We start from the raw sequence: 115,343 nt of genomic DNA on the forward strand, positions 1-115,343 counted from the left end.
GCTTAGCGCCATCATGCACGAACCCGCTTCGCGGGAGGGAGTGCGCGGCGAGTTTCGCATGATTATCTGAGGTTCTAGGCAGGCTGTTGGTGTTGCCTGACCATGACGTTCCCTTCAACGAGAGGRACGTTCAATGGCCAGCTTTCAACACGATACCCCGACCACACCGCTCCGTCAGCGCATGCAGGAAGACATGCTGATGCGAGGGTTGGGATCCCACACTCGGCAGGACTAMATCCGTCRCGTCCGACGCTTCGCTACGTTTCTTGGGCGTGCCCCGGACACCGCGACGGTCGAGGACATACGACGTTTCCAGTTGCATCAGCATGAGAACGGCGTAGGTCCTGCGACGATTAACAGCACGGTTTCGGCGCTACGCTTTCTGTTCATGGTGACGCTGAAGCGGCGGGATCTGGCGCGGGCGCTGGTGATAACGCGCAATCCGCGCAAGCTACCGGATGTGCTCAGTATTGAGGAAGCTGCCCGCTTACTGGAGGCGGCACCTGGTATCAAATACAAGGCCGCCCTCGGTGTGGCCTATGGCGCGGGCTTGCGCGTCTCCGAGGTCGCCCATCTCAAGGTCGATGACATCGACTCCAAACGCATGCTGANATACAAGGCCGCCCTCGGTGTGGCCTATGGCGCGGGCTTGCGCGTCTCCGAGGTCGCCCATCTCAAGGTCGATGACATCGACTCCAAACGCATGCTGACCTTCAACGACCTTCGCGGCACAGCGGTTACGCGCCTCGCTTTGTCTGGATGCACCTTGCCTGAGATCGCGACAATCACGGGTCATAGCCTGCGTGACGTTAATGCAATCCTCGATACTCACTATCTCAACCGGGACAGTGAACTCGGTGACAACGCCATTAAGAAGCTCGAAAAGAGAACAAAGTTTCCCAAATGAGCGCCCAAATGTTCCAAGCTGTTCTTAACGAAAAGAGAAAAACCGTAGCGATTACAGTGGCTGGGGAACCTGGAAAGTAATCCAACTTTTCCAACCCCTTGATCCGAAACAACCTATTGCAAACAAACAGCTTATTTTCTACGAGTGTTCCGGTTGGGTGTTCCGGAATAGTGCTACGGATGGGCGAAATTGGCAAGGGTTACATATCTCGAAAGGCGTGCGGCGACCTACTACGCGAGACTGGATGTCCCGCTTGACCTGGTCGCCCACTATGGCACCACGACGCGCAAGAAGTCGCTGCGCACCAAGGATGAGAACGAGGCGAAGAAGCGGCTTTGGCCCCTCATCGAGAGCTGGCGCTCTGAGTTTGACGAAGTTCGTGCTCGCCGCGAAATCACGTCCAACGACAAGGCGGTTGCCGTCTGGCAGCACTATGAGGCGACGCTTGACGGCTACGACCGCAAGCAGCGCGCCATGCCGACACCCGAACAGACGGACGCAGAATTGCAGCGTCTCTATCGCCGGATCGACGTAGGGGAAATCGCGTCCGAAAACTTCTTCGGCATGATCAACGCCTATACCGACTATGAGCTTATGCTTCGGGCACGCACCGACCACGCAACCCTTCGCGCCCGCCGTCTCAATGCCCTGAAGGCCGCGCTTACGTCCGGCGACGCGAAATTGATCGAGCCGGCAGTAATCGAGTTTGTTGCTCGGCATCGGCTACTTGTCGACCCGGGTTCCGATGAATACCGCGAGCTTTGCACCTTGATGATACGGGCGGAAGTGGAGGGGCTGCAGCGCACCCTGGAGCGTGACAAGGGAGATTTCACCGGGACCCCGAAAGATCCAATCGTTAAGCCCGCGACCGGGAGCGCCCGCGAAGCTTCGGCACCTGGCGAAACCATCATGGAGCTATTCGAGACTTACGCACGCGAAAACCCGAACCAGATCAAGCCCGACACGCTTGCGCAAGCTCGCCGGGACGTTGGCTTGTTCCTTGATTTTGTCGGCAACACGTTTCCGGTCCATCGGATCGACAAGAAGGCAGTTCGTGAGTGGAAGGACTTGCTGCTTCAGTATCCTGTGAAGGCGAGCGAAACGAAAGCCTTTGAGGGCATGAAGCTGGCGCAGATCGTCAAGCACAATGCCACAGTGAAGAAGCCTGCTATCAGCAAGACCACGGTCAACCGCTACTTGTCCGGCTTCAGCGCCTTTTGCACTTGGCTGACAAACCACGGCTATCTTACGGCTAACCCCGCCGCCGATATGTTCCTGAAGAAGTTGAAGGAGAAGACCACGAAGCCCTTCACGGTTGACGAAATGAACGCGCTGTTCAAGTCTCCGTTCTTCACTGGATGCCAGAACGATGAAGCGCCCCGGTTTTGGCGCAAGCCGGGCAACGTCCTTATCCGCGATCATCGCTACTGGGTGCCGCTTATCATGCTCTATTCCGGCGCGCGCCCGGCAGAGATAGCGCAGCTAGATATTGATGACGTCCGCGAGGATCGCGGCCATTGGATCATGCACATCACTACGGAAGGCGAGGGCGATAAGAGCGTGAAAACGGACGGCTCTATGCGGGTCGTGCCGGTTCATCCCGAATTGGTGAAGCTCGGCTTTCTCAAATATCATGCGGACATGAAGAAGCGCGCGGAGAAGCGGCTTTTCCCGCTCGCAGAGCGCAACGAACGCGGGCAGATGATCGCCGACCTCAGTCGCGACTTCCCGCGCTACCTGACGAAGATCGGCCTAAAGGACGGTCGCGGTTTGTCGCTATACAGCTTCCGGCACGGTGCCGCTGACGCCCTCCGCCGTGCTGGCTTCCTTGATGAGCAATTCGGCTTCATCCTAGGTCACACGTCCGGCACGATGACGCAGCGCTATGGCACCCTGCCGCAGGGGATGCTTGAGCATCGCGTGGAACTGGTAAACTCGATCTCCTATCCGGGGTTGATGGTGGATCACTTGAAGGCTGCAAGCGGGGTAGCGGAGGCGGCGTAGCCTTACGTCTCCTTTTGCTCGTCCATCGCCTTCCGGTCCAGTTCATAGCCGCGTCTCCAGCTTGGCGCGGCTTCGATCGCTGCCTGATAGCGCCAGCGTTGTTTCGTGCGCTCCTTGACCCAGGTGACTGACATCCGCTTACCCTGGTCTAGAGCTTCCTTGACGGCCTGCTGCATCTCCGAAGTCGGTTTCACCGGGACCACTCGAAGCCCCCGTATTTCGATCTGCTCCAGCATGAAGCGCGTCACTAGTGCTGCTTCGACATCTCCCAGGGCAAATCCTCTCTCGGCGAGACCGGTCCTCAACGCTTTCATGAGAGTGCGCCAAGTGTCGATATCTATCTTTGACGTGGCTATGTCGCCTTTAACCTCTTGCTGCAGCTGTTTCATTAGCCAGTCGACGTTCGCGCTGTCTGTGAAAAGGTGTGGTCAGCATTGTGAGGCCTCTTCTTTTTCGCTTTTCTCTTCTCCTCTTCGTCTTTTCAGGATTGCCCGTTTGTTCGCGCCCTTCGGGGGCGTGGGCGCAAATGGTTTCGAAGGTATCGTCTACCCCCTCTTTTGGGTGATACTGCAGGAGCACGAAATACACGAATTTCGCCGCGTAGATGCCCAAGATTTCAGATGTGAGCTTCGCCAGTTCCAGTGGGAAATAGTGCCTCCCCGCCACCAGGTTCATCATTTTCGCACCTGGCCCCACCCCCAACCGCATGGCGAGTTGCTCCAACGACATTCCGGATTTGTTCAGATGGTTGGATATTGTCTGACCTACGCGTATTGCGGCGTCAGGATCTCTATAAGGGCCCATTAAATTTCTCCGAGAATAAACCTAGTAAATTTAACTGATTCGCCTTTTTAATCAACTGTGCAAAATATAGTTGGAAAAATAATTAAGTGGTTACTTAGTTTTTGGCTTTAGATATTTCAACAATACTGAGTGATGCCAATCAGAAACTGCTATATATGTTCTCAGTGAAAACGAGTTGCGAGGAATGGGATGAAGTCGGAACATAACGCTGCGGTCGCGAAGTTCATTAAAGAGCATCTGGAGACCTCCGCCTACAGCATGGGCGAAATCGCCCTCTTGGTGGGCTCCCAGAGCATTGAAGTGGTTGAAGGCTTCGTTCGAGGCGACCTGAGGATTCCCCTCGATAAGGCCCTCCCATTGGCTCAGGCACTCGGCTGCGACAAGCGGAAGCTGTTCGTGCTGGTCCTGACGAGTTGGTTTGGAACTGAGTTCGTTAAGACTATAGAAGACGTCTTGGTCGATGGGTCGGCCTCTACTGCCGAACAGGGCTGGATTGACTTTTTGCGGGGATCTTTCGGCAACAACGTTCCGGAATTGACGCCCTCGCTGCGCCGTCGCCTTCGGCTGGTTGCAAGTTTGCCAAGCTGACAGGGCGTTTATCTGCGGATCTTCCGCACCATCACTTGAGAATGGCAGGCGAGGGACCCGAAGCCGATACAAGGACGGGATCAAGTGCTGTGCCAGGCTACGGGTTGTCTCCAGATTGGGGCGGACATCCGCGATGGGCTGAAGTTGTTTTGGTGGGAAAGAACCACGGGAGGATAGGAACTCGAATCGTCGGGGGCACGGAAGGCATCCCCATCAAGGGAGCTTGACCATTCCTAGGGCTTCGATGTTCCGACGCGTGGTCAAGCTTGAAAGGGTTGGTAAGCCAGCGGCACAGGAGGGTAGGTGGCGCCGGATGGTAGAGAACAAGAGGACGGCGCGCTGCGAGCGATCGTCCATGAGCGGCGAAAAGAGTGTGTGACGATCGCGAGGATTCGCAAGTCGGGCTCCCCCGAATACCAGACGAATGGAATCTGATGATCGTTGATCCGCCGACAATGTGTGGCATTTGAGGTGCGCGGATGTGTTTTCGATGCTGGTTATCAAGGCCTTCCGACACGATTGACCTCACCACCAGACAGTGGTGGCGTGACTTTCCACTCTAGAATAGCTTTCAGGGTCGAGTTTGGCGGGCGACCGACAGTGGGCACAACCGATACGAGTCCGCGAACCTTTACCTCGAAGGAAAAAAGCCAAATTCACGTTCATTCCGCAACTTCACGTAAAGTTAGCGACAAGGTCCGTCAAGTTTCCGCAACGATTGCGGATTTGCAAGCGGTTCGTTTTGCAATCTTTGATAGGTATTCTAGCCGAGTCTCGTTCACAACCTTTACATTCGTCGTCCGCATGTCAAGAAGAGGTAAAGGTCGCGCAAGGCATCTGGTAATCGACCCAATCAATAGCAGCATCATCGGCACTGTGATGCGTGGATCGTCGGTGCATCCCTGATTGCCTGTGTCGCGGATCGTTGACGCTTTCACGGCGAAAGCAAATGACGCTTCAGGTCGATTGAGCCGACCCGCGCTTTGTGGGCGAAACTTCCGTTTTGTAGCGCTCTCGAGGATACGCATATCGTGTGCGGCACCGAACCGACCTGGGCCTCAAGCTCAAGAGTTACAGCAAGAATTCATACTGTTCCGACGCACTTGTGCGTGCGTGCTCTGAGCTTTCAGATAGTCGCCATATGATCTTCAATCGACGTTGTAGATCATAAGTAGGACGTCCCCGGAGGGGAGCAAAGGACTACCCCGGCACTGCCGAGGAACGACCAATCGTCCTCGAGACTTCCGCAACGCGCATCCTGAAAGTCTTGTCGAGCTTGATTGTGGCCTCGACCATATAGTCGATCATTCCCGGCCAGCGCTCACGGTCGAAGATATTTCCCTCTCGCTCCGCCTTGATACGGCAAGCCCGCCGTCCTTCAAGTCGCTCCCATACAAGTGCCTCGCCAAATTCGGTCTCGATCGCATTGGCATCTGTGCATAGCGCGTTGAAGATCGTTTCGTTCAGATCACTTGCGCCGGTATCAATATAGACCTCAGATCTAACGGCCTCGCCGGTAACAACCAAATTGAAGCTGATACCACGGGTTCCAGAACCGGTGCCGAGCCAGTTGTCTCTCCTGGGGGAAATATTGCGGAGTAGTTGGCTTTTCGCGTTCATCGCGGTTAGCAACCGCGACCAGAATTCCAGGCGCAATGTATGCCTTGTTTTCTCCGCCTCGACGCCCTCCACCTCGGTCTGCGCCTTCGTCGCCAACCCAATCATGAAGTCCTCGGCGTCCTTGGTCGGGATGATTTGGTCTATGGTCAAAAACAAATCGTCACCTTGGGAGAAAGGCGATATCTTGAAACACTGGATGCGGAGCTTGAAGCTTGAGAGCCAGAGAACCGTGGATGTTACCTCCTTCCGGAAGTTCGCGGCTACCAACATCACGCGTTGTGTCACCCCTTTGTTCAAGATGACGTCTTGATATTCATCCTCCTCCAGAAAAGTGCAAAGCTGCTCTTCGGCGTTCGCACCGGGCACATTCCGATCTAGGTAGGATTGAAATATGTCGCGGATATCGTCAGTGGTCAGGCGGGCGCAGTAGGAGGCATATTTCAATGCTTGCCAGGTGACGTCCCGGCCAGTGTCGTCGAGCTTATTCTCAATTACTACAAGTGAGCCTTGCTTGTCGATCGCAAGGAGGTCGAGGCGTTCTTGGGTGTCCGAGAAGCCGGCGAACTCCTTCTGGATGATGAGCAAGTCCTCGCCAAGCGAGTCCGGCTGGTTTGCGATCCACTCTTGGAGATGCGCTCGCTCGCGAAACCCAAGCTCGGAGAATGAGCGCGGCGAGATCTTCTGTATGCGATTACCATCCTTATCAATCTTAAACATGTTCACCCCAATTGACTGCTTTCAGCATTTCGCAGGCGCGAGCGCATGAGTCAACTTGCAACCACCACCTGTTTGCTGCTTGATATAGGCCTGAGAGCTTGGGGTGGGGCGTCGCTGTGAAAATCATACGTGTATTGCGACTAATGCTGGCTGTTTCGCTACCATCTTTGTTCATGGCATCTCCGGGGTTGTCAGCGGAAAAGGTATTCGGCCCGTTTTCTATCAGCGAAACGGCCGCGGATGTGATCGTGCTCAATGGCGAGATCGACATCGGTTCAGCTCTTAACTTTCGACGCGCGCTGCAGGCCGCACCGAACGCGAAGCTCCTAACTCTCAATAGTCCAGGCGGCACCGTCCAAATGGCGCTGCTCGTCGCTGATGATGTTCACGAGCGTGGTATCTCAACTTACATCGCCAAAGAGAGTGGCTGCCATTCCGCATGTGCTCTCGTTTTTCTGGCTGGCGTCGAGCGTCAAGCGGATGGAGCGCTCGGTGTTCATCAGATCTCATCGGAATCAGGAGACCTGGTCAGCGCGCAACTATCAATCTCTGACATCCTCGATGTTCTCAATCGGTTCGGAACTCCGGTCGAGGTTATGACCTGGATGTTCAAGACGCCGCCAAACGATATGCACATATTCACTGCCGACGAGATCGCAAGCTACAAGATCAATCGCAAACGGCAGGAGCCTGCGCCGACAGCGTCGCAAGCTGCAACCTCGATCGAGTCCACCCCAACTGCCACGACTATTACCGTGACGCCCACGGTCACGCCGACAACGACAGCCACGACCGATCAGAAGCCAGTTGTTGGTGACCAGGCCCTCGCCAATTTATCGGCGATCGAAGATTATACGCGTCGCCCGACACGTATGGCGTTATACACCGGCCTCGACTTGTTCGGCGATGATCTCCGAGCAGAACGCATGGTCGATGCCGCACAATGCGCGAAGACTTGTCTTGCGATGAACGGCGTGTGCAAAGCGTTCACCTTCAACACGAACTCGAAGATCATAAAAGGGCCAAACTGCTTCCTGAAATCAAGCGAGGGTCGCGCGGACGGGAATGCTGTTGCGATCTCTGGTAAGTTTCTCAGCAGCGTCGAACCGGACCCGCAGGACTTCACGATAAGCACGATCGATCCAACTGCATCGCTCTTTAAAGACGTGGATCTACCAGGAGGCGATCTTTCTTCTCGGCCCGCGCAAATTGGTGGCAATGCTCAGCAGTGTCGGCTCACGTGCATCGATGACGGACGCTGCGTTGCGTTCACCTACATCAAGCGGAAGAAGGAGTGCTGGCTGAAGGGAGCGATCGGAGCGCCGCGATTTGGCGCGGGCATGGTGACAGGCGTGAAAGACGTTAAGTCGTTCGCAGCGACAAAGATTATCAGCTTGCAGTGAGAGGCGCAGTGTAGATCCCAGTTGAACTACTGGTGGTCAGTAAACCAATGAGCATCAATCGGAAAAAAATGGAATTATCTGTAGAAGAGTCCAGACCGCGCCGCAGCTGGGTTGAAGATGCAATGTCCGAGTTCCGCGTGATCGGCCATGACGCCTTCCTAGATAAATACGCGAAAGGAACGCCACCCAGGTGGGTCTACCTAGTCCACGAGGGCATCGAATATCCAGCGAAAGCACTTTGGGCCGCGGCTCTGTCGCATGGAGTGACGCCGACGACGACTCGCGGATTCAAGACGGGTCAGGGGCGGGCAGAACTTGAACGCTTGGGATTTATCGTTTTCACCGAGAGGCCAGGCAGCGATATCATCCGTGAAGCCCAGGTGGACCTCGATCAGATGGAATCTGAGGGAGAACGGCACATTCGTGAGATCGGTGTATTAAAAAGAAGCGCGGCTATCGTGGCTGCTGCAAAGAGACGCTCCCCATTGAAATGCGAGGTATGTGACTTCGATTTCGAGCAAACATATGGTGAGCTCGGTCGTGGCTACATTGAATGCCATCATATTGAACCTCTGAACTACCGCGGTGGAAACTCCGCTCCCACCCGAGTAGGAGATCTTGCACTGCTGTGCGCAAACTGTCATCGCATGGCGCATCGAAAGGGTCAGGTCGTGGCAGTCGAAGATCTGAGAAAGCACCTTCGCAAGTAGCGCGGCGACACATATCTTGATGAAAAACAGCGATATGGACGTGATGCCTCGCTGGCGCACCGGTAATTGCAGCGTCTTCTGAGTTTTCGGATTGTCGCCACGTGAACTTCAATCAATGCTGAAGATCAAGCGTAGGATGCCCTGGTGGGGAGCCAAGGAGTATTCCGGAGTTAGATCGCCAGAAATGAAGCGTCGCCAGTTGCCCAGCCCAGGCGAAGCTTCATGCCTTCGGGCAGTAGAACCTCGACGGGTTGGTCAGAAGTGACCGAGCAACCAAACAAAGACATGAAGGCTGCAAAGTCTTCGAACCACATTCTCGCGGGCGAGAACGAGTGAACGATCATAGCCGCCTCGTCGGTTTTGAAGCGCCGCGCTTCTATGATCGCCGACGCTGTTCGATGGAGGAGTTGATATCTGATCAGCGCATGGGGCTGTTCTGCAAGCCCGAGAAGCTCGCACAGGTGGTTCATCCGCAAGACCTTGCCGGGCGAGGCCTCGCGCATCCAGTCCCCGACACTTGGGCCGAATGGCTCGTTCACCTTACCTTCGATCGTCGCAGCGCAGGTGAGGTTGCCATGCCGTATCAAAGCGAAGACGTCGTTCTGGCTGTCGCGTGCTCCCCCAGGAAGAGGAACCTTGTGCTCAGGGAAGGCGAGAAGGAGTTCGCTTCCGTTGGGAAACAGTGCCGCGACTTCGGGCGGAAGGCCGGCGCTCGACTCCCAGCAGTGAGCGAGCGTTTTCGCCGAGTAACCTGTGCGCCATTGTTTCTCTGGCTCGGCAAGGAACTGTTGCCACGCTTCAGGTCCTGAGCTCGGGACGTAAATTCTATTGCGTTTGACCATTTAACCACCTGGGAAGAATTAGGCCTTCGTGGTCGGGACAGAGCATCGCGCCTACCGGGCGATTTCAGCGTCAACCAGTGCTCTCCACTTTGAAAGAACATTCTGATTATCAATCAACCAATTCCGTAATCTGGCAGCAGTAACGACTCCTGCACTGATAGCTTCGATTTGGGCGTAGAAGTCACGTTGATTATCGACAGGGGTGGTGGGTAGCGCCATCACGAGCCCTGGGTTGGGACGAATTTTTGTGGGCGTCTTCGCAGAGAAGATCGCTCCAAGCTCCGCTACGTCCGCCGACATAACGTCAACCACCGCCGAGGGAGCGACGCCCCACCCAGGAAACGTAACAGCCACGTAGTTCGCACGCTGATCCGATCCGCGGCCGAGTTCATGGGCAAAGCGCCTAGGGCGAATAGCCTCAGCTAAGCCACGTAGTGACGCAGCCTGGTCAAATATCATTGACGTGCTCTCCCGCGGGTTCGCCGTTTTCCGCATGCTGGGTCCGGGGAGAATTTCTGGTGCGATCGTCGCCAGCAGGGCAACATACTGCGCGTTGAAATCACCAACAATCTTGTCTGGAATGGGCGTATAGCCACGTCGGTGCTTGTGAATAGCTTGGTCGATAATCTCGGCACGGAATTGGTAGCGAGGCACCATCTCGCTCCCAGACTCATCCCGCAGTTCGCGCAGAAACTCTGCGATGAGCTCATAGGAGATCGTTGCGTCGAATTTTCCCGTGAAATTCGGAAATTGAGCTGCATAAGCGTTCGGGCAGACTATCATCATTGCTCGGCGCGCATATCCACCAGCTAAAGCATCGAGTTCCTCACGGTAGCTTTCAGCTTGATCGGGCTGTTCAGATGCATCGAGTTTGTTCTCGATCAGTAAAGCGGAACGGGTCTGATCGCTGTGCTCAATCTCCACAAAGATATCGATCTCTCGCCTGGATCGAGTGCGTCGTTTGCTGTGTTTTACATCCCATGACGCTATGGGTAAATTTATCCCTGCTTGCCGTGCAATCCACACGGTAAAATCCAGCGAAGCATGAATCTCCTCAACGAGAAGCAAGTCGATGTCGCGTTCGGTCGCGTGACTAAGCGTAGGAATGAATTCTTCGTTCAACGAGTTTCTCCGTCCAAGAAATCTGATCGTAAAGACTAACCTCGAAAAGCTTGCGGAACAATGTCGAACTGGAATACTAGCCGAACACACAAGGTCGTGCCGGGAGTGTGGCCCTGGTCAATTTCCGCGCCGGCATCAAGGGCCAATCGAGACTTGTAGATCGTTGGAAACCCTTGCGGTCTAAGGTTCAGAATGGCGGAGAGGGTGGGATTTGAACCCACGATACCCTTGCAGGTATGCCGCATTTCGAGTGCGGTGCTTTCGACCACTCAGCCACCTCTCCGGATCATCCTTGGTCGGCGCCATCAGCGCGAGGCGGTTCATAGCGGCAGTTTTTGGCGATGGCAATTCCACGACGGGAGTGGCCGGCGTGTGCCGGCCTAGGCGATCAGCACATCCCTTCGGCGCGCAGCAGCAACGATCCTCTCATGAACGCCATTAATTGCTGGAGAGATCATATAGCCGTTCTCCAGGTCACCGATCATAACCGAATGTTCCCGCGGTGCCATCAGCCAGTGCAACCCGATGAGACCGCAAATCATGGCGTCGATCTTGTCCTGATCAGCTTTCTTCGGCGACAAGTTGGCTGACGCCGCTGAACACCAGAGTTCGAGCTGGTCTAAGACATTGAGAGACCCGAAGATCCGGATAGTTTCTGCAACAGACTTCCAATGCTCAACCTTAAACACTCTCCGGTTGGCTGGATTGTATTTTGGAGCACCAAGACGCCGGCAGTAGGCATCGTCGATGGCGACCAAGGCCAGGGCTGGAAACACTTCAATTAAATAGAGCCCCTGCGATGCTGTCCGTGCGACCTCTGGGTCCTCAATAGCGCCGAGTGCCTGCTTGAATCGCCAGATCGGTGCGGCATCATCAAACATGCCGAGCTTTGATCGGTTGGCCGGTTGAACACCGCCACCCACCCAGGAGATGAGTGATCCAGCCACCTTGTCGACCGGGCGCGAGCCGCTGAAGTTCGGGACAATTGTCGGCTGATCGAGCGCCACGAGACATTTGCTGACCTGAGATCTCTCGGCCAAAACTATCTCAGCGGCTTCGCTGAACGAGGCCAGTCGGGGTTCTAGGTGAAGTCGCGCGCCCTGCGAGTCTAGACGGATAATGCAGAGCGCACCAGGCGCCTTTGGGTTGTCGGTCCACGCGGAGTCGAAACCGACAATAGATGTTTTAGTAATCATGGCTTATGACGATTTGTCGGAAAGGAGAGATCTGTGGGGATACCATTACAGTATAGTTTAGACATTCCAAAGCGGTGCCTCGATCTGCTGAGCTTTTGCGAGAAACATGTAGCCGCGAACGAAGAGCATGCGCGTCGCTATGGCGGTCCATTAGACACAACACTTCTTCTTGCGCTCGCATCTCAGATGATCCTCTTGCCAATCGAGCGCATCATGAAGCACTTGGATGAGGATGTCGTTGGCTACACAGATGATCGGCAGCTCTCGCCAGACGTTAGTCGCTCTATACAGGAAAGAATTCGAGGAAAGAAGCTACGAAACAATGCAGAATTAGCTGGATTTGGCTGGTCGTTCATTCCCAGAACACAGGTATTTCAGACATCTAATGAACTCCCGGAGGGCATTGCGAAATCACTGAGTAGCGATGAGGCCAATGCTTCTGCACAAGATATGCCCATGGACCAGTTCATATCGTGCCTCCGGAACTCGCTTGCGCATGGTGGAGTGATGTATCTGGATCAGCAGGGATATAGCTCAAGAAAAGCGGCTGAGATGTTGCTCTTCGTTAGCGCCAAACAAACGCGGCCAGCGCCTTTCGTAGATGAGAAAACGGGGAAAATCATCGTGCCGCTCCCTGTCACCGATGGACTTCGATTGCTAAGGATCGCCACAAGGGATTTTCGTCTCTTCTTGTCAAGTTGGACTGAGTGGCTAGACGAAGTGGGAATCTTAAAGGAGATTGCCGCTTGAAGGGCGTGCCACTTCGTCCAAACGATCAGCCTGGAGCTTGTAGATGACAACACTCACTCTTTCGCAGCTGGAAACCCATCTCTGGCGGGCAGCGGATATCCTGCGGGGATCGATCGATTCCGGCGATTACAAGCACTACATTTTCGGTCTTCTGTTCTTCAAGCGCCTCTCAGATGTCTGGGAGGAGGAGTATGAGGAGCGGCTGGCGCGCTACCACGATGCGGATCTCGCCGCTGATCCAGATGAGCACCGCTTCGACATTCCCAAGGGCCATTTTTGGAAGGATGTGCGCAAGCACACGACCGATATCGGCACGCATCTGAACGCCGCCTTTCGCGCCATTGAAGACGCAAACATGAAGCTGCGCGGCGTCTTCCAGGATGTCGATTTCAACAACAAGGAGCGCTTTCCGGATGCCATGCTGGAAAAGCTGCTTCAGCATTTCGAGACCTATCGGCTGCGCAACTCCGATGTCGAGCCGGATGTGCTGGGCCAGGCCTATGAATATTTGATCGCGCAGTTTGCCGATGATGCCGGCAAGAAGGGTGGCGAGTTCTATACGCCGAAGATGGTCGTGCGGCTGATCGTCGAATGTCTGAAGCCGGAAGAAGGCATGTCGATCTATGACCCCACCTGCGGCTCAGGCGGCATGCTCTTGGAGGCGGTGCATCATCTGGAGCGGCAGGGCAAGAACCCGAAGAGCCTTTCGCTGTTCGGCCAGGAGCGGAACCTCAATACCTGGGCCATCTGCCAGATGAACCTGTTCCTGCATGATATCGACGATGCGCAGGTGGCGCGCGGCGATACGCTGCTGGAGCCAAAACATCTGACCGGCGACAGTGTGAAGGCCATCCGCACCTTTGACCGGGTGCTGGCCAACCCGCCGTTTTCGCTGAAAAGCTGGGGCCATGATGTCTGGTCGAAGGGCGATGTTTTTGGCCGCGACCGTTATGGCTGCCCGCCGAAATCCTATGGCGATCTCGCCTTCGTGCAGCATATGGTGGCGAGCCTGAAGGCAGACGGCGTCTGCGGCGTGGTCCTGCCGCATGGCGTGCTGTTTCGCAGCGGGGCCGAAGGCAAGATCCGAGAGGGGCTGATCAAAGACGATCTTATCGAGGCCGTCATCGGCCTGGCACCCAACCTGTTTTATGGCGCGGGTATTCCGGCCTGTATCCTGATCCTGCGCAAGCAAAAGCCGGCGGCGCGCAAGGGCCAGATCCTGATCGTCAACGGCGCCGAGCATGTCGTCGAAGGCAAGGCGCAGAACCATCTGTCGGAGGCCAATGTCGCCACGCTGGCCAAGGTCTATGGCGACTTTGCTGATGCCGAACGGCTGGCGCGGGTGGTGACATCGAGCGAGATCGAAGCGAATGACTTCAACCTCAATATCAGCCGCTATGTGCATCTGGGTGAAGAGGCCGAGGAGGTCGACGTTGCGGCGGAAGTGGAAAAGCTGGTCGAGCTTCAAGCCGAGCGGGATGCAGAAGAAGCGCGGATGATGGGCTTTCTCCGGGAGCTTGGCTATGTCGCGTGAGGTGCCGACGGGCTGGACTTCGACAACGCTTGGCGAGCAGATCGTTGAAATGCGCGGAGGCGGGACCCCATCAAGGAAGGTCTCAGAATATTGGAACGGCAATATTCCTTGGGCAAGCGTGAAGGACCTGAAGGGCCGTCACATCGATAACACTGAGGAATCAATTTCTGAGGATGGTTTGCAGAACTCTGCCTCAAGTTTGATACCAAAGGGAACTCTTGTTCTTGCGACAAGGATGGCGGTTGGGAAGGTAGTGCGCTTCTCCCGAGATGTGGCGATCAATCAGGACCTGCGTGCGCTTTTCCCGCGGCCATCGCTTGATGTTGATTTCCTACATCAATGGTTTTCCTGGCAAGAGAGCCACATTGCGCGTTTAGGATCCGGCACCACTGTTGCTGGCATCAGACAGGAAACCATACGCGGCTTGCAATTAGCGTTACCGCCGCTCCACGAACAACGCCGCATCGCCGAAATCCTGTCCAGCGTCGATGCGGCCATTGCGGCAACGCGGGCTGTGATCGAGCAAACCAGAAAGGTCCGCTCCGAGATCCTTTCGACCTCCTTCCCTGAAGATCAGGCTGCCGGGCCGTCAACTGCGGATGACACCTTCGAAGGATGGTCGGTAGAACCTGCTTCAAGCATATGCGAGAGCATCATCGACTGCAAAAATCGCACTCCTCCGGTGACCGAAGATGGTTACGCAGTTGTCCGCACGCCAAACGTTCGTAACGGTCGCTTTCGATATGAAGGACTTCAGTTCACTGACAGGCAGAGCTTTCAAGAATGGACGGCGAAGGGAATGCCTAGAACAGGCGATATTCTTTTCACCCGAGAGGCTCCATATGGCGAGGTCTGCATGGCCCCTGCAATGGCGTTTTGTCTTGGGCAACGGATGATGTTCCTGCGCCCAGACACATCTCGCGTCAGCTCCGACTTCCTATTGTATGCGCTGCAGTCTGGGCCGGTAAAAAAGGAGATGTTCCGGCGGGCTGGCGGTTCTACAGTCGGCCATCTGCGAGTGGGAGATGTTCGTGAGCTGCCAATACCTGTGGCTCCCAGAGATGTTCAGTTGCGCTTGACTTCCACCCTCAGGTCGCTGGATGAGGCACTATACAGCAACGAGGAGAGCTTATCGCGCCTTGAGAACTGCAAATCTGCCCTGATGTCCGACCTGCTCACTGGCGGCAAGCGCGTCATCGACGCGCTTCTCATGGCAGCGGAGTAAAGCACCCCATGAGCTACGGTCCCGAATGGCATTTTGCCGAGCGTCCTACGATCGAGCATCTGAAAGCCATGGGCTATGGCCTTGTGGCCTCGTCGGAGCATGCGGCCCTTCGCGAGGGCGAAAACCAGGTTCTGTTTCGCCCGCACCTCATCGACGCGCTGATGCGTATCAACGGGATCGACCGCGCTTCTGCTGAGGCAGCCTACGGCGAGCTTGCGGCGATCAGCGACAACGACGTCTGGCTGAAGGTGCTGCGCGGCGACTATGCCCGCAAGGTGACCGGCCAGGAGACACGGCAGACGCTGCGGGTGATCGATTTTCTCGAGCCCGGCAACAACCAGTTTTCTGTGACGCATCAGCTGCGGGTGAAGGCTGAGAACACGCGCAAACCGGATGTCCTGGTTTATGTAAACGGCATTCCGCTGGTCGTGATCGAGGCCAAGAGCCCGCTGAATGTAAAGGACAAGACCGGCGAGGCTTTCGAGCAGATCAAGCAATATGAACAGGATATTCCGCGCCTATTCTTTTCCAATGTCTTCAACATCGTCACAGACGGAGCCCTGGTGCTCTATGGCGCGACAGGCTCCGGCTCGAAGTATTTCGCCGAGTGGCGCGATCCCTGGCCGAAGGTGGAGGGTGAATTCCCGGACACGCTGGCCAAGGGCCTCTGGTGCCTGCTGGAACCGAGCCGCCTGCTGGACCTGATCGCGCATTACGTCGTGTTCGAGAAGACCGAGACCGGCACGATCAAGAAAATCTGCCGCTACCAGCAGTTTCGCGCCGTCAACCGCATCATCGAGCGCGTGATCGAGGGCAAGCACCGGCAGGGCCTGATCTGGCACACGCAGGGCAGCGGCAAATCGCTGACCATGGTGTTTGCCGCGCTGAAGCTGAAGACGCATAGGACAATCCAGTCCGAAGCACTGACCAACCCGAACATTCTGGTGCTGACCGACCGGGTGGATCTGCATTCGCAGATCAGCGGCACCTTTGTCGCTTGCGGCCTGCCGAACCCGACGGCGATCGAGAGCATTAGGGATCTGCACACGTTGATCCGCAGCGGCAAGGACGGGCACACGGCGCTTTCCACCATCTTCAAGTTCCAGGGCTCGAAGGAGGCGATTGCGACTTCGGAAAACTGGATCGTAATGGTGGATGAGGCTCACCGCACCCAGGAAAAGGATCTCGGCGCCTATCTGCGCGCGACACTGCCGCATGCCCGCTTCTTCGGATTTACCGGCACGCCGGTGAAGAAGGACGACAAGAACACCTATGAGAACTTCGGCGTGCCGGGCGAAGGTTATCTCGACAAATACGGCATCGACGACGCCGTGGCCGATGGCGCAACCGTGCCGATCTATTACACGGGCCGCAAGACCGACTGGCATATCGACGAGGCGAAGATCGACATTCTGTTCGACACCTGGTTTGCCGAGCTCGATGATGACAAGCTGAATGAGATCAAGAAGCGTGGCGTGCAGATCGAGGATCTGGTCAAACATCCGCGCCGGATCGAGCTGATCGCCTATGATATCTGGACGCATTTCAAGGCCTACGCTCGCCCGGACGGATTCAAGGCGCAGATCGTCGCCATCGATCGCGAGGCGGTGATCCTCTACAAGCAGGCGCTGACCAAGGTCATTGCTGAGGATCTAAAGGACGAGGGCATGGAGCCTGCCGAGGCGCTGGCCCGTGCCGATGCCATGTCGGCCTGCGTCTATTCGATCAACCAGGAAGACAGCAAGCCGAGCGAGGATGCTCACAAGCAGGCGATCCGCACCGAGCTGAAGGCTAATTATCTGGATGCCGAGGCCGAAAAGCTGGCGAAGAAGGCCTTTGGCCGCAAGGGCGACGATCCGCAGTTCCTCATCGTCTGCGACAAGCTCTTGACCGGCTTCGACTGCCCGATCGAAAGCGTGATGTATCTCGACAAGCCGCTGAAGGAGCACGGGTTGTTGCAGGCGATAGCGCGCACCAATCGTGTTTCGGATGCCAAGAAGCGCAACGGGCTGATCGTCGACTACATCGGTGTCTCCGGCCATCTCGAGGAAGCGCTCTCCTCCTATCGCGCCGATGACGTGAGGAACGCTATGCGCGACCTGGACGATCTGCGTAATCAGCTGCGGGCCGCGCATTCCGCCGTCGCCGCGCTGATGAAGCCGCTCAAGCGCAAAGCGAGCGACAAGGACGCGCTGAAGGCGGAATATGATGCCTTTGTGAAGCTGCTCGGCACCGAGGACAAATGGTTCGACTTCAAGGCGAAGGCCCGCAGTTTCATCGCGCTCTATGAAACGCTGAGCCCTGACCCGAGCGTTCTCGAGTTCACCGCCGATCTGAAATGGGTGGCGAACTTCCTGCTCTATGGCACGCAGCACTTCGAAAAGCGCCAGGCCTTCGACCAGATGAACTACAGCGAAAAGATCCGCGAGATGCTGGAGAAGCATCTCGAGGCAACGGGTCTTAGCGTCACCGTCAAGCTGCGCCACATCACCGATCCGGAGTTCTGGGAGGATTTCGATCCCGAGGGCAAGAGAGAGGAAGACCTGATGACGGCCGCGATCCGCAAGACGACGGAGCTGCGCAAGACGGTCACCGAGCGGATCGACGCCAGTCCGCATCAATATGCCAAATTCTCCGAGCGCCTTCGCCAGCTTCTGGAAAAGCTCGAAAGCGCGCAGCTCTCCTGGTCAGAGAAACTGAAGGCAGCCGAAGAGCTGGCGAAGGACATCACCGCGGAGGACGCCGCTTATGTCGAGGCGGGTCTCTCTCCTGGCGCCTATGGCATCCTGCAGATCCTCAACGGCTTCACCTCGGGGACGGAAGGTGAGGATCTGGCGATCCGGCTGGAAGTTCTCTACACCAATCAGGCAACAGCACCGTTCGGCTGGTGGCAGAAGGATGGTCTGCGCAGGAGCTTGCGCCAGCAGGTGCGCTTCATGGCGCATGAAGCCGGCCTGACGCAGCTCAGGGAGATCCCGGAAGAGGTCGAGGCTTACGCGCTCAAGCATTTTGCGAGGCAGTGACATGGCCGTCTATCGCATCGGCGACCGCGAGATCGAATACACGCTGAGGCGCTCGCCCAGGGCTCGGAAAGCCAGTATCAGCGTCACGCCAAAATCCTTTGAGCTCATGGTGCCGGAGAGCGCCACCGAAGAGCAGATTAGCGCCGTGCTGGACCGCCGACGTGCCTGGATCATCGAAACCGTGCAGCACATGGCTGAACGCGCCAAGGCTCAGGCCCGCGTCTACCAGTTCGTCACCGGCGCCAAGATCCCCTATCGTGGGCGGATGACGAGGCTCACCATCGAGCCCTTCGACGGCTCCCTCGTCGAGGTCAAGTTTCGCAACGGTTTCCAGATCCACAAGCCCGCCGATCTATCACCGGCGTCGTCTGACAGCATCATCGAGAGCGCACTCAGGCTGTGGTTAAAGCGCCGTGTGAGGGACGACGCTCGTGATTTCGTCCGCAAGCATGGCGAGCGGCATGGGTTTAAGCCGCGCGGGGTGCAGATCAAGGACCAGAAGCACATGTGGGGCAGCTGCGGCCGGGATCGGCAGATCAATCTCAACTGGCACTTGATCTTCGCTCCGAAGCCCGTGCTCGAATATGCGGTGGTCCACGAAATGTGCCACCTGAGGCACCGCAATCACGAGCCGGAATTCTGGGACCTTGTAGGGCGCATGTTGCCGGACTGGCAGGATCGCAAGGTCTGGCTCGACAAGAACGAGCACATGCTGGGTTGGGAAAAAGTGGAGCCGCAAAATGCCAGCTGAACCTCGATCACCACGCCTTGCCGTGCTCATCGACGCCGACAATGCTTCTGCCAAGATCGCCGACGGTCTGTTCGAGGAGATCGCAAAGATCGGCGAGGCTAGCGTGCGCCGGATCTATGGTGACTTCGCAACCGCTCGGTCGAAGGCCTGGACCGACGTGCTGTCGAGACACGCCATCATCCCGCAGCAGCAATTCGCCTATACGACAGGCAAGAACGCGTCCGACATCACGTTGGTTATCGACGCGATGGACCTACTGCACAGCGGCCGGTTTGATGGCTTCTGCCTGGTATCGTCCGACAGCGACTTCACGCGCCTGGCTGCACGTATACGCGAGCAAGGTGTCGACGTGTTCGGCTTCGGCGAACAGAAGACTCCTGAGAGTTTTCGGCAGGCATGCCGTCGATTCATCTACACAGAGAACCTGTTGCCGGTCGCAACGTCCAATGACAGCGACGCGAGCGGCACGTCGAAGTCGCTCCAGGCACCGAGTGCTGCTACGCCGATTATCAAGAAGGTTATCGGTCAGATGGAAACCGAGGACGGTTGGGTGCCGCTCGGCGCCGTCGGAACTCAGCTTGCCAACTTGGCGTCGGACTTCGATCCGCGAACTTACGGCTTCCGCAAGCTGAGTGATCTCGTCCGAAAGACAGGCGCATTCGAGGTGGAACACTTTGAAGGAAAGCCGCTACGGATCCGTGTTAAGCAGGCTAGTTCGAAGAAGAAGGTTGGTAGCTGACCTGGATGCTGCCGCTGTGACTCAGAGTCGCTCGCTGGCTGGCTCCGCGCGCTTCTGCTCGAAATGGCAGGCTCGTCAGCGAGTCTCACCGCGCTCCAGGATGAAACGACAAGAGACGCCTATCTGGCACAGGTGCAAAAGCTTGTTGAGCGTTTCCGATCGTTGGCGAAAGATCGTTCTTAGGGAAGCGCCAACCGGAATGGTGTCCTCCACCGGTTGGCCACCCACACAATGCTGCTACGCGCTCAGCAAAGCTGCCTTTAACCGGCTATGGTCGATCTTTAGAAAGGCGTCACGGAACTTTTCATATTCGTTACCGAGACGTGCTTTAAGGATATTGGCGGCACGTTCAGCAATCAGCTTCATCTTCTCCTCGCCCTGCACCGTCGCTTCCTCACGCTGCTTGGCCTGTGAGACCTTCTGTTGCGCGGCACGCTCCTTCTGAGCCTTTTTCGTTGCCCAGCGCTTTCGCTCTGCCTCTATCTCGAGATCGGACTTTCCTTCAGCCTGCAAGGCCTGTTCGTGTTTTTGCCAAGCACGCTCCTCCAGTTTCCCCATGCGCTCCGCTTCGCGCCTCTGGCGTTCGTCGCTCTTTGCGGCGGCGAGGCGAGATTCAATTTCCTTCTGGCTAGGTGACGAGCCGCTTACAATTTCGTCGATAACAAACTGCTTGACCTCGCCCGGCGCACCCCTCGCTGCAAGCTTGTAGATAATAGTGGGCGGCAAAACATCAACAACCTCCGGCACGGCGCCGAATGCCGTCGCAGCATTCATGTAGTTCTGAGCAGTGCGCTCTGACATCCCGAAGTGATGGCTCAGCCAATTGCCGAAACTTCCGTGCGCAAGCTTGTCCTTTATGACGCAGAGATCATGACCGGTTTCGATAATGCTTGCGCGGTGACGATTGCGGATCCGGTCGGCTGCCGCCTCTGCCTCTTCGGCAACCTCAGGCGATACTCCAGTGTAATCAAAGCCTGAAGCTACAGAAATCGAAGGCGCCAAGGCTTCCGTCCCGGCTGAGTTGCTTGGCGTGTTGCCATCCGGGATGTTCTCGATAGTGTTAGAGAAGTCCAAGTCTTCAAGGTTATTGTCGAAGCGATCGGTCATAAGAGTCTCCTGGCTGACAAATGTATTGGAAAAACCGCAATCGTTGCGGATTTTTGGGTGAGTTGACGGGCGAGCGAAACCTGGCCGGCAATCAAGCCAGCTGAAACTTTCGCGTTCGATTGGGTTGTCTGCGGCAGGTAGAGGCGCGTTATCCTGAACGCCTCCGAAATGTGTGACGGTGGCGCCGCAACTCCACCAGGCGAGAGGCTATTCGCCCGCCAATTTCCATTGCGGAAATGACCAGCGCACCTGCTTGTCGAGGTGCTCGATCGTCTTCTGAAGCCGGACGACTTCTGCCAGTGCGGCTTTTTTGACGTTTGCATTAGAGAGATCGGCGTTTTCGATCTCCTTCAATCGGTCGTTGATCTGTTTGCGCTTATATTCGTTGATGATGCGAGCAAGCTCGGAGGCCGCGTCAATCAAGCAACCTACCATGATTTCCCCCCGGGCAAGCGCCCCACCACCGCGGGCGTAAGGGCTGCGATCGGGCTCGTCTTCAAAGCTCCGCTCGATTTCACCAGTCAGGGATTTGGGGTTGCTGTCATCTTCAATGTCCGGGGCTTCCATGCCTGCCATATCGAAGCACTGCGCAAAGTCGGAGAACCCGCCGGCCTGCCCTTGGAACCATTCGTGAAACGGGTCACCTGCAGGTATTCCCAGGTCGAGGCTATCCGGATGCTTCAGCACACCTTTCTTTTTCTCCTTTTGTCGCTGATAGTGAAGACGCTGTCGTTCTGCATTGGTGAGTGCCATGGTCGATCTCCGTTGATGACCGTTAGTATTACAACCTAACGGACCGTGTCAATAACAACATAACGGCTAACGGAGAAATTATTGCCGATCGGTATCGTTTGCCCAAGAGCGGCTTGATGCTCTGGTGCAGCGGCGACGACGAGACAGAGGAGGACGCACGCAGAGCCTTCGCCTAGAACCGGCCGAAATTCGGATGGTGCTGGTAGTCTGCGAGCGTTGATGTCCTCAAAGCCTCAAGCGCCGCCTTGTGGGGCTTGCGGAGCGCCGCTGCGGTCCAGATTTCGCCGCGGCTAGTCTTCACGCCGATATTATTCAGGGCGTCCACAAGGGCCGGCACAGGGAGATCCTGCCATCCATTCTTCCGGATGGCCGAGGCGATCTCATTGATCTTCTCCTCGGCGCGGCGCCTGTTGGATTCTGCTCCCAGCTTCTGGGCTTCGGAGAGATTGGTGCGATTCCCGAGCTTCACCCCCTCAGCCTTCTTCCGGTCGAGGGCGAGCTTGGTCCGCTCAGCGATCATATTCCCTTCGAGCTCCGCACGGGCGGCCCGGCTGGCGAGCACGAGTCGATTGCTGGTGCGACCTTCCGAGGCCGAGACAACCATAATCTTCTTTTCGCGCATGATGTGTTCGATGGTCTTGGTGTTCCGGGACAACCGATCGAGCCCGTCAACGAGAATGTCGACGTCATTGGCCTGGGCAAAGTCGAGCGCGCTCTGGAGGCCAGGCCGATTTTCGAGGTTCTTCTCACCACGACCGCTGGCCACATCCTGGAACCACTCGACAATCTCCACACCAGCAGCGTCAGCATAGGCCCGGATGGAAGCTTTCTGCCCTTCCAGGCCAATTCCCGTTTCGCCCTGCTTGTCGGTGGATACGCGAATGTAGGCGATTGCTTGCTTGGATGTGTGATAGGTGGCCATGAGGGAGATGTCTCGTAGAGGAAGAATAGGGAGGGTGATCAAGACTATACGACACCATTTAGAGATGATCAAGTCTGTATGGAATGATCAACTCTAAATGCCTGGCCGTGCAGGTGAGCTAATCCTTGTTGCCACGATGATTTCAACCAGCGTGTCACCCGTAGGTGAACCGGCCGATCCCTAGGATCGCTGCCGTTCCCAGTCCCCGCGCCAGGCGAAGCTCACCTGCGTAAGGCAAATCTGGATTCGATTGGAAAGCGCTTCACCGCTTTCCCAAGATCAAGCACTGAGCTTTCCAAGATCAAGATGCCAGGTCGGGACCGAACCGATCCACCTGTTCCACCAAGTGGCGCGCCCATATCTCGGCTTCCTGCCTCCTGTGGACTTGCATCGCCGTTTCATGCCTCGCCTGCGAACCTGCGCATGCCAAAATCCCTTGCGACCGGATCGTCGCCGACAGATTCTGGCGGTCAGGCGTAGGATGCCCTTCTAGGGCAAAACAATATACCTACACTCCCGCGATTTACGCTTCAGCGGCGTCGATCAGTTCACGTTGATTTGTCGCGTCGACCACTTGGATGTTGCTAGCCTTGAACAGGTCAATTGTCTCTTGGAATGCTCGCTGTTGCGACGCTTTCCCGGTAGGCCCCTCAACGGCAAACACAACGCCGCGCGGAAGCAACGGCTTCAGCCGCTTAATCGTAAACAGCCACTTATTGCCGTGATCGAGGATACGAGTGGGATCTTCTTGCCCAAGGTAGATCGGCTTCAGAATTTTAACGGCCTTATCGTCAACAATCTCCACGAACGGAAATGTCGCAGAATAAACACCGTCATTAAAAGTTCGCCGCTTGAAGTTCCGATTGATCTCCCTCAACTTCAGAACCTGACGGACATGTCTTTCCAATAGCCCTTCGCGATAAAGCGAGCTCGAAAAATTCCGTCTCACGTAATAGTCGAATAGCTCTTCGAGCTTGGCCTTGGGGCTGTCGGTCATCGCGAAACGGATGTCGCTGAAACGGATAATCCCTTCGCGATCCTTGGTCAGGGCGCGAAAAAGGTGTTCTGCGTTGTCGGTAAGGTCAAACTCAAAACGTGTCTGCCCGTCGCCCACGTGACCGGCGAGATCTCTGATCCGCTTCAGTTCGGAATGATAGTTTTTTAGAACCGACCGGATTGCTACTGGCTCCAAGCTATCAAAAAAGGCCGTCACCCGGCCGTGACGCCTAGTCTCAAGTCTAAAGTCGAGATAGCCCGCTCGTGGTGCAACGAGGACAATCCCGATATTGGCGAACTCTTCCGTTTCAACATGTGGTTGGAAACGGATTATCGCATAGCTTACCGCATGCTTTTTCATGTTCGTTTCCAAAACGCAGGCATTTGATGTCTTTGCAAAATAGCCTCAGCGGCATCGATGGAGAACGCGATCTCAATCGTCTCATGGTCGTCTACATAGTGCCACCTTAGGGGGATGTCACCAATGATGTTGGCCAGCTCTGACATCGCTTCATCGAATCTTGCATGATATCCCGCTTGCAGTAGCGGATCATCGCAAATCTCTGCGAGCGACCCAGCGAACACATGGCTCAACAGCTGTGAATGAAGCGTTACGCCCTGATCGAAGGCTAGGTTGTGGTCTATGATCACCGGCAGTTTAGTGCGTTCAGACCAAAGGATATTGGGATTGCCGCCAGCCTCGGTAAGAGTGCGATCGCCATTCATGATCCACCAGTCGAACGCGGCGATATCCCGCTTCAACTCGGTCGCAATAGCGTCGAGGTTCAGGATCGACAGTTCGTTCGATTCCGGAATGTGCTCAGAGCCGAACAACATACCAAAGCCCAGACCACCCAAGTTGATGTTGCGCCCAAGATCATACAGCTCTCTAGGCACGCGGACGAAATCGAACGGCGCTATAGGCAAGCCTAGATAGCGAGCAAGCGCGCCGGCGATCCACTCCTTTACAAGGGACTCGTATCCTGCATCTTTGCCCTTAACATAGTAGAGCTTCTCATCCATGCCGCGGCAAATATAGGGTCTTGTCGACCCCTGCTCGGAACGTCTTAGCACTTCCTCTATTTCAATCGGCATCGAACCACACGCGCGAGATGATCACAGTGCACTTATAGAGCACACCAGAAAATAGAGTCCAAGAGGCTGGGCCTGTGGAGAGCGGGGCTTTATAAATTGAGGCAATGGCTCAGTTACTTTCACAAGTGGAAGGGCGACAGAATGGACGCTGGTCTGATCTGTGAGCGGACGGTGCACAAGGTTGCGCGCCGCCTAGTGGATGGCGGAGAAGCTCAGGGGCATCTTCCGACGCGACGTAGGGGGAGGCGTTTCGTCCCAGGTCTTGGGCATTGATGCAAACGAACAATCAAGGCCAGCGACACGGCTGGGCAGTTATTGGTGAACTAAGGGCTAATGCCTCGGTGACGATTGCGACAGCCTCTTCAAGAGGATGATCCGGAAAAGTGATGCGGATAACTGTTCCGGTTGTCCTTAGGTGGGACTAGATAAGTATTTGAAAAATATGGAAAAAGAATGGTTGGCTGGGGAACCTGGATTCGAACCAGGACTAACGGAGTCAGAGTCCGTGGGTCTACCGTTAACCTATTCCCCAAAACTGCGTGGGCGATGTTTGTGCCCAGCCGGTGAGGCGGGCTTATAAACAAAAGATCGGGGGATGCAATAGATGTTGGCAAAAAAATCCGCAGGGTTCGGCAAAAACTGTTGAAGGCGGCCGCGAAGGTGGGGTTCTCCGGCGGGCATTGCACGGTGTGCAAAAAGAATTTGGCGATTTGGGGCGGCGCTGGTAAAGTCCATTCAACGAAAATCAAGAGAGCGCCTTGAGCGGCTAACGTTCCGCGCGGCGCAATGGACAGACACGTGAGAGACCCCGACAGCGGCGAACAGCCGTCCGTTTCCGGGGCGTCGGCAGCAGGCCGCAACGATGGGCAGTCAGTGCTCCGTTCCGGCAAAGGTAAGCGCAGGCGGGGAAAACCGTCCCGCGCAGCCTCTGCGAATGCCAGTTCCTCCGTTGGTAACGGAGAAACACGGCGTCCCGAAGTGACAGAATCGACCGGAGAACCGGTGCGCAAACGCAAGCGCAGGCGGCGTTCCAAATCCGGTCAGCCGCAGACATCCGTAACAACGGGCGTCAGTGCTGAGGCTGCTGGTGCAAAACCGGCCGCAGTGTCGGGCGCGGACAATTCAGGCCGCAAGCGCAGCAAGAAGAGCCGGCAGCGCCGCTCGCTGCAAGGCCGCCCGTTGGCGGTCAGCGAAAAGCCGCGCCAGGTCAGCGACACGACACGGCAACCGGCGCCTCAGCCCGCGGCTTCCAGTGCGCGGGCCGAGGAGCGTGGCGGTGCGCCCAACCATGACCGGCGCAGCAATGGCCAGTCCTTTTCCTATGGCTCTGATTCGGGTTCGCCGCTCTATGCGGCGCTCGACCTTGGCACCAACAATTGCCGGCTCCTGATTGCACAGCCGACCCGTCCCGGCCAGTTCCGCGTCGTCGATGCGTTTTCGCGCATCGTGCGTTTGGGTGAGGGGCTGGGTTCATCCGGTCGCCTGTCGCAGGAAGCGATGGATCGCTCGATCGAGGCTTTGAAAGTCTGTGCTGCCAAGCTGAAGACCCGCGATATCCGCAAGACCCGGCTGATCGCCACCGAGGCCGCCCGCGCCGCTGAAAACGGCGAGGAGTTTCTTGAGCGCGTTCTGGCTGAGACCGGACTGGAACTGGAGATCATCAACCGGGAGACCGAAGCGCGGCTGGCCGTCTCCGGCTGCTCGTCGCTGGTCGGGCGCGAAACAAAATCGGTGGTTCTATTCGATATCGGTGGCGGTTCCTCGGAAATTGCCGTCATCAAGATCGGCGAGAACCGGTCGAGCCGGCTTGCCAATCATATCACCCACTGGACATCGCTGCCGGTCGGCGTCGTCACCCTGTCGGAGCGGCATGGCGGCCAAGACGTCTCGCCCGCAAGCTTCGAGGCGATGGTCGTCGAGGTCCAGGGCATGCTCTCCAATTTCGATTGCCCGGCCATCCAGACCCTGGAAAACCCAGGCGACGAGAATGGCTTCCATCTGATCGGCACCTCCGGCACGGTAACGACGTTGGCCGGCGTGCATCTCGATCTGCCGCGTTACGACCGCCGCAAGGTCGATGGCCTCTGGCTGTCGGACGACGAGGTTTCGGCTATGCAGGCGCGTCTGCTATCCTGGGATTTCACCGCGCGTGCCGCCAATCCTTGCATAGGGCCAGATAGGGCCGATCTGGTCTTGGCTGGATGCGCCATTCTCGAGGCCATTCGCCGCCGCTGGCCTTCGGAACGCATGCGCGTTGCCGATCGCGGATTGCGCGAAGGCCTGCTCACAGACATGATGGCTGATGACGGTGTCTGGCGGCGCGGACGCGCCCGCCGCCATCCGCGCGGTCCGTATGGTTCCCACGAAGGAAACACGCAATGACAAAACCCCCGATCGGCGGAAACCGCACCGGGCGCAAGCTTGGCCAGAAGGTCAAGAAGGGCAAGCTGAAGGCGTCGTCGCGGCGCTGGATCGAGCGGCATATCAACGATCCCTATGTGCAGCGCGCGCAGCTCGAAGGATATCGCGCCCGCGCGGCGTTCAAGCTTCTGGAGATCGACGAGAAGCACAAGATCCTTTCCGGCGCCAAGCGCATCATCGACCTGGGCGCAGCGCCTGGCAGCTGGTCGCAGATCGCTGCCAAGGTGACGAACTCGACCGATAGTGATCCGAAGGTCGTGGCGATCGATTTTCTCGAGCTCGATCCGCTGGCCGGCGTTCATATCCTGCAGTTGGACTTCCTCGATCCGACTGCGCCGGAAAAGCTGATGACGGCGCTGGGCGGCACGCCGGACCTGGTGCTTTCGGATATGGCAGCGCCGACGACTGGCCATCGGCAGACCGACCACATCCGGACCATGCATCTCTGCGAAGTCGCGGCCTATTTCGCCATCGACGTTCTCGGCGAAGGCGGGCATTTCCTCGCCAAGACCTTCCAGGGCGGCGCCGAGCGCGAGCTGTTGACGTTGTTGAAACAGAATTTCAAGCAGGTCATCCACGTGAAGCCGGCGGCGTCGCGGGCCGAATCGGTGGAAATGTTCTTGCTGGCCAAGGGGTTCAAGGGTCGCAAACCTGGCGCCCGGTCGCTGTATGACAGCGAAACCGAAATCGACGACCGGGACATGGTTGACGAGCGCGATTCTGTCGAGGCCGATTGAAGCGTGCTTCTCTATGTGACCATCGGCAGTAACGATCTTGCCTGCGCGGAGCCGTTCTATGACGCTATTCTTGCGCCACTTGGCCTCAAACGCCGCAAGCAAGATGACGTCGAAATCGGCTATGGAGCCGAAGATGACAGCCGTTGCCGCCTGTGGGTGGTGATGCCACATAACCGGATGATTGCCACGATCGGCAATGGGTCGATGGTGGCGTTGGAAGCGGAGAGCCGGGCGGCTGTCGATGCCTTCTATGAAGCCGCGCTGGCAAATGGTGGTACCGATGAGGGTGCGCCAGGTCTGCGGCCATTCCATGCGCATTTCTACGCCGCCTATGTCCGCGATCTCGACGGCAACAAGCTTTCGGCGGTCTGCGAGCGGCCGGAGTAATCGGCCCACTTCTATTTGACGCCAATGGTCTCCGCTTCCGGATCTACCCGCATCTTGTGTCCGGACACGGATGCTCCGGCGGTTTTCGACATGCGAATCAGCGGGATGATCGCTGAAAGAGTGATCGCTGAAATCAGCATGAAAGCCAGCTGGAAGTCGCCCAATTCCAGCTTCGATCCAGTTAGCGTTGTTTCGATCTCGAGGATGGCGCCCGCGACCGCGACGCCGAGCGCCAGGCTCATCTGCTGCAGAACGGCGGTCATCGAGGTCGCCTTGCTGGCCTGCGAATCCGGAATATCGGCGAAAGCCAGCGCATTGACGCTGGTGAAAAAGAACGAGCGGGCAAAACCGGCCAAAAGCAGGATGAACATCATCACTGCATAGGGCGTGGCCGGGGTGAACAGGCCGTTGACGAAGGTCAGGATCGCACCGCTGATGCAGGCAAAGATCAACGTCGTGCGGAAACCGGCGAAGATCAACACGCGCTTGGCAAAGAACTTCGTCGTCAGCGCGCCGACGGCGCCGACGAAGGTGATCATGCCGGATTGGAATGGCGTCAGGCCAAAGCCGACCTGCAGCATCAGCGGCATCAGGAAGGGCACGGCGCCGATCGAGATGCGAAATAGCGTGCCGCCGATCGCAGCGGCGCGAAACGCGCTGTCCTTGAACAGATTGAGATCCAGCAATGGCGCCGGGTGGCGGCGTGCGTGCCGGACGTAAAGCACCGCGCAAATGCCGCCCATGGCAACGGCGGCAGCGCCGAATTGTGGCGGCAGCGCCGGCAGGCTCATGACCGAGAGCCCGAACATCGTGCCGGAGGCGGCGATGGCGCTGAGAAAGAACCCCTTGATATCGATTGGCGGCGGGGCGTCGCTCTTGATCTCCGGCAGATGGATGCCCGACAGGATGTAGCCGAGAATACCGACCGGCACGTTGATCAGAAAAATCCAGTGCCAGGAGAAATAGGTGGTGATGAAGCCGCCAAGCGGCGGGCCAGCCAGCGGCCCGACGAGGGCCGGGATGGTCAGCAGCGCCATGGCACCGACCAACTCACTGCGCTGAGTCGAGCGGACCAGGACAAGGCGAGCCACCGGTGTCATCATCGCGCCGCCCATGCCCTGCAGAAAACGAGAAACGACGAAGGCGAGCACGCTGTCGGCGATGGCGCAAAGGATGGAACCGAAGATGAAGACAAGAATGGCGGCGCGAAAGATACGCTTGGCGCCAAACCGGTCGGCCATCCAGCCACTCAGGGGAATGAAGATCGCCAGCGATACCATGTAGGAGGTCAGCGCCAGCTTCAGGGTGATCGGCCCGACGCCGAGATCATGGGCGATCGCCGGCAGCGATGTGGCAATAACGGTCGAATCCATCTGCTCCATGAACAGGGCGACGGCGAGGATCATCGGGACGATGCGGTTCATGCGAAATGGCCTTGCGCGACTGCGGAGCGACCTGAACATAGGGCTTTTGGGGCAAAAGTCGTCATGCGGCGCTCACTTTGCAATCACATCCGTGTGAATCCAGCGGCCATCTCCTGTCAAGACCCTAGATGTTGCCTTGCCGGATGAGCGGACCCGCCGTTCAATCCGGATAAGCCCGCCCCCAAAAAAATGGAGAACAGCATGACGACGTTTATTCCCTTGAGCCGCCGTGCCTTATTTGGAGCAACAGCCGTTGGTGCGCTGGCGGCGCCGTTCGTGATGACACGGATGGCTTTTGCGCAGAGCGAACCGAAAGCGGACAGGATGAAAATACCGGCAGGCAGGACCAGCAGTTTCAAGATCGGCAATTTTGGCGTCACCGTCATCAGCGACGGCATCCGCATCGGCGAAAAGCCGGAAGAAACGTTCGGCACCAACCAGACACCGCAGGCGGTTGGTGATCTGCTCAAGGCGAATTTCCTGCCCACCGACAAATTCGTCAACGGTTTCTCGCCGACGCTGATCGATACCGGCTCCGAGGTGGTTCTGTTCGATACCGGCATGGGTGAGGGCGGCCGGGAGGCTGGTGCCGGCTATTTGCTGGAGGGCATTGCCAACGCCGGTTATACGCCGGATCAGGTCAGCGTCGTTGTGATCACCCATATGCATGGCGATCATATTGGCGGCCTGATGGAAGGTGGAGCGCCCGCGTTCAAGAAAGCCCGCTACGTCGCAGGCCAGGTGGAATATGATTTCTGGAAGGACGAAGCGCGCGTTGGAACTCCGGCCGAGGGCGGGCACAAAGGCGTTTTGAAGAATATCGTGCCGCTGGCCGAAAAGATGACCTTTATCGGTGATGGGGCCGAGGTCGTTCCCGGCATCACCGGCATGGCGGCTTTCGGTCATTCGCCGGGTCACATGATCTTCAAGGTCGAATCGGAGGGCAAGGGATTGGTACTGACCGCTGATACCGCCAACCATTTCGTCCTGTCGCTGCAGCGGCCCGATTGGGAAGTGCGGTTCGATATGGACAAGGCCAAGGCCGCGGCGTCGCGCAAGAAGGTTTTCGACATGGTCGCTACCGACCGGCTGCCCTTCGTCGGTTACCACATGCCGTTCCCGGCCGCCGGCTTCATCGAGAAGCAGGATCAGGGTTATCGTTTCGTGCCGGAAACCTATCAGTTCGAAATCTGATATCGCATCTGCGAAAAGAATCTTGGTTGGCCCGGCACTCTTGCCGGGCTTTGCACTTTCCAACCCGTCATATCCGTGTTACCAGCCCTCGCCAACTTCCAAGAAACTCTCGCCCGCTTGAGCGCGGCGAGTCTTCGCCGCACTGTTGACCAACTGTGCGGGGAGAACACCTTTTACTGAAGGGATTTGGCCATGGCACGCATCATCGAAACGGCGACCGGTTTGGAGGCTTTGACCTTCGACGACGTTCTTCTGCAACCCGGACATTCCGAAGTCATGCCGGGGCAGACGAATATCGCCACCCGCATCGCCCAGGACATCGACCTCAACCTGCCGATCCTGTCGTCCGCGATGGATACGGTCACCGAGGGCCGCCTGGCCATCGCAATGGCGCAGGCCGGCGGTATCGGCGTCATCCACCGCAACCTCACCCCGATCGAGCAGGCCGAGCAGGTCCGTCAGGTCAAGAAGTTTGAAAGCGGCATGGTCGTCAACCCGGTCACCATCGGCCCGGATGCCACGCTGGCTGATGCCCTGGCGCTGATGAAGATGTATTCGATCTCCGGCATCCCGGTCGTGGAAAACGCAACCGGCAAGATTCCAGGCCGCCTCGTCGGTATCCTGACCAACCGCGACGTGCGTTTTGCATCCGATCCGGCCCAGAAGATCTACGAACTGATGACCCGCGATAACCTGATCACGGTCACGGAAAATGTCGAGCAGCAGGAGGCCAAGCGTCTCCTCCACGCCCATCGCATCGAAAAGCTGCTGGTCATCGATGGCGACGGCCGTTGTGTCGGCCTGATCACCGTCAAGGATATCGAGAAGTCGCAGCTTCACCCGAACGCATCAAAGGACGCGCAGGGCCGCCTGCGGGCCGCCGCCGCCATCAGCGTTGGCGATGACGGTATCGAACGGGCCGAGCGTCTGATCGATGCCGGCATCGACCTGATCGTCGTCGATACGGCCCATGGCCATTCGCAGCGCGTTCTTGATGCGGTGACCAAGGTCAAGACCATGTCGAACTCGGTTCGCGTCATGGCAGGTAACGTTGCCACGGCTGATGGTACCAAGGCGCTGATCGATGCCGGTGCGGATGCGGTCAAGGTCGGTATCGGCCCGGGCTCGATCTGCACCACCCGTATCGTCGCCGGTGTGGGCGTGCCGCAGCTCGCAGCCATCATGTCGGCGGTCGAGGCTGCCCAGGCTGCAAACATCCCGGTTATCGCTGATGGCGGCATCAAGTTCTCGGGCGATCTCGCCAAGGCGATCGCGGCCGGTGCATCGGCCTGCATGATCGGCTCGCTGCTCGCCGGTACGGATGAAAGCCCGGGCGAAGTGTTCCTCTACCAGGGCCGTTCGTTCAAGGCCTATCGCGGCATGGGTTCCGTCGGCGCCATGGCGCGCGGCTCGGCTGACCGTTACTTCCAGGCGGAAGTGCGCGACACGCTGAAGCTGGTACCGGAAGGCATCGAAGGCCAGGTTCCGTACAAGGGGCCGGTGTCCGGCGTCCTGCACCAGTTGGCCGGCGGTTTGAAGGCCTCGATGGGCTATGTTGGCGGCAAGACGATCAAGGATTTCCAGGAACGGGCCACGTTCGTGCGGATCTCCGGTGCGGGCCTGCGCGAAAGCCATGCCCATGACGTGACCATAACTCGCGAAAGCCCGAACTATCCGGGCTCGATGTAAGCATCGGCTGCAAACCTGAACCATGAAAAAGCGGCGGAGTTGTCTTCGCCGCTTTTTCTTTGTCAGGCTTCCACCGCACGTTGAAGCGCGGCGTTACCGTAACGATGGCCCTTGATCTCGTATCCGACCACGGGAATGAGCGGCGCGAACATCAGGATGATGAGGCAGGTGGTCATGTTGACGCCCGCGGCCGCGCATAGGATGGAAAGCGCCACCACTGCGGTCATGCCGAGCATCAGTCCGAGATAGAAGGTCTCCATCCTGCGCAGCAGATAAACGTAGTGCGCGAAGACCAGGGTCACATAGGCAAACACCGGCACCGCAACGGTGAGAACGGCGGCAACCTCGCCGATATGTGCCTTGTGCTCGATATAATAGGCGGCCACATGCAGGCCGGCGCCGGTCGCTGCAATGGAGGCGAAGATCAGTATGTGGCCATAGCCCCAAGGGAAGGCGCGGTTGCGGAAGCGATGCAGGATCTGGCCGGACGGCAACAGAAAATACAGCCACCACATGCCGAAGGTCAGCCCCGTCCCGGCAACACAGATGAGGATGGCGTCGAGGCTCCATCCCTGCTCACCGACGATGGCCGAAATCGAGGCCACCGTTCCAACGACACCTTCCCCAAGCGTGATAATGGCCAGTAGCCCGTAACGCTCGGCAATATGGTGCGCATGCCAGGGCGTACCGCCGCCGCGGCGTTCAGCGAGAATGGGACCAAGCATTTCGATCAGGGTCAGGACGACGACGCAGAGAAAGGTCGGCAGCAACGGCATGTCGATGAGGATCACGGCGATCCAGCCGATCTGGGCAATGGCGATGGCGGTCACATAGGACAGGCAGGCGGAACGCCGGTCCGCCGTTTGCCGCGCCGCGCGCAGCCACTGGAAGATCATCGCCACCCGCATGACGACATAGCCCAGCACCATGACGCCGTTATCGACATGGGCGCCCTTGTCGATGGACTCGAACATTTGCGGCAGGCCGAGCGCCAGGATCAGCACACCGGCCATCTGTACCATCGTCGTCAACCGGTAGATCCAGTCGTCCGTGTCGAAGGCGGAGGCGAACCAGGAGAAATTCACCCAGGCCCAGCAGATGGCGAACATGGCAAAGCCAAAACCCATCAGGCCGGCGGCATAATGGTCTTCCGCCAGCAGATGCGCCAACTGCGATCCGGCAACGCCGAACGCGATGACGAAGGTCAGGTCGAACAGCAGCTCGAGCGGCGTTGCCACCCGGTGGTGTTCATGCGGGTCACGCCCGCGCATCGCAGCGGCATGATGGGTAGGCAGCGGGACGGCGGCGGCATGTGGATCGGACATACGGTTCTTTCTCTCTGAGGCTGCTTCGTTGAACATCGTTCATTGGTAAAACAGCTGTCAAGCATGCAACGCGGCATGGGCGCGGCTGCAGGCGGTTCTGGATTTTCCGCCCGCCCGCTATAGATCAGGGGCAATTCGAATCGACGGAGTGACCATGCCCATCTCGACTGCAATCTTCTGGCCGGTCATTGCGCAGGTCGCCCTCATCCACCTCATCTATTTCCTGATGTTGAAACGCCGCTCCGGTGCCATGCGGGCAGGAACAGCCAAGGCCTCGGATTTCTGGGTTCCTGCCATCGAACCGGAGCCGAGCGCGACGGTCGCGCGCAGCCTGATCAACCAGTTCGAGTTGCCGATGCTGTTCTTCCTGGTCTGCACGCTGTTATACGTAACGGCGGGCGTCAATCACGTCGTGGTGGCCGTTGCCTGGCTCTTCGTGCTCAGCCGCTACGCGCATGCCTGGGTGCATGTCACCTCCAACCGGCTGCGGATACGTCAACGCCTGTTTGTCTTCGGCTTTGTCCTCAATTTCAGTCTGTGGTTGCTTTTCGCTATCCACCTGCTCGGGATTTGAAGGTTGCTGCTGTCACATTGTCTTGCATTGCGCAGTGCACAAGACCGGACTATCATCCGGCTTCCACGGCGCCGGAAAGAAACGCCGCCTCATGTGCAACCTGTTGAATTAACGGATTATACGCCCTCAAAATTGCCTTCCCACGTTATCGAAACTTAATCTGTGAATGCGGAACCGGACAACCCTCCAGCCGTTGTCTGTTCGCAGGTGCAGTCGTCCGAAGGAAAGCATTCAGTGAGCATACCCACAGAGAAGACCGTTCTGGTGTTTCAGGGCGGCGGTGCTCTCGGCGCCTATCAGGCAGGCGCCTATGAGGCGCTGCATGAAGCTGGTGTCCGGCCCGATTGGCTGGCCGGCATCTCCATTGGCTCGATCAATTCCGCCATCATTGCCGGCAGCCCGGTTGACCGGCGCGTCGATAATCTGAGGACATTCTGGCATCGGGTGTCGTCGGGGTTGCCGGGCCATTTCGTCGGCAATGGCGATGCGATGCGCAAATGGTTCAACGAATCCTCCGCCTTTCTCGGCTCGCTCACCGGCGTTCCCGGCTTCTTCACGCCCCGCGCCTTTGCGCCTTGGAAAATCCCCGGCGACCCGATGGCGGCCATCAGTCTCTATGACACCGCGCCGCTGGAAGAGACGCTTTCCGGTCTGGTGGACTTTGACCTGATCAATTCGGGTGAAATCCGGCTGAGCCTCGGTGCTGTCGATGTGATGAGCGGCAATTTCAACTATTTCGACAATCACCACTGCGCCTTTTCGGCGAAGCATGTTGCCGCCTCCGGCGCTTTGCCGCCGGGCTTTGCGCCGGTCGAGATCGATGGACGCTTCTATTGGGATGGGGGCATCGTTTCCAACACGCCGCTGCAGCGTGTGCTTTCAGGCCAGGAACTGGAGACCGACCTCTGCATCTTCCAGGTCGATCTGTTCAGCGCCAAGGGGCCGCTGCCGAGAGACCTTTTCGATGTCGAGGCACGCGAAAAGGAAATCCGCTTTTCCAGCCGTACCCGGCTCAACACCGATCAGTTCCGCAAGCTTCAGTCCGTGCGCATGGCCGCCAAGCGGTTGATGGAAAAGCTGCCACCGGAATTGAAGGATGATCCTGATGCAAGGCTCCTTGAAAAGATCGGCAACGATTGCGCCGTCACCATGGTGCACCTGATCTACCGGCATGCGGCCTATGAAACCGGTTCCAAGGATTATGAGTTTTCGCGCCTCTCGGTGGAAGAGCACTGGAAGGCAGGACATGACGATGTGGTCGAGACGCTCAATCATCCCGATTGGCTGAACCGCACGCGTCCGACCAACGGAATCCGGGTTTTCGATCTTGCCGAGCAACGCCTGCGTGGGAAAAAACCATGAAAATCGAAGATGTCGTTCGCAATGCCTTTGCCATGCCGCTGACGAGCCCGTCCTATCCGCCGGGGCCGTACCGGTTCGTCAACCGCGAATACATGATCATCACCTATCGCACTGACCCCGAAGCCTTGCGCCGGGTGGTGCCAGAGCCACTGCAATTCGATGAGCCGCTGGTGAAATACGAGTTCATCCGCATGCCGGATTCCACCGGCTTTGGCGATTATACCGAGTCCGGCCAGGTCATTCCGGTGACCTATCAGGGCGTTCGCGGCGGTTATGTGCACTCGATGTATCTGAACGATGACGCGCCGATTGCCGGCGGCCGTGAGATCTGGGGCTTTCCGAAGAAGCTGGCCGAGCCGTCCTTGTCCTCGGTCAAGGATGCGCTGGTCGGCACGCTCGATTATGGCGGACAGCGGGTGGCGACGGCGACGATGGGCTTCAAGCATCGCACGCTCGAAAAGGGCAAGGTGCTGGAAAGCCTGAAACAGCCAAATTTCATGCTGAAGATCATTCCACACGTGGACTGCACGCCGCGCATCTGCGAGCTCGTCCGCTACTATCTCGAGGACTTGACGGTGAAGGGTGCCTGGGAAGGGCCGGGGGCTCTGGCGCTGTTTCCGCACGCGTTGGCGCCGGTCGCCGACTTGCCGGTGCTGGAGGTCAAGTCCGCCGTCCATATCCTCTCCGACCTGACGCTGGGCCTCGGCGAAGTGGTCCATGATTATCTTGCAAAATAGGGAGTTAAAAACCATGAAACTCAAGGACAGGGTCTGCATCGTCACCGGCTCCGCCAGCGGTATCGGCCTGGCGATCGCCAAAAAGTATGTTTCGGAGGGCGCCAAGGTCGTCATCGCCGACCTGAAGCTCGAAGCGGCGGAAGCAACGGCCAAGGACCTGACGGCGATGGGACCGGGCGAGGCGATGGGCCTTGCCATGGACGTTACCAGCGAAGACGCTGTCAACTCGGGCGTTGCTGCGGTCGTTGCCAAATGGGGCCGGGTCGATGTGCTGGTCTCCAACGCCGGTATCCAGATCGTCAACAAGATCGAGGATTACGCTTTTTCCGATTGGAAGAAGATGCTCGCCATCCATCTTGATGGCGCGTTTCTCACCACCAAGGCCTGTGTGCCGCACATGAAGGCGCAGAAGGGCGGGGCGATCATCTATATGGGCTCGGTGCACTCGCACGAGGCTTCGCCCCTGAAGTCGGCCTATGTCACCGCCAAGCACGGACTGTTGGGCCTCGCCCGCGTCGTCGCCAAGGAGGGCGGTCCGGACGGCGTGCGTGCCAATGTCATCTGCCCCGGCTTTGTCAGGACGCCGCTGGTCGACAAGCAGATCCCGGAACAGGCCAAGGAACTCGGTATTTCCGAGGATGAAGTCATCAGGAAGGTTATGCTCGGCGGCACTGTCGATGCCCAGTTCACCACCGTCGAGGATGTCGCCGAAGTGGCGCTGCTGTTTGCAGGCTTCGAGACCAACGCACTGACCGGCCAGTCGCTCGTCGTCAGCCATGGCTGGTACATGCAATAAGCGGTAAGTCCGGTCCGGCCGTTGAGCCTTCGCGGCCGGATCACGTTTACGTTAAGTTAACGGTTCAACTATTGCCTCACCGCCGGTGATGCCGCAATCCTGTTGTTCTGCTCCTGGCGATCTGCGGGACGTTCAGCGTCAGATCTACAGCATTGCTTGTCACCAACAAACGCGCCCGTGTTTGACCACGAAACGTGCGCCCAGTGGAGGAACGACAATGGACAAACCTGTCATCACCCAGGACATGATCAACGCCTACGACGAATACACGCATCTCACCCTCGATCGCCGGGGTTTCATGCAGAAGCTGTCGATTCTGACCGGGTCGGCCGCCAGTGCCGCCGCCATCGCGCCGCTGCTGGCCGCCAACAGCGCCCAGGCGGAAATCATCCCGGAGGCAGACCCGCGTGTGAAGGCCGAGGATGTCACCTATCCTGGCGCCGGTGGCGACATGAAGGGCTATCTGGTGCGCCCGGCCGATGCGGCCGGAAAGCTGCCCGCCGTCATCGTCATCCATGAAAACCGCGGCCTCAATCCGCATATCAAGGACGTCGCCCGCCGCATGGCGCTGGAAGGCTTCGTGGCGCTTGCCCCGGATTTCCTGTCGCCCGCAGGCGGCACCCCGGCTGATGAGGACAAGGCCCGCGAAATGATCGGGGCGCTGGATGGGAAGCAGACGGTCGATAATGCGGTTGCAACTGTCACCTATCTGAAAGGCAACGCCCTCACCACCGGCAAGGCCGGGGCGATCGGCTTCTGCTGGGGTGGCGGCATGGTCAACAAGCTGGCCGTCGCGTCGCCCGATCTCAAGGCCGGTGTCGCCTATTATGGCGCCCAGCCGCCAGCCGAAGACGTGCCGAAGATCAAGGCCGCGCTGCTGCTGCAATATGCCGGTCTGGACGACCGTATCAACGCCGGTATCGATGCCTATAAGAAGGCGCTGACCGACAATGGCAAGGATTTCACCATCCAGATCTACGAGGGCGTCAACCACGCCTTCAACAACGATACATCGGCTGCGCGCTACGACAAGAAAGCCGCCGATCTGGCCTGGAGCCGGACGGTGGAGTTTTTAAAGGCCAAGGTGGTTTAGCGAACGTTTGGAGGCTGGGGTGGAATTACCCCAGCAATGCCTTGCCAGCTTCCGTGACGAGGGCCGCCAGCGTCTGCTGATCGCTGTCGCGGCCACTGCGGTTGCGCCAGATGAGGCCGATCTGGCGCGACGGTTGCGGTTCGGCGAAGGGGACGATCCGCATGCGGTTGCGGGTTCGCTCGTCCTTGACAGCGATTTCGGGGATCAGCGTGATCCCCATGCCGTGGCTCACCATTTGCAGCAGCGTGGCCATCGAGGTAGCGCCATAATTCGCAACGCTACGGCCTGCGTTCGAGCCACAGACGGCAAGTGCCTGGTCGCGCAGGCAATGCCCCTCTTCCAGAAGCAGCAGCCGGTCCATGTCGACCTGGGCCTCTGTCATCGGTGAGACCAGCACGGTGTTTTCGTCATCGGCGCTCGCAATCAGGAAGCGATCCTCGAACAATGGGCAGGATTGCAGGCTGTCCTCGCCGTGCGGCAGCGCGACGATGGCGCAATCGAGTTTACCGTGCTTGACGTCGTCAACGCACCCGGTCGTTAACAGTTCGCGCAGTTCCACATCCAGTTTCGGGTAGCGTTGCCGCAGCATGGGAATGAGTTTGGGGACCAGATAGGGCGCAACGGTCGGGATGATGCCGAGCCGGAGCCGTCCCTCCAGCACGCCCGTTGCCTGCCGGGCGCGGTCATGCAGGGCGTCGACAGACAGGAGGATTGCCCGGATATCCGGCAGCAAGGCTTCGCCCTGCCGGGTCAAAAGCGCGCCGCTGCGGTTGCGCTCGATCAGTTTGACCTCAAGATGATTTTCCATCTCCATGATCTGCGCCGATAACGCCGGCTGGCTGACATTGACCATTTCAGCCGCCCGGCCAAAGTGCCGCGTGGTCGCCAGAGCATCGAAATAGCGCATTTGCCGGATGGTAATCATGATAAGTTTATCCTATCGATAATTCCATTAAATACAATTGGAAATTATGAATCTTATGGGGGATGTTGCGGCGGAACCAACGAAATTGCATTTTAAACAGGAGGCAGAAATGGACGCCAAAGTCGAGAAAACGGGCAAGTGTCCGGTCATGCACGGGTCGCTTACCAGCAACTCGGGCGAAGGGACTTCGAACCGTGAATGGTGGCCGAACCAGCTTAACCTCAAGATTCTTCACCAGAATTCCGCACTCTCCGATCCTATGGGCACTGGCTTCAACTACGCCGAAGCCTTCAAGACGCTCGATCTTGCGGCGGTGAAGCAGGACATTTTCGCCCTGATGACGGATTCCAAGGATTGGTGGCCGGCCGACTTCGGTCACTACGGTCCGTTCTTCATCCGTATGGCCTGGCACAGCGCCGGCACCTACCGCACGGGCGATGGCCGTGGCGGCGCATCCTCCGGCACCCAGCGTTTTGCGCCGCTCAACAGCTGGCCGGATAACGTCAATCTCGACAAGGCCCGCCGCCTTCTGTGGCCGATCAAGCAGAAATACGGCAACGCGCTCTCCTGGGCAGACCTTCTCATTCTGGCGGGCAATTGCGCGCTCGAATCCATGGGCTTCAAGACCTTCGGCTTCGCCGGTGGCCGTGCCGACGTCTGGGAGCCGGAAGAGGATATCTATTGGGGTGCCGAGCGCACCTGGCTCGACGACAAGCGCTACAGTGGCGACCGCGATCTGGAAAACCCGCTCGCAGCGGTGCAGATGGGCCTCATCTATGTGAACCCGGAAGGCCCGAACGGCAATCCGGACCCGCTGGCCTCTGCCCGCGACATCCGCGAAACCTTCGCCCGCATGGCCATGAACGACGAGGAAACCGTTGCCTTGATCGCCGGTGGTCACACCTTCGGCAAGACGCATGGTGCTGGCGATGCCGCTCATGTCGGTCTGGAGCCGGAAGGCGCTGACATCGAGCAGCAGGGTCTCGGCTGGGCCAGCAGCTACGGCAGCGGCAAGGGTGGCGACACGATCTCCAGCGGTCTCGAAGTCACCTGGACCTCGACGCCGACGCGCTGGAGCAACAACTTCTTCTGGAACCTGTTCGGCTACGAATGGGAACTGACGAAGAGCCCGGCCGGTGCCTATCAGTGGACGCCGAAACATGGCATGGGTGCCAATTCGGTTCCGGATGCCCATGACCCATCGAAGCGCCATGCCCCGGCCATGCTGACCAGCGACATCGCGCTGCGCGCCGATCCGGCCTATGAGAAGATCTCGCGCCGCTTCTACGAGAACCCTGATCAGTTCGCCGATGCTTTTGCCCGCGCCTGGTTTAAGCTGACCCACCGCGACATGGGACCGAAGGTTCGTTATCTCGGACCGGAAGTGCCAAGCGAAGACCTGATCTGGCAGGATCCGATCCCGGCTGCCGGTCATCCGCTGATCGACGCGGTAGATATTGCCGGCCTCAAGGAAAAGATTCTGGCTTCGGGCCTGTCGGTCTCGCAGCTGGTCTCGACGGCCTGGGCGTCTGCTTCGACCTTCCGTGGCTCGGACAAGCGTGGCGGCGCCAACGGTGCGCGTATTCGCCTTGCGCCGCAGAAGGATTGGGAAGCCAACCAGCCGGAACAGCTGGCGGCCGTGCTGGCAACGCTTGAAGGCATTCAGTCGGCCTTCAACAGCGCCAATTCGGGCGGCAAGCAGGTGTCGCTGGCCGACTTGATCGTGCTTGGCGGTGCTGCTGCCGTCGAAAAGGCCGCAAAGAGCGCCGGTCAGGATGTTGCCGTTGCCTTCGTGCCCGGCCGCACCGATGCGACGCAGGAGCAGACCGATATCGAATCCTTCTCGGTGCTCGAGCCGGTTTCGGACGGTTTCCGCAACTATCAGAAAGCCAGCTTCACGGTATCTGCCGAAGAGCTTCTGATCGACAGGGCTCAGCTCTTGACCCTGACGGCACCGGAAATGACGGTGCTGGTCGGCGGCCTGCGCGCCCTGAACGCCAATCACGGCCAGTCCCAGCATGGTGTCTTCACCACGCGCCCTGAGACGCTGGCCAACGACTTCTTCGTCAACCTGCTCGACATGGGCACGGTCTGGAAGGCGGCGACGCCGGACAAGGAAGTCTTTGAGGGGCGTGACCGGGCAACCGGTGAGGTGAAATGGACTGCCACCCGCTCCGATCTGGTCTTCGGCTCAAACTCCCAGCTGCGTGCGCTGGCCGAAGTCTATGGCCAGAACGATGCACAGGGCAAGTTCGTCCGTGACTTCGTTGCTGCCTGGAACAAGGTGATGAATGCAGACCGGTTCGACCTGGTCTGATCCCGTTCACTGATACCGGTTGCTGCTGTTTTGGCAGCCGATTTCATCATCATGATTGACAAGGCCGGGCTCTCAAGGGAGCCCGGTTTGCTATTATGGTATCCAACATCGTTCTTCCGATGCGTTCACCAGCGAAGTTTATGGAAGGTTTTCGCTCAGGCTGGCCTTGGCCGTCTTCGATGGTATCCACAATGACGAAAAGTGCCGTGAAGCCACTGATGTCGAACACTTCCTGAACGGCGGGTTGCAGGCCTGCGAGTACAAGCTTCTTTTTGGCGGCGCGGCTCGCCTTGGCAGTCTTGAGCATGACGCGCAATCCCGCCGAACTGACATAGTCGAGACCGGCCATGTCCATGACGAGGAAACCGTAGGTATCGCGACGTGGCCTGCGCTTCGGCCGGATCTGAAAACGCCGTATTGCATCCGGGTATGCCAACTGGCCGTAGAGTGGTCCGAGGCAGATGGAGAAAGGTGCAGCTCGGGGCCAGCGCGCGCCAACCCGCGCATGGCGGGGAGTATGGTTCTCGCAGGATACACAAGCGCGCTAGACTGCAGCGCCAGCCATCCCTTACCTTCAGTCCTTCAAACGTGGCACGAACGGAATTTCGGATGATCAAGGGAATTGCACTTTTATTGTTGTTTCAGTTGTTGGGGGAAAGCCTAGTCTTCACCTCCGGGATTCCTCTCCCCGGCCCAGTCGTGGGCTTGGTCTTTCTCTTTGTCGCGATGCAGCTCTGCAAGGCGTTTGGGCTTTCCCTCTTTGCGGAAACCGAAGCGGCCGCCGACGGCTTCCTGGCCAATCTTGGCCTGTTGTTCGTGCCCGCCGGGGTTGGAATCATTGCCCTTTCGGGTGAGTTGCAGAGCCAGGCGAGCGCCATACTTTTGGTGCTCGTGGCTTCCGCGGTCCTTACGCTCGCCATAACGGTATGGACATTCATCATCGTTCGGCGACTTGTTGGAGGGAAGTAGCCCCATGAAGCATCCGATGGAACTGTGGGTTTATCTTTCAACCTCCCCGCTTCTTTGGCTGACCCTGACCTTGCTTGTGTGGATCGTTGCGACCACCATCTCGGTTCGCCTGAAACGCCATCCGCTGGCCAATCCCGTTCTGATCTCCATCGTGCTGCTTTCATGCACGCTATGGATGTTCAATGTGCCGTACGAGAGGTTTTTCGCTGGAGCGCAATTTATTCATTTCCTGCTCGGGCCTGCCACGGTGGCGATTGCCATACCCTTGTTCCGGCAATGGCAGAAGGTGAGACAGGCGCTTGTTCCGATGGGCGCAGCACTCGTCGTCGGGTCGTTTTCTGCGGTCCTATCGATCATCGTGATGGGGAAATGGGCAGGTCTTTCACAAGACGTGCTCATATCGTTCCTGCCGAAATCGGCTACTGCCGGCGTGGCCATGTCAATATCGGCGTCATTGGGTGGGAACCCTTCGCTGACGGCAGTTTTGGTGATCCTGACAGGCATCGTCGGTGCAGTTGTCGTCACGCCCTTCATGAATGCGATGCGGATCAAGGATTATGAAGCCCGCGGTTTCGCCGTCGGGCTGACCTCTCACGGAATCGGAACAGCCCGCGCCTTCGACGTTGATGAAACTGCGGGGCTTTTTGCCGGGATGGCGATGGCTTTGAACGCCATCGCGACCTCGGTGGTCGTGCCGCTCCTTGCCAGGCTGATGCTATGAAACACGGCCGCGCCGGATGTTGTTTCCGGCGCGCGCTGCAGACAGCCTCAACCGAGGCTCAAACCGCCATTTCCCGCCGTTTTTCGCCGCTGACGATGGCAAGATCAAGGACCTTTTGCAGGCCGGCTGCATGGCGGAAATCGGGGTCTCCGGAAATCCCCGACGCAACGGCATCCGCAAACCGCTGGTAGTTGGTTGGCACCACGCCGGCAGCGACATCTTTCCAGATACCCTTGTCGACATCTTCACCCAGGCAGACGCGCAGGGTCGATCCGTCGGGTGTGTGGATCACCTCGATCGCACCCTTGTCGCCATGCATGCGCAGGCGCAATTCATTGAGATGGCCTGTCGCCCAGCGGCTGGCGTGGATCACGCCCATGGCGCCGTTATCGAACTCGGCCGTCATGGTGAAGCTGTCATTGGCATCGAGATCGTATTCGCCGATCTTGTTGCCGGGCGCCTTATCGAAGGTTTTCAGCCGGGCGGAAACGCGCTCGACATCACTACCCGCACCACAGGAAGCGAAATCCAGGATGTGGATGCCGACATCGCCGAGAACGCCGTTCGATCCATGCTTGGTCGACAACCGCCAGAGCCATTTGGATTCCGTCGCCCAGTCACCCCAGGCTTTGGAGACGAGCCAACTCTGTAGATAGGACGCCTCGATATGGCGGACGGTGCCGATCTTGCCGGCCAGGACCATCTCGCGCGCCTTCTGCAGCGGCGCGACGTTGCGGTAGGTCAGGTTGACCATGTTGATCAGGCCCGACTTTTCTGCAGCCGTCGCCATCTCGTCAGCCTTGGCATAATCCTCGGCCAATGGCTTTTCGCAGAAGACATGTTTGCCGGCAGCAATAAGTGCCAGTGTCGTCGGATGATGCGCCTTATCTGGGGTGACGTTCGCCACCGCGTCAAATGCACCCCAAGCGATTGCCTCGTCGAGCGAGGTGAAGATATTGGCGATGCCATGGGTTTCGGCAAAGGCGCCGGCGCGGGCCGGATCCACATCGACGGCGGCGACCAGGTCGACGCCGCCGATATCCGCAAAGGCTTTGGCATGGCTGTTGGCCATACCGCCGGTTCCAAGAATGAGAAGCCGCATGGTTTGCCTCACCTGTATCCGGCTTCACCGGCCTGATGCAGGCGCGGGCCGCGTTCGACGATCGGCTCCAGCGCCTTTTCGACGGGAACGTTCGGCGCATCATGGATGGCGCTGTAAGTACCCTGCGGNGCCTGATGCAGGCGCGGGCCGCGTTCGACGATCGGCTCCAGCGCCTTTTCGACGGGAACGTTCGGCGCATCATGGATGGCGCTGTAAGTACCCTGCGGATTGTAGGCCCACTTSACCGAATTGCGCAGGACYTTGTGGACGTTGGCGTCATGATAGGTCGGATAGGTCTCATGACCGGGGCGGAAATAGAAGATGTTGCCCGCACCACGGCGCCAGGTGAGACCGGAGCGGAACACTTCTCCACCGGCAAACCANTTGTGGACGTTGGCGTCATGATAGGTCGGATAGGTCTCATGACCGGGGCGGAAATAGAAGATGTTGCCCGCACCACGGCGCCAGGTGAGACCGGAGCGGAACACTTCTCCACCGGCAAACCAAGAGATGAACACGGTTTCCAGCGGTTCCGGCACGGAGAATTGCTCGCCGTACATTTCCTCGTTTTCGAGTACGAAGTTCTCGTCCAAGCCAGCTGCAATCGGATGGCGCGGGTTGATCACCCACAGGCGTTCCCGCTCACCCGCCTCACGCCATTTCAGCGCGCAAGGCGTGCCCATCAGCCGCTTGAACGGTTTTGAGAAATGGCCCGAATGCAAAACGATCAGGCCCATGCCTTCCCAGACCCGCTTGGCAACGCGCTCGACGACTTCGTCTGAAACTGCGCCATGATCCTTGTGGCCCCACCAAAGCAGGACGTCGGTCTTTGCCAGACGCTCGACGCTCAGGCCGTGTTCCGGTTCCTGCAATGTCGCCGTTGTCGCCTCGATCGTCGGATCGGTGTTCAGCGCAGCGGCAATCGTGTTGTGCATGCCGTTCGGATAGATGCTCCTGACGATCGCGTTGGTCTGTTCGTGGATGTTTTCGCCCCACACGACGGTACGAATAGACAATTTCATTCTCCTGATTTTCTGCGTCTGAAGTAGGCGCTTGCGTTATTTGCGGTTTATGGGTGTCGGCGCAGTTTCTAGGCTGCGCCGCGCAACTTTGCCGTTGCCATGGCCTGGCCCGCTGCGTCGAAACGGTGAACACGGCCTTCGATTGGCGCGACTTCCAGCTTTTGCCCGGGCAGGTGGCCGGTGACCCCGGTTTCCCGGACGATCAGCGGTTCTGAAGACCCGGCGTCGATATAGACATAGCTGTCGGAGCCGAGGATTTCGGAGTGGACGACCGTTCCCGCCCAATGACCATCATGCGGCGTGATGGTGATATGCTCGGCGCGAATACCGATCGTGTGGGCATCATAGGGCCGCGAGAAGTCGCCGGAGAGGAAGTTCATCTTCGGGGAGCCGATGAAGCCGGCGACGAAGAGCGAATTCGGGCTTTCGTACAGTTCCAGAGGCGTGCCGATCTGTTCCACCAGCCCGTCCCTTAGAACACAGATCCTGTCTGCGAGCGTCATTGCCTCGACCTGGTCGTGGGTGACGTAGATCATCGTCGTATTGTGCATCTTGCGATGAAGCTTTGCGATCTCAAGGCGTGTTGCTACGCGCAACGCTGCATCGAGGTTCGACAATGGCTCGTCGAATAGAAAGACCTTCGGATCGCGCACGATGGCTCTCCCGATTGCCACGCGCTGGCGCTGCCCGCCCGAGAGTTGCCGCGGCAGGCGCTGCAGATAGGGGGTAAGCTGCAGCATTTCGGCGGCGGCTTCGACGCGTTGCTTGCATTGCGCCTTGTCCCGCCCTGCCAGTTGCATGCCAAAGGCCATGTTTTCGTAGACCGTCATATGCGGATAGAGCGCATAGGACTGGAACACCATGGCGATACCGCGTTTGGGTGGCGTCAACTGGTTGACGACCTGACCATCGAAAGACAGCGTGCCCGCGGTGATCTCCTCCAACCCCGAGATCAGCCGGAGCAAGGTAGACTTGCCGCAGCCTGAGGGGCCGACAAAGACCATGAACTCACCCGCCTTGATGTCCATGCTGACGCCTTTGATGACCTCGAAGGCGCCGAAGGATTTGCGGATGTCCCGCAGTTGAATCTCTGCCATTTTATTCTCCTATCCTTTGACGCCGCCGGCGGTGAGGCCGGATATGATCCGGCGCTGAAAGATGAGTACGAGGATCACGAGTGGAATTGTGACGATCACGGAAGCGGCCATGATGCTGCCCCAGGGAATTTCGAACTGGCTGCCGCCCGAGAGAAGCGCGATGGCAACCGGAACGGTGCGCTGGGCGTCCGATGACGTGAAGGTCAGGGCGAACAGGAACTCGTTCCATGCGGCTATGAACGCAAGTAGACCCGTGGTGACGAGCGCTGGCCACATCAGCGGCATGAACACCCGCGTGATGATCACCCAGGGAGTGGCGCCATCGACGATGGCAGCTTCCTCGATTTCGATCGGCAGGTCCCGCATGAAGGTGGTCAAGACCCAGACCGTGAAAGGCAGCGTGAAGATCATGTAGGAAAAGATCAGCGCGAACGGCGTGTTGAAGATGCCGATAAACCGGATGAGTTCGAAAAGGCCGGCGAGCACAGCAATGTGGGGAAACATCGAAACCGAAAGGATGGTCAGCAGCAGCAATCCCCGCCCGCGAAAGGATACCCGCGCCAGGGCATAGGATGCAGTGACTGCGAGCAGCAATGAGACAGCCACCACCAATCCGGCGACCATCAGCGAGTTGCCGAGGTTTCTCAAGAAACTGCCGCCGGATACGACGTTGGTATAATTGGCCAGCGAAAAGGACGTCGGCCAATAGTCCACCCGGAACAACGCCGTGCCGGTTTTGAAGCTGGTCAGGATCGCGTAGTAGAAAGGAAACACCGCGATGATGATGATAGCGGCGACCAGAGCATAGAACGCCGTGCGCTTTGCAAATGCGGCAACCATCACCGCTCTCCTTCAAGGTTGACGCGGCCGAACCACATGTAGAGGACCGTGATCGTCGCAATGATCAGGAACAGCATGGTCGAAGCGGCCGCTCCATAGGCGAATTTGTCGAACTCGAAGAGGTTTTCACGGGCAAGCACCGACATGGTTCGCGTCTGCGCGTTGTTCGGCGTCAGCACGTAGATCAGGTCGAAGATGCGCAGCGAATCGAGCATGCGGAAAATAATGGCGACCATCAGCGCGGGCCGGATCAGCGGTAGAGTCAGGTGCCAGAACACCCGCACGGGGTGAATTCCGTCGATCCTTGCAGCCTCGTAGATATCACCGGGAACCATCTGCAGGCCGGCGAGGATCAGCAGCGCCATGAATGGCGTGGTCTTCCAGACATCGACGACCAGCACTGCGATCATTGCGGTGTCCGGGCTCGCGGTCCAGGCAATCTTCTGGCTGATCAAGCCAAGGCCGAGCAGCATGTCGTTCAAGATGCCGAACTGATCATTCAGCATCCAGGCCCACATCTTGGCCGAGACGATGGTGGGAATGGCCCAAGGGATGAGAATGGCGGCGCGCACGAGGCCGCGTCCGCGAAATTCCGCATTTAGCACCAGCGCAACAATCAGGCCGAGCACGGTTTCAATGACAACGGAGATCAGCGTGAATTTCAGGGTGTTCCATACGGCGCCCCACCAAGCCGGATCGGCGAGAAGGCCGCTGTAGACAATCCGTCCGCTCTTCAGCGTGATCCACGACAGGTAGTTCTTGAAGCCGACGAAATTGGCACCCGACAGGTCGGTGAGCGATGCATCGGTAAAGCTGAAATAGATGGTCCTGATAAGCGGCCAACCGGCGACGATGGCGAGCACGAACAGAGTGGGTGCCAGGAATATCCAGGCTGAACGCACACGCTGCGCCTGCAGATCGGAGCGGATTCCGCCTCGGGTCACCGCAACGGCCGAAGGGGAAGCAAGGGAAAGTTCGGTCATGACGATTGCTCACTGGTTGTTGCCGGCACCTGCCGGAAGCATCAAACGGACGGAGCGGCCGCAATCGGCTGCCGCTCCGTGGCTAAATGCAATTACCAGGCGTCGCCCTTGAGGCCGGTCAATTCGACTTCGAGCAATTCGAGATTGTCGGCGGCCGAGCCATTTCCAGAGAGCGTGTTATGCACCGCGCTCCAAAATTTCGAGGAGACTTCGTTGTACTTCACCTTTGCCACTGCAGAGGGGCGTGGCACGGCGTTTTGGAAGATCGGCTTCCAGCTCGCCATGAATGGCTGGCTAGCGGCGATGTCGGGATCGTCATAAAGAGCCGACAGTGTCGGCAGGTTGGAAAGCTCCACTGCACGCTTCTTCTGTACTTCGCTGGAGGCGAGGAACTTTACCAGTTCGATCGCGGCTTCCTGTTCGTCTGAATATTTGGAGACGGCAAGGTTCCAGCCGCCCAGAGCGGAAGACGGCTGATCGCCGGCAGCAGCGACCGGGAGCGGCAGGACGCCGAATTTGCCCTTGATCGCGCTATCATCACCATTTCCCAGCGCATAGGCGTAGGGCCAGTTGCGCATGAACGCCGCATTGCCGGTCTGCCAGACGCCGCGGGATTCCTCTTCCTTGTAGGCAAGTACACCTTCGGGCGTAATCGTGCCGATCCAACCCGTGGCGCGGTCGATGGCCGCCGCGGCCTTTTCGTTGTTGATGGAGATCGTTCCGTCCGGCTCGATGATCTGACCGCCGCCCGAAGACTTGATCCATTCGAGCGCATTGCAGGTCAGGCCTTCATAGGCATTGGCCTGGAAAACGAAACCCCAGAAATCTGCCTGTCCGGCGGCACGTTCCTTCTCCTGGATTTCCTTCGCCGTTGCTTCCAGCTCGTCCCATGTTTTTGGCGGCTGCTTGCCGTATTTCTCAAGGAGGTCCTTGCGGTAATACATGGCAGGCGCGTCGGTATACATCGGCAAGGAGACAAGCCGTTCATTGACCGTCTGCGATGCGATGATCGAGGGGAAAAAATTCGCGGCGACGTCCTTGGTGGCTTCTGTCAGGTCGATGAATTGATCGGCAAGCTGTGGCGCCCAGACAATATCGGTCTGATAGATGTCGACATCCGTATTGCCGGCGGCAAGCCACAGCCGGTACTGCCCGAACTGTTCGCTGCTCGAGGATGGCATCGTCACGAGATTAACCTTGTGACCGGTCTTTGCCTCGAACTCGACAAAACGGGCACGCAGGAAATCAACATTCTTGCCGGTCGAGTTTGCTGCGATTGACAGTTCGGCGGCAAAAGCGCCGCTCGCGGTCATCGCACCCAATATTGCTGCTGTTGCAAGTAGTTTCATCTTCATTAGCTCCTCCCAGGCCTCCAGCGCGCCAATTGAAACGGATCGAAAAAATCGAAAGCGCTTTGGTTCAGAAAAACTGTCAGAAAGAAAAAAACGAGTCAAGTCACAAAGCTGAGGCTGACGGTTTTTTAGGTAAAATCGAAATATTATTGATATATTTCAACTTATTAATAGAAGCGGATGTTTTCTGTATTGTCGCGGCGATGAACTGCGCGACGTGCCTCATTCGCAGACAAGGAGAAAAAAATTGAAAACGTTTTAATTTATTCGTAGGCTGGATTGCCTGATCGACTCTCAGATGGATTGCTGGGTGTGGGGTAGCAAGATATAGCTGATACGAGCATTCCAAACCGGAAGACCGCCGTCGAATCCCATGAAACTCAAAGACTTTGCCAAGCATCTTGATCTGTCTCCAACCACGGTAAGCCGGGCCTTGAGCGGCTATCCTGAGGTTCGCGAAAGTACCCGCAAGCGCGTTGCCGATGAGGCGTTGCGTCTGGGCTACCGCCCCAATATCAATGCCGTGCGGCTTGTAACCGGCCGGGTCGGCGCCATCGGCATCCTGATGGGGCGAGGCCGCGAAGTTCATTTCGCCGAATTTCTCAGCGGCATGGGCGAACGCCTTGGTGGTGAGGACATCGACATTCTCGTCACCCCGATTGCCGAGCATGATGCGAGAGAGGAGATCCAACTCTACAGCCGGTTGGTGGAGAGCCGGCGCGTCGATGCCATCATCGTCAACGGCCCACGGCCCGATGACGAGCGCATCAGTCTGCTCCATCGGCTGGGCATGCCCTTTCTCGTGCACGGGCGGTCGGAAACGGCTGTTCCCTATGCCTGGCTCGATATCGACAATGAAGGGGCAATCAAGCGTGCCACCAGTCATCTGCTTGATCTGGGGCACAGGCGTATCGCCATGATCAACGGTCGTCCCGGAGTGACTTTCTCCGTGCACCGTGACAAGGGCTATCGCGACGCTTTGGTGGAGCGGGGCCTGCCGTTTGACCCGAAACTGGTTGCGCACGGTAATTTTACCGACGAGGTCGGCTTCCGGTTCGCGCGATCCTTTCTCGAGCAATCGCCACGCCCGACAGCGTTTGTTGCCGGTTCTATGATGACGGCGCTCGGGGTTTATCGTGCGGCACGTTCCCTTGATCTTATTGTCGGCAAGGATATTTCGGTCATCGCCCATGACGATGTCTTTCCTTACCTAAATGCCGACAATATGGCCCCATCGCTCTCGACGACGCGGTCGTCGATGCGTGCTGCTGGCACGCGCTCGGCGGAACTGGTGCTACAACTCCTCTCCGGCAAGCCGCCGGCGGAGATCCACGAGTTATGGCCAGTCGAGCTTATTCTTCGTGAATCCACAGGCCTGGCCCCATAGTCTTTCCTGAATGTGAGCCGGTCGTCGCGTTTCCCGTTTCTGCAGCGGACATGCGCATGGCCACCGGCCTGCACCATTGCGGTCTTTTGTGGCGGCCTCATCGTGGCCGGTGCTCGCGGGGCGTTCGCAGGAAGCCACACGAAACTCGCTGCCTTGTGTTCGCGAAAAACAATCCGTGGATTTGATGTTCGTTGAAACACAATTCCCTTTAATTTCCGCAAATTAGAGCAGATGTGAATATCTTGCGTGTGTGCGGTTCGATACAATTGCCGCCAGGACGCCGTAAAAGGGCGTCGCGAAACAGGAGAATAGAATGAGCGCTTCCACAACCCGCAACTCCGGACTGGCCGCGGGACTTGCCGTTGCTCTTGCAATGAGCGTCTTCGGCCCGGCGCTTGCTGCGGAGAGCGATCCGGACGCCACGATCAACATCGGTTCGCTTTATGAACCACAAAATCTCGACAATACCGCTGGCGCCGGTCAGGGCATCAACGAAGCGTTCAACGGCAATGTTTATGAAGCGTTGTTCCGGCTCACGGATGCGGGCACGGTCGAGCCGTCGCTTGCCAAGGATACAAAGGTGAGCGAAGACGGCCTCACCTATACGTTCACGCTGCAGCCCGGCGTGACCTTTCATTCCGGTGCGCCGCTTACGTCAAAAGATGTGAAGTTCTCCATCGAGCGCGTCACCGCCGAAGCTTCCAAAAGCTCGCGCAAGAACAGCCTGAAGACCATCGCAAGCGTCGAGACGCCGGACGATGCCACCGTTGTGGTGAAACTGGCCGCGCGCTCGATCTCGCTGCCTTACAATCTGAGCTATGTCTGGATCGCCAACGACGAGGCCAAGGACTTTCAATCGAAGGAAGATGGTACCGGCCCCTACGCACTGCAGGAGTGGCGGCGCGGCTCGTCGCTCGCCATCGCCCGTTTCGACAAATACTGGGGTGAAAAGCCGAAGAATGCCGAGGTGGTTTTCCAGTATTTCACGGAAGCGACAGCGCTCAACAATGCGCTGCTGACCGGTTCCGTCGATATCATCACCTCCGTGCAGAGCCCGGATTCGCTTGCCCAGTTCAAGGATAATCCAGAGTTCGCGGTCAGCGAAGGCAAGTCCACGACGAAGCTTCTGCTCGCCTATAACGACCGCGTTGCGCCCTTCGACAATGTGAAAGTTCGCAAGGCTCTCGCCCGCGCCATTGACGATGGGAAGCTCTTGAAGGCCGTCTGGGGCGATTACGGCACGCTGATCGGTTCCTTCGTGCCACCGACGGATGCCTGGTATGCCGATCTGACCAAGGTCGATGCCTATGATCCTGAAAGCGCCAAGGCCCTACTCAAGGAAGCCGGCTATCCCGATGGCTTCACCTTCACCATCGATACGCCGAACTACGATCCGCATCCGATTGCAGCGCAGTTTATCCAGAGCGAGTTGGCCAAGGTCGGAGTCAAGGTCGAGATCAACGTCATTACTGCCAACGAATGGTACACGAAGGTCTACAAGGCGCATGACTTCCAGGCGACCCTGCAGGAGCATGTCAACCATCGCGATATCGTCTTCTATGGCAACCCGGATTTCTATTGGGGTTACAACAACCCGAAGGTTGCCGACCTGATCAAGCAGGCGGAATCAAGCGGAACGGAAGAGGGGCAGACTGAGAAGTTGAAGGAAGCCAATACGATCATCGCGGAGGATGCAGCCAGCAACTGGTTCTACCTCTATCCGCAGATCGTCGTGTCCAGGGCCTCGGTCAGCGGCTATCCGTTGAACGGTCTCAACTCGCAGTTCTTCGCCTACGGTATCACCAAGGCCGAGTAACAACTGCCACGCCGGATACTCGACACAAGGCGCCGCCCGGCATATGAATGCGCGGGCGGCGTCCGCGCATGAGAGGTCAAGACCATACTTTCCTACATACTCCGCCGCTCCGCCATCTTGGTGCTGTCGGTCGTCATTGCCGCCGTCATTCTGTTCGTGCTGCTGCGCCTCTTGCCGGGCGACCCCGCAAATGCGCTGGTTTCCGTCGGCGCCGATGCGGCGCAGATCGAGGCCGCCCGCAAGCAGGTGGGTTCCGACTTGCCGCTCTACGAACAATTTCTACGTTTTGCCGGCAGTCTGGCCCGCTTCGACCTCGGCAACTCCTTCGTCAGCGGCGCGCCGGTACTCAATGAAATCGGCAAGCGCCTCATCGTCACCGTACCGTTGACCCTGATGGCCTTTGCCGTTTCCATCGCCATCGCTGTTCCTCTCGGCATCCTCTCTGTCGTGCGCCAGAATCGGTGGTACGGCGCGTTGATCTCGGTCGTTTCGCAGCTTGGAATTGCCGTGCCAGTGTTCTGGATCGGCATTCTTCTGGTCACGGTGTTTGCGGTCAATCTGCGGCTTTTTCCCTCCGGAGGCTTTCCCTCGCGCGGCTGGCAGGCGCCCGGCGCCGCCGTTCAGGCCTTGGTGCTGCCGGTTGTGACCATCGCCATCGTCATGTCTGCGTCTTTGATCCGGTATGTGCGTTCGGCAACCCAGGATGTTCTGGGCAGCGACTACTTGCGCACCGCGAGGGCGCTGGGCGCGACCTTCTCCGAGGCGCTGATCCGCCACGGCATCCGCAACGGGGCCGTTCCGGTCATTTCCGTGCTTGGTATCGAGCTGGCATCCACCCTGCTTGGCGCTGTGGTGGTGGAACGGGTATTTGCCCTGCCGGGCCTTGGTTCCATGCTGCTGCTCGGCATCGAACAGCGGGACTATCCGAATGTGCAGGGCGTGCTGTTCGTTTCGACATTGCTGGTGCTGCTGGTCGGCTTTGCTGCCGACCTTATCCAACGTTTGATCGATCCACGCCTGCGTACCCGAGTTGTAGGAGGTGGGGCATGAGCGTGCCAGAACCTCTGATTGCAACTGAAAGCGTGCCGCAAAAATCGACCGTTCCCTGGCCGCTTGCCATCGGCGGACTTCTCGTTGGTCTGCATGTCGTGATCGCGCTCCTCTCGCTCGTTTGGACACCTTACGGCGTGGCCGACATGGTCGGCGGCCGGCTCGAAGGTCCTTCGTTCGCGCACTGGGCAGGCACAGACCGGCTCGGCCGCGATCTCATGACCCAGATCATGGTCGGCTCACGCATCGCGCTCGTCGTCGGCTGCGGGGCGGTTGCGCTCGGCGCCTTGATCGGTGTGACAGCCGGGGTTCTATCGGCCTTTGCCACGCGCACGCTGGATGATGTGCTGGCCGCAGCCCTGGATATCCTCATCGCTTTCCCGACGCTGCTGCTCGCCATGCTGATCGTTGCTTCCGGCGACGGGGCAAGCCTGTGGACGGCAATCCTCGCCATCGGCATCGCCGGTTCGGCCATCGTGGCGCGGTTGTCGCGCATTCTTGCAAAGCGCATCCTCGCAATGGATTACATCACGGCGGCGCGCATTTCCGGTACGTCGTGGCCGGGTATCGTGCGTATCCATGTCCTGCCGAACATCTGGCCGACGCTCGTTGTCAATTTCGCGCTGCAATTCGGATTGGCCATCATTGCCGAGGCATCGCTGTCCTATCTGGGGCTCGGTGCGCCGCCGCCGAACGCCTCCTGGGGTCGGTTGCTGCAGGAGGCGCAGGCATCCGTTTATACCGCCCCCTTCGGCGCCATCGCCCCCGGTCTTGCGCTGGTCTCGCTGGTCATTGGTCTCAATCTCTTTGCCGACGGCCTGCGTGAGGTTGCGGATCCGACCCGAAGGAGAAGCCGGTGAGCGCCTTGCTGTCAGTCGACAATCTGGAGATCCGTACGCCCGGACGGACGCTTGTTTCCGGCATTTCCTTTTCGATCGCCGCTGGCGAGCGGGTCGGGCTCATTGGCGAATCCGGGTCAGGCAAGTCGCTGACAGCGTTGGCCATGCTGGGTCTCCTGCCGGAGCCGATGCGGGTTGCCGGCTCGATTCTGCTGGACGGTCATCAGGTGATCGGTACACGCGATCGCGATCTCGTGCCATTGCGTGGAACGGGCGTCGCCGTCGTGTTTCAGGAGCCTATGACCGCGCTCGATCCGCTGATGCGGATCGGTCACCAAGTTGGGGAAGTGGTGCGCCGCCGGGCCATGCGCGACGGAATCGCTTGCGGCAGGGAAGAGGTATCGCGGCGGGTACTGGGACTTTTGGAACGCGTTGCGCTTCCGGAGGCGGATCGTATTGCCCGCGCCTTCCCGCACGAGATTTCCGGCGGCCAGCGTCAGCGTGCGGCCATCGCCATGGCACTCGCCTGCCGGCCGAAGCTGCTGATTGCCGACGAACCCACCACCGCGCTTGATGTCACCACACAGATGGAAATTCTGAAACTGCTGGAAGGCCTGGTCCAGGACGAAGCGATGGGGCTGCTTTTCATCAGCCACGATCTGCCTGTCGTGGCGAGCATCGCCACCCGTGCGCTGGTGATGCGCGGCGGCAGGCTGATCGAGGAAGGGCCGGTCGCGGCACTCTTCAACCGGCCGGCACATCCCTATACCGGAAGCCTGGTCGCCGCCGCCCGTGCGTTCGATGCGGCGCTGGAGATGACGCAATGACCCTTCTCGATCTTACTGGCGTTTCCTTCGCCTATGGCGGCGGCAAGACTGTTTTGCAGGGCATAGACCTGTCCATCCGTGCAGGAAACAATCTCGGCATTGTCGGCGAATCCGGTTCCGGCAAGACGACGCTTCTGAAGCTGCTGCTTGGGCTGGAGCGTGTCTCCGCCGGCACGGTATCCTTTCGCGGCCAAAGCCTCGACACCGGCAATCGCAGCTTCATGCGCGGTTTTCGCCGTAGCGTACAGGCCGTTTTCCAGGATCCATATTCATCGCTAGATCCGCGCCAGCGGGTCTTCGACATCATAGCGGAGCCGTTGCGCTCGCTGAAAATCGAAACCGACATTGCCAATGCTGTGGCTGAGGCCTTGCAGGATGTTGATCTGCCAGCGGATGCGGCCGGACGCTATCCGCATGAATTTTCCGGTGGCCAACGCCAGCGTATCGCAATCGCGCGCGCAATCGTCGCCAAGCCCGACCTCATTATCGCCGACGAGGTGGTCAGCGCTCTCGATCTCTCCACCCGCACGCGAATCATCGACCTCATGCGCACTCTCGCGTCCCGGATGACTTTTATCGTGGTCTCGCATGATATTGCCCTGGTGGCGCTGCTTTGCGAACAGTTGGTGGTGCTGGAAAAGGGCCTGATTGTCGAAAAGGGCGCCACGCGCGACCTGCTTTCCCGCCCCGCGCATCCTTACACGCAAAAGCTGCTCGCGAGCATGCCGAGAATGCCGGTGACTGGATGATAGGCAGGCGCCGGCCGGTCCTAGCCTGAGGTCTGAAGCTGGCTTTACTGGAAAAGCGCACCATCCTTCTTACCACTCTGTTGCCTTGCCCGGTTTGTCGGGCCTCTACACGGTGTTGAGGATCACCATCCTGAATGACGTCGCGCGTGCCGGATGGCCGCCAAATTCACGCCTCGCGTTGTCGATGTTGAGGCCGCCATGGCCAATAGAGCGAGACGCTAGCCCGGAACCGTGAAATTCTCGGCCTCTTTCTACGGGGCTATTTTCACGGCGCGTCAGGCCTACTTCGGGCTTGTCACTGCTCTTGTCAGCACCTGCGTCTTAAAGGCGATTGATATTCAAGCAGGATTCACGACGAGCAGAACTTTTCCGGTTGATAACCTTGTGATTTCTCCATGAAAATTTCGCGCGGAAAACGCCAATTATAGAAAATTCATTTCATATTAAAGTGCTAATGGAGAAAATTATATTGACTATGAAGGAATTCTACGCATTATTTGGAAAATAAATTACGTCGCCCGGCGATGACATATTACGGGAACATACGGGTTCAGAGCATGAGGGAATACGGTTCAGCAGGGTGCGCGCCGCGACAGGCGCCAGCAGGCCTCGGCTGGACGGTGTGTGCTTGGGCCCTTTTCGGAGCAGACTGACATGCCCATTCTTATGGCTCAACTTGCCTCCAAGGCAGGTATCTCATCGTGCGCCGCCGTCGAGATCGGGGCTGTTTCGCGTTGAAATCGCTCATCCCTCTCCATGCGGGATTCCAGTTGGTCTCCCCAGCGGTCACGCATGCCGCCTTGCCGAATTTCTCCCTGGCGAAGGCGGGCAGGGGGCCGTCCAAACGCGGCCCCCTGTACCTGCGGGGTGCTGGCCTGCTCGCACCGAAGCCAGCCGCTGCTGCGTGACCTGTTTGACGATCAAAGGAAAGACCCGATGACTGTGCCTTCCGAGCCCAACCTCTCCATGCTTTTCGAAACGGTCTGGACGCCGCCTGCCGGCGAAGAGGCGCCGCGCTATACGGTGCGGCTGACCAATCTCGGCGCGACGCCGCTGGCGGATTTCGTGCTTTGCTTCAGCGGCCCGGCCCGATTGCAGGCGACGGCGGAAATTCAGAACGGACGGCTGGTGCGGCGCTTTTCCAACCACAGCACGATAGCACCGCCGGATGGCTTCGTGCTGCTGCCCGGCGCAACCTGGGAGGCGAGCAGCCGCCAGCTCTCCTATCCATTGCGCCACTGGAGCGACGGCGCGCGCAATGCCTATGTGGTCACCGCCGAAGGAACGATCCTGCCGGCGCGTGTGCTGCCAACCATCTCCACAGCCGCGGAAAACGCACCGCGCCGCGGCACTGCCCGCGCGCCGGTCCCGTTCAATCCGCCGGAACCGCTGTCGATTCTTCCCTGGCCGAAGGATGTCCGGGGTATCGCAGGTGGGCAGGTGCCGCACGGGCTTGCCCTTGGCACTGGATCTGCAGCAGCGGTTGAGGCGGCCGACGCCTTCGCGGACATCACGGCGCGGCTTTTTCCCGGCGAAGGGTTGGTACGGGACGCTCATCAGGGCGGTTTGACAGTGCGTTTTGCCGAACGGGCGGGCGAAGCGGAGGCCTACCGCCTCGACTTTGCAGCCGATGGCGTGCTCGTCACTGCCGCCGCGTCTGCGGGCTTCCTTTATGGCCTCATCACCCTCGGTCAAATTCTTCGCGGCGCGCGGCGTCAGCCGGCGACCTTCCTCTTCCCTGTGGCAGGCACGATCGAGGATGCCCCGCGCATGGACTTTCGTGGCTGCCATCTCGATGTGGCGCGGCAGTTTTACGCGGGGGCAGAGGTCAAGCAGTTCCTGGCGGTGCTTGCCTGGAACAAGCTCAACCGCTTCCACTGGCACCTCACCGACGACGAGGCTTGGCGCATCGAGATCGCTGCCTATCCGCACCTGACGGAGAAGGCCGCCTGGCGTGGGCATGGCCTGTCCGTGCCGCCGCTCTTCGGGTCCGGGCCTTTCGCCACTGGCGGTTACTACACGCAGGCCGAAGTGCGCGAGATCGTGGCGCTTGCCGGGCGTTACGCCATTGCAGTCATCCCGGAAATCGATGTTCCCGGCCACAGCTTTGCTCTGCTTCAGGCGTTGCCTGAACTGCGTGACCCCGATGAGACCGGCGAGTATGCCTCCGTGCAGGGCATGCCGAACAATTGCCTCAACCCCGCCCAGCCGAAAGCGATCGCCTTCATGGAGACGGTGATGCGGGAACTCGCCGGGCTCTTTCCCGCCGGCATCCTGCATGTCGGCGCCGATGAAGTGCCTCTCGGGGCCTGGTCCGGCTCGCCGATGGCACTCGCCATGCTCGCCAGTCTTTCCGGCGAAGACGCGGCCAGGAGCCATGCGCAGCAAAACAACATGGAGACCAACCACAACGGCGCCGATGACATCGAGGATGCGCCGACCGCCGTGCTGCAGGCCGCGTTCCTGCGGCAGGTGCATGAAAGCGTGCGTTCGCTCGGTTGCGTGACCGGCGGCTGGCAGGAGGCGGCGCATGGTGATGTGCTTGACAAGGGATCGTCGTACCTCATCGGCTGGCGCGACGTACCGGTGAGCGCCCGTCTTGCCGAAGCGGGTTATGACATGGTCGTGTCTCCGGGGCAGGCCTACTATCTCGACATGGCCCAATCCGCCGACTGGAACGAGCCCGGCGCCGGATGGGCAGGCTCCCCTTCTGCGCGCGACACTTACGATTTCGATCCGGTCCAAGGTTGGACAGTGGAGCAGCTCACGCATTTCAAGGGCATTCAAGCCTGTATCTGGAATGAATCCATGGCCGATCGCGGGGTCTTCGACCGCCTCGTCTTCCCGCGCCTCTCGGCCATAGCGGAGACCGCCTGGACGCCGTGGGCACAGAAGGACTGGGACCGTTTCATCGTAAATGCGGCGCTGATGCCCAACCTCTACGGCCACTGGGCCTGACGGAGAGCGAAGCGATGCCCGATCTTCTCGTCAACCTCTACTCCCAAAAGTTCAAGGGGCTCGCCGCGCTGCCACCGGTCGCGGGCGTCGCGATCCGCGCGGCGCTGGCGCCGGAAATGGCGCTCGTCGTCGATTGGGTGCGCGAAAACTTTTCCGACAACTGGGCAAGCGAGGTGACAGTCGCTTTTTCGCGCCGGCCGGCCGCGTGCCTTGTCGCTGTCTCGGAAGGGCGGCTCATCGGCTTTGCCTGCCATGACATCGTGGCACGTGGCTTCTTCGGCCCGACGGGCGTGCATCCGGATGCGCGCGGCAGGGGTGTTGGCGTGGCGCTGCTTGCCGCCGCGTTATCGGCGCTGAAGGCGGATGGTTATGCCTATGCGGTGATCGGCGATGCCGGGCCGGTGGATTTTTATGCACGTACGGTCGGTGCAACACCGATCCCTGCGGAGGACAAGGGCGTCTACGAAGGCATGTTGCGCCGACCGAAATCTGACAGAACAAGAGAGGAGTGAGTGAAATGAAATTCCATACCCTGACGGCCGTTGCGGCCCTCATGCTCGGCGCAGCGCCCGCCGCCGCCGAAACCGTCCTGACCGTGAATATCGAACCCGCGACGACGTGGGTGCGCAACTTCAACCCCTTCAACCAGACGTCGGCGCGCCAGAGCACGCTTGACTTCATTTACGAGCCGCTGGTCGTCTTCAATCAGTTCGACAGCAACAAGCCGGTCTTCCGTCTTGCCGAGAGCTTCAAGCTCGCCGACGACCTGAAGAACATCGAATTCAAGCTGCGCGCCAACCTGAAATGGTCCGATGGCCAGCCGTTGACTGCCGAGGACGTGAAGTTCAGTTTCGACCTCGTCAAAAAATTCCCCGCACTCGATTTCGTCAGCATCTGGACGCAGATCGATGGCGTCGAAGTTGTCGATCCGCAAACCGTGCGCTTCACCATGAAGCAGCCGACCTCGATTGCCGCCGAAACGCTGGTGCAGATCCCGATCGTGCCTGCGCACGCCTGGAAGGATATTGCCGATCCCGTCACCTTCCCGAACGAGACGCCGGTCGGCAGCGGCCCGATGACGGAGATTGCCCGTTTCACTGGCCAGACCTACGACCAATGCCGCAACCCGAACTATTGGGACACGGCGACCCTGAAGGTTGGCTGCATGCGCTTTCCGCAGCTGGCCGACAACAACCAGATCCTGACTGCGACGGTGGACGGAACGCTCGACTGGGGCGTCTCCTTCATTCCTGACATTGAGAAAGTCTATATCGCCAAGAACCCGGAGCACTTTCACTACTGGTATTCGCCTAGCAGCATGGTGGCGTTCGTCTTCAACCAGGAGAGTGCCAATGCCGACAACCGCAAGGCCTTTTCCGACCTGAAGTTCCGCCAGGCGGTTTCCATGGCGCTCGACCGGCAGGGCATGGTCGATATCGCCGGCTACGGCTATCCGACGTTGAACCAGGATCCGGGACTGATGGGCGAGCTTTACAAGGCCTGGGCCGATCCGGCGGTGACGGCCGAGTTTGGCAAGTTCGCGACCTATGATGAGGCGGCGGCTACGGCCCTGCTTGACGAGGCGGGTTACGTCGACAAGGACGGCGATGGCATGCGCGACAATCCCGATGGCACCAAGATCGCCTTTTCGGTTATCGTGCCATCGAGCTGGACCGACTGGATCGACACAGTCAACATTGCGATCGACAACATGAAGGCGGTCGGCATCGACGCAAAGATCGAGACGCCGGAAGAAGCCGTCTGGAGCCAGAACCTGATTTCCGGCAAGTTTGATGCCGCCATCAACAGCCTTCCGGCCTCCGCCTCACCCTACTATGCCTACAAGCGCGCCTTCACCGAGGCCGACAAAGGCAAGACGCGCTTCACCTCGCAGCGTTGGTTCAATGCGGATGTTGAAAAGCTGATCGGTGAGTTCACCCACACGGCCGATCCCGGAAAACAGAAGGAAATCATGAACACGGCGCAGCGCATCGTTGCGGAGAACCTGCCGCTGATGCCGGTGTTCAACAATCCGAACTGGTACCAGTACAACACCGCCCGGTTCACAGGCTGGTCGACGAAAGAAAATCCTTTCGCCAACCCGTCGATCACCAAGAATAACCGTGCGCGTCTGCTGAACCTACTGGCTCTCCAGCCGGTCCAGTGATCCACTTATAGAGGAGGCGGGGACCGTAATAGGCCCCGCCGGTTCCAAACAATGCCCTTTCTGCTCCGCCGCATCCTGTTCTATCTGGCTGCCTTCGTTGCTGCGGCAACGATCAATTTCTTCCTTCCCCGCCTGATGCCCGGCGATCCGGTGGCGCTGATGTTTTCCTCGGCTGCCTCGGAATTGCCGCCGGAAAGCCTGGAAGCCCTGAAGCTTACGTTCGGTTTCGTCGATGGGCCGCTCTGGAAGCAGTATCTCACCTATCTTTCTTCCATTTTTACAGGCGACCTCGGCGTCTCGGTGAAATATTTCCCGCTGCCGGTAACGGATCTGCTCGGGCGGGCGCTGCTGTGGACCGTCGGCCTGGTCGGCACGGCGACGCTTGTCAGTTTCGTGCTCGGCAGCTTCCTTGGCATGGTCGCGGCCTGGCGCCGCGGCAGCCGTCTCGACGTGGTGCTCTCGGTTTCGGCGATTTTTGCCACGTCCATTCCAGCGGTCGTCACGTCGCTCGTCGCGCTGTTCGTCTTCGGCTTCACGCTCGGATGGTTCCCCACCGGTTACGCGCATGACCCGGCGCTCGACCCGTCCTTCAGCCTCGCCTTCTTCGCCAGCGTTGCCCACCACGCCATCCTGCCGCTCATCACGCTCTGCTTTGTGTTGACCGGCGGCTTCACCGTGACCATGCGCAACAACATGATCAACCTGCTTGGGCAGGACTATGTGGTGATGGCCCGCGCCAAGGGGCTTTCCGACCGGCGGGTCATGGTCTGGTATGCGGCTCGCAACGCGCTGCTGCCGACGGTCTCAAGCCTTGCCATTGCGCTTGGCACCGTGCTCGGCGGCTCGCTGGTGACGGAGGTGGTGTTCAACTATCCCGGCCTTGGCAACACGCTCTACCAGGCGATCCTTGCCCGTGACTACCCGGTCATCCAAGGCCAGCTCCTCGTCATGACCGCCGCCATGCTGGTCTCCAATTTCATCGTCGATGTCAGCTATGTGCTGCTTGACCCGCGTCTAAAGGGGAGTGGCTGAGATGGGCCAGCTCTGGATCGGCCTTCGCCGCAATCGCAAGGCATTTATCGGCCTTGCCATCGTGCTCCTCATCCTGCTGGTCGCGCTCGCCGCGCCGCTCTTGACGGAGTACAATCCGGCCGCCCGTACGGGCCGCCCGCACCAGCCACCCTCGGCCGAGCACATTCTCGGCACGACCCGTCTCGGGCAGGACGTCTGGGCGCGCCTGATCTACGGCGCGCAGACCTCGCTTGCCGTGGGCTTTGCGGCCGGGCTTCTCATCACGGTTGTCGGTACGACACTCGGCATCGTCGCCGGCTATCGCGGCGGCAAGACGGACGAGGTGATCAGCTTCTTCACCAACATGGTGCTGGTCGTTCCGAACCTGCCGTTGCTGCTCGTCATCGCCTCCTTCGTCGGACAGGCGGGGCCGATGGTCATCGCGCTCATCCTCGGTCTCACCTCCTGGGCCTGGGGCGCGCGCGTCACGCGGGCCGAAACGCTCTCCGTCAAGCAGAGGGATTTTGTGAAAGCCGCAGAGATGATGGGCGAGCCGCAATGGCGCATCATGGCGTTCGAAATTCTCCCGAACGTCTTTTCCATCGTCGGCATCAATTTCATCGGCAGCGTCATCTTCGCGGTCATCACTGAGGCAACGCTGGAATTCCTCGGGCTCGGTGATCCCAACGTGATCTCCTGGGGCACCATGCTCTACAACGCCCAGAAGGCCTCGGCGCTATCGGTCGGCGCCTGGTGGGATATCCTGGCGCCGTGCCTGGCGCTGGCGCTGCTCGGTATTGGTCTGTCGCTTCTCAACTTCGCGGTGGACGAGATCGCCAATCCGCGGCTGCGCACCGGCGGTCGTCTCGCCCGCTGGACAAGCCTCGTCAAATCCGGGGAGGGACGCCTGTGAGTGATGCTCTGCTTTCCGTCAGCAATCTGACGATCGACTATATTGGCGCAGAGACGGATTTCCGCGCGGTGGACGACGTCTCCTTCGACGTCGCGCCGGGCGAGGTTTTCGGGCTCGCGGGCGAATCGGGCTGCGGCAAGAGCACCATCGCTTTTGCCGTCAGCCGGCTGCATGCCCCACCGGCCTTGATCCGCAAGGGCAGCCAGATCCGCCTTGCCGGCCGCGATGTGCTCCGCCTTAACCGCAAGGACCTGGCCGATTTCCGCTGGCGGGAGGTGGCGATGGTGTTCCAGAGCGCCATGAACTCACTGAACCCGGTGTTGCGGATTGAAGAGCAGTTCTACGACGTGCTGCGCACCCATACGGGCTGCACGCGCAACGAGGCGCGTGCTCGCACCGCCGAGATGCTGAAGCTTGTCGACATCAAGCCGGAGCGCATGCGCGACTATCCGCACCAGTTCTCCGGCGGTATGCGCCAGCGCATCGTCATCGCCATCTGCCTGGCGCTTGATCCGAAGCTCGTCGTCATGGACGAGCCGACGACGGCGCTGGACGTCGTCGTGCAGCGCGAGATCCTTCAGCGCATCGACGAATTGCGCCGTCAGCGCGGTTTCTCGGTTCTCTTCATCACCCACGACCTTGGCCTGATGGTGCAGTTCTGCGATCGCATCGGTGTCATGTTGTCGGGCAAGATGGTGGAGCAAGGGCCGTCGGAAGCGATCTTCCGCGCGCCGCAACACGATTATACGAAGAGGCTCTGGGCCTCGTTCCCCTCACTCAAGGGAGGTGTGCTCGGATGAACGCCCCACTTCTGCGTTTTGACAATGTCAACAAGGTCTTCGGCAGTCCGGCAGGCGGGGTGCACGCCGCGCGCGCCGTCAATTTTTCGCTCCATAGCGGGCGAGCGCTTGCCCTCGTCGGGGAATCGGGCAGCGGCAAGACGACATGCGCCCGCATGGCCATGCTCGAATACTTGCCGTCGGGCGGCCAAGTCCTGTTCAAGGGCGAGCCGACGGCGGCGCGGCGCGGCCGCGATCTTGCCGCCTACCGGCAGGCCGTGCAGATGATTTTCCAGGATCCCTTCGCCTCGCTCAATCCCGCGCACACCATCGCCTATCACCTGAAGCGTACCCTGCGCCTGCATCGCCCGGATATCCGCTCGGCGGATCTGGATGCGGCGGTCGAAGAACAACTTGCCGGCGTCAAGCTCGACCCGGCGCTCGTCACGCCGAAATATCCGCACGAGCTTTCCGGCGGTCAGCGCCAGCGCGTCAATATCGCCCGTGCGCTTTCGGCCCGGCCGCAGATTCTCGTCGCCGACGAGCCGACCTCGATGCTGGACGTATCGGTGCGCCTCGGCGTCTTGAACCTGCTGAACGAGATGAAGACGAAGCGCAATCTCGGCCTGCTCTACATCACCCACGACATCGCCACCGCCCGCTACGTGGCAGAAGACATCGCGGTCATGTATAGCGGCCAGATTGTCGAATGGGGCGCTTGCAGCGCGGTGATCGACAATCCGCAGCATCCCTATACGAAGCTCCTGCTTTCGGCCGTGCCCGACCCCGAGCGCCGCTTCTCCGACGCCGCCTCGCGGATCGATCCAAGCGCGGTGGACGCCGTTCGCCGCATGGCGGCAAAGGAACAGAGCACAATCGTCAAGGCGGGCGAAAACCACTTCTCGCTTGCGATCTAACCCAGCGCGCCGGCGCTTGGCAGCGCCCTGATCAGAAAATCCGCAGCGCTACCATGCACGCCGAATCGAGACCTTTTGGATCTTTTCCTTCGGCGTGCTTCCCTTTTTCCGCAGGATGCAAACAGAAAATCTCTGCCAATCTGGCCTGTCAGGATTAAATCCGGTGATCGGCAAATTTAACAGTGCTCCCCGAGCGAGGCGTCGAGAAACGCGGCTAAAAGTCCGAAATCGTCTCGATCCATAATCATATGCATATGAAATCCCGTTTGATATTTCATTTTACATTACCATTTGGCATGACAAACTGAGACCAGCTGTTGTGTCAGTCATCATGTGCCGGTTCTTTGGGAGCATGCCGGTCATTCAGGGAGGAGAGTTATGAAACGGGCCATCATCGCCGCGTTCGCGGCCATCATCATGGGCAGCGGTGCCTATGCAGACACGATCAAGATCGGCGTTGTCGGCCCCTTCTCCGGGCCATTTGCGTTACAGGGCAAGAACTTTAAAGCCGGCATCGACGCCTATATGGCGATGAACGGGACAACGATCGGCGACGACACAATCGAGATCATCTACCGCGACCTCCCGGCAGCCGACCCTGCGCAATCCAAGGCGCTGGCGCAGGAACTGGTGGTCAAGGAAAAGGTGCAATATCTCGCAGGCTTCTACTTCACGCCTGATGCTATGGCCGTCACGCCGATCCTCAAGCAGGCAAACGTGCCACTGGTCGTCATGAATGCTGCGACGTCGGCAATCGTCACCAAAAGCCCGCTGGTCGTGCGCACCTCCTTCACCACCTGGCAGACTTCCACGCCGATCGCCAAGGTCGCGCATGACGCAGGTGTTGCCAAGGTTATCTCCATCGTCAGCGACTATGGCCCGGGCATTGACGCCGAAAACGCATTCAAAGCCGGCTTCGAGAAAGAGGGCGGGGCTGTCATCGAGGCGATCCGCATGCCGCTGTCCACCAATGACTTCAGCCCGATCATGCAACGCATCAAGGATTCCGGGGCACAGGGCGTTTTCGCCTTCCTGCCGTCTGGCCCAACGACGCTTGGCTTCGTCAAGGCCTACAATGAAAACGGTCTCAAGGCTGTGGGCATCAAATTTTTCGCGCCCGGCGACTTGACGCAGGAATCCGACCTGCCGGCTCTTGGTGATGCGGCCCTCGGCATCCAGACCACGTTCCACTATGCGGTTTCCCACGATTCTCCGGAGAACAAGGCCTTTGTCGAAGCGGCTTCCAAGGCAATCGGCAATCCGGCCGAGCTTTCGTTCCCCTCGGTTGGTGCCTTCGACGGCATGAACGTCATCTACAAGATGATCGAAGCGACCGGTGGCGAGCAGGATGCGCAAAAAGCGGTCGATGCGGTCAAGGGCCTCTCCTGGGTCAGCCCGCGCGGCCCGGTTTCAATCGATCCGGAATCGCGCCACATCACGCAAAACATCTATCTGCGCGAAGTCATGAAGGCTGATGACGGTACCTATTATAACAAGGAAATCCAGACGTTCGAAAAGCAGGGCGATCCCGGGCTTGCGGCCATCAAGTAGACCGCTAAAGCACATCGTATCGGTGCGTAACGAGGCAGATCGCACCGCCTGTACCTTGCACCATTTTCTTGCGATAGCGGGGGAAGGGAGGATACTCCCATCTCCCGCAGACAACCGGATGGACATCGCGCGATGCAGACAGTCTTCAGCATAGCCATCGACGCATTTGCCTATGGCATGGTGCTCTTCGTCATTTCAATCGGCCTTTCCGTCACCATGGGCCTGATGCGCGTCGTCAATCTGGCCCATGGCGCCTTTGCCATGATCGGCGGTTACATCGCCTCCTATGCGGCACAGAATCTCGGCCTGGGTTATGCGGTGGCCGTTCTTCTCGCCGTTGTCGGCACGGTGATCATAGCCATTCCGATCGAACGGCTGCTCTACCGGCGAATTTACGGCGCCCCTGAGTTGACGCAGGTCTTGATGACCATCGGCATCACCTTCTGCATCATCGGCATCGCCAATTATGTCTTCGGCCCGACGCTGAAGACGATACCATTGCCCCCGGCGCTCCAGGGCTCAACTGACCTTGGGTTTCGCTCTATTGCCGTGCACCGCCTGTTTGCCATCGTCTGCGGCCTCGCCGTTGCCGGCGGACTTTGGTACGCCATCGAAAAAACGGCGTTCGGCGTCAAACTGCGCGCCTCCGTCGACAATGCTTCCATGGCAGCCGCTCTCGGCGTGCGCACGGAAATCATCTATGCGGTCAGTTTCGCGGTTGCGGTGGGTCTTGCCGCCTTCGGCGGCGTACTGGGTGCAGAGCTGCTACCCGTCGAGCCCTACTATGCGCTGCGTTACATGGTGACCTTCCTGGTCGTCGTCTCCGTCGGCGGCGCCGGCTCCATTCCCGGCGCGCTTCTCGCCTGTCTCGTGCTTGGCGGCATCGATACGACCGGCCGCTACCTCATGCCGGAATTCGGCGAATTCTTCTTCTACCTCGCGGTCATCGCCATCATCTGCATTTTCCCGCATGGCCTTGCCGGGCGGGCACGCTAGGATGACGCTCATTATGAACACTGAAACGGTCGTAATAAAGTCGCGGCAGAAGACTACTATCGGCCGCGACCTGATCGGCATCGGCGCCATCCTTATTGTCGCTGTGCTTGGCTACCTGCTGTTTCCGGACAATCTCGCGCTCCTGACCCGGATCATCGCCATTGCGCTTCTTGTCCTGTCGCTCGATCTCGTCACCGGCTATTGCGGCGTGGCGACCCTTGGTCATGCCGCCCTGTTCGGCTCCGGCGCCTATGCCGCGGGCATTGCGGCAGCGCATTACGGTATCACCAGCCCCGTGCTGATGACGCTTGCCGGTATTCTTGGTGGAGCGATTGCTGGCCTTATCTGTGGCGTGATCATCCTGCGGGCACATGGATTGCCGCAACTCGTCCTGTCGATTTCGCTGATCTATCTGTTCCACGAATTCGCCAACAAAGCCTCATCATGGACGGGCGGCAGCGATGGCTTGTCAGGAATTTCACCCGATCCGCTGTTCGGCGCCTACGAGTTCGACCTCTGGGGCCAGACGGCTTACATCTTCGGTGTCGCTCTGCTGCTCGTTGTCTTCGTCCTACTGCGCTTTCTCGTCCGCTCACCATTCGGGATGCTTTGCCGGGGCATCAAGGAAGATCCTTTGCGCATCATGGCCATGGGCGCCTCGCCGAAGATCGCACTGATCAAGATGTACATCATTTCTGGTGCGGTCGCGGGCGTTGGCGGTGCGTTGAATGCGATCTCGACGCAGGTCGTCGGTCTCGACAGCCTCTCCTTTACGCAATCGGCCGAAGCGCTGGTCATGCTGGTTCTGGGTGGCACCGGCTCACTGTTCGGTGCGCTGATGGGCACGGTCGTCTTCATGCTGTTCGAAGACTACGTTTCGGCCGCCAATCCCTTCCACTGGCTGACCATGGTTGGTGTTCTGCTGATTGCTGTCGTCCTGTTCGCGCCGAAAGGCCTTTACGGCACGGCCGCCGGTTTCATCGCCCGCCGTATGGAGAAACGCTCGTGAGCGCGATTTTTGACGTTCTCAATCTGAAAAAGGCCTTCAGCGGCCTGACGGTGACCAATGACGTGTCCCTGTCCATGGCGCCGGGAGACCGGGTGGCGCTGATCGGCCCGAACGGCGCAGGAAAGACCACCTTCGTCAACCTTGTCACCGGAAATCTGCGGCCGGATTCAGGCGAAGTTCGGCTCAACGGCGAAACCGTCACGAAAATCGATGCAATCGGCCGCGTCCGGCGCGGGTTGGTCCGCTCGTTTCAGGTGACACGGCTGTTTCAGGAGATGACACCGGCCGAACATGTTGCGCTCGCCATCCTGCAGCGAGATGGGCGCGCCGGGAAGATGTTCGGCAATTTTCTCTCCATGCCTGACGTCATGGAAGAGGCGAGCGCGCTGCTTGCCAAGCTCGGGCTGCATGACCTCATGCACCGCAAGGTGAGCGAGATCGCCTATGGCCAGCAACGCCTGCTCGAAATCGCCATGGCGCTGGCGCTAAAGCCGAAGGTCCTGTTGCTCGACGAGCCGGCCGCAGGGGTACCGCAGAGCGATACGGGGCGAATCGAACAGGCGCTGGCCGACCTGCCGCCCGATCTTGCCGTACTGATGATCGAGCATGACATGGATCTGGTTTTCCGTTTTGCCAAACGGGTCATCGTGCTGGCCGCCGGCACCATCATCTTCGACGGTTCGCCCGCCGATGTCACCAAGGACGTCGCCGTGCGCGAGGCCTATCTCGGGAGCTATGCCAATGCCAGCCACGCCGCTTGAGGTCGAAAACCTGTCGGCCGGCTATGGTCCGACCCGGGTTCTGGAAAACGTCTCCTTCTCGGTTCCCGCCGGGCAGCGTCTCGCCGTGCTCGGGCGCAACGGCATGGGCAAGACGACACTGCTTGCCACGCTGGCCGGGCAGACGAAGCGCTATGACGGACGCATCCGCATCGGGGCAACCGACGTCACCGGCATTTCCAGTGCGCTGCGCGCCCGCACCGGACTCGGCTACGTTCCGCAGACACGCTGCATCTTTCCGACGCTGACCGTCGAGGAAAACCTGTTCGTCGGCCTCAAGGACCGGCCGAAAGGCGATCTCCAGGACGCCTATGCAATGTTTCCCCGTCTTTTCGAGCGCAAGGGCAATCTCGGGTCCCAGCTTTCCGGCGGCGAGCAGCAGATGCTATCGACGGCCCGGACCATTCTGGGCCGTCCTTCGGTGCTGCTGCTCGATGAGCCGCTGGAGGGGCTGGCGCCAGTCATCTGCGAGGAGCTGATGAAGGCGTTTTCGGAGCTTGCGAGCACCGGCAACATGACCATCATTCTCGTCGAGCAGCGGATCCAGAGCGCCCTTGATTTTGCCGATCAAGTCATCGTTCTCGAGCGGGGCAGGGTGGCCTGGAGCGGTACGCCGCAGGCGCTGGCTGCCGATCATGACGCGGTAGACCGGCTGCTGGGTGTCGGCGGTCTGCACTGACAAAAAGCGAAGAGCTCCGCCGCCACATCAGGCCCATGGCGGAGCATTCAAACATCCCCGCAAATTTATTTTGAAACCGAGGGAACAATCCGTTCTCTCGCGCATTTTTGCGTCAGGTCGGTTTCTGTCGGCACCAACCACCGTTCGCAACGATGAGGATGTGCAGATGAACAACCTTTTACCCGAATTGCATGAGGGCCACGCCCCGATCACACTGCATCTGCTGTTTCGCGATGCACTGGAAGCCTATGACGACTGGGCCGAAGGAACGGAGGTGCCCGTGGTTTACCATCTTGGCATGCCTGTGCCGATCGGGTTGGTGTTCGATCATATGCGTGGTTGTACCGACATCCTGCCCAATAACATGGTCAGCGCCATTACCGAAAGGCTGACCAAGCCTTGGAGCAGCAATAGCCCGCTGGACGAAATGACGTTTTCAACGGCAGCCCGGGTCATGTGCGTGATGGTGCGCAAGAGACAGCTGCACCGCAGCGGTAGCGATATCGGCGCCTTCATCCGCCGTTTTGAGAAGCTGCGTTCCGGCCGTTCCGATCCATGACGCTTTTGCGTTGTGAGGCTGCTTCTGGCTCCGCCGGAAGTAGCGCGTTTCACGCATATGCCGGTTAAGTAACGGAAACGTATCGCGTTTTAACAGGTTGTGAAAACGGCTTGATAGGACGGGTTCTCCGTGTTTAAAATGACAAATTACATAGAGTATGCCGCATATTGATGAACTGGCGTTTGAGTAGGGGTGCCGAGGTTCAACCATCCAGCCGCATGATGCGGGGAGGAAATGATATGACGGTTCACGGTCTTTCGTCGCCCTTCAGTTCGCGGAGCGATCAGCCTTTGCAGATAGCCATCGTCGGGCGCGGCTTTTCCGGTCTGATGATGGCCATCGCCCTGTTGAAGACGGTCAACCAGCCATTCCGGTTGCGCATGTTCGACCCGCGCCCGATCATCAGTGGCGGCCAGGCGCTGGCCACGGCGCGTTCCACCGAAATTTTGAACAGCCGCGCTCGCGACCTCTCGGTTTCGACCGGCGAACCTAAAGATTTTACCCGCTGGCTGCAGGCGAACGCCCCGTTTCGTGAAGCCGTGACGGCGGCAATCCCCGGATTTGGCCAGATTTTCGTGCCGAAGGCCACCTTCAGCGACTATGTCTATCAGCGGTTTTCCGAAGCGCTGGCTCAGCGTACGGACGTGACCGTGCAAATGTCTAACGACGGCATCGCCCATATCCGCCGTAACGACGACGGCATGTTCACGCTCAGCCTCGCCGACGGCGGAGAGGCAGTCTACGACACGGTTGTGCTGGCGACCGGCTACGGTTTGAAGCCGCCGCTGGAAACGACTGAACAGGATATGGACTCGCTTCTGCTTGAACGTCCTGAGACACGCCGGCATGTCGTCGTTATGGGCAATGGCCTGCGCGCCGTCGATCAGGTTCTGCAATTACGCGACGGCGGTTTCACCGGCCATATCACCATCCTGTCACGCCGTGGTTTCCTGCCACAGCCGCACACCCGCATGCCGGCCGACGCGGTTTTCCCGACACAGCCCATGCCGTCACAGCTTCGCAATATCGTTCGTTTCGTCCGTGATGCCTGCGCTGAGGCCGAAGAAAACGGCTGGAGCTGGCAGGCTGCGATGAACGGCCTGCGCAAACGCGCCCGCACCCTTTGGGCATCGCTCCCGCCCAGCGAAAAACGCCAATTCAACCGGCATCTGCGCGCCATCTACGACAGCCACCGTAACCGGCTTCCGGCCGATGTTCATGCTAGACTGGAACGCGAATTCGCCAGCGGCCTCACCGAATTGAAGCGCGGAACCACGCTCAAGCGCACAGCAGATGGTCTTATCGTCCGGTGGGCGGGCCAGTCGGCGGAAAGCCATTTCGCCGCCGATGAAGTAATCGACTGCCGCTGCCTGTCGCCTGACCTCAATGATCCTGTTGTGGCCGACCTCCTCGAGGCTGGCCTTGCCGCGACGGACGAGCTCGACCTCGGTCTCGCCGTCAATCCAGCCGGGGAGCTGTTGACGCCGAAGGGCCGGCCAGCCGGGCTTTTCGCCGTTGGTCCGCTTGGTCTCGGTTCACTTCCGGATATCGATCTGGTTCCAGAGATTGTCACCCAGACCTATGCCGCAGCAACGCTGATCGGCGCGCGGTCGCTGCCGCAGTTGCAGGCAAGCTGATAAGCCTCAAACAACGGCTCTATCACCCCGCCGAATTGCCTTGATGGGCGGCAGGTGCGCTTATCCCTTTTCCCAGACCTGAGCTGCAAGCAGTCTTTTCACGGGGCGTAACACCTCAAAAAGGCGGCAAACGCGAACGGATTTTCCATACACGATAAAATTTATAGATATTATAATTTTGCGGTCGGCGCCGTTCCCGGAAAAACTAGGAGAAGACCCATTCCGCACACGCTGGAGACAATTTCATATGAGCCCTGTTCCGGAAAAGATCGACGTTCTCTGGTTTCTGCCGACCCACGGTGATAGCCGTTATCTCGGCACGTCCATCGGCGGCCGCAATGTTGATCTCAACTATCTGAAGCAGGTGGCGCAGGCGGCCGACACGCTCGGCTATTTCGGTGTGCTGATCCCGACCGGCCGCAGTTGCGAGGACAGCTGGATCGTTGCTTCGGCATTGGCGCCGCTGACGGAGAAGCTGCGCTATCTGGTTGCGGTGCGCCCGGGCCTGCTCAGCCCGACGCTGGCAGCGCGCATGACCGCGACGCTTGACCGGATCTCGAATGGCAGGCTTTTGATCAACGTCGTTACCGGTGGCGACCCGATCGAAAACAAGGGCGACGGCATCCACTATTCACATGAGGAACGCTACGAGGTCACCGAAGAGTTCATCAACATCTACAAGGCCGTGCTGCGCGGCGAGGACGTCACCACCAAGACCAAGCATTTCGATATCGAGGATGCCAAACTTCTATTCAAGCCGGTTCAGGAGCCGCACCCGCCGCTCTATTTCGGCGGCTCTTCCGGCGTCGGCCAACAGGTTGCAGCCCGCACGATCGACAAATACCTGACCTGGGGCGAGCCACCGGAGGATGTCGAGAGGAAGGTGGCGGAAGTGCGGGCGCTCGCCGCGGCAGAGGGCAGGGAGGTCACCTTCGGTATTCGCCTTCATGTCATCGTCCGCGAAACCGCCAAGGAGGCCTGGACCGCGGCCGACGAGCTGATCAAATATGTCGATGACTATACGATCGCCGCAGCCCAAAAGGTTTTCGAGCGTATGGATTCCGTCGGCCAGAGCCGGATGAGCAAGCTGCATGGCGGCCGCAAGGACAAGCTGGAGATTGCCCCGAACCTGTGGGCCGGTGTCGGCCTCGTGCGCGGCGGCGCAGGAACTGCGCTGGTCGGCGATCCCGATCAGGTCAAGGCGCGGATCGATGAGTACCGCCAGATCGGCATCGATACCTTCATCTTCTCCGGTTATCCGCATCTGGAAGAGGCCTACCGGTTCGGCGAACTCGTGCTCCCCAATCTGCCGCTCAACCATCCGGTCAAGACCCACAAGGCGAGCGCCAATACCGGTCCCTTCGGTGAGACGATCGCCGGCGACCACCGTCCGCCGCTCAAGGTGTCGCAGTCCTGATAAGACAAAGCCCGGATTGGCATTTTTATTCGTGACGCCGCGATTAAACCGTAACGTTCAACCGTTAACCAGGGCAGTGGCTATAAAACAGCCGCTGCCCGTGTCCGGTTGACAAGCTCAAGGCGAGCCTAAAGAGTAAACCGGTCAAAACGGCGGCGTTGGGGAGGACTTTTGTCTATGCGCGCGTTTATCCGGTTTTCAGCGATTGCTCTCAGCGTTCTTGCGTTTTCACCCCTGGTTCACGCGGCGGAAACGGGCAGGCATATCGTCACCACGCAGGACGGCGATTATTTCGGCTTCGACCTGCGCACGGAACAGAACGTCTCGCTTGCCGATTGCGAGAAAGTCTGCGTCGCAGACTCGTCCTGCCGCGCCTTCACCTATAATCCCAAGGTGAAATGGTGCTTTCTCAAATCCGACTATAACACGCTGAACACGTTTACCGGTGCCGTCGCCGGCAAGGTGATCGATGCCGCTGCCGCCGAACCGGATATCGGCGCGCCGCCCGCCCTGCCATTCGTCACGGAACAACTTCTGACTGACGCCCGCGCCACCAAGGAAAATCTCTCGGTGCTGGCGGACCAGGATGACCTCGGTCTGAATGGCCGCAAGGCTGAAGCTTATCGCGAACTCACAGCCGGCAATGTCGGTCCGGCGCTGAAGGCTTTTCAGGGCGCGCTATCCATTACGCCGGATGATGGCGCATTATGGATCGAGGCCGCACGGGCCGCCAACCGCGTTTTCGGCAATTCCGATTTCGCCACGCAGGCATCGCTTGCCGCGCTCAACGCCTATCAACTGTCGCGCACCACGCAGGCGCGGGCAGAGGCACTGGCAGTTCTCGCCACCGCACTCAAAAACGCCGAGAATTTTCGGGCCGCACTCAGCGCCTACAAGGCCAGCCTCGAACTGGTGGAAGCCAAATCCGTTCGCGCCGATTATATCGACCTGCGCACCCGCCAGGGGTTCCGTGTTACCGAACATACGATCGACTCCGACAGCGCGACACCGCGCGTCTGCGTCCAGTTTTCCGAACCGCTGGTCAAGGCCGGTGTCGATTACACGCCATTCGTTCTTCTGGATGGCGCGACACCCAAGGCTGTCGAAGCCAAGGGCAGCGAAATTTGCGTCGAAGGCCTTACCCACGGGCAGAGATACAAGGTGGCCTTCCGCTCCGGCCTGCCGTCATCCGTCGATGAGCCACTGGAAGCCAACGTCAATCTCGACGTCTATATTCCCGACCGCGCCGCAATGGTCCGCTTTACCGGAGACAGTTTCGTGCTGCCGGGAACAGCCCGCCGTGGCATTCCGATCGTTTCGGTCAACACCGCCAGCGCCAACCTTAAACTCTATCGCATCGGCGATCGCAACATCGCCTCGCTGCTGACCGCATCGCAGTTTCTCACCCAGCTCGACGGCTACAGCGCCCAGCGGATCCAGGATGAAAACGGCGAAATAGTTTGGCAGGGATCGATCGATATTGCGACCGACCTGAACAAGGAAGTCGTTACCAGCTTTCCCGTCGATGAAGCGCTGCCGCAGCGCAAGCCAGGTGTCTATGTCCTGACCGCCGTCTCGGCGACGGGCGCTTCCAACGAATGGGACAGCCAAGCGACACAATGGTTCGTCATTTCGGACATCGGCCTGTCCACCTATTCCGGCACCGACGGACTTTCGGTGTTTGCCCGGTCGCTGGCATCGGCAAAGCAGATCGCCGGCATCGAATTGACGCTGCTTGCCAAGAACAATGAAATCCTCGGCACCGCGACAACCGATTCTGATGGCCGCGCGACCTTTGACGCAGGCCTCTTGCGCGGCACCGCCGCCATGACCCCCGCCGTGATTACCGCAAAGAGCGGCGCAGACGATTTCGTCTTCCTTGATCTCACGCGTGCCGGCTTTGACCTCTCCGATCGCGGCGTCACCGGACGCGCTGCTCCCGGCGCCATCGATGTCCTGACCTGGACTGAACGCGGCATTTATCGCGCCGGCGAGACCGTGCATGTCTCGGCGCTCGCCCGTGACAGCGCCTCGGTGGCGATCGAGAAACTGCCGCTGACCTTCATCTTCATGCGCCCGGATGGCGTCGAGGATCGCCGTGTCGTCAGCGATGGCGGACTGGCCGGCGGTTATGCGCTGGATCTCCCCCTGCAGCCGAATGCCATGCGCGGCACCTGGACCGTCCAGATCTTCACCGATCCCAAGGGCACGGCGATCAGCGAGAAGCAATTCCAGGTCGATGACTTCGTCCCTGACCGGGTCGAGTTCGACATGGCAAGCACAGTCAAGCAGATCGAGATCGATACACCGGCGCCAATCACCATCGACGGCCGCTTCCTCTATGGCGCGCCGGCCGCGGGACTGGAACTCGAGGGTGAAGTCGGCCTGAAGCCGACCCGCGAAAGTTCTGATTTCAAGGGCTACTTCTTTGGCCTTGCCGATGAGGAAGCAACCGAAGACAGCCGCACGACGCTCGAAGGGCTGGAGCCGCTCGACGAAGATGGCAAGGCGACTTTCGACGTCACGTTGACCGACATTCCCTCAACCACCCAGCTGCTGAACGCCAATATCACCGTTCGCGTTCAGGAAGCCGGCGGCCGCGCGGTCGAGCGCTCCCTAACACTACCGGTCAAACCGGCAGGCGCCATGATCGGCATCAAGCCGGAATTCTCCGGCGATCTCGCGGAAAACGCCGTGGGCAAATTCCACGTCATTGCGATCGATGAGAGCGGCGCCAAACAGGCAAAGACCGGTCTTTCCTGGAAACTGCTGCGCGTCGAGCAGGACTATCAATGGTACCGCGATGGTACCGCCTGGAAATACGAGCCTGTGACCTCGACCAAGCAGGTTTCAACCGGCAAGCTGGACGTCACCACGGATGGCGGCGAGATTGCCGTCTCGGCAGGATGGGGCCGCTACCGGCTCGAAGTCGAGACGGCCGATATCGATGGCCCGACATCGAGCGTCGAGTTCGATTCCGGCTGGTACGTCACCGCCAGCTCGACAGAAACGCCGGATGGCCTGGAAGTTGCGCTCGACAAGCAAAACTACGCCATCGGCGAAACCGCCAAGCTGCGTGTCTCGCCGCGCTTTGCCGGCGAAGTTCTGGTCACGATCGGCTCGGAAAAGCTAATCGCCACGCAAACGGCGAGCATTGCGGCGGAAGGTGGCGAGATCGATGTTCCGATTACCGAGGATTTCGGTGCTGGCGCCTATGTCACCGCAACGCTTTATCGTCCGGGCGATGCGCAGGAAAGCCGCATGCCGATGCGGTCCATCGGCATCAAGTGGCTCGCCGTCGATCCGGCCGAGCGCAAGCTGTCCGTCAAACTCGATCTGCCGGAAAAGACTATGCCACGCCAGACATTGAATATCCCGGTCGAGGTCACCGGGGCAGGGGTAGGTGACGAAGCCTATGTTACGGTTGCCGCAGTCGATGTCGGCATTCTCAACCTGACCCGCTACGAGGCGCCCGATCCGGACGGCTGGTATTTCGGCCAGCGCCAGCTCGGCCTTGAAATCCGCGACCTCTACGGACGGCTGATCGATGGCTCGCTCGGAGCGACCGGGCGCCTGCGCACCGGCGGCGATGGCGGCCAGATGGCGCTGCAGGGCAAGCCGCCGACCGAGAAGCTGGTGGCGTTCTTCTCCGGCCCCGTCCAGCTCGATGCAAACGGCAAGGCGATCATCAGCTTCGACATTCCGCAATTCAACGGCACGGCCCGTGTCATGGCCGTTGCCTGGTCGAAGGCCGGTGTCGGCCACGCTTCGACCGATGTCGTCATCCGCGATCCGGTCGTGGTCACGGCGAGCATGCCGCAATTCCTGGCCCCCGGCGACAAGGCAGAGCTTCGGCTCGACATCGCCAATACCGACGGCCCGGCCGGCGACCTGAAACTCAATGTGACAAGCAGTTCCTCCGTTGTGATCGATGCGGCGCAAGCGCAGCAGACATTCAACGTCAAGCCGGGTAGTAAATTCGACCTGACATTGCCGCTCTCCGGTGTCCACCCGGGAGATGGAGCGATCAACATCGAACTGACCAGCGCCGACGGCCTGTCGCTGCAACAATCGGTTTCCGTTCCGGTGCGCCCAGCCGCCCTGCCGTTGACGACCCGGCATCCCCTGACCATAGAGCCGAACGCCAGCCTGAAGGTCGATGGCGATCTGTTGGCCGAAAGCATGCTGCAGGGGTCGGCCGTCAGCATCAGCGTCACCCGCTCCGCTGCCTTCGATATTCCAGCCCTGCTGACATCGCTCGACCGTTATCCCTATGGCTGCGCCGAACAGACGACCAGCCGGGCTCTGCCTCTGCTTTATCTCAGCGAACTGGCCAAACAATCCGGCCTGCCGGAAGATGGCGATGTCCAGAAGCGCGTGCAGGAGGCAATCTATCGGGTTCTGTCCTATCAGTCCTCCACCGGCAGCTTCGGCCTCTGGAGCCCCGGTTCCGGCGATCTCTGGCTCGACGCCTACGTCACGGACTTCCTAACGCGGGCACGCGAACAGAAATACCAGGTGCCGGACCAGGCCATGATTCAGGCGCTCGACAATCTGCAGAACGCGATGAGCTACGATATCGACATGAAGAGCCAGGGCAATGAAATTGCCTATTCTCTTTATGTGCTTGCCCGCAACCGCAAGGCTGCCATCAGCGACCTGCGGTATTACGCCGACACCAAGCTCGCCGAATTCCCGACGCCGCTGTCGAAGGGACATCTGGCCGCGGCTCTCGCCCTTTATGGCGATGCGCAGCGCTCGCAGAGCATTTTCGAAGATGCGCTGCAGATGTCGACTGCGACGGCAAGTAATGCCAGCCTTGATCGCTCCGATTATGGCTCGGCTCTGCGTGATGATGCTGCTGTTCTGACATTGGCCGCGGAAGCGCGGCCCGTGCCGACGATCATTCCGCAACTTGCCAAGATCGTTGCCCGCGAATGGGAGCAGAAGTCCTATACGAGCACGCAGGAGCAGATGTGGACGCTGATGGCGGCCCGCGCCATCCAGGGTGGCGACAGTGACCTCAATCTCGACATCAATGGCACGCCGCGTACCGGCGGCTATGCGGCACGGCTGACTGGTGACGAAGTCCTCGATCAGCCGGTGACGATCACCAACCGGTCGAGCGAACCGGTGGCTGCCGTCGTGACGACGGTTGCCGCGCCGGCATTTCCTCTGCCTGCCGGCGGCAACGGTTTCACTATCGAGCGTACCTATTACACGCTCGACGGCGAACAGGCGAATGTCACAGAAGCCAGGCAGAACGAGCGTTATGTCGTCGTCATCAACGCCACGGAAAGCAACACCTGGCCGTCGCGCGTGCTGATCACCGATCTTCTGCCGGCCGGTTTCGAGATCGACAATCCGACGCTGGTCGATAGCGCCAAGCTGTCGAACTTCGAATGGATCGGCGAAGTCGAGGCCGCTCATACAGAGTTCCGCAGCGACCGTTTTGTCGCCGCCTTCGACCGGACGGCCGGTGACAACCGCACGATCACTGTCGCCTATGTCGTTCGCGCCGTCACACCCGGTACCTACGATCATCCGGCGGCCAGCATCGAGGACATGTACCGGCCGCAATTCTCCGCGCGCTCCGCGATCGGGCGCATGGAGGTTCAGGCGGTCCAATAATGTCTCTCTGGGCGAAAATCTGCGCCGCATTGGTAGGCTCTGCGCTTGTGTGCATCGCCATCATGGCAGGCATTGACGAGGCGGATCGCGCCTATCCGCCGCCGCTTGAAGAAGCGCGCACGGTATCGGCTGAAGTGCTGGATGCGGACGGGCAATTGCTGCGCGCCTTTGCGACACCGGAGGGACGCTGGCGGCTGCAGACGACGGCAAAAGATGTCGATCCGCAATTCGTCCGCATGCTGATTGCCTATGAGGACCAGCGGTTCTGGGAACACAAGGGCGTCGATCCGTGGGCTTTGATGCGCGCCGCCTGGCAGTTCGCAACCCATGGGCGGATCGTCTCGGGCGCCTCGACACTGTCGATGCAGGTGGCGCGACTGATCGAACCACGCGAAGGCCGTTCCCTTGCAGCAAAATTCCGCCAGCTTGCCCGCGCCATACAGATCGAGCGGCGCCTGAGCAAGGCCGAAATCCTCGATCTCTATCTCACCCATGCGCCTTATGGCGGCAATCTCGAAGGTATCCGCGCCGCCAGTCTTGCCTATTTCGGCAAGGAGCCACGACGTCTCAGCGTCTCCGAGGCGGCCCTGTTGGTTGCCCTTCCGCAGCTGCCTGAAAAACGGCGGCCGGATCGATACCTGAAAGCGGCGGAACTGGCGCGCCAGCGGGTGCTGGAACGTTTGGCCGTGTCCGCAGTGATTGGTGAAGGGGAGGCGGAGCGCGCCGCATCTGTTACAGTCCCGAACCGGCGCCTGCAACTGCCGGCCTTTGCCGCCCATGTTGCCGAAGCAGCATTGCGCAAGGAACCGAAGGTCGTTCAACATCAGACGACGCTGCGCCGCACGATCCAGAAGGGTCTGGAAACAGTCGCCAAGGAAGCGGCTGCCCGGCTTGGCCCGAAAGTCTCGATCGCCATGGTCATGGCAGATGCGCGCACCGGCGAAATCGTCGGAGAACTTGGGTCCGCCGATTACTTCGACGCCAGCCGTTCCGGCTGGATCGACATGACGCGCATCTCGCGCTCGCCTGGTTCGACCCTGAAACCGTTCATCTACGGCCTCGCCTTCGAGGAGGGGCTCGTTTCCCAGGAAACCATCATCGAGGACAGGCCAGCCGATTTCTTCGGCTACCGGCCACGCAATTTCGACATGACCTATCAGGGCGATGTCAGTATTCGTCAGGCACTGCAGCTGTCTCTCAACGTTCCCGCCGTGCGGCTTTTGGATTCCGTCGGTCCGACACGGTTGATGGTACGGTTCCGTCGTGCAGAAGTGCGGCCTATCCTGCCGCCGAATGAGGCGCCCGGTCTGGCCATCGGCCTTGGCGGCTTGGGCATCAACCTGAAGGATCTCGTGCAGCTCTATGCCGCCCTCGCCAATCGCGGCAAGCCGGTCCGGCTCGGCGATGGCATCCGCGAACAACCGGGTGCGCTCGAGAACGAACCGCTTCTCGACCCCGTTGCCACATGGCAGGTTGCCGACATCCTCTCCGGCGTACTGCCCCCGGTTGGCGCCGTCCAGCGCGGCATCGCCTACAAGACCGGAACGAGCTACGGCTACCGCGATGCCTGGTCGGTCGGCTTTGATGGCCGTTACGTTCTCGGCGTGTGGGTCGGTCGCCCGGACAATGGCGCAGTTCCCGGCCTCACCGGCTACGGCACCGCAGCCCCGATCCTGTTCGAAGGCTTTGCCAAATCCGGTGTCGCCATGACGCCGCTGCCGCGCGCTCCGGCCGGTGCGGTGCGCATTGCCCATGCCGAATTGCCGATCAGCCAGCGCCGTTTTTCGATGACGGCAAATGGTCTCGTTTCGGCAACGGTGCGCGAGGCGGCGCCGCAGATCGTCTATCCCCCGGAAGGTGCGCGCGTTGAACTCGGCGTCGACACCGCCGGAACGCCAATGCCGCTGGTTCTCAAACTGCAGGGCGGAAGGGCGCCCTTCCGCTGGCTTGCCAACGGCAAGCCTCTGCCGGAGACATCACGCCGCCGGGTCAATCAATGGATACCCGACGGTGCAGGTTATTCCACGCTGACCGTCATCGACGCAGCCGGGCGCGCGGCAAGCGTGCGGGTTTTTCTCAACTAGAATCATCCCCGATTTCAGACCTGTAGCTGTCATCAGTCAAGGAACTGGCAACTCCGAATAGTCCCCTCTCATCAATGGGGATTCCCGAATCTGGCCTCATGATCTATCAGTAAGAGAAGATTCGATCCGATCTGATTCGAAATCGCGCTTGGCCGTGATCCATCCGCGAAGAAATTGACGGAGGCATATTGTCCTTTCCACGAACCCCAGCCATTCGATATACGCTTGCCGGCATCGTCGTGACGCTCGGTCTTGCAGGCTGTGGTGCCCGTGAAGGCGTGAGGCTGTCCGATACCGTAACCACAGTGCCCAATGAGACCGCATTTGCCCTGCCAGGCCCTGGCGGACCGGCCATCGTCAACATCGTCGAGCGCACGTTCAGAAATGCGACCCAGCAGGACATCCTCCTGTTCACATCGGCATCCACGCCCGGCCAGAATGTCATGCGCGTGCAACTGTTCGGACCCGTCGGATCGAAGTTCGAAGGAACGCGGTCTCTTGGCTACTCATCCGTGCGGGCGAGCGAAATCGCCAGGGAAATGCGCAGCGCCCTTCCCGGAATCGCGCTCAAGCAGTCGCCGATCTACCTGCAGAACAATTACGGCCCCTTCAGCTATGCCTATGGCCGTGGCCGCGGCAACGATGCCTGCCTTTATGGCTGGCAGCAGATCCGTTCGCCGGAGGATGCGCGAACGGCTTTCCAGAATCGTGGCACGATCCAGGTTCGCCTGCGGCTCTGCGAAGAGAATGCCAGCGAAGAGAAGCTGGTGAGCAACATGTATGGCTACACGATCCGCGGCGCCTTCAATGCAGCCGGCTGGAACCCTTACGGGGAGCCGCCAAGCGTCGACCCGACATTGGGCCGGAGCGGACATCCGATCTATCCCAAGACGCAAGACCTGCATGACAATGTGATGCCGGTCGTCGAGGTCGAGCGCCCACGCCCTGCCGTGCGGTCCCGGCAAGTCGTTGTTGCCAGCGAAAAGATCGAGCCAGTCAAACAACCGGCAGCGGAAGAAACCATTCCTTTACCAACAACGGGGGATATCAGTGGGATCGTTGTGCCTTCGCCGGATTGTGTGAACCAATCAGCGGATGCCGGACGATGCAAGTAACTTCGGCATGATCCGAACTGCCGGATGCAATTTGAGTTGACCATGGCGTTTTGAGGGTTTTGCCGGCATTGGCGTGCCACCGGCAGGCCTCCTGAAGGGTACCAACCATGCGCAAAGCGAGCATCGTTCTTTTCTGGGGAATCGCTTCCCTTTGCGTGATTGCGCTGGTTACCCTGCCGATCAACCTGCAGACCCAGCTGATTGCCAGCATCGCCGTCGTCACGTTCATGGCTGCTCTGAAGATTCTGAGAGCAGAGGGAACCTGGCGTCTCACGGCGCTTGCGTTCGGCACGGCAATCGTGATGCGTTACGTCTACTGGCGCACGACCAGCACGCTGCCGCCGGTCAATCAGCTTGAAAACTTCATTCCGGCCTTCCTGCTCTATCTGGCTGAAATGTACAGCGTGATGATGCTGGCGCTGAGCCTGTTCGTCGTTGCCATGCYGCTGCCGTCGCGCCCGTCGCGCGCCGCGACGAAAGGGCAGTATCCGAGTGTCGATGTCTATGTACCTACCTACAACGAAGACTCGCATCTGCTTGCCAATACGCTGGCTGCCGCAAAAGCCATGGACTATCCCGCCGACAAGCTGACAGTGTGGCTGCTCGACGATGGCGGCACGCTCCAGAAGCGGAACTCGGCAAACCTGCTCGAAAGCCAGATGGCCAAGTCCCGGCATGAGGAACTGCAGGTCCTCTGCGCCGATCTTGATGTCCGCTATCTGACGCGCGAGCGCAACGAGCATGCCAAGGCTGGCAATCTCAATAACGGCATGCAGCATTCGCAAGGCGAGCTGATTGCCGTCTTCGACGCGGACCATGCGCCTGCGCGGGATTTCCTTTTGGAAACGGTCGGCTATTTCGAAGACGATCCGAGACTGTTTCTCGTCCAGACACCGCATTTCTTTCTCAATCCCGATCCGGTCGAACGCAACCTGCGAACATTTGAAAAGATGCCGAGCGAGAACGAGATGTTCTACGGCATCATCCAGCGCGGCCTCGACAAGTGGAATGCCTCTTTCTTCTGCGGCTCGGCGGCGGTCCTGCGTCGTCAGGCCCTCGACCAGACCGGCGGCTTCAGCGGTGTCAGCATCACGGAAGACTGCGAAACCGCGATTGATCTTCATGCCAGCGGCTGGAACAGTGTCTATGTCGACCGGCCGCTGATCGCGGGCCTGYAACCCGCCACTTTTGCCAGCTTCATCGGTCAGCGCAGCCGCTGGGCGCAGGGCATGATGCAAATCCTGCGGTTCAAGTTTCCACCATTGAAGCGCGGCCTGTCGATCCCGCAGCGCCTCTGCTACATGTCATCGACGTTGTTCTGGCTCTTTCCGTTTCCCCGGACGATCTTCCTGTTCGCGCCGCTCTGTTACCTGTTCTTCGATCTGGAAATCTTCACGGCATCCGGCGGCGAGTTCCTGGGCTATACCCTTGCCTACATGCTCGTGAACCTGATGATGCAGAACTATCTGTACGGTTCTTTCCGCTGGCCATGGATCTCCGAACTCTATGAATACGTCCAGACGGTTCATCTCCTGCCTGCGGTTGTCTCGGCAATCGTCAACCCGAGAAAGCCAAGCTTCAAGGTGACGGCAAAGGATGAATCCGTTCTGGTCAGCCGCCTGTCGGAAATCAGTAGGCCGTTCTTCATCATTTTCGGCATTCTGCTGCTTGCCCTCTTGGTGACGATCTACCGTGTCTACACCGAACCCTACAAGGCAGACGTCACGCTGGTGGTCGGCGGCTGGAACCTGCTCAACCTCCTCCTTGCGGGATGCGCACTTGGCGTCGTTTCCGAGCGCGGTGAATTGTCGGCAACGCGCCGGGTCAAGGTGACGCGCCAGTGTGAATTCGGCCTCGGGGAACATTGGTATCCGGCAACGATCGATGACGTTTCGGTCTATGGTGCCCGCATCAATGTCTATGCCAAGACGATCGGCTCGCCCGCTGTTGATACACGCGGCCTGATCCGTTTCACGCCCCATGGCCGCGAGACCGCAGAAATTCTTCCGGTCGCCGTCCGCAACACCCAGGTGGACGGCGATATTGTCACGATGGGTTGCCAATACTTGCCGGAAGCGGCGCGCGATCACAGTCTCGTCGCCGATCTGATTTTCGCGAATTCGCAGCAATGGACGGAGTTTCAGCTGTCGCGCCGCGGCAATCCCGGCCTTTTCCGTGGCACGCTCTGGTTTTTTGGGTTGGCCTTCTATCAGACCAGCCGGGGGCTCGCCTATTTCTTCAGTAATCGGGGAGCAAGCGGCAAGGCCAAGGTTTCGGCGGGAGCACGAAAATGACAAAGGCCGTCATCCTCGCCCTGACGTTGCTTGCATTGCCGGCCGTCTCGCTGCGCGCCCAGACGCTTCCTTTCGACATGACGCCGGAGCGTCCCGCCTCGGATAGTCCTGCCGTGACAGTGCCGCCGGAAGATCACGGCAAGAATCCACTCGGTTCCCAGCCGGTGACCGTCGCGCCGGTTGCCGAGACGGTCATAACCGAACCCCTCCGGCGGTATGTTCTTCCCGAAGGCAGCCTTGGGCTGACGGGGGAATTCGAAGACCGGCTTTGGTCTGTCTATCTCACCCCCCAGCAGGCCGCCACAGGGGCGAAGCTCAATCTTGGCTATCAGAATTCGATTTTCGTTGCCCCGGAAACATCGCGCCTGACCGTCGAGGTGAACAATACGAAGATCGCCGATGAAGCGATCCGTTCGCCCGAATCCATATCCGATCTTGGCCTCAACCTTCCGAAGGACCTGTTGAAGCCGGGATCGAACCTGATCCGTCTGCGCTCCAGTCAGCGTCATCGCACCGATTGCTCCGTTCAATCGACTTACGAACTCTGGTCGAACATCGACGCAGAGAAAACCTATCTCAGTTTTGCCGGCAACGAGCCCCTCACCATGCAGAGCCTCGATGACATCAAAGCCATCGGCGTCGATGAAAGCGGTCTCACCCGGTTTAATTTTGTGGTTCCGGCGCTGGAACAGCCCGGCTCGACCGCCCCTTTGATGCGCCTTTCGCAGGGCCTTGCGGTTCTGGCCGATATGCCAAACCAGTCGTTCTCGTTTGAAACCAACAAAGTGACGCCATCAGGTCCTGGCGAAATGACCGTCCTCGTCGGCACGCCCACGGAACTGTCGCCGCTGTTTGCGTCCTTGCCTGATGGCGCCGCCTCCGGGCCGGTTGCCGGTTTTGTTCAGGACGCAAAAACCGGAATGCCGGTCCTCGTGATCACCGGGCCGACATGGCAGGCGATCCGCAGTGCGATCGAAAGCATTGTCGCCCCGACGGATATTACCGCACCGGTTCGCCGCGACGTGATTACCACCCAACGCTGGCGCGCTCCGGACGCGCCATTCCTGTTTTCCAACACCCGCCTTCCCTTTTCGCAACTGGGGCTGAAGACTGAAGAATTTTCCGGCAGGCGCTTCCGCACGGACTTTACCATCGGCATTCCATCGGACTTCTACGCCGCTTCCTATGGCGAAGCGGTGATCCTGCTCGACGCGGCCTATTCGTCGGCCGTCATGCCCGGCAGCCACATCGATATCTACGTCAATGACAGCATTGCCTCCACGGTTCCGATCACCTCGTCAGGCGGCGGGCTCCTTCGTCATCTGCCGATCAACGTAACGATGCGGCATCTTCGTCCGGGCGTGAATACGATTGCAATTGAAGGCATTCTGGAAACCGAAAGCGACAAGGTTTGCGCGCCCGGAGCGACCGGTGCGGATGCCCCGCGCTTTGCAGTGTTCGATACGTCGGAATTCCACATGCCGGACTTTGCCCGCGTGGGCCAACTGCCCAACCTCGCGGCAACAGCAGGAACGGGAGCGCCTTACAACAGGAGCGTTGAACCCGTTCCGCTGTTCATGGATCGCATCGATGCCAACACGCTTTCGGCGGCGGCGACATTCCTGGGACGGCTTGCTACGGGGGCTGGACATCCCGTCGCTGTCGAAACAGTGGCCTCCCCGGCGTTGATCGGCAACAGAAGCGCAATCTTCATCGGCTCCCTGTCGCAGATGCCGCAGATGGTCTTCACCCAGATGAACATTTCGGAAGCGAGCCGCAACACGTGGGGCCCTGATACAGGCGCTCAGGCGCAAGGCGTCAATACGCAGGCCGCCTATGATGAATGGCGCGACAAGTTGAAGGGTGGCTTGTTCAGCCGCCAGATCAGCGCTCTTGAGGGGTGGCTGAAGCAGAATTTTGACATCACGTTGACATCCCTGCGGTTTGCGCCGAGATCGGAAAGCAGCTTCATGCCATCAAACGCTGCATCGCTGCTCCTGGCGCAGGCATCAAGCCCCGATGGGACGGGAACATGGACGGTTGTCGCCGCACCGACCGGTAAGGAACTGCGCGAAAGCATGCAAGCCCTGAGCGGGCACACGCCGTGGGCGCAGCTTGCCGGGCGTATCTCGACATATGAGGCCGGCACCAAGACCGTGCAGACCGTACCGGTGAACAGCTTCAAGTTCATACCAACACAGCCCGGTTCATTTTCCAATTACCGGCTCATCGCGGCCAACTGGTTGTCGACGAATATCCTGTCCTATGCGGTGTTGCTTGCGGTGCTTGCCGTCATACTCGGATTGGCGACCGCAACGATGCTCAGCAATCTCGGGCGGCGGCAATGAGAGGAAAACTGCTGGCGGCCTTCCTTGCAGGACTTTTCAGCTTCTGTCTGGCGAGTACTCCGGCGGCTGCACAGCAACCCTTGATCGCTGCCGATGCATGGCAGGCCTACAAAGCGAAATTTCTCGACCCCGGTGGCCGCATCATTGACGATGCCAACGGCAATATCAGCCATAGCGAAGGCCAGGGCTATGGACTGCTGCTGTCCGTGCTTGCAGGCAATCCTGCGGATTTCGAACTGATCTGGTCTTTTACCCGCACTGAACTTCTGTTGCGCAGCGATGGCCTGGCAGCGTGGAAATGGAACCCCGCCACCAAGCCGCATGTCACCGACATCAACAATGCGACGGATGGAGACATCCTGATTGCCTACGCTCTGGGGCTGGCGGGGAAACAATGGAACCGGCCGGACTACATCAAGAATGGCGCGAGCATCGCCCGCGCCATTCTTGATAAAACCGTTATTCAAATCTCGGGGCGCACGCTGCTTTTACCGGCCGCCACAGGCTTTTCCGCCAAAGACCGCGATGATGGCCCCGTCATCAATCCTTCCTACTGGATTTTCGAGGCCTTTCCGGTGCTCGATCAATTGGCACCGTCCCCGGCCTGGGAAAAGCTGCGTACCGACGGCATTGCTATTCTCGGTGAGCTTCGCTTTGGTCCAAAACAATTACCCACGGATTGGGTATCGCTGACATCGCCGTTAGCCCCCGCAACCGGGTTCCCTGCAGAATTTGGCTACAATGCCTTGCGCATCCCGCTTTACCTCGTGCGTGCGGGCATAACCGATCGAGACCTGCTGACGAGATTGATGCGGGGGACATTTGGTGCAAATGGAGAATACGCAACCATAGATATTTCTTCTGGTCTGCCGAAGGACAACCTCTCCGATCCGGGTTATCAAATAATTAACCATATTCTGGCCTGTGTGGTGAACAAGACAGCCGTGCCGGAAGATTTGAAGCAATTCGCGCCGACCCGCTATTATCCTTCTACGCTCCATTTGCTGGGGCTATCATTTATAGCTGCTCAGCAGCGGGAGTGCTCATGAAGTCAACCTTCATCGCATTGTCAGCAGCGATCGTCGCCATCAGTGTCTTCGGGATGAATAAGCCTGACTACATCAAGCATGCGATGCGATCTCTTTCGCTGGCCGATGCGGAAGAGCCTGTTGCGCTGTCGCCGCGTCTGGTTCAGCAGTCAGACTCGGGCGTCATTGGCGTAAACGCGCCCGTATTCCGCGAGATCAAACGTTCAGCGCGGCCGGTACTCGACACGGTGGTGACTGCTGCAACGGCGGCAACCGTCGACGAAAGCGCGTTGCGTTATTTTGCCAGCCGTGGCGATACGGCTCGGCTTCAGGCAGAAATCTCCCGATTGAAGGCTCTCTATCCGGATTGGGTGCCGCCGAAGGATCCGTTGGCTGTTCCTCAAAATGAGGACAAGCAGCTGGAGACAATGTGGGATCTCTATGCACAAGGCCGTTACGCCGAAGTCCGCAAGGCCATTGCGGAACGTCAGATCGCGGAACCCGCGTGGAAACCGCCGGCGGACCTGATCGACCGTTTGACCGTTGCCGAAGCCCGTACGCGGCTGATCAACGCCTCGGACCTGAAGCAATACGACACCGTCGTACGGATCGGCTCGGAAACGCCGAGCCTGCTCACCTGCAGTGAAGTCGATGTGCTTTGGCGCGTGGCCGAGGCCTTCTTCCGCACAGACAAGGCACAGCGCGCGACGGACGCCTATTCCTATATCCTGAACAATTGCCAGAATGCCGCCGAGCGGCTGGCGACGGTTCAGAAAGCCGCCGCCATTCTTCCCGCCAAGAGTGTCGAGGATTTGCTCGCCAAGGAGAAAACGGCTCCTGACGGCACGATGGAATTCGACAGTATCCGCGACGATCTCGCGCGCCGGTTTGTTGCGGAAGCCAATGCCGACGGAAAGCTTGTCGTTCCGCCGCAATATCTGGCGCGTGTGGAACATCTGGCCGAGACGGGCGGTCTTGCCTCCGATGCCCTCTTGCTTGGCTGGTATCATCTGCCGCGGGGCGACATGGAAGCGGCGGAAAAATGGTTCCGCAAAGCGCGTGACAAGGAGGATACGGCGTCCGCTTCGCAAGGGCTGGCGCTCACCTTGATCGACCGCAACGATCAGCTTGCTGCCGAAGACACGATGTATCGCTGGCGCGACGATTCCAAGGACGCAAAAGCAGTTTATCTTGCGGCCACCGCCAATCTGCTGGCGCTCGAGCCGCCCGTCGCGATTTCCGGTGAGGTGCTGAAGCGCATTGCCGCCGAAGTGATAAAGTCGCGTGATGCATCAACCGCCCAGCAGTTCGGCTGGTATGCCCGCGCACTGAACCAGCCGCAAACGGCCCTGCAATGGTTCCGGACCGCCCTCGGTTGGAAGCTTGACGACGAACCGTCGGCTTACGGACTGGCGGTGACCTATCAGCAGCTGGACGATCTGAACGGGCTTTCAGAAATCCAGCGCCTGTGGGCGGGACGCTCGGAACGCATTGCCAAGGTCGGCGAAGTCGAAAAGCCGGAAATGGCAAACAGGCAGCTACCGGTAGCAAATGAAACGGTTGCCGTCAGACGGCAGCCGCGCACGGTCGTGACGTCGCAGGATGTGGAATACGACCAGCAGGAGCAAGTGGCTGTCACACGTCCACGCAGAACCGTTTCGGCCGATCGGGGCTGCAAGTCCACGATCAATCCGCAAACGCTGGCGCCTGAAGCCGCTCTGACGCGCGGTTGGTGCCTGATGGAGCGCAACAGGCCAATGGAAGCAGCGGCGGCTTTCGAGGTTGGCATGCTTGGTTCATCGGCAAAAACCCGCGAGGATGCAGCCTATGGCCAAAGCCTCGCCTACTTGCGCGCCGGTCTCTCAGCCAAGGCTGCGGTCTCCGCGATCAAGGCGCCACAAAACCGCCAACGCGCTTTCGAACTGCAACAGGCGATCCTCGCCGACAAGGCGGTGGCAGCGTTTGATGCCGGCCGCTCGCGGGAAGCGATCCTTATCCTCGATCAACTGAGGCAGATCGGACCCGAAAGGACCGACCTCCTGTCGCTTCGGGGCTATGCCTATCTGAGGCTGAAGCGTTACGCCGACGCGCGGCGAGTGTTCGAAGCGCTGGCTGCCATCGGCAATCGCGATGGTCAGCGTGGACTTGGCATTCTCTACCAGATATTCAACGACAAGGACTGACCGGGACGCAAGGCTCCCCCCGGCGTTCCGGTTTAGCCATCGGGAGCGGAGTGGACAACGTGACATCTTCCCCTTTGGATATCCCGGTCAAGACAGCCGACGGGCGCCAGACGACGCTTGCCGAATTTCGTGGCCGCGTCATGCTGGTCGTTAACGTCGCGTCGAAATGCGGCCTGACGGTCCAGTATGAAGGTCTCGAAAAGCTGTATGAAGCCAAGCGCGACGCAGGGTTTGTCATCCTTGCCTTCCCGGCCAATGATTTCATGGGGCAGGAGCCGGGAACCGAGGCCGAGATCGTCGAATTCTGCACCAGCACTTACGATGTACAGTTTCCCATTTTCTCAAAGATTTCCGTCAAGGGGCAAGCGGCTCATCCGCTCTATCGCAGCCTGACGGCAATTGCGCCCGACGCTACCGGTGAAGGCCCGATGCGGGACCGGTTGAAGGGATACGGCGTCGAGCCGGAAAACAAGGCCGACGTGCTCTGGAACTTCGAAAAGTTCCTGATCGGCCGCGACGGCAAGGTCGCCGCGCGCTTTTCACCCGATGTCACCGCAGAGGACAGCCGCCTCGTTTCCGCGATCGACAGGGAATTGGCGCAGCGGGCCTGAAATGCCGGGACTTTAAACAGCAACGACCGGCCATGCATCTAATCATGGCCGGTCGAAGTGGATACAGTGCGGCTTACTTGACGCCAGACTTGGAAATATAATCTGCCGCCACCCGCGCGACGAGCGCCAGTGAGACTGCACCGGCATCGGGATGACCGATGCTCTTTTCGGCGAGCGGCCGGGCGCGGCCGAGTTTCGGGGTGAGCGCCGAGGTCGCGTCGGCTGCGGACTTTGCTGCATCGGCTGCCAGCGACCAGGCTTCCGGCAGCGAATTTCCGGAAGCGGACTCGCTCTCCAGCGTCTCGACAAACGGGATGAGTGCATCGACCAAGGTCTTGTCGCCAAGCCGCGCGCGGCCAAGCCGGGTAACGCCATCCAGCGCAAGCCGGGCGCCCTTGACGGCCGCATCCTTCTCGATTGCGTCATTGTCGCTCAGCGCATTGCTCCACGAGCGCAGCAAAAGGCCCCAGATCGCGCCCGAGGTTCCGCCTGCCCGGTCAGCCCAGGCATCACCGGCAACGGCCAGCACGCTTGCGGCTCCAGCACCCGCTGCGACAGCCGCGTTGGCAGCATCGAGTGCCGCAGCCGAACCACGGCGCATGCCCTGGCCATGATCACCGTCACCCGCATGGGCATCGATCCGGCCGAGTTCTTCTTCCGCATCCTTCAACGCCGCAGCGATGCCTGTAAGCAGACCGGCGACGCATTTGCCCGCTTCCTTCGACGCTTCGGAGGAAGGCGCGAACGTCAATTTTCCTTCGACGTCCTCAAGCGCGCCAGTTGCTTGCTCCGTCGCAAACGTCGCACCTCGACGCAGGACCGGCGTATCGCAGGCGGCCGACCAAAGCGTTTCCAGTTCATCGTCGAGCCAGAGCAGCGTCAGCGAACAACCCTGCATATCGAGGCTGGTGACGAATTCGCCGGCTTCCGGCGCCACAACCTCAAGCCCGGCATGTTTCAGCAGCGTCGAGACCGTCGTCCAGAGCACGAACAGTTCTTCATACTTAGTGGCTCCCAGTCCGTTGAGAACCACGCCAACCTTCGTCGTCCCGGCCGGACGCTCGGCCAGCAGCTTTTCCGTCAGCAGTTTGGCCAGGTCCTTGGCAGGAACGATCGCCTCTTCCTTGATGCCCGGCTCGCCGTGGATGCCGAGGCCCAACGCCATCTGTCCATGCGGAACCGTAAACAACGGACCGCTGGCACCTGGCAGGGTGCAGCCCTTGAAGGCAACGCCGAAGGAAACCGTGCGGTCATTGGCATGGCGCGTGACGCGCTCGACCTCATCCAGGTTCATGCCTGCTTCCGCCGCAGCGCCGGCGATCTTGAAGACGACGAGATCGCCCGCAATACCACGGCGTTTTGCGGTCGCATCCGCTGGCGCACTGGCCACATCATCGGTCACTGGCACGATGCGCACATCGATGCCCTCGGCCCGCAGGCGTTCCGCCGCAACCCCGAAGTTCAGCACGTCACCGGCATAGTTGCCGAAGCCGAGCAGGATGCCGCCGCCCTGGTCCGCGTGGCGGCAAACGCGCGCCACGGCTGCTGTCGAAGGGGAGGCGAACACATCACCGGCAACCGCCGCATCGGCTAGACCCGGGCCGACATAACCGGCGAAGGCCGGATAATGTCCGGAGCCGCCACCAATCACCAACGAGACCTTGCCCTTCGGCACTTTGGTCGAGCGCACAACGCCGCCTTTCACATGGCGGACATACCGGCTGTAGATCGCGGCAAAACCGGCGAGCGCGGTCGTTGCGAATTCCTCGGGCTCATCGAAAATGGTGGTCATGACGTCTGTCCTTGGTCGCGAGGCAGGATACGCCTCAGATAATCGCGATTGGCTGCGCTGACGGAAAGCCCGTCGCCGCCATAATGTTCACAAAGGAAGGGGCTCGAAAAGCCATGTGCCAGCGCCATACGAATGGCGGCGCGATAATTGATGATGCCGGACTCCAGCGGCGCCGGATGCGTGACGATGACGCCGGATGCAGGATCCTCGGTGCGGGTGTAGTTCTTCACGTGCCAATATTTCGCATAAGGCGCAACCTTGGCCATCATCTCCTGCCAGTGCTCGACCGGCCGGTGCAGGCGGATCAGGTTGCCGAGATCCGCGTTGATGCCGACATTGGCAAGGCCGATATCTTCAACCAAGCGAACCGAGCTTTCCGCCGTTCCGAGATAGGTGTCCTCGTACATTTCCAGCGCCAGGTCGATGCCGAGCTCTTCGGCATGGCGGCCCAGCTCTCGAAGGCGGGCGACGGCCTTGCCCCAAATTGCCGCGTCATCAGGATTTTTTGCACCATCGACGGTCCAGAACCACAGCGCCTTCTTCTGCGCATCGGTCAGTGCCTCGAACAGGCCGAAGGAAACCGAGCCCGCACCGATCGCCTTGGCTGTATCGATGACCCGGTGGCCATAGGCCAGATAATCGTCGCCGTGCCTTTCATCGATAACGCTGCGGCGTGCCGTCGAAATCGCCGACATCGTCAATCCCAGTGACTGGGTCAGCGCCACGAAAGCGCCGAGCCGCGCGGGTGAAAGATCGGCAAGCCGGATCCAACTGTCAGTCGGGTCAAGCTCGGTGAAACCGGCGTCAACCACATCGGCAAGCGTCTCTGCCCATTCTTCGACGGACTGATCCTGAACGGAGCGACCATCAGGCAGGATGTTCGGATACTGGATCATCGCGGCTGCGATCGGCCAGGTCTCTCTGTTCCATTGGCGCGGTTTGGCGGGCATGGCTTTATCCTTCAAATTTCCGGGACATGCGGCGGCCGGTCAGGCCGCCGTCTTTCCATCGTGCGCCGAAGGCGAGCCGTCTTTCTTCCCACCACGGACAAGACCGATCAGCCAGAACACCAGCGGCGAAAGGAGAAGTGCCAGACCCAAGGCCATCAGACCGGAGACAAGGCTATTCGACCAGAAGATCGAGAGATCGCCATTCGACATCAGCATCGACTGGCGGAAGGCGTCTTCAGCCTTGTCGCCAAGAACCATGGCCAGAACCAGCGGCGCCAGCGGATAGTCGAGCTTCTTGAAGATATAGCCGAGCAGGCCGAAGGCAATCACCAGCCAGATATCCATCACCGAATTGGCGACCTGATAGGCGCCGGAGAAGATGACGGCAACGATGATCGGGCCGATGATGGCAAACGGCACACGCAGGATCGACGCATAGAGCGGGACGGTGGCAAGCACCAGGATCACGGCGACGATATTGCCGAGATACATCGACGCGATCAGCCCCCAGACGAAATCCGGACGGTCGGTAAACAGTGTCGGGCCAGGTGTCAGGCCCCAGATCATCAATCCGCCCATCATGACGGCAGCCGTAGCAGAACCCGGAACACCGAGCGCCAGCATGGGCAGCAAGGCGGAGGTGCCAGCCGAATGGTCGGCCGTTTCCGGCGCAACGATACCGCGCGGATCACCCTTGCCGAACATCGACTTGTCGCGCGCCGAGCGGCGGGCAACACCGTAGCTCATGAAGGATGCGGCGGTTGGGCCGGCGGGCGTGATACCCATCCAGATACCGATGATGGTGGAGCGCAGGATGGTGAACCAGTAGCGCGGCATCTCGATCAGCGTGCGGCCGATCTCCGCCATTTTCACACGTGCCTTGATGCCTTCGAACCGCAGGCCCTCTTCCGTGGTCAGGAGCAGTTCGCCGATGCCAAACAGGCCCATGACGGCGATGAGGAAGGAGACGCCCTTGATCAGTTCAGGAATATCGAAAGTGAGGCGGAGGTTGCCGGAGATCGTATCCATGCCGACCGAAGCCAGCGCGAAGCCAAGCATCATCGAAACCAGGGTCTTGAACGGTGATTGCGCGCCCATCGAGATAAAGCTGGCGAAGGCGAGGAAATAGACGGCGAAATATTCAGGCGACGAGAATTTCAGTGCGAAATTGGCGACCCAGCCGGACAAGAGTGTGATCATCACGACACCCGACAATGCGCCGATACCGGCGGACACGAAAGCCAGTGTCAGCGCACGGCTTGCCTGGCCGGTCTTTGCCATCGGATAGCCGTCGAAGGTGGTCGCGACAGAGGAGGGCTCGCCGGGGATGTTGAACAGGATGGACGTCGTCGATCCGCCGAAAAGCGCTCCCCAATACATGCAGGACAAGAGGATGATCGCCGAAATCGGGTCCATCGAGAACGTCAGCGGCAAAAGCAGCGACACGCCGTTGGGAGCCCCCAACCCGGGAAGAACGCCGACGAGAATGCCAAGCGTCACGCCGAGCATCATCAGCAGAATATGATTGAAGCTTAGGATATGGCCGAAGCCGTCGATCAGGAGACCGATATTTTCCATGTCTTTCCTCCTAAAGACAACAAGGCGGCGGAATCAATAGATCCCGAACCACGCCTCGACCGGGCCTTTCAGGAGCGGAACCTTGAAGCCGATTTCGAAGATGACGAAGAAGAGAAGCGAGACGGCGATGCCCGATGGCAGGCCGATCCACCACTTGTAGCGGCCCTGGAAAGTCATGGCGCCGGCGATATAGAGCGCCGTTCCGACATAGAGACCGAGAAAGGTGGAGACTGCTGCGAAGGCAACAAGCGGCAACAGAAACGACAAGACGACCTTGAATCGCGAGGCGTCAAAGAAGATTTCGCCGCTGCTGCGGTGCTTGAACAGAGCGGCGGCCAGATTGGCGGCGCTACCGAACATGATCAGAAGGCCGATATAGAAGGGGAAGTAGCCTGCATCCGGCCCCATGTCGGTCCAGCCCGTGCCGGCTTCGACCGACCCGTAGCAGACTGCGGCACCGAAGGCGCCAGTCAAGAGGGCGACGCCGATTTCCATCGCGAAGCGGGACAATCCCTTGGCGCTGTTCTCGCTCATCGTTCAAACCTTTCCGGTGGGTGCGGACGCCCTGAAGCGTCCGCAGGGAACCTTAATGGGTTCAGTTGGCGAGCCAACCTTCGCGCTTCAGCACTTCCGTCACCGAAGCCTCGTTGCCCTTGATGAAATCGGCAAGCTGCGTGCCGCTCATATAGTCGGACGACTGCGAGGTATCAGCAAGATACTTGGCCCATTCCGGTGTCTCGGACACCTTCTTCAGGACGCCAGCGTAAAAATCAACAACGTCCTGCTCGACGCCAGCCGGCAGCCAGACGGTGCGCGGCATGGAGTAGTTGTCGATCGCGATGCCGGATTCCTTGCAGGTCGGAATATCGCCCCAGCCCTGTTCGCCGGCAACCTTGCCGTCGCTTTTCAGCTTTTCCGACTTGAAGACGCAGACTGGCTTGACCATGCCCGCCTGCCACTGGCCAAGGTTTTCGCTCGGGTTGTTGACGTTGGCGGCAATGTGCTCGCCAGCCAGCTGGACGGCCGCTTCGCCGCCGCTCTTGAACGGGATATAGCCGAGCTTTGCGCCGCTTGCATCGTTGATCATCGAGGTGAGGATCTGGTCGACGTCCTTCGACTGGCTTCCACCAACTTTGTAATCGCCAGCTTCCTTGGCCTTGGCGACGAAATCGGCGGCCGTCTTGATGTCAGACTTGCCGTTGACCCAGAGCACGAATTCATCGGAGGCGAGTGCTGCGACCGGCGTCAGGTCTTCCGACTTGTAGGGAACCTTGGCACGAACCGGCAGCAGGTAGGCATTGTTGGTGCCGAAAGCGAGCTTGTAGGCGTCGCCCTTGTAGCCCGCCGCATAGACGAAGCCTTCAGCACCACCGGCGCTGCCCTTGTTGGTGACGACGACTGGCGCCTTCATCAACTCGTACTTGGAGATGATCGACTGGATCGTGCGCGCGAAGATATCCGTGCCGCCGCCGGGGCCGGCGGTAACGACGAACTCGACCGGGCGGTTCGGCTCGAAAGCCATTGCCGGTGCGGCAACGCCGAATGCGGCAACCATGATGCATGCGATTGAGACTGATGTTTTCATCTAAAACTCCTCCGTTGAATGAACGGCGTGAACCTCCTCCACGCCGGTAGAAACCAAAACAGGTCGAATTCAGGCAGCAGCGGCCTGGGCCGCACTTCTTTTCGCCATGCGCGCCGCCAGAAGAATGGCCTCACGGCTTGCGCCAACATCGGCAATACCCTTGCCGGCGATGTCGTATGCAGTGCCGTGAGCAGGCGTGCACAGAGCGAATGGCAGTCCGCCCATCATCGTCACACCCTTGTCGAAGCCCATCATCTTCATCGCGATCTGACCCTGATCGTGATACATGGTCAAAACCGCCTGAAAACCTTCCTTCAGCGCCCGCAGGAAGACGGTGTCGGCCGGGAAGGGGCCTTCGACATCCCATCCGCGCTGGCGGGCAAACTGTACAGCCGGCTCGATGATGTCGATTTCTTCCATGCCGAAGCTGCCGCCGTCGCCGGCATGCGGGTTGAGGCCTGCGACCGCAATGCGCGGATTGTCATAACCGGCTGCCTTCAGGCACCCCCGCGTCAGTTCGATTTCAGCAAGGATGCCGTCGACCGACAGGTTGGCCGAAACTTCGGACAGCGGAATGTGCGAGGTGACGCGCGCATTCCAGACCTTCTCCAGAACATTGAATTCGCGCACCTTGCCGGTGAAGCCGATGACGTCGGCGACGAAACGGATTTCATCGTCATAGCCCGGATAAGCAAAGCGCATCGCCTTCTTGTTGAAGGGCGTGAAGCAGACGGCCTGTGCACGGCCCTTGTCAGCCAACTGCAGCGCAGTGCGGAAGTTGGTGGTGGCAAATGTGCCGCCGGCAAGCGTTGCCTCGCCGCGATCAACATCGGCCGGATCGAGATGGGCAAGATCGACGAATACGTGCTTGTCAGTGCCGGCGCCCTCGAAATTCTCCAGCGATGCGGAAGCGAGATCGAGCGCGAGCCCGGCGCATTCGGCACCTTCATCGAGAATACGGCGATCGCCGATCACAACCAGATGTGCCGCTTCGCGAATATCGTCCATCGACAGGAGCTTGGCGGTCAGTTCTGGGCTGATGCCTGCCGGATCGCCCATGGCGAGCGCAATAACAGGACGCGCATCGTTGGCGCTCAGGGTCATGATGAAAGTCCTCCGCTTCATGCTGTTGAAGCCGTCATACGGCATTCATAATTCTGCATCAAGTCTTTTGTATTCTGTATGCAGCATTTTTTGTTGACGTTGGATCAGGCAATCTTCATGTTCGCAATGCGCTAAAAAACGATTCAGAAACACAACGCGCCAGAGCGGAACGGGCACGAAAGACATGGACGAGATCTCCTCACTGCAACGCCGTGCCGATGGCAGCGCCGGTCCGATCCGGCGCACGGCCCTGCACGACACGCTGGTCAACCACCTGCGCGACATGATCATCGAGGGGGACCTTGAGCCGGGCACGCGTCTGCATGAAGGCCAGCTGGGAGAACAGCTCGGGGTGTCCCGCACGCCGTTGCGCGAGGCAATCAAATATCTGGCCAGCGAGGGTCTGGTCGAACTGGTGCCGAGCCGGGGCGCGGTAGTCAAGCGCTTCAGCCCGAAAGACGTCCATGACATGCTGACGGTGCTGCGGACGCTCGAAGAACTCGCCGGCCGCCTCGCCTGTGAAGCTGCAACCGATGCGGAAATCGCCGAGGTGCGGGCGCTGCACGACGAGATGATCGACCGCTACAAGGCCGCCGACCGTCTGCAATATTACAAGCTCAACCAGGACATCCACACCGCGATCGTCCGGCTGGCGCAGAACAGCTCGCTGATCGATATTCATGCCATCCTGCAGACCCGGCTGAAGCGCATCCGCTTCATTGGCCATGAAGGTCCTGAAAAATGGGCTGCCGCCGTTTCCGAACACGAGGAAATGATCTCGGCGCTGGAGGCCCGCGACAAGACCCGCCTGTCCGAAGTCCTCGGCCGGCACTTGTTCAATGCGTGGGACAGGGTGCGGGCATCACTCTGATCCGCCCGCATTCTCCTCATCAAACCCCGACAGCACGTGCAAGTCTATTTGACTGCTGATGCCGTTGCCTGCCGCCGGAAGGCCGCGGGGCTTTTCGTGGTCCATTTGCGGAAAGCGCGGTGGAACGCACTTGGTTCGGAGTAACCGAGCTGCGCGGCGATGTCTCCAACGCTTGCGTCACTGCTTTGCAGCATCTCGACGGCACGGTCGCGGCGGATTTCGTCCTTGATACCGGCATAACTTTGGCCTTCGGCCTGCAGCCGATGGCGCAATGTCGAAGGCGACATGTGCATCTGCGCGGCCAGGTCGTCAAATCCGGACCACGCCGCTGGCGCCTGTTGGCGAAGCCGCTTGCGAACGGCGGCCGCCAGCCCCGCATCATACCGGTAACGCACGAGAATGTTGGCAGGCGCTCCCCGAAGAAACTGTTTCAGGGCCTGTTCGGTCCGCACGATCGGCAGCTTCAAGACTGCACGATCGAAGGCCAGGCGGCTGACGGGCTGTGAAAACTGTACGGGCGCGCCGAAGAAAAGGCGGTAATCGGCGCCCTCCAGCGGTTCGGCGCAGCGAAAGTCCACCCGGCGAATCGGGATGCGGCGGCCGACCAGCCAGCAGGTGATGCCGTGTAGCAGTATCCAGTAGGTCCGATAGGCAAAGGCCGACCTGGCCTCTCCCTTGTCCGTCAGTACGATCTCGGCGAGCCCGTCGCGGATCACCAGTTCGCCGCTTGGATCCTCCAGTACCACTCCCAGAAAACGAAGCGCCCGGCGAAGGGCCTGATCAAGCGTCTTGGCATGCAGCACGCAATGACAGAGAAGCGTAAAGCTGCCGCGCCGCATCGGCCGCTCGCCCATCCCGAAGAACTCGTCGTCCACTTCCGCCGCAACCGCCAGCCACAGAGCACCGTAACTTTCGGCAGAAATCGGTTTTTCGACCACGAGCGGCAAACCCAGTGAAGCCAAAAGCGGCGCCGTCGGCTTGCCGGCCCGGCGCAGGCAGTCAAGCGCCTCCTCGACAAACGAGGGTGAAATCATCCGCCGGTCCGCGTCCATCATCGATTTTCCTCCCATATGGCAAAACCGGCCGAAAAATGAGGCGCAGTTCTGTCATCGCTTGCAATATCGCGCGAGCGTAGAGTCCGGCAAGATGCTATGATCAAAATCAGGCATGATGGACGGAACGCGGCGGGGAGGCTGCATGACGGATCAAGGGCTGACTGTTGCGCGCCTTCACATGAGAAAGGCAGCGCTATGAAGATTTCCAGCAAGGTTTTTGTGGTCACCGGCGGTGGTTCCGGTCTTGGCGCGGCTGTCACGCGCATGCTGGCTGAGGCTGGCGCCCGCATCGTTATCGCCGACATCAACCAGGACGCAGGTGCGCAGACCGCTGCAAGTCTCGGGGCAAGCGCCCGGTTTGTCCGCACCGATGTCACCAGCGAGCCGGACGCTCAGGCCGCCATCAACACTGCGCTTGAAACATTCGGCCATCTCCATGGCCTGGTGAATTGTGCTGGCGTCGCACCGGGTGAAAAAGTTCTCGGTCGCGACGGCCCGCATCGTCTTGAGAGTTTTGCGCAGGCGATCGGTATCAATCTGGTCGGCACATTCAACATGATCCGGCTTGCCGCTTCCGCCATCCAGGCACAGGAACCGGACAGCGAAGGCGAGCGCGGCGTCATCGTCAACACCGCTTCGGTTGCCGCGTTCGACGGCCAGATCGGTCAGGCTGCCTATTCCGCCTCCAAGGGCGGCGTCGTCGGCATGACCCTGCCGATTGCGCGCGAACTCGCCCGCTACGGCATCCGCGTCGTCACCATCGCGCCGGGCATTTTCGAGACGCCGATGATGGCCGGCATGCCGCCCGAGACGCAGGAAGCGCTTGGAAAGAGCGTACCGTTTCCGCCACGTCTTGGCCGTCCGGCTGAATTTGCCGCTTTGGTGCGCCACATCTGTGAGAACACCATGCTGAATGGCGAGGTCATCCGTCTGGATGGCGCGCTGCGCATGGGGCCGCGCTGAGCGGCTTGGGAGGTTTGAAATGACAGCACATGATCCAATCGTCATTGTCGGCTCGGCCCGTACCGCCATGGGCGGATTTCAGGGTGATCTGCAGGGCGCCACCGCGCCGGACCTCGGGGCTGCGTCTATCCGCGCTGCATTGGAACGCAGTGGTCTGGCATCGGCGCTGGTGGATGAAGTCGTGTTCGGCTGCGTGCTCCCGGCGGGACAAGGGCAGGCACCGGCTCGTCAGGCGGCCATCGGCGCGGGCCTTCCATTTGCAACCGGCGCCAGCACCGTCAACAAGATGTGCGGCTCCGGCATGAAGGCGGCCATGCTGGCGCATGATCTTATCCTGGCTGGCAGCGCCAATATTGCCGTCGCCGGCGGCATGGAAAGCATGAGCAATGCGCCCTATCTGCTGGATCGGGCCCGCGGCGGTTACCGGCTCGGTCATGGCCGCGTCATCGACCACATGTTCCTCGACGGGCTGGAGGATGCCTATGACAAGGGACGGCTGATGGGCACGTTTGCCGAAGATTGTGCCGAGGCCTACCAGTTCACCCGCCCCGCCCAGGACGATTTTGCCGTGACCTCTCTCACCCGTGCTCAAAAGGCAATTCAGGAGGGGGCGTTCGATGCCGAGATCACGCCGGTCACCGTGAAGACCGGTAAGACGGAACAGGTCGTCAGCCGCGATGAGCAACCGGGCAAGGCGAAACTTGAAAAAATCCCGACGCTGAAACCTGCCTTCCGCGAAAACGGCACGGTGACGGCGGCGAATGCCAGCTCGATTTCCGATGGCGCTGCAGCACTGGTGCTGATGCGCCGCTCCGAAGCCGACCGCCGGGGACTGGCGCCGCTTGCAACGATCACCGGCCATGCCACCCATGCGCAGGCACCCAATCTGTTTGCCACAGCGCCGATCGGCGCGCTGAAGAAACTCAGCGAACGCACCGGATGGGCCTTGAAGGATGTCGATCTGTTCGAGATCAATGAGGCCTTCGCCGTGGTCGCGATGGCTGCGATGCGCGATCTCGACCTGCCGCATGACAAGGTCAATGTGCATGGCGGCGCCTGCGCGCTCGGCCATCCCATCGGCGCGTCCGGCGCCCGCGTCATCGTCACATTGCTGGCGGCGCTTGAGCGCTACGATCTGAAGCGCGGCATGGCCTCGCTCTGCATCGGCGGCGGCGAGGCGACGGCGATCGCGGTCGAGCGGCATTGAGCGGAACGGGGAGGAGAGTAAAACATGATCCTGTCTGAACAGCAGATCCAGATTCGCGACATGGCCCGCGATTTCGCCCGCGAGCGGCTGGCACCGGGCGCTGCCGAACGCGACGTGTCGCACGCGTTTCCGAAAGGCGAACTGAAGGAGATGGGTGAGCTCGGCTTCCTCGGCATGCTGGTGCCGGAGGCCTATGGCGGCTCGGAGACCGGAACCGTTGCCTATGCGGTCGCGCTCGAGGAAATTGCGGCCGGTGACGGTCCTTGCTCGACGATCATGAGCGTGCACAGTTCGGTCGGTTGTGTGCCGATCCTGAAATTCGGCACGGAAGAGCAGAAGCAGCGTTTCCTGCCGAGACTGGCTTCCGGTGAATGGATCGGCGGCTTTGCTCTGACGGAACCACAGGCAGGGTCCGACGCCTCCAACTTGCGCACCCGGGCCCGCCGCGATGGCGACGACTATGTGCTCGACGGCGCCAAGCAGTTCATCACCTCCGGCAAGAACGGCAATGTCATCATCGTCTTCGCCGTTACCGATCCCGATGCCGGCAAGAAAGGCATCACGGCCTTCATTGTGCCGACAGACACGCCCGGCTATGAGGTCGTTCGCGTCGAACACAAGCTCGGCCTGCATTCTTCCGACACCTGCCAGATCGCTTTCAGCAATATGCGCATTCCCGCAGATCTGCGGCTCGGTGCCGAGGGCGAGGGTTACAAGATTGCACTCGCCAATCTCGAAGGTGGCCGCATCGGCATCGCTTCTCAATCCGTCGGTATGGCGCGTGCGGCCTTCGAGGCCGCCCGCGATTATGCCCGCGAGCGCATCGCCTTCGGCAAGCCGATCATCGAGCACCAGGCCGTCGCCTTCCGACTTGCCGATATGGCGACACAGATTGCCGCTGCGCGGCAAATGGTGCTGCATGCGGCCGAGCTGAAGGAAGCCGGCGAGCCCTGCCTGACGGAAGCCTCGATGGCCAAGTTGTTTGCCTCGGAAATGGCGGAAAAGGTCTGCTCGGACGCGATCCAGATCCATGGCGGCTACGGTTACATGTCGGATTATCCGGTCGAGCGTATCTATCGCGACGTCCGCATTTGCCAGATCTATGAAGGTACAAGCGACGTGCAACGCATCGTCATTGCACGTAGTCTATAAGACAATGCGCCCCGCTTCCGGGAGGAGACTGGAAGGTAAGGGCAAAAATAGGAGGAAGAGCACGGCATGACCGAGTTCCCGCAACTGAGTCTGCATGTTCCTGAACCGGCCGTCCGGCCCGGCGGCATGCCGGATTTTTCCAATGTCGATATCGCCAAGGCCGGCTCCGTGCCTCGCCCTGCAGTCGATGCCGCATCCGAAGATATTCGCGATCTCGCCTATTCGATCATTCGTGTGCTGAACCGCGAGGGCGAAGCAGTCGGCCCCTGGGCTGGATTACTGTCGGATGAGGAATTGCTGACCGGCCTCAGGCACATGATGAAGCTTAGGGCCTTCGATGCGCGGATGCTGATGGCGCAGCGGCAGGGCAAGACGTCTTTCTACATGCAGCATCTCGGCGAGGAAGCCGTCAGCTGCGCCTTCCGCAAAGCGCTGAAGAAGGGCGACATGAATTTTCCGACCTATCGCCAGGCCGGTCTGCTGATTGCCGACGATTATCCGATGGTCGAGATGATGAACCAGATCTTCTCCAACGAGAAGGATCCGCTGCGCGGGCGCCAGCTGCCGATCATGTATTCCTCCAAGGAACACGGCTTTTTCACGATCTCCGGCAATCTCGCCACGCAATATGTCCAGGCTGTCGGTTGGGCGATGGCGTCTGCCATCAAGAACGACACCAAGATCGCCGCTGCCTGGATCGGCGATGGCTCGACGGCGGAATCGGATTTCCATTCGGCGCTGGTCTTCGCCTCGACCTACAAGGCGCCTGTTATCCTCAATATCGTCAACAACCAGTGGGCCATTTCCACTTTCCAGGGCATTGCCCGCGGCGGCTCCGGCACGTTTGCCGCGCGTGGCCTGGGTTTCGGCATCCCCGCCCTGCGGGTCGATGGCAACGACTATCTCGCGGTCTACGCCGTTTCCCTCTGGGCGACCGAGCGCGCCCGGCGCAATCTCGGTCCGACGCTCATCGAATATGTGACCTACCGGGTCGGGGGGCATTCCTCCTCCGACGACCCGAGCGCTTATCGCCCGAAGACCGAGTCCGAGGCCTGGCCGCTCGGCGATCCCGTCCTGCGTTTGAAGAAGCACCTGATCGTTCGCGGCGTCTGGTCCGAAGAACGGCATGTACAGGCGGAAGCAGAAATCCTCGACGAGGTCATTCAGGCGCAGAAGGAAGCCGAAACCCACGGCACCCTGCATGCGGGTGGAAAACCGTCTGTGCGCGATATCTTCGAAGGCGTCTATGCCGAGATGCCGCCCCATATTCGCCGTCAGCGGCAGAAGGCAGGATACTGACATGGCCAGAATGACGATGATCGAGGCGGTGCGTAGCGCCATGGACGTCTCGATGGAACGTGATGACGATGTGGTGGTGTTTGGCGAGGATGTCGGCTATTTCGGTGGCGTCTTCCGCTGTACCCAGGGGCTTCAGGCGAAATACGGCAAGACCCGCTGCTTCGACGCTCCCATCAGCGAAAGCGGCATCGTCGGCACGGCGATCGGCATGGCGGCCTATGGCCTGAAGCCCTGCGTCGAAATCCAGTTCGCCGACTACATGTACCCGGCCTACGACCAGATCACCCAGGAAGCCGCCCGCATCCGCTACCGCTCAAACGGCGACTTCACTTGCCCGATCGTGCTGCGCATGCCAACCGGCGGCGGCATTTTTGGCGGGCAGACGCACAGCCAGAGCCCGGAAGCGCTGTTTACTCATGTCTGCGGCCTGAAAGTCGTTGTGCCCTCAAACCCTTATGATGCCAAGGGCCTGCTGATCGCCTCGATCGAAGACCCCGACCCGGTGATGTTCCTCGAGCCGAAGCGCCTCTACAACGGCCCGTTCGACGGCCATCACGACAGGCCGGTCACACCATGGTCCAAACACGAGCTCGGCGAGGTTCCGGAGGGACATTACAGTATCCCGATCGGCAAGGCCGAAATCCGCAGGCAGGGTTCTGCGGTCACCGTGATCGCCTATGGCACGATGGTGCATGTGGCGCTGGCGGCCGTCGAGGAAATGGGCATCGATGCCGAAGTGATCGACCTTCGCAGCCTGCTGCCGCTTGATCTCGATACGATCGTGCAGTCAGTCACCAAGACGGGCCGCTGCGTCGTCGTCCATGAGGCGACTCTGACCTCCGGCTATGGCGCAGAACTGACCGCTCTGGTGCAGGAGCATTGCTTCTACCATCTGGAAGCCCCGGTCGTGCGCGTCACCGGTTGGGACACGCCCTATCCGCATGCGCAGGAATGGGATTATTTCCCCGGACCCGGCCGCGTCGGACGCGCGCTTGCCGAAGTGATGGAGGCGTGACCATGGGTGAATTCATCATCAAGATGCCGGATGTCGGCGAAGGTGTAGCGGAAGCCGAGCTTGTCGAATGGCATTGCAAGGTCGGCGATCCCATCCGCGAGGACATGATCCTGGCCGCGGTCATGACCGATAAGGCGACGGTCGAAATCCCGTCGCCGGTTACCGGTACTGTTCTCTGGCTGGGTGCGGAGATCGGTGACACCGTTGCCGTCAAGGCGCCGCTAGTCCGCATTCAGGTCGCGGGCGAGGGCGGCGAGGTGGAGGCCGTTCCGATGGCGGAAACGGTAACGATTACTCCCTCTTCTCCCCAGCGGGGAGAAGGCGCCCGAAGGGCGGATGAGGGGGACGCTTTGCCCTCTATTCGCCAGCCAGCCCCCTCATCCGGCCCTGCGGGTCTCCCTGCTGGGGAGAAGGGAAGCCGCACTGCCCCCGATACGCTCGCCAAGCCGCTCGCTTCGCCTGCCGTCCGTCTTCGGGCACAGGACGGCGGCATCGACCTCAGGCAGGTGATCGGCACTGGTCCGGCCGGACGCATCACCCACGACGACCTCGACCAATTCCTTGCCCGTGGTGCGCAACCGCAACCAGCACCGACCGGTCTTGCCAAAAAGACCGCCGTCGAGGAGATCAAGGTCACCGGCCTGCGCCGCCGCATTTCTGAAAAGATGGTGCTGGCGACGTCGCGCATTCCGCATATCACCTATGTCGAGGAAATCGACGTCACCGATCTGGAAGACCTGCGGGCGACGATGAACGCCACCCGCAAGCCCGACCAGACGAAGCTGACGATCCTGCCCTTCCTGATGCGCGCGATGGTGAAGACCATTGACGAGCAGCCCGTTGTCAACGCCACCTTCGACGACGACGCGGGCATCGTCAGCCGCCACGCCGCTGTGCATATCGGCATCGCCACCCAGACGCCGGCCGGTCTCACCGTTCCCGTGGTGCGCCATACGGAAGCGCGCGGTATCTGGGATTGTGCAGCCGAAGTCGTGCGGTTGGCGGAAGCCGCCCGCACAGGATCGGCGCTGCGTGAGGAACTCTCCGGCTCGACCATCACCATCACTTCGCTCGGCGCCATGGGCGGCATCGCCACCACGCCGATCATCAATCACCCCGAAGTGGCGATCGTCGGTGTCAATAAGATCATGACCCGGCCGGTCTGGGACGGCAGCCAGTTCATCCCGCGCAAGATGATGAACCTGTCGTCCAGCTTCGACCACCGTGTGGTGGACGGCTGGGATGCGGCGACCTTCGTCCAGCGGATCAAGGCGTTGCTCGAAACTCCCGCGCTGATTTTCATTGAAAGCTGAGCCCATGAAAGAGATCGTCTGCAAACTTCTCGTCATCGGCGCCGGTCCGGGGGGCTATATTTGCGCCATCCGGGCCGGGCAGCTCGGAGTCGATACCGTCATCGTCGAAGCCGTCAAGGCCGGTGGTACCTGTCTCAATATCGGCTGCATCCCCTCCAAGGCGCTGATCCATGCGGCCGAGGAATTCGAAAAAGTCAGCCACATGGCGAGCGCCAAAAGCCCGCTCGGAATTTCCGTCGAGGCACCCAAACTCGATCTTGCCAAGACCATCGCCTGGAAGGACGGCATCGTTGGACGCCTGAACAGTGGCGTGCTGGGGCTCCTGCGCAAGGCCCGGGTCAAGATCGTCCACGGCCGGGCAAAATTCCGTGACGGCAAGACCGTCGAGGTCGAGACGGAAACGGGCGTGCAGGTCATCCGCGCCGAAACGATCGTCATCGCCACTGGTTCGGAGCCGGTGGAACTGCCATTCCTGCCCTTCGGCGGGCCGGTCATTTCTTCGACGGAAGCGCTGTCCCTGAAAACCGTGCCGCAAAAGCTGGTAGTGGTCGGTGGCGGCTATATCGGCCTTGAGCTGGGCACCGCCTTCGCCAAAATAGGGTCCAAAGTCACCGTCGTTGAAGCGACATCACAAATCCTGCCGCAATATGATGCCGAACTGGTGAAGCCCGTGGCCAAGCGGTTGGCCGATCTCGGCATCCGTGTTCTGACAGGCGCCAAGGCTAAGGGGCTTTCCGGCAGTGCGCTGCTGATCGAGACCGCCGAAGGCGCGGAAGAGCAGCTTGCCGCCGACAAGATCCTCGTCACCGTCGGCCGCAAGCCCAGGACGGAAGGCTGGGGGCTGGATGAACTCGACCTTGATCGCGCCGGAAAATTCCTGCGCATCGACGACCGCTGCCGCACCTCGATGCGTGGTGTCCATGCGATCGGCGATATCACCGGCGAGCCGATGCTGGCCCACCGCGCCATGGCGCAGGGCGAGATGGTTGCCGAAATCGTCGCCGGGAAAAAGCGCATATGGGACAAACGCTGCATTCCAGCCGTTTGCTTCACCGACCCGGAAATCGTCACTGCCGGTCTCTCACCGGATGAGGCGCGGGCGCAGGGCTACGAAATCCGCGTCGGCCAATTCCCGTTTAATGCTAATGGCCGCGCCATGACCATGCTCTCGGAAGAAGGCTTCGTTCGCATCGTCGCTCGCGCCGACAGCAACCTCGTCCTCGGCATCCAGGCCGTCGGCTCCGGTGTTTCCGAACTGTCGAGCGCGTTTGCGCTGGCCATCGAAATGGGAGCCCGCCTCGAAGACATCGCCGCGACGATCCACGCCCACCCGACACGCAGTGAAGGCTTCCAGGAAGCCGCCTTGAAAGCGCTTGGCCATGCCCTCCATATCTGACACCCGTGCGACGGAAGCCGAAACGCTGGTCGAGCGTCACGGCGCGCTCGGCCGCATCCGGCTCAATCGGCCAAAGGCGCTCAACAGCCTGACGCTGCAGATGGTGCGCGACATGGAGGTAGCACTCGACGGCTTCGAGCGCGATCTGGGCGTCGCTGCGGTGCTTGTCACGGGCGAGGGCGAACGCGGTCTCTGCGCCGGTGGCGATATCCGCGCCATCTATGACGGCGGCAAAGCCGGATCGGACGCGCCAACGACATTCTGGCGCGAAGAATACAAGCTCAACGCCCGTATCGGTCATTATCCCAAGCCTTATATCGTCGTCATGGACGGCATTGTCATGGGCGGCGGTGTCGGCATCTCCGTTTATGGCAGCCACCGGATCGTTACCGAGCGGACTCGGTTTGCCATGCCGGAAACCGGCATTGGGTTTTTTCCGGATGTGGGTGGATCATGGTTCCTGACGCGTCAGGCCGGTGAACTCGGCACCTATGTCGGCTTGACTGGCGAACCGCTGGGGGCTGCCGACGCGATCCTCGCAGGCCTTGCTGATATTTTTATCCGCTCCGAGCGGCTTCCAGAGTTGATCGAGGCTTTGGCATCATTGCCTGCTGACAGCCCGCACGAAGCCGTTTCAGCCACCACCGCAAGCTTTTCGGAGGCGCCGCCAGTAGGCGTTCTGGAAGCGCAACAACGGGTTATCGATCGTCTCTTCGCCTTTGACACGATCGAAGGCATTCTGGAGGCGCTGTGCCGGGACAACAGTCCTTTTGCTGAAAAGATTTTATCCGTTCTCTCGACAAAATCGCCGCTCAGTCTCAACGTCACGTTGCGGTTGTTGCGGCTTGGCAAACATGCCGAACGTCTGGAAGATTGCCTCGAACGGGAGTTCGCTGCGACGGCTGCGGTTCTGACCAGCCATGATTTCTACGAGGGTGTGCGGGCCGCCGTGATCGACAAGGATCGCAATCCGCAATGGCGGCCAGCGCGGCTTGCCGATGTCACCGCAGCCGATGTCGATGCCTATTTCCAGCCATCCGCGCAACCGCTGTTTGCAGACAAGATCAGGGAAGGATCACCAGCATGACGATCGGCTTTATTGGTCTCGGTCACATGGGCGGCCCGATGGCTGCCAATCTCGTCAAGGCAGGCCATGTGGTGAGGGGATTCGACCTCGCCCAGCCTCTATTGGACGAAGCGCGCAGCAAGGGCATCACCGCCTGCGCGTCGCTCGCCGAAGCGATTGCGGGCGCCGATACCGTCATCACCATGCTTCCTGCTGGTAAACACGTCCTGTCGGTCTGGCAGGAGCTTCTGACCTTGGTGCCATCCGGCACACTTTTGATCGATTGCTCGACCATCGACATCGACAGCGCCCGTGCGGCGCATGACATGGCGGCGGCAGAAGGCTGCCCCTCGCTTGATGCGCCCGTATCCGGCGGAACCGGCGGCGCCACGGCGGGCACGCTGACCTTCATGATCGGCGGCGAACGGGATGTTTTTGCGAAGTCCCAGCCAATCTTTGCGGCGATGGGCAAAAAAATCATCCATTGCGGTGGTATGGCTGCCGGACAGGCCGCGAAGATCTGCAACAACATGATCCTCGGCATCAGCATGATTGCGGTCGGCGAAGCTTTCGTGCTTGGCGAAAAACTCGGCCTCTCGCATCAGGCGCTGTTTGATGTCGCCTCGGTATCGTCAGGCCAATGCTGGTCACTGACCACCTATTGCCCAGTTCCCGGACCTGTCCCTACATCACCTGCCAACAATGACTACAAGCCGGGTTTTGCCGGTGCGCTGATGCTGAAGGATCTGAAGCTGTCGCAGGAGGCGGCGCAATCCGCAGGCGCTACCACGCCGCTTGGCGCCAAGGCCGCAGAGCTCTATGCGCTGTTCAACGAACTCGGAAATGCCGACAAGGATTTTTCCGGCATCATCAACATGCTAAGGCAACAGTCCGGCGACATCGCCTGACCAAGCCCGAAACGTCCGCAAGAGGATCACGCCAATGGAAAACCCGATCATCGTCGAACAGCAGGACCGGGTCGTCATCGTCACGCTGAACCGGCCTGCTGCCCGCAACGCGCTCAACTCCGAGATCATGAATGCTCTGGCGAGCGACCTTGCACCGCTTGATCGCGATCCCGGTGTCGGCTGTTTTGTGCTGAAGGGGTCCGACAAGGCCTTTGCGGCCGGCGCCGACATCAAGGAGATGGCTGACAAGTCGTTCCCCGACATGTTCGGCGAGGATTTCTTTGCCGCCTGGGACAAGTTTGCGTCGTTCCGCACGCCAAAAATTGCCGCCGTCTCCGGCTATGCGCTTGGCGGCGGTTGCGAGCTGGCAATGATGTGCGACATGATCTTTGCCGCCGACACGGCGATGTTCGGCCAACCCGAAATCAAGCTGGGCGTCATCCCCGGCATGGGCGGTTCGCAGCGGCTGACGAAACTGGTCGGCAAGGCGAAGGCGATGGACATGATCCTGACCGGCCGGATGATGGATGCGACCGAGGCCGAACGCTGCGGCCTCGTCGCACGTGTGCTCCCGGCGGAAAAACTGCTGGAGGAAACGCTGACGGCCGCTCAAACGATTGCGGGATACGGCAAGGCCGCCACGATGGCGGCGCGAGAAGCCGTCGACCGCGCGCTCGAAGGTGGCTTGCGCGAAGGCATCCTGTTCGAACGCCGCATTTTTCACGCGCTGTTCGCCACACAGGACCAGAAGGAAGGCATGGCGGCTTTCATTGAAAAACGGCCGGCGCAATTCCAGGGGAAGTAGAAGGCGATATGGACAAAGCCAGCCTACTGAGCGTCAAAAACAACTGAATGCCGTGTGCGCCCTCGGTTCGGCCCATCCGCGTAGCGATCTTGGAAACTGAGGTTTGGTAATTCCAATCTCCTAAATCCGCTTCGAATGGCAAACTTCTTCAAAGCTCACAGCAAGCTCAGCCCCGGAGAGCCGTGCAATATCGAAACCGGTCCGGCGAGCAATGATGCCCGCCGCACCTGTTTCTGCTACTCGGCCATCAAGCCGTCGAAAACCTCCAGCATTGCATCCGCGATGGCCTTGCCGAGTGCGGCGCCATTTTCCTGCAGGGCTTCCTCGTTCATGTCGCGGGCAGCCAGCGCTAGCGCCGCACCTTCAGCCATGACGATCTCTTGCGCGCGCTGAATTGCCCAAAGCGCAAAATCGCTTCTGCCATTGATTTCCACGGTTTCCATATCGATTTCCATTCCTGCCATCGTGCCGGGAGCCTAGCGTTTCAGCCTGACCCATCTTCCCATAGCAGGGGAGAGCAGCGTTGGGAAAGACGCTTGTAATCTTCGATGTCCGCTCCAGATTGTTGTGACTGGAATTGATGGAGGCGGTCATGACGGAGGAAGCAAAAGCGGTATTGGTCCGCATAACCGGGCATGTTCAGGGTGTCGGCTTCCGGTTCTGGACGCGGGGGCAGGCGCAAAGGCTCGGTCTGTCGGGTTGGGTCCGCAACGAAACCGATGGCACCGTGGCGGCCTTGATCTGCGGTCCAGCCGCAGCCGTTGCTGCCATGCTGGAGCGCTGCTGGACCGGCCCTTCCGGTGCATCCGTTACCGATGTCCGGTCGGAGATGACGTCGCTTGACGAGGAACCGGTAGGATTTCGCATCACGAAATAATCGGCCAAAACGGCGCGAGGAAAATCCTTCAAGCCATTGTTTTTATATAAATTTACAGAAATTTATCCGATTTGCTTTCAAAGCCGTTGGGCCGAGTCATCTAGCAGGTGCAGCAATATTTACTTGTCGATGGCGCAATGCAGCAATAAAAGGAAGTCGTATTTTTGCGGTCAGTCATAAACGGGGAACCATACACGCAGACCTTCGATTCATGAACAACAGGAGACTTCCATGTCCATTGCAGTCAACAACTTCGACACCCTTGGCCTCGGCGCAATTGCAGGCGGAACAGTTGCCTCACGCGTCAAAGCCTATCGCGAATCCGCCGGGTACAGCATTGAGGATCTCGCCGTGACCTGCGGGCTGGCGAATTCCGAGATTACAGCGATTGAAGATGGCAACGATGCCGATCCGGCCAAGTTGAGAAGAATTGCCGCCGCACTCCAGGTCTCCCTATCTGCCTTGTTGGAAACCGAAGTCTAAACCGGTTGCGCTCCCCGCCGCCTTGCGGTTAGCCTGCGGCCGGATGAGCTTTTGAAACCGTTCCAGGTGTGTTGCGCTTCAGCAACCGCCTCCCCCGGTGCGGCCGAGCAGAAACCCTAAACTCCGTCACTACTCCGAATATGTATCGACCGGTTGCTTGCCGCCAAGCGCCGGACGGGCGTCAGCCATTCATCTGCAAACGCCGGCATCGCAGGCTTGTTCTGCCCACGGTCCCGCCTCGGGCGGCCGTGATTTAATCGTGGCAGTCAGCGCGCTGATTGTCTTTTCCAGAAAATATACTGATAACGGGCTCGAACGCTGAGTCGTCTCTGCCGCCTGCCGGGCGGTTCTCTACTGCGTAAAGAGGAACTGGATAGGATTTTGACGCCGAACGCCAAGGACCGGACGCTTGAGCTCCACAATGTAAGCCGCAGTTTCGGCGCAACAGTCGCGCTTGACGACGTGTCGCTGACAATTGCGTCCGGTGAAATCATCTGCCTCGTCGGTCAATCCGGCTGCGGAAAATCGACATTGCTGCGTATGATCGCTGGGGTGGACACTGTCGATGGCGGCCGTATCCTGCTCAACGATCAGGAGATTTCTGGTCCGGCACATTTCGTCGAACCGGAAGACCGCAAGATTGGTTTCGTGTTCCAGGACTATGCACTCTTTCCGCATCTGACGGTCGAACAGAATATCCAGTTCGGCCTGAAGCGTCGCTCGAAACAGGAGGCTGCTGCCAGAACGGCCGATGTTATCGCGCATATTGGCATCGCGCATCTGAAGGGGCGATATCCGCATATGCTGTCGGGTGGAGAGCAGCAGCGTGTAGCGCTTGCCCGCGCTCTGGCTCCGCAGCCGGACATCCTGCTGATGGATGAACCGTTTTCCAACCTTGACCGTGGATTGAGGGAAAAGGTCCGCGATGAAACGCTGTCGCTTCTGAGAGGCCTTGGAACCACGGTCATTATGGTCACGCATGACCCTGAAGAAGCGCTCTCGGCGGGCGACCGGGTTGTGTTGATGAAGGCTGGCAAGATCGTTCAGGCCGGATCGGGTTACGACCTGCATGATCGGCCGGTTTCTCCTTATGCCGCCGAGTTCTTCTGCGCTTTCAATCGGATTTCCGGCGTTTATCGCAACGGACATGTTGAAACCGCGATTGGCCGGTTTGCGCAGGTGCTTGACGCACGCGACGGGACGCCGTCGATGCTCTATATCCGCCCGCAGGGAATTACGGTCTCGCGCGGTCCGGGAGATTTTTCCGGGGAAGTGAAAAATCGGACGTTCCTTGGCGAGGTCGAACAGCTTGCCATTGCCGTCAAGGGGCTGGAACAGCCGTTGCAAGTCCGCACAATGCATCGCTTGCCGTCCGGAATAGAGACGGTCGGCCTGACCGTTCTGCCAGACAGCTGGCTGGTTTTCCCGGCAGCGTAGAGGCGGGTGCTTTATCGGCATGCCTGTTTACGGTAAATTTGCCTGCGTAAACTTGACTGCTTTCATCAATTAATGCTCGACAGCTGGCATTGTTCACCTGGAGAGATTTAATGAACACGTCAAGCATCGCAAAATCCACCCTGTTTACGGCGTCATTGCTCCTCAGCACGAGCGCTGTCTCGGCTGCTGAACTCAACATCTACACGACCCGCGAGCCGGGCCTCATCCAGCCGCTGCTCGATTCTTTCACGGCCGCGACAGGCACCAAGGTCAACACGGTCTTCATGAAGGACGGTTTGGCTGAGCGCGTCGCCACCGAAGGCGCAAGCTCGCCGGCCGACATTCTGATGACCGTCGATGCCGGCAATCTCATCGATCTCGTCGAAAAGGGCATCACCCAGCCGGTCGAATCCACCGTTCTGACAGAATCGATTCCCGCGCAGCTGCGTGACGCCAGCGGCCACTGGTTCGCACTGTCGATGCGCGCCCGCGTTATCTATGCGGCGAAGGACCTCGATCTCGCATCCGTCACCTATGAAGACCTGGCGGATCCGAAGTGGAAGGGCAAGATTTGCATTCGCTCCGGCCAGCACCCGTACAACACGGCCCTGTTTGCCGATCACATCGCCCATTACGGCGCCGAAGCCACTGAAAAGTGGCTGACGGGCCTGAAGGACAACCTGGCCCGCAAGGCAGCTGGTGGCGACCGCGACGGCGCCAAGGACATTCTCGGCGGCGTTTGCGATATCGCCATTGCCAATTCCTACTATGTTGGCCTGATGCGCTCCGGCAAGGGCGGCGAAGAGCAGGCCACCTGGGCCAATGCCATCAAGGTTGTCCTGCCGACGTTCAAGGACGGCGGTACGCAGGTCAATATCAGCGGCGCGGCCGTCGCCAAGAACGCACCGAACAAGGCCGAGGCCGTCAAGCTTCTGGAATATCTCGTCTCCGACGAAGCCCAGAAGATCTACGCGGAAGCCAATTTCGAATATCCGGTCAAGACCGGTGCAACGGTCGATCCGATTATCGCCTCGTTCGGTGAACTGAAGATCGATCCGAAGCCGCTGACGGAAATCGTCAGCCATCGCAAGCAGGCGAGCGAACTGGTCGACAAGGTCGGCTTCGATAACTAAAGACAGGAAGGCGCCCGCGGTCTCGCGGGCGTCTTTTCTTCTGCCCAAGGGATGGATTTCTATCGATGATCAGCGCTGTGCGAAGCTGGCCCAAAGGCCGCGCTGGAGCCCGCTGGTTGCTTGGCGCCGGTGCTGTTGCCTGTCT

At 59.6% G+C, this 115,343-nt stretch carries 97 protein-coding genes, 2 tRNA genes and 3 pseudogenes; 69 read left to right on the forward strand and 33 right to left on the reverse strand.

The features are described from left to right. Nucleotides 1-181: 181 nt before the first annotated feature. The 3 genes and pseudogenes from ASD36_RS08570 to ASD36_RS08575 all read left to right on the forward strand — a co-directional run. A partial coding sequence (locus ASD36_RS08570; RefSeq protein WP_277995992.1) for a phage integrase N-terminal SAM-like domain-containing protein occupies nucleotides 182-611 on the forward strand: 430 nt, incomplete at its 3' end. 1 nt (nucleotide 612) lies between these two features. Next, a pseudogene (locus ASD36_RS31305) lies at nucleotides 613-907 on the forward strand (hypothetical protein); the annotation flags it as partial. Between the two features lie 189 nt (nucleotides 908-1,096). Then, entirely contained in the window at nucleotides 1,097-2,911 is a 1,815-nt protein-coding gene (locus ASD36_RS08575) for a DUF6538 domain-containing protein (protein ID WP_060508785.1), read from the forward strand. A 2-nt stretch (nucleotides 2,912-2,913) separates the two neighbouring features. Here the strand turns inward: ASD36_RS08575 and ASD36_RS08580 are convergent, their stop codons facing one another. Together ASD36_RS08580 and ASD36_RS08585 are read right to left on the reverse strand one after the other, a co-directional pair. Beyond that, nucleotides 2,914-3,225 carry a hypothetical protein gene (locus ASD36_RS08580; RefSeq protein WP_156393822.1) on the reverse strand — a complete coding sequence of 104 codons (312 nt, stop codon included), beginning with the start codon at nucleotides 3,223-3,225 and terminating at the stop codon, nucleotides 2,914-2,916. 49 nt (nucleotides 3,226-3,274) lie between these two features. Then, entirely contained in the window at nucleotides 3,275-3,634 is a 360-nt protein-coding gene (locus tag ASD36_RS08585) for a hypothetical protein (RefSeq protein ID WP_156393823.1), read from the reverse strand. A gap of 270 nt (nucleotides 3,635-3,904) precedes the next feature. Between ASD36_RS08585 and ASD36_RS08590 the strand changes: the two genes are divergently transcribed. Continuing rightward, complete coding sequence (locus tag ASD36_RS08590) at nucleotides 3,905-4,303, forward strand: hypothetical protein (protein WP_060508791.1); 399 nt, start codon at nucleotides 3,905-3,907, stop codon at nucleotides 4,301-4,303. A gap of 1,200 nt (nucleotides 4,304-5,503) precedes the next feature. On the opposite strand, the gene ASD36_RS08595 is transcribed toward ASD36_RS08590, so the two are convergent. Continuing rightward, a complete protein-coding gene (locus ASD36_RS08595) occupies nucleotides 5,504-6,640 on the reverse strand; it encodes a DUF4268 domain-containing protein (RefSeq protein ID WP_060508793.1) in 1,137 nt (378 codons plus the stop codon). 116 nt (nucleotides 6,641-6,756) lie between these two features. Here ASD36_RS08595 and ASD36_RS08600 point away from each other — a divergent pair, with 116 nt between their 5' ends. Next, nucleotides 6,757-8,043 carry a PAN domain-containing protein gene (locus ASD36_RS08600; protein WP_244489769.1) on the forward strand — a complete coding sequence of 429 codons (1,287 nt, stop codon included), beginning with the start codon at nucleotides 6,757-6,759 and terminating at the stop codon, nucleotides 8,041-8,043. A gap of 47 nt (nucleotides 8,044-8,090) precedes the next feature. Next, a complete protein-coding gene (locus ASD36_RS08605; RefSeq protein WP_082562719.1) occupies nucleotides 8,091-8,753 on the forward strand; it encodes an HNH endonuclease in 663 nt (220 codons plus the stop codon). A gap of 170 nt (nucleotides 8,754-8,923) precedes the next feature. Here the strand turns inward: ASD36_RS08605 and ASD36_RS08610 are convergent, their stop codons facing one another. The 4 genes from ASD36_RS08610 to ASD36_RS08625 all read right to left on the reverse strand — a co-directional run bounded on the left by ASD36_RS08610 (nucleotide 8,924) and on the right by ASD36_RS08625 (nucleotide 11,913). Continuing rightward, complete coding sequence (locus tag ASD36_RS08610; RefSeq protein WP_060508797.1) at nucleotides 8,924-9,595, reverse strand: hypothetical protein; 672 nt, start codon at nucleotides 9,593-9,595, stop codon at nucleotides 8,924-8,926. Between the two features lie 51 nt (nucleotides 9,596-9,646). Beyond that, nucleotides 9,647-10,717: a PD-(D/E)XK nuclease family protein gene (locus tag ASD36_RS08615; protein ID WP_060508799.1), complete on the reverse strand. Its 1,071-nt coding sequence runs from the start codon at nucleotides 10,715-10,717 to the stop codon at nucleotides 9,647-9,649. A 193-nt stretch (nucleotides 10,718-10,910) separates the two neighbouring features. Next, nucleotides 10,911-11,000 (reverse strand) — tRNA-Ser (locus ASD36_RS08620). Between the two features lie 97 nt (nucleotides 11,001-11,097). Then, a complete protein-coding gene (locus ASD36_RS08625) occupies nucleotides 11,098-11,913 on the reverse strand; it encodes a DUF429 domain-containing protein (RefSeq protein ID WP_060508801.1) in 816 nt (271 codons plus the stop codon). A gap of 33 nt (nucleotides 11,914-11,946) precedes the next feature. Here ASD36_RS08625 and ASD36_RS08630 point away from each other — a divergent pair, with 33 nt between their 5' ends. The 6 genes from ASD36_RS08630 to ASD36_RS08655 are packed head-to-tail and all read left to right on the forward strand — an operon-like array spanning nucleotide 11,947 to nucleotide 19,935. Beyond that, nucleotides 11,947-12,663 (forward strand): hypothetical protein, encoded by a 717-nt coding sequence (locus tag ASD36_RS08630; protein ID WP_060508804.1) that lies wholly within the window; start codon nucleotides 11,947-11,949, stop codon nucleotides 12,661-12,663. A 43-nt stretch (nucleotides 12,664-12,706) separates the two neighbouring features. Continuing rightward, nucleotides 12,707-14,197, forward strand: coding sequence for a type I restriction-modification system subunit M (locus ASD36_RS08635; protein ID WP_060508806.1), 1,491 nt, complete (start codon nucleotides 12,707-12,709; stop codon nucleotides 14,195-14,197). After that, nucleotides 14,187-15,422 (forward strand): restriction endonuclease subunit S, encoded by a 1,236-nt coding sequence (locus tag ASD36_RS08640; protein ID WP_060508808.1) that lies wholly within the window; start codon nucleotides 14,187-14,189, stop codon nucleotides 15,420-15,422. Before ASD36_RS08635 ends, ASD36_RS08640 begins: the two co-directional genes overlap by 11 nt. 8 nt (nucleotides 15,423-15,430) lie before the next feature. Continuing rightward, nucleotides 15,431-18,445, forward strand: a complete 3,015-nt coding sequence (locus ASD36_RS08645) for a type I restriction endonuclease subunit R (protein WP_060508810.1) — start codon at nucleotides 15,431-15,433, stop codon at nucleotides 18,443-18,445. Nucleotide 18,446: 1 nt separating this feature from the next. Further along, complete coding sequence (locus tag ASD36_RS08650) at nucleotides 18,447-19,196, forward strand: SprT family zinc-dependent metalloprotease (RefSeq protein ID WP_060508812.1); 750 nt, start codon at nucleotides 18,447-18,449, stop codon at nucleotides 19,194-19,196. Continuing rightward, complete coding sequence (locus ASD36_RS08655; RefSeq protein WP_060508814.1) at nucleotides 19,186-19,935, forward strand: NYN domain-containing protein; 750 nt, start codon at nucleotides 19,186-19,188, stop codon at nucleotides 19,933-19,935. The genes ASD36_RS08650 and ASD36_RS08655 overlap by 11 nt, the downstream gene beginning before the upstream one ends. 237 nt (nucleotides 19,936-20,172) lie before the next feature. Here ASD36_RS08655 and ASD36_RS08660 read toward each other — a convergent pair whose 3' ends face one another. From ASD36_RS08660 to ASD36_RS08685, 6 genes are all read right to left on the reverse strand, one after another. After that, nucleotides 20,173-21,042, reverse strand: coding sequence for a DUF3102 domain-containing protein (locus ASD36_RS08660; protein ID WP_060508816.1), 870 nt, complete (start codon nucleotides 21,040-21,042; stop codon nucleotides 20,173-20,175). A gap of 207 nt (nucleotides 21,043-21,249) precedes the next feature. After that, nucleotides 21,250-21,795 carry a hypothetical protein gene (locus ASD36_RS08665; protein ID WP_060508818.1) on the reverse strand — a complete coding sequence of 182 codons (546 nt, stop codon included), beginning with the start codon at nucleotides 21,793-21,795 and terminating at the stop codon, nucleotides 21,250-21,252. Between the two features lie 172 nt (nucleotides 21,796-21,967). Next, complete coding sequence (locus ASD36_RS08670) at nucleotides 21,968-22,759, reverse strand: recombinase family protein (protein WP_156393824.1); 792 nt, start codon at nucleotides 22,757-22,759, stop codon at nucleotides 21,968-21,970. 481 nt (nucleotides 22,760-23,240) lie between these two features. Further along, complete coding sequence (locus tag ASD36_RS08675) at nucleotides 23,241-24,074, reverse strand: DUF3037 domain-containing protein (protein ID WP_060508822.1); 834 nt, start codon at nucleotides 24,072-24,074, stop codon at nucleotides 23,241-23,243. Further along, complete coding sequence (locus ASD36_RS08680) at nucleotides 24,071-24,808, reverse strand: HipA family kinase (RefSeq protein WP_347360123.1); 738 nt, start codon at nucleotides 24,806-24,808, stop codon at nucleotides 24,071-24,073. Before ASD36_RS08680 ends, ASD36_RS08675 begins: the two co-directional genes overlap by 4 nt. Before the next feature lie 458 nt (nucleotides 24,809-25,266). Next, a tRNA-Gln gene (locus ASD36_RS08685) sits at nucleotides 25,267-25,340 on the reverse strand. A 266-nt stretch (nucleotides 25,341-25,606) separates the two neighbouring features. On the opposite strand from ASD36_RS08685, the gene ASD36_RS08690 reads away from it, so the two are divergent. From ASD36_RS08690 to ASD36_RS08700, 3 genes are read left to right on the forward strand one after another with little or no spacing between them, the layout of a single operon-like run. After that, complete coding sequence (locus tag ASD36_RS08690; RefSeq protein ID WP_060508826.1) at nucleotides 25,607-27,190, forward strand: Ppx/GppA phosphatase family protein; 1,584 nt, start codon at nucleotides 25,607-25,609, stop codon at nucleotides 27,188-27,190. Continuing rightward, nucleotides 27,187-27,966, forward strand: a complete 780-nt coding sequence (locus tag ASD36_RS08695) for an RlmE family RNA methyltransferase (RefSeq protein WP_060508829.1) — start codon at nucleotides 27,187-27,189, stop codon at nucleotides 27,964-27,966. The genes ASD36_RS08690 and ASD36_RS08695 overlap by 4 nt, the downstream gene beginning before the upstream one ends. A 3-nt stretch (nucleotides 27,967-27,969) precedes the next feature. Beyond that, nucleotides 27,970-28,353 (forward strand): VOC family protein, encoded by a 384-nt coding sequence (locus tag ASD36_RS08700; RefSeq protein ID WP_060508831.1) that lies wholly within the window; start codon nucleotides 27,970-27,972, stop codon nucleotides 28,351-28,353. Between the two features lie 11 nt (nucleotides 28,354-28,364). Here ASD36_RS08700 and ASD36_RS08705 read toward each other — a convergent pair whose 3' ends face one another. Further along, on the reverse strand, nucleotides 28,365-29,777 hold the full coding sequence (locus ASD36_RS08705) for a DHA2 family efflux MFS transporter permease subunit (RefSeq protein ID WP_060508833.1): 1,413 nt from the start codon (nucleotides 29,775-29,777) through the stop codon (nucleotides 28,365-28,367). Between the two features lie 201 nt (nucleotides 29,778-29,978). Between ASD36_RS08705 and ASD36_RS08710 the strand changes: the two genes are divergently transcribed. Then, nucleotides 29,979-30,971 carry an MBL fold metallo-hydrolase gene (locus tag ASD36_RS08710; protein ID WP_060508835.1) on the forward strand — a complete coding sequence of 331 codons (993 nt, stop codon included), beginning with the start codon at nucleotides 29,979-29,981 and terminating at the stop codon, nucleotides 30,969-30,971. A 192-nt stretch (nucleotides 30,972-31,163) separates the two neighbouring features. Continuing rightward, nucleotides 31,164-32,660, forward strand: a complete 1,497-nt coding sequence (gene guaB, locus ASD36_RS08715) for an IMP dehydrogenase (protein WP_060508836.1) — start codon at nucleotides 31,164-31,166, stop codon at nucleotides 32,658-32,660. Between the two features lie 62 nt (nucleotides 32,661-32,722). Here guaB and ASD36_RS08720 read toward each other — a convergent pair whose 3' ends face one another. Further along, nucleotides 32,723-33,985, reverse strand: coding sequence for a low temperature requirement protein A (locus ASD36_RS08720; protein ID WP_060508838.1), 1,263 nt, complete (start codon nucleotides 33,983-33,985; stop codon nucleotides 32,723-32,725). 154 nt (nucleotides 33,986-34,139) lie between these two features. Here ASD36_RS08720 and ASD36_RS08725 point away from each other — a divergent pair, with 154 nt between their 5' ends. The 5 genes from ASD36_RS08725 (at nucleotide 34,140) to ASD36_RS08745 (ending at nucleotide 38,547) form a co-directional block, all read left to right on the forward strand. Beyond that, nucleotides 34,140-34,559, forward strand: coding sequence for an MAPEG family protein (locus tag ASD36_RS08725; protein ID WP_060508840.1), 420 nt, complete (start codon nucleotides 34,140-34,142; stop codon nucleotides 34,557-34,559). A gap of 234 nt (nucleotides 34,560-34,793) precedes the next feature. Beyond that, nucleotides 34,794-35,921 carry a patatin-like phospholipase family protein gene (locus ASD36_RS08730; RefSeq protein WP_060508842.1) on the forward strand — a complete coding sequence of 376 codons (1,128 nt, stop codon included), beginning with the start codon at nucleotides 34,794-34,796 and terminating at the stop codon, nucleotides 35,919-35,921. After that, nucleotides 35,918-36,658 carry an acetoacetate decarboxylase gene (locus tag ASD36_RS08735; protein ID WP_060508844.1) on the forward strand — a complete coding sequence of 247 codons (741 nt, stop codon included), beginning with the start codon at nucleotides 35,918-35,920 and terminating at the stop codon, nucleotides 36,656-36,658. Before ASD36_RS08730 ends, ASD36_RS08735 begins: the two co-directional genes overlap by 4 nt. Before the next feature lie 13 nt (nucleotides 36,659-36,671). Beyond that, nucleotides 36,672-37,454 (forward strand): 3-hydroxybutyrate dehydrogenase, encoded by a 783-nt coding sequence (locus ASD36_RS08740; protein WP_060508845.1) that lies wholly within the window; start codon nucleotides 36,672-36,674, stop codon nucleotides 37,452-37,454. Between the two features lie 217 nt (nucleotides 37,455-37,671). Further along, nucleotides 37,672-38,547 (forward strand): dienelactone hydrolase family protein, encoded by an 876-nt coding sequence (locus tag ASD36_RS08745; RefSeq protein WP_060508847.1) that lies wholly within the window; start codon nucleotides 37,672-37,674, stop codon nucleotides 38,545-38,547. Nucleotides 38,548-38,572: 25 nt separating this feature from the next. Here ASD36_RS08745 and ASD36_RS08750 read toward each other — a convergent pair whose 3' ends face one another. Continuing rightward, nucleotides 38,573-39,472: a hydrogen peroxide-inducible genes activator gene (locus ASD36_RS08750; protein WP_060508849.1), complete on the reverse strand. Its 900-nt coding sequence runs from the start codon at nucleotides 39,470-39,472 to the stop codon at nucleotides 38,573-38,575. Between the two features lie 109 nt (nucleotides 39,473-39,581). Here ASD36_RS08750 and katG point away from each other — a divergent pair, with 109 nt between their 5' ends. After that, nucleotides 39,582-41,789, forward strand: coding sequence for a catalase/peroxidase HPI (gene katG, locus ASD36_RS08755; protein WP_060509046.1), 2,208 nt, complete (start codon nucleotides 39,582-39,584; stop codon nucleotides 41,787-41,789). 49 nt (nucleotides 41,790-41,838) lie between these two features. On the opposite strand, the gene ASD36_RS08760 is transcribed toward katG, so the two are convergent. After that, nucleotides 41,839-42,225: an STAS domain-containing protein gene (locus ASD36_RS08760; protein WP_277995991.1), complete on the reverse strand. Its 387-nt coding sequence runs from the start codon at nucleotides 42,223-42,225 to the stop codon at nucleotides 41,839-41,841. 173 nt (nucleotides 42,226-42,398) lie between these two features. Between ASD36_RS08760 and ASD36_RS08765 the strand changes: the two genes are divergently transcribed. Beyond that, nucleotides 42,399-42,758: a CidA/LrgA family protein gene (locus ASD36_RS08765; RefSeq protein WP_060507048.1), complete on the forward strand. Its 360-nt coding sequence runs from the start codon at nucleotides 42,399-42,401 to the stop codon at nucleotides 42,756-42,758. Between the two features lie 4 nt (nucleotides 42,759-42,762). Further along, nucleotides 42,763-43,479 (forward strand): LrgB family protein, encoded by a 717-nt coding sequence (locus tag ASD36_RS08770; protein ID WP_060508853.1) that lies wholly within the window; start codon nucleotides 42,763-42,765, stop codon nucleotides 43,477-43,479. A 58-nt stretch (nucleotides 43,480-43,537) separates the two neighbouring features. On the opposite strand, the gene ASD36_RS08775 is transcribed toward ASD36_RS08770, so the two are convergent. The 7 genes and pseudogenes from ASD36_RS08775 to ASD36_RS08800 form a co-directional block, all read right to left on the reverse strand. Then, on the reverse strand, nucleotides 43,538-44,581 hold the full coding sequence (locus ASD36_RS08775) for a Gfo/Idh/MocA family oxidoreductase (RefSeq protein ID WP_060508855.1): 1,044 nt from the start codon (nucleotides 44,579-44,581) through the stop codon (nucleotides 43,538-43,540). A gap of 129 nt (nucleotides 44,582-44,710) precedes the next feature. Then, nucleotides 44,711-44,964, reverse strand: a pseudogene (locus tag ASD36_RS31310) (ThuA domain-containing protein); the annotation flags it as partial. A gap of 1 nt (nucleotide 44,965) precedes the next feature. Next, nucleotides 44,966-45,597, reverse strand: a pseudogene (locus ASD36_RS08780) (ThuA domain-containing protein); the annotation flags it as partial. A gap of 74 nt (nucleotides 45,598-45,671) precedes the next feature. Beyond that, nucleotides 45,672-46,700 (reverse strand): ABC transporter ATP-binding protein, encoded by a 1,029-nt coding sequence (locus tag ASD36_RS08785; protein WP_060508860.1) that lies wholly within the window; start codon nucleotides 46,698-46,700, stop codon nucleotides 45,672-45,674. A 9-nt stretch (nucleotides 46,701-46,709) separates the two neighbouring features. After that, on the reverse strand, nucleotides 46,710-47,540 hold the full coding sequence (locus tag ASD36_RS08790; RefSeq protein ID WP_060508862.1) for a carbohydrate ABC transporter permease: 831 nt from the start codon (nucleotides 47,538-47,540) through the stop codon (nucleotides 46,710-46,712). After that, nucleotides 47,540-48,523, reverse strand: coding sequence for a sugar ABC transporter permease (locus ASD36_RS08795; protein WP_060508864.1), 984 nt, complete (start codon nucleotides 48,521-48,523; stop codon nucleotides 47,540-47,542). The genes ASD36_RS08790 and ASD36_RS08795 overlap by 1 nt, the downstream gene beginning before the upstream one ends. Before the next feature lie 92 nt (nucleotides 48,524-48,615). After that, nucleotides 48,616-49,878: an ABC transporter substrate-binding protein gene (locus ASD36_RS08800; protein WP_060508866.1), complete on the reverse strand. Its 1,263-nt coding sequence runs from the start codon at nucleotides 49,876-49,878 to the stop codon at nucleotides 48,616-48,618. 370 nt (nucleotides 49,879-50,248) lie between these two features. On the opposite strand from ASD36_RS08800, the gene ASD36_RS08805 reads away from it, so the two are divergent. From ASD36_RS08805 to ASD36_RS08945, 29 genes are all read left to right on the forward strand, one after another. Then, the gene (locus ASD36_RS08805; protein WP_060641722.1) at nucleotides 50,249-51,262 is read left to right on the forward strand and encodes a LacI family DNA-binding transcriptional regulator; all 1,014 of its coding nucleotides are present in this window, start codon (nucleotides 50,249-50,251) and stop codon (nucleotides 51,260-51,262) included. A 313-nt stretch (nucleotides 51,263-51,575) separates the two neighbouring features. Further along, on the forward strand, nucleotides 51,576-53,078 hold the full coding sequence (locus ASD36_RS08810; protein ID WP_060508870.1) for an ABC transporter substrate-binding protein: 1,503 nt from the start codon (nucleotides 51,576-51,578) through the stop codon (nucleotides 53,076-53,078). Between the two features lie 96 nt (nucleotides 53,079-53,174). Continuing rightward, entirely contained in the window at nucleotides 53,175-54,128 is a 954-nt protein-coding gene (locus tag ASD36_RS08815) for an ABC transporter permease (RefSeq protein ID WP_060508872.1), read from the forward strand. Further along, complete coding sequence (locus tag ASD36_RS08820) at nucleotides 54,125-54,988, forward strand: ABC transporter permease (protein WP_082562722.1); 864 nt, start codon at nucleotides 54,125-54,127, stop codon at nucleotides 54,986-54,988. The genes ASD36_RS08815 and ASD36_RS08820 overlap by 4 nt, the downstream gene beginning before the upstream one ends. Continuing rightward, the gene (locus tag ASD36_RS08825) at nucleotides 54,985-55,794 is read left to right on the forward strand and encodes an ABC transporter ATP-binding protein (protein WP_060508874.1); all 810 of its coding nucleotides are present in this window, start codon (nucleotides 54,985-54,987) and stop codon (nucleotides 55,792-55,794) included. The genes ASD36_RS08820 and ASD36_RS08825 overlap by 4 nt, the downstream gene beginning before the upstream one ends. Beyond that, complete coding sequence (locus tag ASD36_RS08830) at nucleotides 55,791-56,543, forward strand: ATP-binding cassette domain-containing protein (RefSeq protein WP_060508876.1); 753 nt, start codon at nucleotides 55,791-55,793, stop codon at nucleotides 56,541-56,543. The genes ASD36_RS08825 and ASD36_RS08830 overlap by 4 nt, the downstream gene beginning before the upstream one ends. 936 nt (nucleotides 56,544-57,479) lie before the next feature. Next, complete coding sequence (locus ASD36_RS08835) at nucleotides 57,480-59,501, forward strand: beta-N-acetylhexosaminidase (RefSeq protein WP_060508878.1); 2,022 nt, start codon at nucleotides 57,480-57,482, stop codon at nucleotides 59,499-59,501. Nucleotides 59,502-59,515: 14 nt separating this feature from the next. Next, a complete protein-coding gene (locus ASD36_RS08840) occupies nucleotides 59,516-60,013 on the forward strand; it encodes a GNAT family N-acetyltransferase (RefSeq protein WP_060508880.1) in 498 nt (165 codons plus the stop codon). A 5-nt stretch (nucleotides 60,014-60,018) separates the two neighbouring features. Further along, nucleotides 60,019-61,668 (forward strand): ABC transporter substrate-binding protein, encoded by a 1,650-nt coding sequence (locus tag ASD36_RS08845; protein WP_060508882.1) that lies wholly within the window; start codon nucleotides 60,019-60,021, stop codon nucleotides 61,666-61,668. Nucleotides 61,669-61,719: 51 nt separating this feature from the next. Beyond that, the gene (locus ASD36_RS08850) at nucleotides 61,720-62,700 is read left to right on the forward strand and encodes an ABC transporter permease (protein WP_060508885.1); all 981 of its coding nucleotides are present in this window, start codon (nucleotides 61,720-61,722) and stop codon (nucleotides 62,698-62,700) included. Between the two features lies 1 nt (nucleotide 62,701). After that, the gene (locus ASD36_RS08855) at nucleotides 62,702-63,592 is read left to right on the forward strand and encodes an ABC transporter permease (RefSeq protein ID WP_060508887.1); all 891 of its coding nucleotides are present in this window, start codon (nucleotides 62,702-62,704) and stop codon (nucleotides 63,590-63,592) included. Beyond that, nucleotides 63,589-64,392: an ABC transporter ATP-binding protein gene (locus ASD36_RS08860; protein ID WP_060508890.1), complete on the forward strand. Its 804-nt coding sequence runs from the start codon at nucleotides 63,589-63,591 to the stop codon at nucleotides 64,390-64,392. Before ASD36_RS08855 ends, ASD36_RS08860 begins: the two co-directional genes overlap by 4 nt. Next, on the forward strand, nucleotides 64,389-65,288 hold the full coding sequence (locus ASD36_RS08865; protein ID WP_060508892.1) for an ABC transporter ATP-binding protein: 900 nt from the start codon (nucleotides 64,389-64,391) through the stop codon (nucleotides 65,286-65,288). The genes ASD36_RS08860 and ASD36_RS08865 overlap by 4 nt, the downstream gene beginning before the upstream one ends. Before the next feature lie 378 nt (nucleotides 65,289-65,666). Continuing rightward, entirely contained in the window at nucleotides 65,667-66,839 is a 1,173-nt protein-coding gene (locus ASD36_RS08870; protein ID WP_060508894.1) for an ABC transporter substrate-binding protein, read from the forward strand. 132 nt (nucleotides 66,840-66,971) lie between these two features. After that, nucleotides 66,972-67,835 carry a branched-chain amino acid ABC transporter permease gene (locus ASD36_RS08875; protein WP_060508896.1) on the forward strand — a complete coding sequence of 288 codons (864 nt, stop codon included), beginning with the start codon at nucleotides 66,972-66,974 and terminating at the stop codon, nucleotides 67,833-67,835. A gap of 1 nt (nucleotide 67,836) precedes the next feature. Continuing rightward, nucleotides 67,837-68,844 (forward strand): branched-chain amino acid ABC transporter permease, encoded by a 1,008-nt coding sequence (locus ASD36_RS08880; RefSeq protein ID WP_060508898.1) that lies wholly within the window; start codon nucleotides 67,837-67,839, stop codon nucleotides 68,842-68,844. Beyond that, nucleotides 68,841-69,605 (forward strand): ABC transporter ATP-binding protein, encoded by a 765-nt coding sequence (locus ASD36_RS08885; protein ID WP_060508900.1) that lies wholly within the window; start codon nucleotides 68,841-68,843, stop codon nucleotides 69,603-69,605. The genes ASD36_RS08880 and ASD36_RS08885 overlap by 4 nt, the downstream gene beginning before the upstream one ends. Further along, a complete protein-coding gene (locus tag ASD36_RS08890; protein WP_060508902.1) occupies nucleotides 69,586-70,302 on the forward strand; it encodes an ABC transporter ATP-binding protein in 717 nt (238 codons plus the stop codon). The genes ASD36_RS08885 and ASD36_RS08890 overlap by 20 nt, the downstream gene beginning before the upstream one ends. Nucleotides 70,303-70,468: 166 nt before the next feature. Then, the gene (locus tag ASD36_RS08895) at nucleotides 70,469-70,861 is read left to right on the forward strand and encodes a hypothetical protein (RefSeq protein ID WP_060509049.1); all 393 of its coding nucleotides are present in this window, start codon (nucleotides 70,469-70,471) and stop codon (nucleotides 70,859-70,861) included. A gap of 239 nt (nucleotides 70,862-71,100) precedes the next feature. Next, nucleotides 71,101-72,498, forward strand: coding sequence for an FAD/NAD(P)-binding protein (locus ASD36_RS08900; RefSeq protein WP_060508904.1), 1,398 nt, complete (start codon nucleotides 71,101-71,103; stop codon nucleotides 72,496-72,498). 247 nt (nucleotides 72,499-72,745) lie between these two features. Beyond that, nucleotides 72,746-73,915, forward strand: a complete 1,170-nt coding sequence (gene ssuD, locus ASD36_RS08905; RefSeq protein ID WP_060508907.1) for an FMNH2-dependent alkanesulfonate monooxygenase — start codon at nucleotides 72,746-72,748, stop codon at nucleotides 73,913-73,915. Nucleotides 73,916-74,092: 177 nt separating this feature from the next. Further along, on the forward strand, nucleotides 74,093-79,546 hold the full coding sequence (locus ASD36_RS08910) for an alpha-2-macroglobulin family protein (protein ID WP_060508909.1): 5,454 nt from the start codon (nucleotides 74,093-74,095) through the stop codon (nucleotides 79,544-79,546). A gap of 62 nt (nucleotides 79,547-79,608) precedes the next feature. Then, nucleotides 79,609-81,630, forward strand: coding sequence for a penicillin-binding protein 1C (pbpC, locus tag ASD36_RS08915; RefSeq protein WP_244489775.1), 2,022 nt, complete (start codon nucleotides 79,609-79,611; stop codon nucleotides 81,628-81,630). 188 nt (nucleotides 81,631-81,818) lie between these two features. Beyond that, nucleotides 81,819-82,745: a cellulose biosynthesis protein BcsN gene (gene bcsN, locus ASD36_RS08920; RefSeq protein WP_060641723.1), complete on the forward strand. Its 927-nt coding sequence runs from the start codon at nucleotides 81,819-81,821 to the stop codon at nucleotides 82,743-82,745. A 107-nt stretch (nucleotides 82,746-82,852) separates the two neighbouring features. After that, a complete protein-coding gene (gene bcsA, locus ASD36_RS08925) occupies nucleotides 82,853-85,039 on the forward strand; it encodes a UDP-forming cellulose synthase catalytic subunit (protein ID WP_060641724.1) in 2,187 nt (728 codons plus the stop codon). Next, nucleotides 85,036-87,387 (forward strand): cellulose biosynthesis cyclic di-GMP-binding regulatory protein BcsB, encoded by a 2,352-nt coding sequence (locus tag ASD36_RS08930; RefSeq protein ID WP_060508919.1) that lies wholly within the window; start codon nucleotides 85,036-85,038, stop codon nucleotides 87,385-87,387. Before bcsA ends, ASD36_RS08930 begins: the two co-directional genes overlap by 4 nt. After that, the gene (locus ASD36_RS08935; RefSeq protein ID WP_082562723.1) at nucleotides 87,384-88,436 is read left to right on the forward strand and encodes a glycosyl hydrolase family 8; all 1,053 of its coding nucleotides are present in this window, start codon (nucleotides 87,384-87,386) and stop codon (nucleotides 88,434-88,436) included. The genes ASD36_RS08930 and ASD36_RS08935 overlap by 4 nt, the downstream gene beginning before the upstream one ends. Then, nucleotides 88,433-90,598: a cellulose synthase gene (locus ASD36_RS08940; protein WP_060508921.1), complete on the forward strand. Its 2,166-nt coding sequence runs from the start codon at nucleotides 88,433-88,435 to the stop codon at nucleotides 90,596-90,598. Before ASD36_RS08935 ends, ASD36_RS08940 begins: the two co-directional genes overlap by 4 nt. A 59-nt stretch (nucleotides 90,599-90,657) precedes the next feature. Beyond that, nucleotides 90,658-91,209, forward strand: coding sequence for a glutathione peroxidase (locus ASD36_RS08945; RefSeq protein WP_060509054.1), 552 nt, complete (start codon nucleotides 90,658-90,660; stop codon nucleotides 91,207-91,209). Nucleotides 91,210-91,282: 73 nt separating this feature from the next. On the opposite strand, the gene ASD36_RS08950 is transcribed toward ASD36_RS08945, so the two are convergent. The 7 genes from ASD36_RS08950 to ASD36_RS30530 all read right to left on the reverse strand — a co-directional run bounded on the left by ASD36_RS08950 (nucleotide 91,283) and on the right by ASD36_RS30530 (nucleotide 98,404). Further along, a complete protein-coding gene (locus ASD36_RS08950) occupies nucleotides 91,283-93,001 on the reverse strand; it encodes a dihydroxyacetone kinase family protein (RefSeq protein WP_060508923.1) in 1,719 nt (572 codons plus the stop codon). Continuing rightward, on the reverse strand, nucleotides 92,998-93,951 hold the full coding sequence (locus tag ASD36_RS08955) for a sugar phosphate isomerase/epimerase family protein (protein ID WP_060508924.1): 954 nt from the start codon (nucleotides 93,949-93,951) through the stop codon (nucleotides 92,998-93,000). Before ASD36_RS08955 ends, ASD36_RS08950 begins: the two co-directional genes overlap by 4 nt. Before the next feature lie 39 nt (nucleotides 93,952-93,990). Then, nucleotides 93,991-95,529, reverse strand: coding sequence for a tripartite tricarboxylate transporter permease (locus tag ASD36_RS08960; protein ID WP_060508926.1), 1,539 nt, complete (start codon nucleotides 95,527-95,529; stop codon nucleotides 93,991-93,993). Between the two features lie 33 nt (nucleotides 95,530-95,562). After that, a complete protein-coding gene (locus ASD36_RS08965; RefSeq protein ID WP_060508928.1) occupies nucleotides 95,563-96,063 on the reverse strand; it encodes a tripartite tricarboxylate transporter TctB family protein in 501 nt (166 codons plus the stop codon). 61 nt (nucleotides 96,064-96,124) lie between these two features. Beyond that, entirely contained in the window at nucleotides 96,125-97,114 is a 990-nt protein-coding gene (locus ASD36_RS08970) for a tripartite tricarboxylate transporter substrate binding protein (protein WP_060508930.1), read from the reverse strand. 69 nt (nucleotides 97,115-97,183) lie between these two features. Next, nucleotides 97,184-98,218 (reverse strand): 4-hydroxythreonine-4-phosphate dehydrogenase PdxA, encoded by a 1,035-nt coding sequence (locus tag ASD36_RS08975; protein WP_060509056.1) that lies wholly within the window; start codon nucleotides 98,216-98,218, stop codon nucleotides 97,184-97,186. Nucleotides 98,219-98,263: 45 nt separating this feature from the next. Continuing rightward, on the reverse strand, nucleotides 98,264-98,404 hold the full coding sequence (locus tag ASD36_RS30530) for a hypothetical protein (RefSeq protein WP_156393825.1): 141 nt from the start codon (nucleotides 98,402-98,404) through the stop codon (nucleotides 98,264-98,266). Here ASD36_RS30530 and ASD36_RS08980 point away from each other — a divergent pair. Continuing rightward, nucleotides 98,403-99,089, forward strand: coding sequence for a GntR family transcriptional regulator (locus ASD36_RS08980; RefSeq protein WP_060506927.1), 687 nt, complete (start codon nucleotides 98,403-98,405; stop codon nucleotides 99,087-99,089). The genes ASD36_RS30530 and ASD36_RS08980 overlap by 2 nt on opposite strands. A 44-nt stretch (nucleotides 99,090-99,133) precedes the next feature. Here ASD36_RS08980 and ASD36_RS08985 read toward each other — a convergent pair whose 3' ends face one another. Next, nucleotides 99,134-100,144 carry an AraC family transcriptional regulator gene (locus ASD36_RS08985; RefSeq protein ID WP_060508932.1) on the reverse strand — a complete coding sequence of 337 codons (1,011 nt, stop codon included), beginning with the start codon at nucleotides 100,142-100,144 and terminating at the stop codon, nucleotides 99,134-99,136. A 195-nt stretch (nucleotides 100,145-100,339) separates the two neighbouring features. Here ASD36_RS08985 and ASD36_RS08990 point away from each other — a divergent pair, with 195 nt between their 5' ends. From ASD36_RS08990 to ASD36_RS09035, 10 genes are all read left to right on the forward strand, one after another. Beyond that, nucleotides 100,340-101,107: a 3-hydroxyacyl-CoA dehydrogenase gene (locus ASD36_RS08990; RefSeq protein WP_060508934.1), complete on the forward strand. Its 768-nt coding sequence runs from the start codon at nucleotides 100,340-100,342 to the stop codon at nucleotides 101,105-101,107. 19 nt (nucleotides 101,108-101,126) lie between these two features. Further along, on the forward strand, nucleotides 101,127-102,314 hold the full coding sequence (locus tag ASD36_RS08995) for an acetyl-CoA C-acyltransferase (RefSeq protein WP_060508936.1): 1,188 nt from the start codon (nucleotides 101,127-101,129) through the stop codon (nucleotides 102,312-102,314). 24 nt (nucleotides 102,315-102,338) lie between these two features. Next, nucleotides 102,339-103,466, forward strand: coding sequence for an acyl-CoA dehydrogenase family protein (locus ASD36_RS09000; protein ID WP_060508938.1), 1,128 nt, complete (start codon nucleotides 102,339-102,341; stop codon nucleotides 103,464-103,466). Nucleotides 103,467-103,532: 66 nt separating this feature from the next. Then, on the forward strand, nucleotides 103,533-104,765 hold the full coding sequence (locus ASD36_RS09005; protein WP_060508940.1) for a 3-methyl-2-oxobutanoate dehydrogenase (2-methylpropanoyl-transferring) subunit alpha: 1,233 nt from the start codon (nucleotides 103,533-103,535) through the stop codon (nucleotides 104,763-104,765). 1 nt (nucleotide 104,766) lies between these two features. Further along, nucleotides 104,767-105,780: an alpha-ketoacid dehydrogenase subunit beta gene (locus ASD36_RS09010; protein WP_060508942.1), complete on the forward strand. Its 1,014-nt coding sequence runs from the start codon at nucleotides 104,767-104,769 to the stop codon at nucleotides 105,778-105,780. A 2-nt stretch (nucleotides 105,781-105,782) separates the two neighbouring features. Then, a complete protein-coding gene (locus ASD36_RS09015; protein WP_060508944.1) occupies nucleotides 105,783-107,093 on the forward strand; it encodes a dihydrolipoamide acetyltransferase family protein in 1,311 nt (436 codons plus the stop codon). Nucleotides 107,094-107,097: 4 nt separating this feature from the next. Next, nucleotides 107,098-108,489: a dihydrolipoyl dehydrogenase gene (gene lpdA / locus ASD36_RS09020; RefSeq protein ID WP_060508946.1), complete on the forward strand. Its 1,392-nt coding sequence runs from the start codon at nucleotides 107,098-107,100 to the stop codon at nucleotides 108,487-108,489. Further along, complete coding sequence (locus ASD36_RS09025; protein WP_060508948.1) at nucleotides 108,473-109,576, forward strand: enoyl-CoA hydratase/isomerase family protein; 1,104 nt, start codon at nucleotides 108,473-108,475, stop codon at nucleotides 109,574-109,576. The genes lpdA and ASD36_RS09025 overlap by 17 nt, the downstream gene beginning before the upstream one ends. Beyond that, a complete protein-coding gene (gene mmsB, locus ASD36_RS09030; protein ID WP_060508950.1) occupies nucleotides 109,573-110,463 on the forward strand; it encodes a 3-hydroxyisobutyrate dehydrogenase in 891 nt (296 codons plus the stop codon). The genes ASD36_RS09025 and mmsB overlap by 4 nt, the downstream gene beginning before the upstream one ends. A 34-nt stretch (nucleotides 110,464-110,497) precedes the next feature. Further along, a complete protein-coding gene (locus tag ASD36_RS09035) occupies nucleotides 110,498-111,268 on the forward strand; it encodes an enoyl-CoA hydratase (RefSeq protein WP_060508952.1) in 771 nt (256 codons plus the stop codon). Between the two features lie 236 nt (nucleotides 111,269-111,504). On the opposite strand, the gene ASD36_RS09040 is transcribed toward ASD36_RS09035, so the two are convergent. Beyond that, entirely contained in the window at nucleotides 111,505-111,711 is a 207-nt protein-coding gene (locus ASD36_RS09040) for a hypothetical protein (protein WP_037098401.1), read from the reverse strand. Between the two features lie 149 nt (nucleotides 111,712-111,860). Here ASD36_RS09040 and ASD36_RS09045 point away from each other — a divergent pair, with 149 nt between their 5' ends. The 4 genes from ASD36_RS09045 (at nucleotide 111,861) to ASD36_RS09060 (ending at nucleotide 115,198) form a co-directional block, all read left to right on the forward strand. Then, a complete protein-coding gene (locus ASD36_RS09045; RefSeq protein WP_060506916.1) occupies nucleotides 111,861-112,145 on the forward strand; it encodes an acylphosphatase in 285 nt (94 codons plus the stop codon). A 231-nt stretch (nucleotides 112,146-112,376) separates the two neighbouring features. Beyond that, nucleotides 112,377-112,628, forward strand: a complete 252-nt coding sequence (locus tag ASD36_RS09050; protein ID WP_060508954.1) for a helix-turn-helix transcriptional regulator — start codon at nucleotides 112,377-112,379, stop codon at nucleotides 112,626-112,628. Between the two features lie 381 nt (nucleotides 112,629-113,009). Further along, complete coding sequence (locus ASD36_RS09055) at nucleotides 113,010-114,065, forward strand: ABC transporter ATP-binding protein (protein ID WP_060508956.1); 1,056 nt, start codon at nucleotides 113,010-113,012, stop codon at nucleotides 114,063-114,065. Nucleotides 114,066-114,175: 110 nt separating this feature from the next. Further along, nucleotides 114,176-115,198 (forward strand): Fe(3+) ABC transporter substrate-binding protein, encoded by a 1,023-nt coding sequence (locus tag ASD36_RS09060; RefSeq protein WP_060508958.1) that lies wholly within the window; start codon nucleotides 114,176-114,178, stop codon nucleotides 115,196-115,198. The last annotated feature ends 145 nt before the right edge of the window (nucleotides 115,199-115,343 follow it).

Origin of the sequence: Rhizobium sp. Root1334 (assembly GCF_001426665.1) — a bacterium.
In the GTDB taxonomy this organism is placed as follows: domain Bacteria; phylum Pseudomonadota; class Alphaproteobacteria; order Rhizobiales; family Rhizobiaceae; genus Pararhizobium.

Bases quoted from the DNA above. Each gene is read 5' to 3' on its own strand.
- lpdA (WP_060508946.1), top strand. From the start codon at position 107,098: ATGAAAGAGATCGTCTGCAAACTTCTCGTCATCGGCGCCGGTCCGGGG.
- ASD36_RS08890 (WP_060508902.1), top strand. From the start codon at position 69,586: ATGCCAGCCACGCCGCTTGAGGTCGAAAACCTGTCGGCCGGCTATGGT.
- ASD36_RS08640 (WP_060508808.1), top strand. From the start codon at position 14,187: ATGTCGCGTGAGGTGCCGACGGGCTGGACTTCGACAACGCTTGGCGAG.
- ASD36_RS08850 (WP_060508885.1), top strand. From the start codon at position 61,720: ATGCCCTTTCTGCTCCGCCGCATCCTGTTCTATCTGGCTGCCTTCGTT.
- ASD36_RS08625 (WP_060508801.1), bottom strand. From the start codon at position 11,913: ATGATTACTAAAACATCTATTGTCGGTTTCGACTCCGCGTGGACCGAC.
- ASD36_RS08770 (WP_060508853.1), top strand. From the start codon at position 42,763: ATGAAGCATCCGATGGAACTGTGGGTTTATCTTTCAACCTCCCCGCTT.
- ASD36_RS08795 (WP_060508864.1), bottom strand. From the start codon at position 48,523: ATGACCGAACTTTCCCTTGCTTCCCCTTCGGCCGTTGCGGTGACCCGA.
- ssuD (WP_060508907.1), top strand. From the start codon at position 72,746: ATGAGCCCTGTTCCGGAAAAGATCGACGTTCTCTGGTTTCTGCCGACC.
- ASD36_RS08800 (WP_060508866.1), bottom strand. From the start codon at position 49,878: ATGAAGATGAAACTACTTGCAACAGCAGCAATATTGGGTGCGATGACC.
- ASD36_RS09035 (WP_060508952.1), top strand. From the start codon at position 110,498: ATGGAAAACCCGATCATCGTCGAACAGCAGGACCGGGTCGTCATCGTC.
- ASD36_RS08665 (WP_060508818.1), bottom strand. From the start codon at position 21,795: ATGGCACTCACCAATGCAGAACGACAGCGTCTTCACTATCAGCGACAA.
- ASD36_RS08865 (WP_060508892.1), top strand. From the start codon at position 64,389: ATGAACGCCCCACTTCTGCGTTTTGACAATGTCAACAAGGTCTTCGGC.
- ASD36_RS08935 (WP_082562723.1), top strand. From the start codon at position 87,384: ATGAGAGGAAAACTGCTGGCGGCCTTCCTTGCAGGACTTTTCAGCTTC.
- ASD36_RS08975 (WP_060509056.1), bottom strand. From the start codon at position 98,218: ATGACCCTGAGCGCCAACGATGCGCGTCCTGTTATTGCGCTCGCCATG.
- ASD36_RS08735 (WP_060508844.1), top strand. From the start codon at position 35,918: ATGAAAATCGAAGATGTCGTTCGCAATGCCTTTGCCATGCCGCTGACG.
- katG (WP_060509046.1), top strand. From the start codon at position 39,582: ATGGACGCCAAAGTCGAGAAAACGGGCAAGTGTCCGGTCATGCACGGG.
- ASD36_RS08830 (WP_060508876.1), top strand. From the start codon at position 55,791: ATGACCCTTCTCGATCTTACTGGCGTTTCCTTCGCCTATGGCGGCGGC.
- ASD36_RS08745 (WP_060508847.1), top strand. From the start codon at position 37,672: ATGGACAAACCTGTCATCACCCAGGACATGATCAACGCCTACGACGAA.
- ASD36_RS30530 (WP_156393825.1), bottom strand. From the start codon at position 98,404: ATGTCTTTCGTGCCCGTTCCGCTCTGGCGCGTTGTGTTTCTGAATCGT.
- ASD36_RS09005 (WP_060508940.1), top strand. From the start codon at position 103,533: ATGACCGAGTTCCCGCAACTGAGTCTGCATGTTCCTGAACCGGCCGTC.
- ASD36_RS08985 (WP_060508932.1), bottom strand. From the start codon at position 100,144: ATGATGGACGCGGACCGGCGGATGATTTCACCCTCGTTTGTCGAGGAG.
- ASD36_RS08895 (WP_060509049.1), top strand. From the start codon at position 70,469: ATGAACAACCTTTTACCCGAATTGCATGAGGGCCACGCCCCGATCACA.
- ASD36_RS08720 (WP_060508838.1), bottom strand. From the start codon at position 33,985: ATGTCCGATCCACATGCCGCCGCCGTCCCGCTGCCTACCCATCATGCC.
- ASD36_RS08660 (WP_060508816.1), bottom strand. From the start codon at position 21,042: ATGACCGATCGCTTCGACAATAACCTTGAAGACTTGGACTTCTCTAAC.
- ASD36_RS09015 (WP_060508944.1), top strand. From the start codon at position 105,783: ATGGGTGAATTCATCATCAAGATGCCGGATGTCGGCGAAGGTGTAGCG.
- guaB (WP_060508836.1), top strand. From the start codon at position 31,164: ATGGCACGCATCATCGAAACGGCGACCGGTTTGGAGGCTTTGACCTTC.
- ASD36_RS08950 (WP_060508923.1), bottom strand. From the start codon at position 93,001: ATGACCACCATTTTCGATGAGCCCGAGGAATTCGCAACGACCGCGCTC.
- ASD36_RS08845 (WP_060508882.1), top strand. From the start codon at position 60,019: ATGAAATTCCATACCCTGACGGCCGTTGCGGCCCTCATGCTCGGCGCA.
- ASD36_RS08655 (WP_060508814.1), top strand. From the start codon at position 19,186: ATGCCAGCTGAACCTCGATCACCACGCCTTGCCGTGCTCATCGACGCC.
- ASD36_RS08740 (WP_060508845.1), top strand. From the start codon at position 36,672: ATGAAACTCAAGGACAGGGTCTGCATCGTCACCGGCTCCGCCAGCGGT.
- ASD36_RS08995 (WP_060508936.1), top strand. From the start codon at position 101,127: ATGACAGCACATGATCCAATCGTCATTGTCGGCTCGGCCCGTACCGCC.
- mmsB (WP_060508950.1), top strand. From the start codon at position 109,573: ATGACGATCGGCTTTATTGGTCTCGGTCACATGGGCGGCCCGATGGCT.
- ASD36_RS09060 (WP_060508958.1), top strand. From the start codon at position 114,176: ATGAACACGTCAAGCATCGCAAAATCCACCCTGTTTACGGCGTCATTG.
- ASD36_RS09010 (WP_060508942.1), top strand. From the start codon at position 104,767: ATGGCCAGAATGACGATGATCGAGGCGGTGCGTAGCGCCATGGACGTC.
- ASD36_RS08880 (WP_060508898.1), top strand. From the start codon at position 67,837: ATGACGCTCATTATGAACACTGAAACGGTCGTAATAAAGTCGCGGCAG.
- ASD36_RS08775 (WP_060508855.1), bottom strand. From the start codon at position 44,581: ATGCGGCTTCTCATTCTTGGAACCGGCGGTATGGCCAACAGCCATGCC.
- ASD36_RS08580 (WP_156393822.1), bottom strand. From the start codon at position 3,225: ATGAAAGCGTTGAGGACCGGTCTCGCCGAGAGAGGATTTGCCCTGGGA.
- ASD36_RS08725 (WP_060508840.1), top strand. From the start codon at position 34,140: ATGCCCATCTCGACTGCAATCTTCTGGCCGGTCATTGCGCAGGTCGCC.
- ASD36_RS08930 (WP_060508919.1), top strand. From the start codon at position 85,036: ATGACAAAGGCCGTCATCCTCGCCCTGACGTTGCTTGCATTGCCGGCC.
- ASD36_RS08810 (WP_060508870.1), top strand. From the start codon at position 51,576: ATGAGCGCTTCCACAACCCGCAACTCCGGACTGGCCGCGGGACTTGCC.
- ASD36_RS08675 (WP_060508822.1), bottom strand. From the start codon at position 24,074: ATGAAAAAGCATGCGGTAAGCTATGCGATAATCCGTTTCCAACCACAT.
- ASD36_RS08805 (WP_060641722.1), top strand. From the start codon at position 50,249: ATGAAACTCAAAGACTTTGCCAAGCATCTTGATCTGTCTCCAACCACG.
- ASD36_RS09000 (WP_060508938.1), top strand. From the start codon at position 102,339: ATGATCCTGTCTGAACAGCAGATCCAGATTCGCGACATGGCCCGCGAT.
- ASD36_RS09045 (WP_060506916.1), top strand. From the start codon at position 111,861: ATGACGGAGGAAGCAAAAGCGGTATTGGTCCGCATAACCGGGCATGTT.
- ASD36_RS08635 (WP_060508806.1), top strand. From the start codon at position 12,707: ATGACAACACTCACTCTTTCGCAGCTGGAAACCCATCTCTGGCGGGCA.
- ASD36_RS08705 (WP_060508833.1), bottom strand. From the start codon at position 29,777: ATGAACCGCATCGTCCCGATGATCCTCGCCGTCGCCCTGTTCATGGAG.
- ASD36_RS08790 (WP_060508862.1), bottom strand. From the start codon at position 47,540: ATGGTTGCCGCATTTGCAAAGCGCACGGCGTTCTATGCTCTGGTCGCC.
- ASD36_RS08695 (WP_060508829.1), top strand. From the start codon at position 27,187: ATGACAAAACCCCCGATCGGCGGAAACCGCACCGGGCGCAAGCTTGGC.
- ASD36_RS08610 (WP_060508797.1), bottom strand. From the start codon at position 9,595: ATGGTCAAACGCAATAGAATTTACGTCCCGAGCTCAGGACCTGAAGCG.
- ASD36_RS08820 (WP_082562722.1), top strand. From the start codon at position 54,125: ATGAGCGTGCCAGAACCTCTGATTGCAACTGAAAGCGTGCCGCAAAAA.
- ASD36_RS08955 (WP_060508924.1), bottom strand. From the start codon at position 93,951: ATGCCCGCCAAACCGCGCCAATGGAACAGAGAGACCTGGCCGATCGCA.
- ASD36_RS08750 (WP_060508849.1), bottom strand. From the start codon at position 39,472: ATGATTACCATCCGGCAAATGCGCTATTTCGATGCTCTGGCGACCACG.
- ASD36_RS08840 (WP_060508880.1), top strand. From the start codon at position 59,516: ATGCCCGATCTTCTCGTCAACCTCTACTCCCAAAAGTTCAAGGGGCTC.
- ASD36_RS08785 (WP_060508860.1), bottom strand. From the start codon at position 46,700: ATGGCAGAGATTCAACTGCGGGACATCCGCAAATCCTTCGGCGCCTTC.
- ASD36_RS08650 (WP_060508812.1), top strand. From the start codon at position 18,447: ATGGCCGTCTATCGCATCGGCGACCGCGAGATCGAATACACGCTGAGG.
- ASD36_RS08645 (WP_060508810.1), top strand. From the start codon at position 15,431: ATGAGCTACGGTCCCGAATGGCATTTTGCCGAGCGTCCTACGATCGAG.
- ASD36_RS08680 (WP_347360123.1), bottom strand. From the start codon at position 24,808: ATGCCGATTGAAATAGAGGAAGTGCTAAGACGTTCCGAGCAGGGGTCG.
- ASD36_RS08710 (WP_060508835.1), top strand. From the start codon at position 29,979: ATGACGACGTTTATTCCCTTGAGCCGCCGTGCCTTATTTGGAGCAACA.
- ASD36_RS08605 (WP_082562719.1), top strand. From the start codon at position 8,091: ATGAGCATCAATCGGAAAAAAATGGAATTATCTGTAGAAGAGTCCAGA.
- ASD36_RS08590 (WP_060508791.1), top strand. From the start codon at position 3,905: ATGAAGTCGGAACATAACGCTGCGGTCGCGAAGTTCATTAAAGAGCAT.
- ASD36_RS08870 (WP_060508894.1), top strand. From the start codon at position 65,667: ATGAAACGGGCCATCATCGCCGCGTTCGCGGCCATCATCATGGGCAGC.
- ASD36_RS09050 (WP_060508954.1), top strand. From the start codon at position 112,377: ATGTCCATTGCAGTCAACAACTTCGACACCCTTGGCCTCGGCGCAATT.
- ASD36_RS08855 (WP_060508887.1), top strand. From the start codon at position 62,702: ATGGGCCAGCTCTGGATCGGCCTTCGCCGCAATCGCAAGGCATTTATC.
- ASD36_RS08595 (WP_060508793.1), bottom strand. From the start codon at position 6,640: ATGTTTAAGATTGATAAGGATGGTAATCGCATACAGAAGATCTCGCCG.
- ASD36_RS09025 (WP_060508948.1), top strand. From the start codon at position 108,473: ATGCCCTCCATATCTGACACCCGTGCGACGGAAGCCGAAACGCTGGTC.
- ASD36_RS08835 (WP_060508878.1), top strand. From the start codon at position 57,480: ATGACTGTGCCTTCCGAGCCCAACCTCTCCATGCTTTTCGAAACGGTC.
- ASD36_RS08980 (WP_060506927.1), top strand. From the start codon at position 98,403: ATGGACGAGATCTCCTCACTGCAACGCCGTGCCGATGGCAGCGCCGGT.
- ASD36_RS08960 (WP_060508926.1), bottom strand. From the start codon at position 95,529: ATGGAAAATATCGGTCTCCTGATCGACGGCTTCGGCCATATCCTAAGC.
- pbpC (WP_244489775.1), top strand. From the start codon at position 79,609: ATGGCAGGCATTGACGAGGCGGATCGCGCCTATCCGCCGCCGCTTGAA.
- ASD36_RS08940 (WP_060508921.1), top strand. From the start codon at position 88,433: ATGAAGTCAACCTTCATCGCATTGTCAGCAGCGATCGTCGCCATCAGT.
- ASD36_RS08765 (WP_060507048.1), top strand. From the start codon at position 42,399: ATGATCAAGGGAATTGCACTTTTATTGTTGTTTCAGTTGTTGGGGGAA.
- ASD36_RS09040 (WP_037098401.1), bottom strand. From the start codon at position 111,711: ATGGAAACCGTGGAAATCAATGGCAGAAGCGATTTTGCGCTTTGGGCA.
- ASD36_RS08875 (WP_060508896.1), top strand. From the start codon at position 66,972: ATGCAGACAGTCTTCAGCATAGCCATCGACGCATTTGCCTATGGCATG.
- ASD36_RS08970 (WP_060508930.1), bottom strand. From the start codon at position 97,114: ATGAAAACATCAGTCTCAATCGCATGCATCATGGTTGCCGCATTCGGC.
- ASD36_RS08900 (WP_060508904.1), top strand. From the start codon at position 71,101: ATGACGGTTCACGGTCTTTCGTCGCCCTTCAGTTCGCGGAGCGATCAG.
- ASD36_RS08910 (WP_060508909.1), top strand. From the start codon at position 74,093: ATGCGCGCGTTTATCCGGTTTTCAGCGATTGCTCTCAGCGTTCTTGCG.
- ASD36_RS08965 (WP_060508928.1), bottom strand. From the start codon at position 96,063: ATGAGCGAGAACAGCGCCAAGGGATTGTCCCGCTTCGCGATGGAAATC.
- ASD36_RS08990 (WP_060508934.1), top strand. From the start codon at position 100,340: ATGAAGATTTCCAGCAAGGTTTTTGTGGTCACCGGCGGTGGTTCCGGT.